The sequence below is a fragment of the Leucobacter weissii genome (genome assembly GCF_017565745.1).
Classification (GTDB): domain Bacteria; phylum Actinomycetota; class Actinomycetes; order Actinomycetales; family Microbacteriaceae; genus Leucobacter; species Leucobacter weissii.
This window is the reverse complement of record NZ_JAGDYM010000011.1, coordinates 55354-167183: the sequence shown is the minus strand read 5'-3', so window position 1 is coordinate 167183 and position 111830 is coordinate 55354. Positions and strand designations below refer to the sequence as shown.

Sequence of the window (111830 nt, the reverse complement as noted above, 5' to 3'; positions counted from 1 at the left end):
CGCGGCTGGCCGACGTCGCGGGGAGGATGCTGGCGTCGAGGCGGAACAGTGTCACGAGAACTCCGATCTGAAAGTATAAGTCACTAGTAAATTATTAGCGACTATCGAGAGTGTAGCACGATAGGATCGAGACATGGAAGCCGATGACCGCGAGAGGCACGAGTGCGATGCCGCCGTCGGTCTCGCCTTCACGATCCTCGGCAAGCGCTGGAACGGCATGATCATCGACGCCCTCGGAGGCGGCCCCCTCTCCTTCGCGGCGCTGCGTCGCTCCGTCTCCGGCATCAGCGATGCGGTCCTCTCGGATCGCCTCACCGAGCTCGCCGAGGCCGTGCTCGTCTCCCGCAGCGTGGATCCGGGGCCGCCGGTGGCCGTCTCCTACGCGCTCACGCCGGGCGGCGCGCAGCTGCTGCCGGTGCTCGAGCAGCTCGGAGCCTGGGCCTCGGAGCATCTCGAGGCCTCCCCGGCGCGCGAGCGCGGGACGGTCTCCCCATGAGCAGCGCGCCCCGCCCCGCGCGCCGCGCCCTCGTCGTCGTGGATGTCCAGCAGGAGTATTTCTCGGGGCGGCTCGGGATCCAGTACCCGCCCCGCGAGCAGAGCCTCGCCCGGATCATCGATCTCCTCGGGGCTGCGGACGCCGCCGGGATGCCGGTCGCGGTGATCCAGCACGAGAACCCGGTCGGCGCACCGGCGTTCGCCCTGGGATCCCCCGGCCACGAACTGCACCCGGAGCTCGCGCGACGACTCCGGCCGGAGTGGAAGCGGGTGTCGAAGCGCTTCGCGAGCGCCTTCGACGGCACCGAACTCCTCGATTGGAGCCGCGCGCTCGGCATCGACACCCTCACGCTGGTGGGCTACATGACCAACAACTGCCTCCTCGCGACGGCCGCCGCCGCGGCCCCGCTGGGGCTCGACATCGAGGTCGTGTCGGACGCGAGCGGCGCCGTCCACCTCTCCAACGAGGCGGGAAGCGTCTCGGCCGAGCATCTGCACCGGACGCTGATGGTGCTGCTGCAGTCGAACTTCGCCGCGGTCACCGAGGCGGACGCCTGGATCGCGGCCGTCAGAGACGGCGCCCGCCCGCCGCGGAGCAATCTGATCGCCTCGGCCACCGCGTTCGGTCCGCCGGGCTGACCCCGTCCGCCGTTCAGCGCCCGATGCCGACGAGCCCGGACTCGTAGGCCGCGATCACCATCTGAGTCCGGTCGCGCAGACCGAGCTTGCCGAGGATGCGCGAGACATGCGTCTTCACCGTCTGCTCGGAGAGAAAGAGCTGCTGCGCGATCTCGGCGTTCGAACTCCCGCCGGCCACCAGCCGCATGACGTCGAGCTCGCGCTCCGTGAGCGGCGCCAGCGTCGCGGATCGGGCGTGCGCGGGCGGGCGGGCGACGTAGTCCGCGATGAGCCGGCTCGTGATCGACGGGGCCAGCAGCGCGTCGCCCCCGGCGACGATGCGGACCGCCGCCACGAGATCCTCGGCGGTCGCGTCTTTGAGCAGGAACCCGCTCGCTCCGGCCTGCAGTGCGGAGAACACGTACTCATCCGCGTCGAACGTCGTGAGCATGATGACCCTGGGGTGTTCGAGCCCCGGCATGCCGAGGATCGCCCGCGTCGCGTCGAGTCCGTTCATCCGGGGCATGCGGATGTCCATGAGCACGACGTCGGGCCGCGTCCGGCGCACGAGCGCGACGGCCTCGTCGCCGTCCGCCGCGCTGCCCACGACCGAGAGATCGCCCTGAGCGTCCAGGAGCGCGCCGAAGCCCTGGCGCACCATCGCCTGATCGTCGATGATCGCGACCCTGATCACAGGCCCGGTCGCTGGTGGCCCGTCGGTCTCGGATGACGCCATAGAGCCGATGATAGCGAGCGAAGAACGATCCGGGATCCCTCTCCCGTATCACGCGCGATCACCCCGTGGAGTGACGCGTGAGGGGTGGACCCGGGCCTAGCGTGATCCGTGGCGCGGCCGGCGCCGGACAGCGGCCGGCCGCACCGCCGCCCGCACGCGGCCGCGACGGCGCCGGATGGCGTCGTCCGGCGGAATAGGAGAAGCTGACATGGTGACCACCCCCTCGACCCCCGGACGGAACGCCCCGCTCTGGTCGATCTCGCGCATCGGCCGGGACTACGCGTTCGTGCTCCCCGGGTTCTTCGTCTCGCTGCTGGCCTTCGTGCTGCTCGTGCCGCTCACCGCGCTGTCGCTCGGCACGCTCGTCGTCTGGGTCGGCGCCCTGCTGCTGCCCGTCGCGCTGCGCCTCGCCTCGGTGTTCGCCGAGCTCTCGCGCACCCGCGTGCGATCCTACGGCGTCGACGTGCCCACTCCGGCGTACGCTGCGACACGCCCCGGCCTCGCGGGGCACCTGCGCACCATGATCGACCCGCGGCGCTGGCTCGATCTCGCCTTCGAGACGCTGGTCGCGTTCCCGCTGCGCACCTTCACCTTCGTCACGGCGGTCACCTGGACGGGGGTCGCGGTGGGCGGCATCACGCACGTGATCTGGGGCGTCTTCCTGCCGCAGGACGATCTCACCCTCGCCGGCCTGATCCTCGAGGGGCTCACTGCGGGCGCGGCACCCGACGCGCTCGCCCATTCGCACCTGCTGGAAGCAGGGTTCAACTTCGTGGCGGGGTGCCTCTTCCTGGTGACCCTGCCCGCGGTGCTGCGCGGCCTCGCGCGGCTCGACGCGGCGACGACCGCGACCGCGCTCGGCGGGTCCGGGCTCTCCGCTCCGGCCGGAACGGAGCGCGGCGCCGAGGTCCCCGACGGGACCGGCCCGGCGGGTTCGCCTCCGGGCCGCGATCCCGTGCGCTCCGCCGCGAACGAGCCCGTCGCCCCGCAGGCGGTGGTCTCCGATCCCGCGGTCACCGGGGACGGCTGGGCCTGGATCGCGACGACCGCGGGGGCTGTCGTCTCGGTCGCGGTCGCCTGGCCGCTGCTGGCCGCCCTGTACGGGGTGCCCGTCGTCATCGCCATGATCCTCGCCCTCGCCCCCGCAGCCGCGCTCCTGCTCGCCGTCCGCTGGCCCGCAGCCGGGATCGCGGTGCTGACGACGGCCGCGACCGCCACGGCGCTGGCGACCGCCGGTGGCTCCGAATGGCCCTGGCCCTGGCCGGTCATGACGCTGATCGCGCAGGCGATGCTGATCCTGCTGCTCGGGCTGCGCCGCCGTTGGGGCTGGGCGCTCGCGAGCTGGCTGCTGCCGCAGGCGGCGGTCGCCGCCACCGCCCTGCCGTTCGGCCTCGACGGCGGCGGGTGGGGCAGCATCAGCACCTCCTCCGCCGTGACCGGCGGGGTGCTGGTCGTCGCCGTGGTGACGCGCCAGCTGCATGCGAGCCGGGGCGCGCTGCGCGAGGAGCGCCGCACGAGCGCCGAGCTGAGCGCCCGGCGGCACGAGCTCGAAGAGCGCAACCGGATCGCCCAGGAGCTCCACGACGTCGTCGCGCACAGCATGTCGGTGATCAGCGTGCAGGCGACGACCGCGCGCTACCGCCTCGACGGCCTGGATCCGGCCGCCGAGACGGAGTTCGCGTCGATCGCGGATTCCTCGCGGCAGGCCCTCGGCGAGATGCGGAGCCTGCTCGCCCTGCTGCGCTCCTCCGGCGACGACCGCGAGGCGCCGCTCGCGCCGCGCCCGACGCTCGACGATCTGCCCGCGCTCGTCGAGGCGACCCGGCGCTCGGGCGCCCGGATCTCCCTCGACGTGACGCGACGGCGCGATGCGGAGGGAGCGGAGGCGTCGGCGATCCCGGCGGCGACGGGACTCACCGCCTACCGGATCGTTCAGGAGGCCCTCAGCAACGCGATGCGGCACGCGCCCGGATCCGCGATCGGCGTCGTCGTGACGGAGGACGGTGAGCGGATCGTCCTCGATGTCGAGAACGGCCCGGCGGATCCTCCCGACGGGCAGCCGGTGGTCCCGGGTGCGGGGCTCGGCCTCGCCGGCGTGCGGGAGCGCGCGACCGCGCTCGGCGGCTCCGTCGAGTCGGGCGCCACCGCCTCCGGCGGGTTCCGCGTGAGCGCGACCCTGCCGCTCGGCTAGACCCGGCGCCCCCTCAGCCGCGGTTCCGGTCGGCGCGAGGGACCGCGAACTCGACGAGCCGACCCGACTGCGGGGCGAGGTCGGTCCAGTCGCCCGCGAACTCGATCGTCGCTATCCCGCTGGTGGGGAACTTCTCCTCGAATCGCTCCCGCGCCGGAGTCTCCTCCCGCACCGCGAGGAGGTCGACGAGCTGCGCGACGCCGGGAAGGTGGCCGAGCACCAGCGCGGTGGCGGTGCCGGCGGGGAGCCCCCGGAGCAGTGGGAGCAGGTCGGACGGGGACGCCTCGTAGATCTCGTCGTGATGGCTGACCTCTCGAGCGGCGGCGCCTCCGACGACCGCGCGCTCCCACGTCTGCCCGGTGCGCCGCGCCGACGAGCAGAGCACCCGATCGATCCGCCGGCAGCGCTCGGCCAGATACGCGCCGGCGACGACTCCGTCCCGTTCGCCCCTGAGGTTGAGCGGTCGGCGATGATCCGTCTCCCCGGTCTCCCAGGAGGACTTGGCGTGACGCATGACGAAGAGGGTGCGCGACATGGGGTCAGGATACCCGAGCGCCGCACCGGCTCAGGTCGGGGCGGGACCGCCGGGCCCGCTCAGTCGCGTCCGCCCATCCCGCGAGGCGCCGGGTCGGGGCGCTGCAACCGCGACAGGAACCCCTCGCTCGGCGGGCGCCGCCGGCGATCGAGCAGCGAGACGACCACGACCGCCAGGGCCGACAGCGGGATCGTCCAGGCGCCGGGCTGCGCCAGCAGCGACGACCACAGGCCGTGATCGGGCCCGACGATGCGGAAGGCGATGAGCGCACCGCCGCAGGAGGCGGCGCCCACCAGCATGCCCGCGATCGCCCCGCGCGCGGTCAATCGCGACCACCACACCCCCAGCAGGATCACGGGAGTCAGGCTCGACGCGGCGAACACGAACACGGTCCCCACGCTGGAGACCAGCCCCTCCCCGATGGTGATGAGCGACCACACCAGGGGCACCAGGGTGCAGAGCACCGCCGAGATCCGGAACCCTCGCACCGTGCCGCCGAACAGCTCCTGACTGACGACGCCGGCGAGTGAGACCACGAGCCCGGAGGCGGTTCCGAGGAACGCGGCGAAGGCGCCGGCGACGATGAGCGCCGTGAGCAGCTGACCGGCGAGGCCGGGCAGCACTTTCGTCGGCAGCGCCAGCACGACGGTGTCGGCGAGGCCCGCCTCGGCCATCTCCGGAGCGACGACCCGGGCGATGAGGCCCATCGTGCTGGAGGCGGCGTAGAACAGCCCGATCATCACGATCACGAGCACGGTGGTGTGCCGCGCCGACGCGCCGTTCGGGCTCGTGTAGAAGCGCACCAGCACGTGCGGCAGTCCGATCGTGCCGAGCAGCAGGGCGAACAGCAGCGAGAGCGTCGCATAGGCATCGGTGCCGGCCGGGCCCGCCTCGACGGGGAATGCCTCCGCGGGGTCGATCCGCGTGTCCGCGCCGAACAGCACGATCAGCATGACGATCGCCGGGAGCGCGAGCGCCGTCAGCTTGATCCAGTACTGCATCGCCTGCACCGCGGTGATCGCGCGCATGCCCCCGGCGGCGACGATCGCGGCGACCAGGACCGCGATCACCACCGCGCCCGCCCAGCGGGGCATCCCGGCGACCACGCCGAGACTCAGGGCGGCGCCGTGCATCTGCGGCACGATGTAGAGCCATCCGATCACCAGGACCACGATCGAGGTGATCCGCCTCGCCGCCAGGGATCGCAGCCGCGCCTGTACGAAGTCCGGGATCGTGTAGGCCCCGCTGCGCCGGAGCGGGGCGGCGACGAAGAGCAGCACGAGCAGGTAGCCCGCGGCGTAGCCGATGGGGAACCAGAAGCCCTCGCTGCCGGAGAGGAGGACGAGGCCCGCGAGCCCCAGGAAGGTTCCGGCCGAGAGGTACTCGCCGCTGATCGCGGAGGCGTTCCACACCGGGCGCACGCTGCGGGACGCCACGAAGAAGTCCCCCGTGGTCCGGCTCACGCGGACCCCGGCGAACCCCATGACCGCGGTGGCGACCACGAGCAGTCCGACCGCGATCAGATCGAACACGGGGTTCATCGCCGCTCCGTCCCGCTCGACGGGCCCGAGACGAGTTCGCGGTACCGCCGCTCATTGGCGTGCGCGCCGCGCACGTAGGCGATCGCGAAGACCGCGATGATCGGGTAGTACCCGTAGGCCTGCAGCAACCAGCTCAGCGGCACGCCGAGGATCACCGGGTCGCCCCACTCCGGCAGCAGCGAGAGCACCGCCGTGAAGGCCAGGATCACCACCAGGAAGGCGAGGAGGGTGCCGAGCGCCAGACGGAACTGCGAGCGGGCGAGACCGCGGAGATAGACGGCGCCGTCCTCGCGCATCGTGGCGGCGGGCTCCGCTCCCGCCCCGGCGGCGGGTGGCGCGCTCCGCCGCTCGCCGCCGGTCCGCACGCGCACCCGTGGCGGCGGATCGGCCGTCTCGTCGGCTAACGCAGCCATCGCAGCGCCTCACGTACGCTCGGCACCATCCGCCTGCTGACGGGGATGCGCGCCGCCCCGACCTCGATGACGGGCGCGGCCCCGCCGAGCCGGCACTCGGTCACCGCGTCGAGCCGCACCAGGTAGGAGCGGTGCACGCGAACGAAGCCCGCCTCGCCCCAGCGCTTCTCGAGCTCGGAGAGGGGCGCGCGGAGAAGGTGGCTGCCGCTGCTCGTCCACAGCCGCGAGTAATCCCCCTGCGCCTGGATCCACTGCACCTCGCTGCGCCGCACGAGGCGGACCGTCGACCCGACGGTCACCGGCACCGTCTCGTCGGCCGCACCGTCGGATGCCTCCTCGGCGGCGAGCGCGCTCGCCTCGATCACGCGGTCCAGCGCGCGGCGGACGCGGTCGGCCCGGATCGGCTTGAGCACGTAGTCGACGGCGCGCACCTCGAACGCGTCGAGCGCCCCGGCCTCGTCAGCGGTCACGAACACGATCGCCGGCCGCACCTGAAGCGCCTCGATCGCCCGGGCGACGGCGAAGCCGTCCGCACCGGGCATGTGGATGTCGAGGAATGCGCCGCCGAGCGGCCGCGTGGAGAGGACCTCGATCGCCTCGGCTCCGTTGCGGGCGGCGTGTATCTCGCCGACACGGGCATCGGCCGCGAGCATCGCGGTCAGCTCGGTCAGCGCCGGAGGCTCGTCGTCGGCAACCAGGAGTTCGATGCTCATCTCGCGCCTCCCCCGCCGTTCGTCCGATCGGCGTCCTCGCGCGTCTCCACGCGCTCGACCTCGTGCAGCGGCTGCGAGCGCGGGATGCGCATGCGCACCAGCGTGCCCGCGCCGACGTTGGTCTCGACGACGAGGCCGCTGCCGTCACCGTACAGCTGGCGGAGCCTCGTGTCCACGTTGCGCAGCCCGACGTGCTGCATCGGGGCGGTGTCGCCGAGGAGACGGGCGAGGGACTCCGGATCCGCGCCCGCGCCATCGTCCTCGACCGTGATCTCGGTGTGGGTACCGTCATCCGCCGAGGAGATGCGCACCGTCCCCCCGCGCTCCCCCTTCTCGAGCCCGTGCCGCACCGCGTTCTCGACGAGCGGTTGCACGCTCAGGAACGGGATGACCGCGGTCAGCGTCTCCGGCGCGATCTGCAGCCGGACGCGGAGACGATCGCCGAAGCGGGCCTGTTCGAGTTCGAGGTAGGAGCGGATGCTGCCGAGCTCGTCGGCGAGGGTGGTGAACTCCCCCTGCCTGCGGAACGAGTAGCGGGTGAAGTCGGCGAACTCGAGCACGAGTTCGCGCGCCCGCGGCGGATCCGTGCTGATGAACGAGGCGATCGCCGTCAGCGCGTTGTAGATGAAGTGCGGACTGATCTGGGCGCGCAGCGCGCGCAGCTCCGCCTCGGCGAGCGCCGAGCGGGATGCCTCCAGCGCGCTGATCGCGAGCTGTCCCGCGCACCACTCGGCCGCCTCCGTGGCCGCACGCACCAGCGGCGCCCGGACGCTCCGGTCGAAGGCGATCAGCGTGCCCCAGGGCTCGCCCTCGATCGCGATCGGAGCCCCGACCGCCTCGAGCCCCTCGACTCCCGTGCGCGCGGACACCTGCCGCCGGCCGCTCTGCTCGACGCGCCGCGCGAAGCGCAGCGCCTCGGCCTCCAGCGCCGCTCCGGCCTCGGTCTCCCGCTCGGCCGACGCGCTCGAGACGTGCGCCTCCTCCCCCACGACGATCGCGACCGCCTCGGCTCCGAGCAGCGTGCGCAGATGACGCGCCGCCCGCACGCTCCCGGTGGAGCGGCGTCCGCCGCGGAGGGCCTGTGCGGCCAGGCCCGCGATGTGCAGCGTCGTATAGGCGGCGCGATCCGCGTCGCTTCCGAGTTCCCGCGACGCCCGGGCGATCCGGCGCGCGATGACCAGCGCGAGCGTGATCGCCACGCCGGCGGCGAAGCCGGCGCCGGCTGAGATGAGGGCGGTGTCCGGCATGTCCACCATTCTGGCCGAGCGCGGGCTCCTCCGCATCGCGCTGCGCCCGCCCCCGCGCACGAGTGGTCCCTTCATGCCCCTTCACGCCCCGCAAAGGGCGATTCGGGTCTACACCCGGACGGCGGAAGGGAGAGGGAATACCGGGAGGAGGGGAAGGGGGAAGGAAAGGAAAGGAGGGGGAAGGGCGCAAGGACGCAGGAGGGGCGGGCGCGCAGGAGAGGGAGGGAAGACGGGAAGTGCCCGGGCTCAGCAGCAGCGCGAGCCCGGGTTGCGATCCTGATCCGCGTACCGCTGCCGCCAGAACTCCCGCTCGCTCATCACGGGTTCGCCGGGGTGAGCGGCCCGATGGTGATCGGCGTAGGTCCGGTAGGCGTGGTCGCCCATCAGCGTGGTCAGGTACCAGCGGACGCCGCGCCCGGCGCGCAGGATCATCCCGCCCAGCGCCCGCGTCGTCCCGCGCGGCGCGGGCGCGGCATCCGACTGGTCCGTCATCTTCTCAGTATCCCGTCTCGGAGGAGCGCTCCCGGCCTCACGGGGCACCGACGCGCTCGGCCCACTCCTTCTCGATCTCCTTCTCGCGCCTCGTGGCGAGGAACCCGCCCGGGGCGAAGCGACGGGACACCACCGCAGGATCCTCGGTGTCCTCGCCGCCGCCGGCCCGGATCGCCTTCACCGTGACGATGAGGGAGACCGCGATCACGATGATGGCCAGCAGCACGAACACGATCGACAGGGTGCCCTGCACGCCGGTGTTCCGGATGACCGCCTCGAGCACCTCCGGTTCGCCGAGCGTGGTATCGCCGGCAGCGAGCGCATCCCGGTAGCGGAAGTGGTTCGCCCAGTAGCCGATCGCGGGGACCGGAGAGAAGATCTTGTAGGCGGACGCGGTGATCGTCACGACGGCGGTGAAGGCCAGCGGCAGGCCGACGATCCACAGCCACTTGATGTAGCTGCGCCCGCGCTTGGCGACGATCGCCAGCACGACCGCGAGCGCGATGGCCGCGAGCAGCTGGTTCGCGATGCCGAACAGCGGGAAGAAGGTGTTGATGCCGCCGAGCGGATCGGTCACGCCGAGGATCAGGATGTAGCCCCAGCCCGCGACCATGATCGCGGTGCACAGCCAGACGCCGGGGCGCCAGGTGACGTCGCGGAACTTGGGCACGAAGGTGCCGATCGCGTCCTGCAGCATGAAGCGCGCGACCCGGGTGCCGGCGTCGACCGCGGTGAGGATGAAGAGCGCCTCGAACATGATCGCGAAGTGGTACCAGAACGCCATCAGCGCCCCGCCGTCGATCGAGCTCATGATGTGCGCGATGCCGAGCGCCAGGGTCGGCGCGCCGCCCGTGCGCGAGACGATGCTCTCCTCCCCCACGGAGGCCGCGGTGTGCGCGAGCAGTTCGGGCGTGACGTTGACCCCGCTCAGGCCGAGGGAGTTGACGAAGGCGACCGCGCCCTCGATGGTGCCGCCCGTCGCGGCGGCGGGCGAGTTCATGGCGTAGTAGATGCCCTGGTCGATGGAGATCGCGGCGACGAGCGCCATGATCGCGACGAACGACTCCATGAGCATGCCGCCGTAGCCGATGAAGCGGGTCTGGCGCTCCTTCTCGACGAGCTTCGGCGTGGTGCCCGACGAGATGAGCGCGTGGAAGCCCGATAGCGCGCCGCAGGCGATCGTCACGAAGAGGAACGGGAACAGCGGGCCGGCCCAGACCGGGCCGAGACCGGTCGACGCGAAGTCCGTGAACGCCGGCACGTGGATCTCCGGGCGCACCAGCACGATGGCGCCGGCGAGCATCACGATCACGCCGATCTTCATGAACGTCGAGAGGTAGTCGCGCGGGGCGAGCAGCAGCCAGACGGGCAGCACCGCGGCGACGACGCCGTAGATGATGATGCCCCAGGCGATGGTCGTGCGGTCGAGGTGGAAGACCTCGGCGCCCCACGGGGTGTCGGCGATCCAGCCGCCCGCGATGATCGCCGCCAGCAGCAGCACGAAGCCGATGATCGACACCTCGGTGATCCGGCCGGGACGCAGGTAGCGGAGGTACACGCCCATGAACAGCGCGATCGGGATCGTCATCGCGACGCTGAAGACGCCCCAGGGGCTCTCGCCCAGCGCGTTGACCACGACGAGAGCGAGGATCGCGACGATGATGATCATGATGAGCAGCGAGGCGATGATGGCCGCCGTGCCGCCGATGCGGCCGAGCTCGTCGCGCGCCATCTGGCCGATCGAGCGGCCGCCGCGACGCATCGAGAAGAACAGCACCAGGTAGTCCTGCACCGCGCCCGCGAGGACGACGCCCACGATGATCCAGATGGTGCCGGGGAGGAAGCCCATCTGCGCCGCGAGCACGGGGCCGACGAGCGGGCCGGCGCCGGCGATGGCGGCGAAGTGGTGCCCGTAGAGCACGCGGCGGTCGGTGGGCACGTGGTCCTTGCCGTCCTGCTTGCGCTCGGCCGGGGTGGCCCGGAGGTCGTTCGGCCGGGTGATGTAGCGCTCGATCACCTTCGAGTAGAAGCGGTAGCCGATCAGATAGGTCGCGACCGCGGCGAAGACGAACCAGATGGCGTTGACGGTCTCGCCCCGGACGATCGCGAGCATCGTCCAGGCGACGCCGCCGAGGAGGGCGATCACCACCCAGAGGATGATCTTGGGGATGCTCCACTTGGCGTCGCGACGGCGTTCCTTGTCGGAGAGCGCGACCGGCGGGAGATCGGGGTCCTGGACGAGTACGGTGCCCTCGGGCTCATCCCGCGAGGAGTCTGTAGGAGCAGACGACATCGGATCCTCCTTGTGTGCGTCGTTGCATGACCCCTGCGAATATGCCTCCTTCCCGAACGAAGCGCACCCCGGCGGCCGTTGCGACGCGACGGACGGCATGATCCGCGCGACGAACGGCACACACGGGGCGCCTCGCCTGTGGTTCGCGGTGCGGCTAGCGGATCCTCACCTTGCGGCTCTTGGCGTTCACCGGATCGACGTAGGCGTTCCCGAGGTAGCGCACTTTCACCGTGACCGGCTTCTTGGAGCGCATCTTCTTCGGCAGCGTCACGGTGACCCGTCCCGCGGCGTTCACCGTCTTCGTCACCGAACGCTTGCCGACCGTGATCCGCACCTTGGCGGCCGGAGAGATCTTGCTCGTCACCCGAACCAGCGCCTGCGTGCGCTTCGTCTTGCCGATCGTGCGCGTGCGCGTCGTGAACGTCGCCCTCGCGCTCGCCTTCCGCACCCGCACGGCCGACGACATCACCGCCGCATCGTGCAGGCCGGCGCGCTGCAGCTTCACCTCGACCGTCACGCGCTTGCCCACATCGGCCCGTTGCAGCACGTAACGCGACGAGGTCGCGCCCGCGATCGCCCGCCCCTCGCGCTTCCACTGATAGCTCACGCGCGTGGCCGCCGGCTGCTGGCCCGACACCCTCGCCGTCAGTGCCTCCCCCGCACGCGCGGTCCCGGCGATCGTCGCTTTGCCCAGCGCACTGAACTCGCCCAGCACGGTCGACGTGAACTCGTACGTGTCGAAGTTGCCGGCCTCGTCGCGCACGACGACCGTGATCGTGTGCTCCCCCGGGCCGAGATCGCCGAGCACCAGCGTCCCGCTGCCGGGATCCGCGCCCTCGGCGTCGCCGCAGGCCACATGCCGCACGGGCCCAGAGCCCGTCTTGACGTAGCAGTCGGCCCCGACGATGGGCCTGCCCGACGGCGTGTCGACCGACAGGCTGATCAGGCCGCTCGACTCGTGGAGCACCGGGTCCGAGATCTGCGGCGGCACGGTGCCGCCGGTCACGGTGAAGAGGTACTTGCTGCGCGCGGTCCCCTCCCCGGGCAGCCAGGCCTCCACACGGAAGCTGGTGCCCCGCACCCCGTCCGGGAGGAGACGGTGCAGCGGCATCGACGGCAGCGCCTCGTCCCCTCCGGCGGAGGCTGTCACCAGCGCGGCGTAGGAGTCGCAGAGCTGATCCTGCTGCCCGGTCGTGTTGTTCTGGATCCAGAAGCAGATCTGCCCGTCGTAGGGCTCCTCCTCCTCATCGGCCACCCCGCCGAGCACGTCGACCAGCAGCTCGGGCACGTAGGGGTTCGCGTGGAAGAGGTTCGTGTCGGGATACGCCTCGTTGTCGGCCGCGGCGTCGTAGAGCAGGGGGATGCGCTTCTCGTCGATCGCCGGCACCACCTCGACGACGAGGCGGAAGGCGTTGCGCACCACCTCGCCCGAGGCGTTCGACTGCACCGTGACGATTCGTTCGGTGACCCCGATCTCGTTCGCCGTCAGCCTGCCCCAATAGCCGATCTCCCACTGCCCGTCGCGCGACACGACCGACAGCTGCCCCTTGCCGCCGAGCAGTTGCAGCGTCTGATTGCTCTGACCGTTGCCCCACACGAAGCCCAGCCCGTCACCGGGCGATCCGGAGGTCGCGAGCGGTGCGTCGCCCGCGGCGAGGCGCGCGATCGCCGTGGTGCCTTCGGTCTCGATGGGGATCTGGAGGTGCGCCGTCTGATTGTCGGTCCAGGTCAGCTTGGCGGAGGCCGCGGCTCCCGCCTCGAGCGGCTCGATCGCGAAGCGCTTCGGGCTCTCGACCCGGAGCGAACGGGTGAGCGACACGCCCCAGCTGTTCGTCACCGTCACCGTCACCGGTTGGGAGAGGTCGGTGTCGGGGTGCAGCGCGTGCGTCAGCTGCGACCGTATGGAGGAGTGGTCGGAGGTGTTGACCGTGGCGCAGTCGAGGCCGCCGCCGCAGGGCAGCCGCAGCGCGGCGCTCGGCGCCGTCTCCTCGCTCTCGCGCTTCGGCCAGACGACCTCGACGTCGAACTCGTCCTCGGGCACCGATGCGCCGAGCTGCAGCTCCAGTTCGATCTCGTCGTTGCCGTTGTCGTGCAGCACGACCGTCGGCGCGTCGATGTCGGGGGTGGCCACGTTGAAGATGACCTCGCCGTAGACCGGATCCCCGGCCCCGTCGACCCGGGTCATCTTCACCTCGGCCCGGTATGCGCCGGGCCGGTCCGGCACGAAGCCCTTGCGGAAGCCGGTGAACTCGATGGGCGCGCTCACGCCCGGCGCGTACACCTTCCACTCGTAGCGGAACGTGTCGTCGTCCTCGAAGAGATCGGGACGGTAGCGACCCTGCCCATCGATCGGATTCGCCCCGAAGAACACCGAGCGGTCGGGCAGGAAGACCCCGCCGACAGAGGGCGTGATCTTCGCCTCCGTCGACTCGGGCGGCAGCACCCGCAGCAGGGCGCTGCTGCCGTCGGCGAGCCTGACGTTGAGGGCACCGACTCTCGCCCCGGTCTCGAACGTCCCGTCGGCTGCGCTGCCGGCCGTCACGAAACCGCCGCGCCGCACCTCCGGCGTCGCTTCGTCCGTCCACCAGAGCCGCGAGGCGATGCGCGCCGCCTGCGTTGCGCTGGTGAAGCGGGTGTCGACGTATTCGAAGGAGGTCATCGGAGTCCAGGCACCGCCGTTCGTGCGGGAGAGCAGCCAGCCGTCGCGGAACTTCAGTTCCTGCGTGCCGCGTCCGTGCGGCAGGCGCAGCTGCACCACGTCCGCCTCCTGGCCGTTGACGGTCCAGCGGTAGTCCGTGAACACGCCCGTGCTGCCGGAGACGTCCCACAGCGCGGGATCCGCGCGCACCGTTCCGCTCGTGTCGACGAACGCCTTCGTGTAGAGCAGCCCGCTGATGCGGTCGCGCGCCTCCGCCTGCGTGTGCACGGGAGGATTCTGCTGGAAGTGCTCGAACTCGGCGAGGTTCTCCTCGAAGTCGACGCTCGCCCTGGCGATGCGTTCGAGATCGAGATCGAGGCCGGTGTCTCCGTCCGAGGCGGCCATCTCGCTGAGGGTCGGCCCGACCGCCTGCTCAAGGGCGAACTGCTTCGACGCCAGGACGATCATTCCGATCGCCAGCACCGCGATGGCGACGGGGCCGGTGGCCAGGGAGATGCTGGCGAAGCTCGCCCCGGAGGCGCCCGTGACCGCGCTCGCGGTGAGTGCGTGCGGCGCGATCGCCCCCACCAGCGTCGTCGAGATCGCCGCGCTGGAGCCGACGATCGCGCCGGACACCGCCGCGCTCACCGCTGCCGCGCCGAAGGAGACCCCGGAGGCCGTGGCTATCCACTCCATGCGTGCTTTCTCCGCGAAAGCCGCATTCTTCGTGAGTTCATCGAGACCGGATTCCTCCTGCGCACGATACGCGCCCCAGGCGAGGAAGCTCTCGATGCTCGGCACCGGCGGCCCCCAGAACAGTTGGGCGAGTCGGGTCATGCACCATCTCGTCACCGACGACGAGAGACGCACCGCGTCGGAGGCCGGCACCGATGCCGGTGCCGAGGGAGGGTTGTAGGTGCACGGGCTCGCGGTGAAGGCCTTGTACTCCTGCAGGGCCCGCGCCGCGGCCCTGCCCGACGAGTCGGAGAGCTGATGGACGATGTACGTCAGCGCCTTCTCCTCCTGGCCGGTGAGCGGGACGCCGTAGACGTAGCGGGTCATGATGTTCTGCAGTTCCGAGACGACGTGCGAGACGATCTGCGGCTTCGCGTACTTCCGGATCCGATCGTCGGCCGGCAGGTCGTAGGTGATCCGCAGCGCCTCTTCAGCGCGCGGCACGAGCCAGCCGAGCGCCGCCTCGGCCTCGGGATCGGCGAACACGTCGCTCACCCCGGCGACCGGGTTCGGGTTCCAGATCGTCAGCGGCTCCTGGATCGTCTGACCGGTGCAGGCGCTCCCTCCGACGCTCAGACCGGAACTCCCCGTCCCGGCGATCCGGAGCCCCTGTCCACAGGCTGCCACGTCTACCGTGTGGTTGAGGCTCTGGCTCTCATTGATCACTCCCCCCTTGAGCACGATGGTGGAGAGGACGGCATTTCGGAAAGGGTTCTCGCCCGAGGAGAGGAGGTTCCCGTCGATGACGACCGGGAAGTCGATCTCGGTGGTCTCGGTGGTCGTGTTGTCGTCCTCGAAGACCTCGCCACCGGTCCCCTGCTCCTCGTCGTCCGCGAGCGCCGGAGCCGCGGGCAGCCCGGTGACGAGCAGCGCCGCCACCAGCACTCCCGCGAGCGCCCGCCCGGCGGTCCGCGCCGAACGAAGTACGGGGCGCGACCAGAACCGGCGCGCGCCATTCGAAACGGCCGCGAGATCTCTCGACGCCATGATTCCCCCAAGGTGTGAACGAACGATGCTCCCTCATTAAAACAGCATCCACACCGCTTCGTCACCTAAAAAGAGAAAATTATCTCATTTTTTTGACCACTCCTGCCGTGTCCGCCCGGGCCGAGGCGCTCGACGAATCCACCTCCCCTGCGCACCGGTGGACCCGCGACTGTAACACTACGCAAACGACTTCGCGCTCGCCTCAAATAATGTATACGGTCGTGTACATGAAAACCGTCACCCCCGCCTCGCGCCTCTCCGCCATCACCGCCGCGCTCACCGGCGCGGCGCTGCTCCTCACCGCCTGCGCCTCGCCCAGCCAGAGCGACGAGAACGCCGACACCGGCGCCCTCGTCGTCGACACCGCGACCGCGCCCTCGACCTTCGACCCCGCCATCGCCTGCAACCTCGTCGACATCAGCCTGCTCTCCGACCTCTACCAGACGCTCGTCACCTACGAGGTGGACGACTCCGATCCCTCGGCCGCGGTGCAGGATCAGAACGAGATCGTGCCGGCGCTCGCCGAGGAGTGGGAGGTGAGCGACGACGGGCTGACCTACACCTTCACCCTGCAGGAGGGCGTCGAATTCCCGAGCGGCGCGCCGGTCGACGCCGAGGCGGTGCTCTACTCGTGGAACCGCGCCTTCGACCTCGGCGGGTGCGGTGCCTACTTCCTCTCCTCAGGCAAGTCCGAGAGCCCCATCGACGAGATCACCGCTCCCGACGATCGCACGGTGGTGGTCACGCTGACCGAGCGCGCCAACAACTTCCTGCCCGCGCTCACGAACGTCAACACCGGGATCATCGACCGGACCGTGCTCGAGGCCGAGGGCGGGGACACCGCCGAGGATCAGAGCACCTGGCTCGCGACCCACTCCGCGGGCAGCGGCCCCTACACGCTCGAGAGCTACAGCGCGGGCGAACGAGCGGTCTACACGGCGAACCCCGCGTACTCCGGCTCCGCGCCGATCAGCGACCGGGTCGAGATCAACTTCATCTCCGACGACGCCTCCCTGCTGCTCCGGGCCCGCAACTCGACGGCCGACGTCACCCTGGGGTTGAGCAAGCAGGCCGTGAGCTCGCTGGAGGGCGACGAGAACGTCCGCATCGTGTCGACCCCCGCGCCGCAGTGGACCAAGTTCGACTTCCCGCTCGCGCACGCCCCCTTCGACGACGTGCGCGTGCGCGAGGCGCTCTCCTACGCCGTGCCCTACCAGGAGATCCTCGACAAGGTGGCCTTCGGGTACGGGGCGACCTACTTCGGGCCCTACCCCCCGGAGTTCAGCGCCTACGACGAGACGATCGGCGCCCCGCGCGAGGAGGACCTGGCCCGCGCCCGGGAGCTGCTCGACGAGGCGGGCATCGACACCCCGGTCGAGCTGCCCGTCTACATCCGGTCGGGCCAGACCGATCAGGAGAACGTCGCGACCATCCTGCAGAGCGCCTGGAAGGATCTGGGGATCGAACTCGACGTGCAGATCCTCACGGCCTCCGCCTACCAGGAGGCGATCAGCTCCGACGTGGTCGACTACGCGCTGATCGGCACCGACGGCCCGGCGGTCGTCGACCCCGAGTGGCTGCTCAGCTACGACTACACGAGCAACGAGGCGGCGAACGACCTGCTCGCCGAAGCCGCGGACACCGCGGACGAGGCCGCGCGGCAGGAGCTCTGGAACGAGATCGCGGAGCTCTGGATCGCGGACGTGCCGCGCATCCCCCTCTACGCGCAGGACGACGTCGTCGTGGTCGGAGCGGATCTGAGCAGCTTCGCCTCCGGCCAGAGCAACACCCTGTTCCACCTGTGGGGCAAGTGAGCGCCCTCGGTGACGGCGACCTCGACCACGTGGTCGTCGTCACCGGCTCCCTGCGGGCGGCCGCGGATCGCATCGCGGCCGCCGTCGGCGTGCGCCCGGCGTTCGGCGGGCGGCATCCGGGCAACGGATCCGCCAATCTGATCCTCGCGCTCACCGGTGCCGGCGGCGGGGCCTACCTCGAGGTGCTCGGTCCGGACCCCGAAGAGACGCGCGACCTCCCTCCCGAGCGGACCTTCTTCGGCATCGACCTCCGACGGGAACCGGTTCCGGGCCGCGTGCTCACGTGGGCCAGGCGCTCGGACGACATCGAGGCGGAGGCGGCACGCATCCGTGCGACGGGCATCGAGGTCGGCCGGGTCCAGTCGCTCGGCCGCCGCCGGGACGACGGGACGGAGTTGCGCTGGCGCCTCACCCGGGCTCCCGAACCGCAGTTCGGCGGCGCCTTCCCGTTCCTCATCGACTGGGGCGGCGCACCGCATCCGTCCGCCGACGCGCCGCCGGTGCGACTGATCGCCCTCCACGCCGACGTCGCCGAGACGGAGCGGCTCGCGGCTCGCTCGGCGGGCGTCGCCCTCCCCCCGGCGGGCGGCGCCGGCTCGCCGCTCTCCGTGACCATCGCGGGCCCCGGCGGCTCGCTGACCCTGTAAGACCCCGCTGGCCCAGCAAGACCGAGACCCGAACGAGGAGAGCGCCCACGATGACCCGCCCCCGCCTGCATTTCAACGCCTTCGTGCAGATCGTCCCGTCGCACCATCGCATGGGACTCTGGTCGCGCGAATCCGAGCACCCGATGGACTTCAACCGCTTCGACACCTGGCAGGACATCGCGCAGACGCTCGAGCGCGGCCGGTTCGACGGACTGTTCATCGCCGACCACCTCGGCATCCACCACGGCTACCAGGGGTCGATGGCCACCAACGTGCGCGAGGGGATCTGCTTCCCGGACAACGACGCCATCCTGATCGCCGCGGCGCTCTCGGGCGTCACCGAGCACCTCGGCCTCATCTTCACCAGCTCGATCTTCCAGAACCACCCGTTCGAGCTGGCGCGACTCTCCAGCACCCTCGACCACCTGAGCGGCGGGCGGGCGGGCTGGAACCTCGTCACCTCCTCCCTGCCGAACGCGTTCCGCAACCTCGGGCACGACGGGGTGGTGGAGCACGACGAGCGCTATCGGCGCTCCGAGGAGTTCCTCGAGGTGCTCTACAAGCTCTGGGAGGGATCGTGGGACGACGGCGCGGTCGTGAAGCGCGACGGGGTCTACGCCGACCCGACGAGGATCCACCGGATCAATCACGTCGGCGAGCAGTTCTCGGTGGAGGGCCCCCATCTCTCCGAGCCTTCGCCGCAGGTCTCGCCGTTCCTGTTCCTGGCCGGCGTCTCCACGGCCGCCCAGCGGGTCGCCGGGAGGCGCGCGGAGGCCGCCACGATCGTCAGCTCCGGGCCCGACGCTGCGGCTCGGATCGTCGAGTCGGTCCGCTCGCACGCGGTCTCCGCGGGCCGGGATCCCGGGGATGTGAAGATCTTCAACGGGCTGAAGTTCGTGATCGGGTCGACCGAGGCGGAGGCTGAGCGGAAGCATCGGGAGCTGCTCGACCGGGAGTCGACCGACGCCAGGCTCGCCTTCGCGAGCGGCGTGTTCGGCGTGGATCTCGGGGGCCTGGATCCCGACGCGCCCCTCACGGCCTATCCGAGCACCGCGCACTTCGCCGAGGCGCCGGTCTTCCGCGGCGTCGAGGGGCAGGCTCCGGCGACGATCCGCGATCTCGCCTTCCTCGGCGAGGCGCACCCGCTCGTGGGCACGCCGGAGCGGCTGGCGGATGAGCTCGAGCGCTGGCAGGACGCCGGCATCGACGGCATCAACGTCGAGGACTACCAGTTCCACGGCGGCTACCGCGATTTCGTCGATCATCTGATCCCCGTGCTGCAGGATCGCGGCCTCGCCCAGCGCGACTACGCGCCGGGCACGTTCCGTGAGAAGATCTTCGGCGCAGGGTCGCACCGGCTGAACCCCCGGCATTTCGGGGCGCAGTTCCGCGGCGCCTTCACCGACAACGATCTGACGGAGGGCTTCTGATGACCGCTTCCGACGCGTGGGAGCGCTGGCGCGCGGATCGGCTCGCCGATCTCAACGCGCTGCTCGGCGATGCGACGCTGGTCTCGACCACCTGGCTGGGCGAGGGCTGGGTCCCCCTCCCCGACGCGCCGGGGGAATGGCGAATCGACGCCGCGGGGCGCATCCGTCACCGCCCCGGCCTGGCCGCCGCGCGCTTCGACCCGAGCGCGGAGGCGCCTCCAGCCGACGAGCCCGAGGACGCCGGGCTGGTCCTGCCCGGGACCTTCACGGCGCGCTTCGACGGGCGGGCCGTGACTCCCGTGCGATGGCCGGGCATCGGCAGCGCGCTGCGGGTCTGGGACGCCGCGGCGGGAGACGTCGCCCGGGTCGACGCATTCTCCTACGACCCCGAGTGGCGGCTGTCCGGGGCGTTCTCCCCCGAGCGCGCGGGCCTCGACTACGAGTATCTCGGTCACGGCGGGCGCGTGGAGCGGCGGGAGACCGTCGGGCGGGCCCTGATCTCCATCGGCGGCGAGGAGTACCGCATCGTCGTGACCGAGGGCGCCCGCGGCTTCGAGACGGTGTTCGCCGACGCCACGAACGGTGCCGAGACCTATGCGCGGGGCCGGTTCGCACCGGTGGAGCTCGACGCCGAGGGTCGGGCGGTGATCGACTTCAACCGCGCGTTCCTGCCGCCCTGTGCCTTCTCGGACGCGTTCGACTGCCCGCTCGCGCCGCCGCAGAACCGCATCACGGTGCCCGTCCGCGCCGGAGAGACCGCCGTTGTCCGCGGTTAGCGCCTCGGCCGATCCCGCGACCGGAGGAGACGGGTCGCGGGGCGGTCGACGGCGCTCGGGCCCGGCCCGCGCGCTGCTGCGGGATCCGTCCGCGATCGTCTGCCTCTCGGTCCTCGGCCTGTTCGCCGTCGCGGCGGTCCTCGGCGTCACGCTGTGGAGCGACCGGGCCTTCGCCACCTCGATCGCCGACTCCTACCTCCCGCCGTCGCCGTCGCACCCGATGGGCACGGATGCGGAGGGCAGGGATCTGCTCGCCCGAGTGCTCTACGGCAGCGCGATCTCCCTCGGGGCATCGCTCTCGATCACCGTGATCGCCGGTGCCGTCGGAAGCGCGCTCGGCCTGATCGCCGGGCTGGCCCGGGGCGCGACCGACACGCTGATCCTCCGCGCGCTCGACTCGCTGCTCGCGTTTCCGACCATCGTGCTCGCGATCTGCGTCTCGATCGGCCTCGGCGCGGGGATCGGCAGCGCGATCGTCGGCATCGCGCTCTCCTGCGTGCCCTACTACGGCCGCCTGATCCGCAGCGATGTGGTCCGCATCACCGCGCAGCCGTTCGTGGAGTCGGCGCTCGCGCTGGGCTCCACCAGGCGTCACGTGGTGCTGCGCCACGTGCTGCCGCACACGGTGCCGACGCTGCTCGTGCAGTCCGCCTCCGTCCTGGGGGCCGGCGCGGTCATGCTCGCGGGCCTGAGCTTCCTCGGCCTCGGCGCCTCGCTGCCGACCCCGGAATGGGGCGCGATGATCACCGCCGGCATCGGCGTCTCGCTGACCGGGCAATGGTGGGTCGTCCTGTTCCCCGGCCTGGCTCTCGTGGTGTTCGCGGCGTCGGCCCACCTGCTCTCCGAGCGCATCCGCGCCCTCTCCTCGGTGGGAGGGCGCGCGTGACCGCCGCCGTTCTCCGAGTGGCGGGCCGGATCGGAGCCGCGCTCGTCGCCCTGCTCGGCGCCTCCCTCATCTCGTTCGTGTTCCTCCGGGCGCTTCCCTCCAATCCCGCGCGGCTGATCCTGGGCCGCTTCGCCTCGGACGAGGCGATCGCCGATCTGGAGCGGGAGCTGGGGCTCCATCTTCCGCCCTGGCAGCAGTACCTGCAGTACATCGGCGACTTCGTCACCGGCGACTGGGGGCACTCCTACGCCGCGGGGGTGCCGGTGCGGGAGCTGCTGCTGTCGCGCCTCCCCGCCTCGCTCGAACTCGGCCTCTTCGCCTTCACCGGCGCGCTCGTGGGCGCGGCCCTGACCGCCCTGCTGGTGAGCTATCGCCGCCGGAAGTGGCTCGACCGCACGGTGCAGGGCGGGACCGCGGTCGGGCTCGGCATGCCGGAGTTCTGGCTGGCGACCCTGCTGCTGGTCGTGTTCAGCGAACGGCTCGGCTGGTTCCCGCTGCCCGAGGGACGCCTCAGCCAGGGCGCGGCGCCGCCGCCCGAGGTGACGGGCTTCACCACCGTCGACGCGATCCTGAGCGGCGATGCGCCGCTCTTCCTCGACGCCCTGCACCACCTGATCCTGCCCGCGATCGCGCTCGGCCTGTTCTCCTACTGCTATCTCACCCGGCTCCTGCGCTCGAACCTGCTGGAGGTGGCCCATCAGCCCTACCTGCTGGTGCATCAGGCGTTCGGCCGTACCCGCTGGAGCGCCTTCTGGCGCTCGGGACTGCCGAACGCGATGGGATCCACGATCGCGGCGGCGGGCATCACCCTGGGGCAGCTGGTCGCCGGCGCCGTGCTCGTCGAGTCGGTCTTCCAGTGGCCCGGCATCGGCTCGCTGATCGTCACCGGCATCCAGACGCAGGACTACTCCGTCGTGCAGTCCTTCATCCTGCTCACCGCCGCGGGCTACATCGCCATCAACCTGATCGCCGACCTGATCGTGTCCCGCCTCGACCCGCGTTCCGCCCAGGCGGTCGTGCGAATGGGGATGTGATGAGGAGCGCGATGGATTCCGCAGGTGCCGCGCAGCGGGACGCGACGGGGGCGACCCTGACCGTCACGGGCCTGACGGTGCGCTACCCCGGGGCCGAGGCGCCGGTGCTGCACGATCTCTCGTTCTCGCTCGCCCGCGGCGCGCGGCTCGCCGTGGTGGGCGGCTCCGGGACCGGCAAGTCCACGCTCGCCCTGGCACTGCTGGGCCTGCTGCCGGATGGCGCCGAGGTCTCGGGCACCGTGGAGCTGGAGGGCACGGTCCTGTCCGATCTCTCCCGTTCCCAGCTCGCCCGGCGCCGGGGCGCCGAGCTCTCGCTCGTCTACCAGAATCCGCAGGCGGCGCTCGACCCGCGGCGGCGGCTCGGCAGGCAGCTCGTGAGCCTCCTCCGGGTGCACCGCCGGGAATCGGGACGGCAGTTGCGGGAGGAGTGCGCGCGACTGCTCGGCACGGTCGGATTCCAGGATCCCGGGACCGCGCTCGGAAAGTACCCGCACGAGCTGTCCGGCGGCATGCTGCAGCGCGCGATGATCGCGGTCGCGGTCGCCTCGCGGCCCAGGGTGCTGCTCGCCGACGAGCCGACCACCGCGCTCGACGTCACGAACCAGGAGGCCGTGCTCCGCGTCCTCGAGCACGAGACCGCGGTCAGCGGCTCCGCGCTGATGCTGATCACCCACAACCTCGCCCTCGTGCGGAACTTCTGCGACGAGGTCATCGTTCTGGATCGCGGGCGGATCGTCGATTCCGGGGCCACGCGCGCCGTGCTCGACGCGCCGAGCTCGCCGGTGACCGAGCGACTGATCGAGGCCATCCCCGTCCTGCCGGGGAGCCCTTCCGATTCCGAAGGCGAGGGGGCGCGGTGAGCGACGGCACGGTGGTATCGGCACGGGGGCTGCGCGTGCGCTACGGTCCGCAGCTCGTCCTCGACGGCGTGGATCTGCGCCTCGAGCGCGGCGAATCCCTCGCCGTCGTCGGCGAGTCCGGCAGCGGGAAGTCGACGCTCCTGCGCGCGCTCGCCCGGCTGCAGCGCGCCGACGAGGGGGAGATCCACTGGTTCGGCGAACCGGTCGCGGCGGCGCGCCCGTCGAGGCTCCGCCGGCTCCGCGCCCGCCTGCAGATGGTGTTCCAGGATTCGAGCTCGACGCTCGACCCGCGGTTCACGGTGCGGCAGGCCGTGCGGGAGGGGCTCGACGTCCACGGCGAAGGGCTCCCCTCGGAGCGCGCCCGACGCGTCGCCGACCTCCTGGCCCGTCTCGGCATCGCGGACGAGCTGCACGACCGTCTGCCGCACGAGCTGTCGGGGGGCCAGCGCCAGCGGGTCAACATCGCCCGGGCGCTCGTGCTGCGGCCCGAGGTCGTGTTCTTCGACGAGCCCGTCTCGTCGCTCGACGTGATCGTGCAGCGGGATCTGATCGAACTGCTCGACGAGACCAGGACCGAGCAGGGGCTCACCTCCATCGTGGTGCTGCACGATCTGGCCGTCGCGGCGCAGCTCGCGTCGCGCATCGTCGTGCTCCGCTCCGGGGTCGTCGTCGAGGAGGGGCCCGCGCACGAGCTGCTCACCGCCCCGCGGCATCCCTACACCCGTGAGCTGCTCCTCGCGGCGAGAGCGGCCGCCCGATGAGGTTCGTGACGCTCTGTGAAGCCCCTCGGAGCACGACGCGGATAGGATACCGATGACGTTCATGCGCGCGACGCCGCGGTCGCCGACGGCGCCTCGGCACAGCGATGTGCGGCTCCTCGTCCCCGACCGCGCAGCACGGCGGAGACCCGTGCTCCGGCACGGGGTCGAGGAGACGGCGAGAGTGGGAGGGTTCGATGAGAGACGGTAGCACCGAGACGGCCGCGCTGTCCCACTACCGCACGCTGCGCGAGGGCATCCTCAGCGGGGCGATCGACGCCGAGCAGCGCCTGTACGAGAGCGCCCTCACGACCGAGCTCGGCACTTCCCGGACGCCCATCCGGGAGGCGTTGACGATGCTGGAGAAGGACGGCCTGCTCCGCCGGGAGCGACGGGGCTACCGCGTCAGGGAGCGCACCCTGCAGGAGATCCTGGACTACTTCGACGTGCGGCGAGCGCTCGAGGCGGCGGCGGCGGAGGGCGCCGCCGAGCGCGCGACCGAGCTCGAGCGCACGCAGATGTCCCGGCTGCTGGAGAGCGCGGCGGCTCAGACGGATCACGCCCGCAAGGCGGAGATCCACCTCGACTGGCATCGCGCGCTGCACCGCGCCTCCCACAACGACGCCATCATCGGCTTCATCGAACGTGCGGAGACCCTGATCCGGCTGCACAGCCGCCCCTGGGACGTCACCATCGCCGGCGACGACGACTCGCAGGCGGAGCACGAATCCATCCTGCAGGCGGTCCTCGAACGGGACCCGGTCCTCGCAAGGGAGCGCATGATGACCCACATGGCGCGGGCCCGCGATTTCCAGCTGGAGGTCATGACGCGGCAACCGGAGTCGGTCTGAGCTCGGCCGCGGGGAGATCCCCCGCCCGCTGGAGCGGCCCGGGCGGGGCCGGATAGGCTGGGCGGCATGACACGAGCGGCGATCGGCATCGACGTCGGCGGGACCGGGATCAAGGGCTCCGCCATCGATCCGGCGAGCGGCGCGGCGATCACCCGGCGGCACAAGGTCCTCACGCCCACGGGGGGCCGGCCCGGCGACATCGCCCGTGAGGTCGGCGCGATGGTGGCGGCGATCCGGGAGGAGCTGGGCGGTCCCGTCATGCCGTCCGGGCCGGTCCCGGTCGGCGTGGCGCTGCCGGGGGTCCTGCGCGACGGCGTCATGCGCACGGCCGCGAACGTCGACGCGAGCTGGATCGGCGCCGACGCCCGCGCGCTCCTCTCCGAGACGACGGGCGCGCCCTGCGCGGTGGTGAACGACGCCGACGCCGCGGGTCTCGCCGAGACGGCCCTCGGCGCGGCGAAGGACCTTCCCGGCACCACGATGGTCCTCACCTTCGGCACCGGGATCGGCACCGCGTTCGTCATGGACGGTGCGCTCGTGCCGAACTTCGAACTCGGGCACCTCGAACTCGACGGCCACCCCGATATCGAACGGTACGCCTCGGCCAAGGCGATCGAACGGGAGGACATCGCTCTCCCGGAGTGGGCCGCTCGCGCGGCGCGCTATGTCGCGCACCTCGAGCTGCTGCTCAACCCGGATCGTTTCGTGCTCGGCGGCAGCATCAGCAAGGACGCGGACCGGTATCTTCCGTTCCCCGGCGTCTCGGCGCCCGTGGTCCCGGCTCATTTCCGGAACAACGCCGGCATCGTGGGCGCCGCCTGGCTCGCCGGCCGCGCTTCGGGCTGAGTTCACAGCTCGGGCTGATGCTCTCGGGCAGAGGATCCTCCCGAGCCGCGGACTCGGCCCGAAGCGCGCCCGAGTCCGACCATCACCCCCGGTCCGTCGGCGGCAGCGTGGGGACGGGCCCCGTGCTGACCGGCACGGGGCCGGTGAGCACGGGCACTTCGGTGACCGGCTCGAGCCCTCCGCTCGCCTCGCCGTCCCTCGGCAGGATCCCCGCCGAGAGCCCGCGGAACTCCCCGAGCTCCGGCCCCTGGTCCGCGAGCGGCACCGTGCTCGGCCGCCCCGGCCCGATCTCGATCTCCGTGCCGCGCACGCGTACCGTCACCGGCTCGTCGCCCTCGAGCAGTTCGAAGCGGATGGACTCCCGTTCGAGCCGCACGCCGATCCTGCTCCCCCGCCACTCGAGCGGGAACGCGAGGCTTCCCCAGTGCGCCGGAAGCCGGGGATCGAAGCTGAGCCGGCGTCCGGAGTCCCGCATGCCCGCGAAGCCCTGCACGAGGGTCATCCAGACGCCTCCCGCCGACGCGACGTGCACGCCGTCCGCGGAGTTCCGGTGCAGATCCGCGAGATCCACGTGCAGGGCGTGGTCGAAGTAGCGGTAGGAGAGCTCGCGATACCCCACCTCGGCCGCGATGATCGACTGCACGACGGCGGAGAGCGTCGAGTCCCCGGTCGTCAGCGCATCGTAGTACTCGAAATCGCGGCGCTTCTCATCGCGGCTGAACTCGTCGCTCGCGAGCAGCAGGGCGAGCACCACGTCCGCCTGCTTGAGCACCTGGAAGCGGTAGATCACGAGCGGGTGGAAGTGCATCAGCAGCGGCTTCTGCTCGGGCGGCGTCGCGGCGAGATCCCAGAGCTCGCGCTCCAGGAAGTGCGCATCCTGCGGGTGGATCCCCATCCGCTCCGAGTAGGGCACGTGCATACCCGCCGCAGCGCGCTCCCAGGCCTCGATCTCGGCCGGTTCGAGTGCCAGCCGTTCGCGCAGCGCCGCATACGCCTCGGGCTCCGCCGTCTCGATGGAGCGCACCATCTCCGCCGCGTAGCTCAGGTTGAACCTCGCCATCACGTTGGTGAAGAGGTTGTCGTTCACGACGGTCGTGTACTCGTCCGGCCCGGTCACGCCGTGGATGTGGAACCGCTGCTCGCCGTCGAGGCCCGAGCCCCAGAAGCCCAGGCTGCTCCAGAGCCGCGCGGTCTCGACCACGACGTCGCAGGCGCCCGTCAGCAGGTACTCGCGATCGCCCGAGGCCCAGACGTAGCGGGCGATCGCGAAGGTGATGTCGGCGTTGATGTGGTAGGCCGCGGTGCCCGCCGCGTAGTAGGCGCTCGCCTCCTCGCCGTTGATCGTGCGCCAGGGGAAGAGCGCGCCGTCCTCGTTCAGCATCACCGCCCGCGACCGCGCCTTCGGCAGCATGTGCTGCCGCGAGCGCAGCGCGTTCCTCGCCCAGAGCGGGGTCGTGTAGGTGAGGAACGGGAGCATGTAGATCTCCGAGTCCCAGAAGTAGTGCCCGCTGTACCCCGAGCCCGTGAGGCCCTTCGCGGCGATGCCGTGCCCGTCGGCGCGGGCCGCGGCCTGGGCGAGCTGGAAGAGATTCCAGCGGATCGCCTGCTGCACCCCGGGCTCCGCGTCGACCTCGACGTCGCTGCGCTCCCAGAAGCCGTCGAGAAAGCGGCGCTGCGCCTCCCAGCGCTCGCCTTCGGGCTCCGCGCCGACCTTCTCGAGCGTGTGCACGCAGCGGTCCAGCACCTCGGAGAGCGTGGCCGTGTCGGAGGCGTGGTATGCGACGGTCTTCACCAGTCGCACCGTGCGGCCCCGCGTGGCGACGCCCTGGAAGAGATGGCGCACGCGGTCCGCAGAGGTCTCGACGCGGCTGCGCCACGAGGTGCCGCCGCCGTCGAACTCGTGGTCGACGCCCACGCCCAGCGTCATCCCGGAGTTCTTCACCCGGAAGCTCAGGACGCTGCGGCCGCCCTCGTGCAGCACGGGGCCCGCCTCCAGGGTGCGCCCGCCCAGTTCCTCGCTCTTGCGGGGGTCCACCACGCGCTCCGCGGGGAGGGAGTTCCCGTTCTCCACCCGGCCGAGATCCTGACGGTTCATGATGAGGCTGCCGACGGTGAGATCGGCGTCGGCGTCGAGCAGCGTGATCCGCATCTCGATCGTCGCCATGTGCCGGGAGGCGAACGACACCATGCGCCGGGTCTCGACCCGCACGCGCTTGCCCGTGGGCGTGAGCCACAGGAGCGTGCGCGAGAGCGTCCCCGCCCGCAGATCGAGCGTGCGGCGCACCTCGAGGATGTCGGAGGACGAGAGGTTCAGGCGCTCGTCGTCGACGTAGATCCGGATGCTCTTGGCGTCCGGCGCGTTCACGATGGTCTGGCCGTGCTCGGCGAAGCCGTACGCGTGCTCCGCATGGCGGATCCGCCAGGTCTCGTGCAGGCCGTTCACGAAGGTGCCGTGGCTGCCGAGCGGCAGCCCCTCCTCGTGGTTGCCGCGCATCCCCAGATAGCCGTTGCCGAGCGCGAAGACGGTCTCGTCCTGGCCGGCGCGGGCCGGGTCGATGCCGTCCACCACGATGCGCCAGGGGTCGTCGCCGAAGTCGCGCGCCGACTCATGAGCGAAGTCGCGCGCCGACTCGTGGGCGAGGCCCTCGAACTCATCCGCGCTCATCGCGCCAGCTCCCGGAGATCAGCCACGACGACCTGGGCGCCCGCCTCCGCGAGCGCCTCCGCGCCCGCACCGCGGTCGACGCCGACCACCAGCCCGAAGCCGCCCGCGCGGCCCGCGGCCACACCGGATACGGCGTCCTCGAATACGACGGAGGCCCCCGGGGCCGCCCCCAGCAGTTCGGCGGCCCGCAGATAGGTGTCGGGAGCGGGCTTGCCCGGCAGCCCCTCCTCCTCGGCGACCACGCCGTCGACGACCGCTACGAAGCGGTCGCGGAGTCCGGCGGCGCGGAGGACCGCCTCGGCGTTCTTGGAGCTCGACACGACCGCGAGCGGTCGGCCGATCCGCTCGAGGCGATCGAGCAACTCGATCGAGCCGGGGTAGGGGTCGATGCCGTCGCGTTCGAGCACCTCGGTGAAGGCCCGGTTCTTGCGATCCCCGAGCGCTCGGATCGTGCGGGGATCGTCGAGCGAGTCGGAGTCCGACTCGCTCTCCGGTCCCTCCGGCAGCTCCAGGCCCCGCGAGGCGAGCAGAGCCGCCACGCCGGCGAAGCGCGGTCTGCCGTCGAGCCAGTCGAAGTAGTCGCTCTCGCGGTAGGGCTCCTGCCCGACGCGAGCGAAGAACCGGTCGAAGGTCTCCTGCCAGGCCCGTCGGTGCAACTCCACCGTGGGGGTCAGCACGCCGTCGAGGTCGAAGAGATAGGCATCGTAGCGGTCGATCACGGAGGCGCCTCCACTCGCTCGTTCTGCGGCCGCACCAGCGACCCGCGCCGACGGGTCCTGGAACAAGAAAACCCTATCAGGGCGGAGACGGGAAGACCCGGGACCGCGACCGAAGTCGCCGTCCCGGGTCGGTCCCGCTCAGATCCTCAGATCGAGCGGATGTTGGTCGCCTGCAGGCCCTTGTCGCCCTGCTCGGTGTCGAACTCCACGCGCTGGTTCTCCTCGAGATCGCGGCGTCCGGTGCCGACGATCGCGCGGTAGTGCGCGAACACGTCCGCCGAGCCGTCGTCGGGGGCGATGAACCCGTAACCCTTATCCGAATTGAACCATTTGACGATGCCAGTGGCCATGACGTCATTCCTTCTGTGTCTGGGACCACGGCTGTGATCCGTGAAACCGCGACGACGGCGTCGCCGCGGAGCGTTGCTGCGAGCGGGCCGCTCGGCCGTGGCCGAGGGCGGACCCGCGCAGAGGATCGTCTCCGTGCGCTGGATGACGCGCGCCGGAACGGCTGGAGCACCGGGGGCCGAATGGAGCGACCCGGAAGCTGATGCGAAGAAAGAGATGAGAAACCGGTTCTTTCAGGTGGAGCAGGGCATCGTCGGCCGGTGGAGCAGATGGTGGCTGGGCACGGCGATTGCGGCACAGCACGTTCAGACTATCGCATTCCGGCGCTCCACGCCATGACCGCGTGCACAGCTCGCCGCTCCGACACGCACTGTTCGCTCGCGGGGAGCGCGCTGGCCGGGGGCGGGCGCGGTTCCTGCGCCGCCGAGGCGGACGCCATGAACTCGCCTGGAGCACGCCGCATCGGATGGGCGGCCGCTGCTCCGATCCCGCCGCTCGGCGGGAGGCGCCGCTCAGTAGGGCTGGACTCCGTCCCTCGGCGGCTCCTCGCCGAGTTCGAACTGACGCCCCGAGACCGAGACGGCCTCGATGCGCACGAAATTGCGTTTCAGCGTGGGCACGAGCGGCCTGAGCGGAAGCGCCTCGGCCGCGGCGATCTCGGCCTCCGTCTCGATCCGGCGGGCCCTCCCGCGCACGACCACGCTCCACGCCTCGGTATCGGTGTAGGCGTCCACCTCGAAGAGCACCTCCTCGCCGATGATCATCTCGGCGTACTTGCTCCCCTCCGCGGTCCGCAGCACGATCGACTTCTCGTCGGTGACGTAGTTCACCGGGAAGATGTCGACGACCTCTCCGACGCGGGTGACCACGCGTCCGACGGTGAGCGAGCCGAGCAGCTTCCAGCAGGCGGCATCATCGAGCACGGTCACCGGGTCGCTGTAGTCGTTCATGTCTTCATTCTCCCACTCCGGCGCCGCGCGGCCAATGGGAATTCCCCGGGGAAAACCGGCCGCCAACGCACAACTGGCGCCCGGAGGCGGGGGCGGGGACGGGGTCTCCGGTTCTGTCACATGAGCGGCTGAGCGGTGTGGCACGCTGCCTGGCCACACCGCGAAGACGCGCCGAAGGGATGAAACCGGAGACCCCGACCCCGACCCCCGAGCCGCGAAAGTCAGGGAATGGGCACCGGAGTCACGCCGAGGGGCGCGAGGCCCGCCGCTCCCCCGTCGGGAGCGGTGAGCACCCAGATGCCGTCGGCGTGCACCGCCACGGAGTGCTCCCACTGGGCGCTCAGCGAGTCGTCCGCCATCCGCACGGTCCAGTCGTCCGACTCGACGACCGTGTCGATGCCGCCGGCGGAGATGATCGGTTCGATCGCGACAACGAGGCCGGGCCGCACCTCCGGACCGCGCTGCGCCACCGGCACGTTGAAGACCGGCGGGCTCTCGTGCATCCGCCGGCCGATGCCGTGCCCGATGTAGTCCTCGAGGATCCCGTAGTCGCTCTCCGCGCGGACATAGCCCGCCACCGCCTCGCCCACCTCGTTCAGGTGGGACGCGGTCGCGAGCCTGGCGATCCCCCGCCACATCGCCTGCTCGGTGACGTGGCTGAGCCGCTCGATCGCCTCGGTGCGCTCCGGACGCGCGGGATCGGGCAGCGTCACCGTGATGGCGGTGTCGCTGTGCCAGCCGCCGATCACGGCGCCCACGTCGAGCGAGACGATGTCCCCGGGTTCGAGGGGATGCCCGTCTGGGATCGCGTGCACCACCCGCTCGTTGACGTTCGCGCAGATGGTGTGACGGTAGCCGGGCTCGAGCATGAAGTTCGGCTCACCGCCGGCCTCGCGGATCGCCTGTTCGGCGATCGCATCCAGTTCGAGCGTGGTGATCCCGGGCCCGACGGCGGCGGCCATCGCGGAGAGGGCGTCCACCGCAGCGAGTCCGGGATCGCGCATCAGGCGCAATTGTGCCGGGGACTTGTAGATGGACCGGCGCAGCAGCCTACGACTCACACGAACTCGGTTCTCGCGGGCGGCCGGGCTATGCGGCGAGCTTCTCTTCGAGGGCGGAGAAGATCCGCTCCGTGACGTCGTCGACCGAGCCGAGCCCGTCGACCCGGATGAGGATGCCGCGGGTTTCGAACAGCTCGACCAGCGGCGCGGTCTGCTCGGCGTACACCTCTTGGCGGTGCCGGATGACCGCTTCCGTGTCGTCGACCCGTCCCTCGGTCTCGGCGCGCTTCAGCAGGCGCGACACGACGGAATCGGTGTCCACCTCGAGCAGCACCACGGCGTCGAGTGCGCGGGCGTCGGCCTGCAGCACCCCGTCGAGGGCGTGCGCCTGGTCGACGGTGCGGGGGTAGCCGTCGAGCAGGAATCCGTGCTCCACGTCGTCGCGGCGGAGACGATCGGCCACGATCTCGTTGGTCAGCTCGTCCGGGACGAGCTTCCCGGCCTCGATCAGCTGCGACACCCGCTGGCCGAGCTGCGTGCCGGCCTTGATGTTCGCGCGGAAGATGTCGCCGGTGGAGATCCAGGGCACCTCGTAGCGCTCGACGATACGCGCGGCCTGGGTGCCCTTGCCCGCCCCGGGAGGGCCGACGATGAGGAGCCGGGTCTGACGGGATTCGGTCACTTGAGGAGCCCTTCATAGTGGCGCTGCTGGAGCTGCGCGTCGATCTGCTTCACCGTCTCCAGGCCGACGCCCACGATGATGAGGATCGAAGCCCCGCCGAACGGGAAGTTCTGGTTGGCGTTGAAGAACGCGAGCGCGATGAAGGGGATGAGCGCGATCAGGCCCAGGTAGAGCGATCCGGCGCTCGTGACCCGGTTCAGCACGTAGTTGAGGTACTCGGCGGTCGGGCGACCCGCGCGGATGCCCGGGATGAAGCCGCCGTACTTCTTCATGTTGTCGGCGACCTCTTCGGGGTTGAAGGTGATCTGCACGTAGAAGAAGGTGAAGCCGACCGTCAGCAGGAAGAACACCAGCATGTACAGCGGCTGGTCGCCCTGCATGAGGTTGTTCTGGATCCAGACCAGCCACTCCTGCGGCTCCTCGCCGATCTGCGGCTGGTTGAACTGCACGAGCAGCATCGGCAGGTAGAGGATCGCCGAGGCGAAGATCACCGGGATCACGCCGGCCATGTTGACCTTGATCGGGATGTAGGTGCTGCTGCCGCCGTAGGTGCGGCGCCCGACGACTCGCTTGGCGTACTGCACCGGCACTCGACGCTGCGACTGCTCGACGAAGACCACCGCGGCGACGATGAGCAGACCCACGCCGATGACGAGCAGGAAGACCTCCCAGCCGTTCTGCACCTGGATGGTCCACAGCGCGGCGGGGAACTGCGCGGCGATCGAGACGAAGATCAGCAGCGACATGCCGTTGCCGATGCCGCGCTCGGTGATGAGCTCGCCGAACCACATGATGAGACCGGTGCCCGCGGTCAGGGTGAGGATCATGATGACGATCGCCCACCACTCCTGGGACACGAGATTCTGGCAGGCCTCGTTCGCGGTCGTGCCGAACAGCATGCCCGAACGCGCCACGGTGATGAGCGTGGTCGACTGCAGCACCGCCAGCGCGATCGTGAGATAGCGGGTGTACTGGGTGATCTTCGCCTGACCGGTCTGCCCCTCCTTGTGGAGGGCCTCGAAGTGCGGGATCACGACGCGCAGGAGCTGCGTGATGATCGACGCGGTGATGTAGGGCATGATGCCCAGGGCGAAGATCGACAGCTGCAGGAGCGCTCCGCCGCTGAACATGTTGATCATCTGGTAGAGGCCGGAGGCGTCCTCCTGCGCGACCAGACACGACTGCACGTTGTCGAAGTTCACGAACGGCGCGGGCACGAACGACCCGATCCGGAACAGTGCCACGATCGCGAGCGTGAAGAGAATCTTCCGCCGGAGATCGGGGGTCTTGAAGATCCGTCCGATGGCGCTGAACAAATCGTGCCTCCTGATAACCGTCTATGGGGCCGCTTGCGCGGCCAATGCACCAGCCTACACTCCCACGACGACGCTGAGATGAACGAGGCCGGGAAGATCCGCTGCGAATCCTCCCGGCCCCCTCGAACCCGCCGTCACGGATGCGCCTCGACCGGTGCGATTACTTGATCTCGCCGCCCGCGGCGACGATCTTCTGCTCGGCCGAGCCCGAGACCTTGTCGACGTTCACGACGAGCTTGACGCTCAGATCGCCGTCGCCGAGCACCTTGACGGGCCGGTTGGCCCGGACGGCGCCCTTGGCGACCAGATCGTCGACCGTGACCTCCCCGCCGGAGGGGTACAGCTCGGCCAGCTTGGCCACGTTGACCACCTGGTACTCGGTGCGGAACGGGTTCTTGAACCCGCGCAGCTTCGGGGTGCGCATGTGCAACGGCATCTGCCCGCCCTCGAAGCCGGCCCGCACCTGGTACCTGGCCTTGGTGCCCTTGGTACCGCGACCCGCGGTCTTGCCCTTGGAGGCCTCGCCGCGGCCCACCCGGGTCTTGGCCTTCTTCGCTCCCGGGGCGGGGCGCAGATGGTGGGCCTTCAGCACCTGCTCGCGCTCTTCCTGCTTCTTCTCGCTCATGCCTCGATCTCCTCAACCCTCACCAGGTGAGCCACCGCGCGCACGTACCCGCGATTCGCCGGGCTGTCCTCCCGCACGACCGTCTGACCGATCTTGCGGAGGCCCAGGCTGCGCAGGGTGTCGCGCTGGTTCTGCTTCTCGCTGATAACCGACTTCGTCTGCGTAATCTGCAGGCTCTTCTTCTTGGCCATTACGCTCCCGCCTTTGCCTTGGCCGCCGCGTCGGCCGCGGCCTTCGCCTCGGCGCGCACGATGCGGGCCGGAGCGACGCGGTCGAAGTCGAGTCCGCGCCGAGCAGCGACGGAGCGGGGCTCCTCGAGCTGCTGCAGCGCCTCGACGGTCGCGTGCACGATGTTCAGGGTGTTCGACGATCCGAGCGACTTGCTCAGCACGTCGTGGATGCCGGCGCACTCGAGCACGGCGCGAACCGGGCCTCCTGCGATCACGCCGGTTCCCGCTGCGGCGGGGCGCAGCAGGACCACACCGGCTGCGGCCTCGCCCTGCACCGGGTGCGGGATGGTGCTGCCCACGCGAGGCACGCGGAAGAAGTTCTTCTTCGCCTCCTCGACGCCCTTCGAGATCGCGAGGGGCACCTCCTTGGCCTTACCGTAGCCGACTCCGACGGTGCCGTTGCCGTCGCCCACCACGACCAGCGCGGTGAAGCTGAAGCGGCGGCCGCCCTTGACGACCTTCGACACGCGGTTGATGGTCACCACGCGCTCGAGGAACTGGCTCTCGTTGCGATCGCGTCCGCCGCGCTCACCACGGGTTCCGCGGTCGCGGCTCCCCCGCCGGGCCTCGCGCGGCTCGCCGCGGTGATCGGAGGCCTGGCCGGCCCCCTGGGCGGGCGCCTCGGCGGCCTGGGTCTCGGCCTGAGCAGCAGTCACGTCCTGCCCCTTCGTCTCGTCATTCACAGAATTCTCGGTGCTCACAGGGTCAGCCCCCCTTCGCGGGCGCCATCCGCGATGGCGGCGACACGGCCGGCGTACTTGCTGCCGCCGCGGTCGAAGACCACGGCCTCGATGCCCGCGTCCTTGGCGCGCGCCGCGACCAGCTCGCCGACTCGGCGGGCCTTCGCGGTCTTGTCGCCGTCGAACACGCGCAGGTCGGGCTCCATGGTCGAGGCCGATGCCAGGGTGTAGCCCTTCGCATCGTCGATGACCTGGACGAACACGTGACGGGCGGAGCGGGTCACGACGAGGCGCGGACGCACCTCGGTGCCGACGATCTTCTTGCGCAGGCGGGCGTGGCGACGGATGCGCGCAGCCGAGCGCCCCTTTGCACGGGAAACTTGTGCGGCCATGGTTACTTACCAGCCTTTCCAGCCTTGCGACGAACGACCTCGCCCGCGTAACGGATGCCCTTGCCCTTGTAGGGTTCGGGCTTCTTCAGCTTGCGGATGTTGGCGGCCGCCTCGCCGACGGCCTGCTTGGAGATGCCGCTGACGGTGATCTTGTTGGCGCCCTCGACCGCGAGCGTGATGCCTTCCGGCGCCTGGAACTGCACCGGATGCGAGAAGCCGAGCGCGAGCTCGAGGCCGTTGCCCTTCTGCTGCACGCGGTATCCGGTGCCGACGACCTCGAGGTCCTTGGAGTACCCCTGGGTCACGCCGATGATGTTGTTGTTGATGAGCGTGCGCGTGAGGCCGTGCAGCGCCCGGGAGTCGCGCTCGTCGTCGGGACGGGTGACCTGCACCTGTCCCTCCTCGAGAGCGACGCGGATGGGCTCGGCGACGACGAGCGTCAGCTCGCCCTTCGGGCCCTTGACCGAGACCTGCTGGCCGTCGATCTTGACGTCGACACCACCGGGAACGGTGATGGGGAGTTTACCGATACGTGACATGACTGGCTACCACACGTAGGCGAGCACTTCGCCGCCCACGCCCTTCTGCTCGGCCTCGCGGTCGGTGAGAAGACCCGAGGAGGTGGACAGGATGGCGATTCCGAGCCCGCCGAGCACGCTCGGGATCTCGGTGGAGCGCGCGTACACGCGAAGGCCGGGCTTCGAGACCCGCTTGATGCCTTCGATGGAGCGCTCGCGGTTCGGGCCGTACTTCAGCGACAGGGTCAGGGTGGTGCCCACGCGGGCGTCCTCGACCTTCCAATCGGTGATGTAGCCCTCGCGCTTGAGGATCTCGGCGATCCGTTCCTTCAGCTTGGAGCCGGGGATCGAAACGTCGTCGTGATGCGCGGAGTTCGCGTTCCGCAACCTGGTCAACAGGTCTGCGACCGGATCGGTCATCGTCATAGTGACTCTACTTTCTCGCCTGGTATCGCCTGGCCGGTGCACGACCGGCGACCTGGGTGATGCGCGGGCCGTGCGGCCCGCTGGGGTTGGTGATTACTCTGCCTTGAACGGGAAGCCGAGCTGCCGGAGCAGCGCGCGGCCCTCGTCGTCGGTCTTCGCGGTGGTGACGACGGTGATGTCGAAGCCGCGCACCCGGTCGATCTTATCCTGATCGATCTCGTGGAACACGCTCTGCTCCGTGAGGCCGAAGGTGTAGTTGCCGTTGCCGTCGAACTGCTTCGGGGAGAGGCCGCGGAAGTCGCGGATGCGGGGCAGCGCGAGCGAGATCAGGCGGTCCAGGAACTCCCAGGCGCGGTCGCCGCGCAGCGTGACGTGCGCCCCGATCGCCTGCCCCTCGCGCAGTTTGAACTGCGCGATGGACTTGCGGGCCTTCGTCACCATCGGCTTCTGGCCGGTGATGAGGGTGAGGTCGTTGATCGCGCCCTCGATCACCTTGCTGTCACGGGCGGCGTCGCCGACGCCCGTGTTCACGACCACCTTGACGAGGCCGGGAACCTGGTGGACGTTCTGGAAGCCGAACTCCTCGCGGAGCGCCGGCAGGATCTCCTCGCGGTACTTCTGCTTGAGACGCGGCAGCTGCTTCTGCGTCGCCGCCTCTTCCTTGACTGCTGCTTCAGCCATCAGAGATCCTTCCCGGACTTCTTCGCGTAGCGCACGCGAACGGTCTTCTTCTTGCCGTCCCGCTCGACCTCTTCGACGCGGAACCCGACTCTCGTCGGCTTGCCGGTCTCGGGGTCGACCACGGCCACGTTGGAGACGTGGATCGGCGCCTCGTGCGTCTCGATCCCGCCCTCCTTGGTGCCCCGCGAGGACTGGCCCTGTCGGACGTGCTTCGTGACGTAGTTCACGCCCTCGACCACGACGCGGTCGCTCTCGGCGAGCACGTCGATGACGTGGCCCTGCTTGCCCTTGTAGCCGCCCCGCTCCTGCGAGGGGCCGGAGATGACCTCGACGAGGTCACCCTTCTTGATCTTGGCGCCCATGGGACTAGATCACCTCCGGTGCGAGCGAGACGATCTTCATGAACCGCTTGTCGCGGAGCTCGCGGCCGACCGGGCCGAAGATACGGGTGCCGCGGGGCTCCCCGTCCGCCTTCAGGATGACGGCGGCGTTCTCATCGAAACTGATGTAGGAACCGTCTGCGCGACGGCTCGCCTTGCGGGTGCGGACGACGACCGCCTTGACGATGTCGCCCTTCTTGACGTTGCCGCCCGGGATCGCGTCCTTGACGGTCGCGACGATGGTGTCGCCGAGCCCCGCGTAGCGACGCCTCGAGCCCCCGAGCACGCGAATCGTGAGCAACTCCTTGGCGCCGCTGTTGTCGGCCACCTTGAGTCGCGATTCCTGCTGAATCACTTGCTACTCCTTCTTCCGTAGGCTGAGGCCTACTTCGCCTTCTCGAGGATCTCGACCAGGCGCCAGCGCTTGGTGGCGCTGAGGGGACGGGTCTCGTGGATGAGGACGAGATCGCCGGTGCCGGCCGTGTTCTGCTCGTCGTGGGCCTTCACCTTCGACGAGCGGCGGAGCACCTTGCCGTAGAGGGGGTGCTTCACGCGGTCCTCGACCTCGACGACGATGGTCTTGTCCATCTTGTCGCTGACGACGTAGCCGCGGCGCGCCTTGCGGTAACCGCGCTGCTCGGTCTCGACCTGGGTCTCAGCCATGGTCAGTCCTCCTTCGTCTCGCCTGCGGCGTCAGCCGACTCGGTCTTCTTCTTGCTCTTCTTGGCGGGGGCGGCCGGCGCGGCGGCCGGGGTCGCCCGGATGCCGAGCTCGCGCTCGCGCAGCACCGTGTAGATCCGCGCGATGTCGCGCTTCACCTGGCGCACGCGCCCGTGGCTCTCCAGCTGGCCGGTGGCCGCCTGGAACCGCAGGTTGAACAACTCGGCCTTGGCCTTCTTGAGCTCCTCGGCCAGTCGCTCGTTCTCGAACGCATCGAGTTCAGTGATGGCCAGATCCTTGCTTCCGATCACCATTACGCGTCGCCCTCCTCACGCTTGACAATACGGGCCTTCAGCGGCAGTTTGTGGATGGCGCGGGTGAGGGCCTCGCGCGCGAGCTCCTCGTCCACGCCGGCGACCTCGAACATCACGCGACCCGGCTTGACGTTCGCCACCCACCACTCGGGGGACCCCTTGCCCGAGCCCATGCGGGTCTCGGCGGGCTTCTTCGTGAGGGGACGGTCGGGGTAGATGTTGATCCACACCTTTCCTCCGCGCTTGATGTGACGGGTCATCGCGATACGAGCGGACTCGATCTGACGGTTCGTCACGTAGGCGGGGGTGAGGGCCTGGATGCCGAAGTCACCGAAGGTGACCTTGGTGCCGCCCTTCGCCTGGCCGCTGCGGCCGGGGTGGTGCTGCTTGCGGTGCTTGACTCGACGGGGAATCAGCATGACTTACTTCTCCGCTCCTGCTGCGGCGGGCGCAGCCTCGGCCTGGGCGCCACGGGGGCCCCGGCGGCGGTCGCCGCGATCGCGCGACGGCTTCTGGGCCGCCTGCTCGCGTGCGAGTTCCTTGTTGGTGAGATCGCCCTTGTAGATCCAGACCTTCACGCCGATCCGGCCGAAGGTGGTCTTGGCCTCGTAGAAGCCGTAGTCGATGTTCGCGCGCAGCGTGTGCAGCGGCACACGACCCTCGCGGTAGAACTCCGAGCGGCTCATCTCGGCGCCGCCGAGGCGGCCGGACACCTGGATCCGGACGCCCTTGGCGCCGGCGCGCTGGGCGCCCTGCAGGCCCTTGCGCATCGCGCGGCGGAAGGCCACGCGCGCGGCGAGCTGCTCGGCGATGCCCTGAGCCACGAGCTGCGCGTCGGCCTCGGGGTTCTTCACCTCGAGGATGTTGAGCTGGATCTGCTTGCCGGTGAGCTTCTCGAGATCGGCGCGGATGCGCTCGGCCTCGGCTCCGCGGCGACCGATCACGATGCCGGGTCGCGCCGAGTGGATGTCCACCCGCACGCGATCACGGGTGCGCTCGATCTCGATGCGGCTCACTCCGGCGCGGTCGAGGGACTCGGTGAGGTGCTCGCGGATCCGGATGTCCTCGGCGAGGTAGTCGGCGTAGCGCTGACCGGGCTTCGTCGAATCGGAGAACCAGCGCGAGACGTGGTCCGTGGTGATCCCGAGGCGGAAACCGTAGGGATGAATCTTCTGGCCCATACCTAGGCTCCCTTCTTCGCAGCCGCGAGCTCGTCCGCGGTCTGCAGGACGATCGTGATGTGGCTCGTGCGCTTGTTGATGCGGAACGCCCGGCCCTGCGCCCGGGGGCGGAACCGCTTGAGCGTGGCGCCCTCGTCGACGAACGCGCGAGCGATCACGAGCTCGTCCTCGTTGAGGCGCAGGTTCTCGTTGTCGGCCTTGACCCGGGCGTTCGCGATGGCGGACGCGACCAGCTTGTAGACCGGCTCCGACGCGGACTGCGGGGCGAACTTCAGGATGGCCAGCGCCTCCTGGGCGTTCTTGCCCCGGATCAGGTCGACGATACGACGGGCCTTCTGGGGGGTGACGCGGATGTGACGCACGCGTGCGATCGACTCCACCATTTCTCTTCCTCCTTCACGCCTCCGCGTCAGCGGCGGCGGCCCTTCTTGTCGTCCTTCACATGCCCGCGGAAGGTGCGGGTGGGGGCGAACTCGCCCAGCTTGTGACCGACCATCGTCTCGGTGACGAACACCGGGATGTGCTTGCGACCGTCGTGCACCGCGATCGTGTGCCCCAGCATCGCGGGGATGATCATCGAACGGCGCGACCAGGTCTTGATCACGTTCTTGGTTCCGGCCTCGTTCTGCGCGACCACCTTGCTCAGCAGGTGGTTGTCGACGAAGGGGCCCTTCTTGAGACTCCGTGGCATCTTCTTCTCCTTACCCGCCTGCTATCGCTTCTTGCCGGTCTGTCGACGACGGACGATGAGCTTGTCGCTTTCCTTGTTCGGCTTCCGCGTGCGGCCTTCCTTCTGGCCCCACGGGCTGACCGGGTGACGGCCGCCAGAGGTGCGGCCCTCGCCACCGCCGTGCGGGTGGTCGACCGGGTTCATCACCACGCCGCGGACGGTCGGGCGGACGCCCTTCCAGCGCATGCGGCCGGCCTTGCCCCAGTTGATGTTCGACTGCTCGGCGTTGCCCACCTCGCCGACCGTCGCGCGGCAGCGCAGGTCGACGTTGCGGATCTCGCCCGAGGGCAGGCGCAGCTGGGCGTAGGGGCCGTCCTTCGCGACGAGCCGCACCGAGGCGCCGGCGGAACGCGCGAGCTTCGCGCCGCCGCCGGGCTTCAGCTCGATGGCGTGGATCACGGTACCGGTGGGGATGTTGCGCAACGGCAGGTTGTTGCCGGGCTTGATGTCGGCGCCGGCGCCGGACTCCACGATGTCGCCCTGCTTGAGCTTGTTCGGGGCGATGATGTACCGCTTGGTGCCGTCCACGTAGTGGAGGAGGGCGATCCTCGCGGTGCGGTTGGGATCGTACTCGATGTGGGCGACCCGTGCGTTCACGCCGTCCTTGTCGTGACGACGGAAGTCGATCACGCGGTACTGGCGCTTGTGCCCGCCGCCGATGTGGCGCGTGGTGATCCGGCCCTGGTTGTTGCGACCGCCGGTCTTGGGCAGGGGCCGCAGCAGCGACTTCTCGGGGGTCGAGCGCGTGATCTCCGCGAAGTCCGCGACGCTCGAACCGCGACGACCCGGGGTCGTCGGCTTGTACTTACGAATAGCCATGATGGTTCCTCTTCGCTTCGAGCTACAGCGCAGCCGTGAAGATGTCGATGGTGCCCTCGCGCAGGGTGACGATGGCGCGCTTGGTGTCCTTGCGCTTGCCGATCCCGGCACGGGTGCGGCGCGTCTTGCCCTTGAGGTTGAGCGTGTTGACCTTGGCGACCTTCACGCCGAAGATCTGCTCGATGGCGAGCTTGATCTCGGTCTTGTTGGCCGTGGGCTGCACCTCGAAGGTGTACTGCCCGTTCGTATCGATACGGGTGTAGCTCTTCTCGGAGACGATGGGGCGGATGATGACGTCGTGCGCGTCCTTGTTCAGGCTCACTTGGCGCCCTCCTTCGCGGCGTCGGCGGCTGCGCGATCGGCGACGAAGGCGTCGAAGGCGTCCTTGGTGAACACGAGGTCGTCGCTGACGACCACGTCGTAGGCGTTCAGCTGGTCCTGGAACAGCACGTGCACCTTCTGCAGGTTGCGCAGGCTGAGGAGGCTGACCTCGTCCTCGCGGTCGAGCACGACGAGCACGCGGTTGCCCGGGGCGAGGCTCCTCAGGATCTCGCGGGCGGCCTTCGTGCTGGGCTTGTCGTCGATGCCGAAGGAGTCGATCACGTGCACGCGGTCGCCGCGCACACGGTCCGAGAGGAGTCCGCGCAGAGCCGCGGCGATCATCTTCTTCGGCGTGCGCTGCGAGTAGTCGCGCGGCACCGGGCCGTGGACGATCCCGCCGCCGCGGTGCTCGGGCTGACGGATCGATCCCTGACGGGCTCGGCCCGTGCCCTTCTGCTTGAAGGGCTTCACGCCGGAGCCGCTGACCTCGCCGCGGGTCTTGGTCTTGTGCGTGCCCTGGCGGGCGGCGGCGAGCTGCGCCGTGACCACCTGGTGGATGAGCGGCACATTGGTCTCGGCGGCGAAGAGCTCGGCGGGCAGCTCGACGCTGCCGACCTTCTTCCCCTTGGCGTCGGTGACGTCGAGCGCCCCGACCTCGGGCTTGGTTGCGGTTGCCATGGGCTACGCCCCCTTCACAGCGTTGCGGACGAATACGAGACGGCCGCGGCCGCCGGGGACGGCGCCCTTGACGAGCAGCAGACCCTTCTCGGCGTCGATGGCCTGGATGACCAGGTTCTGCACGGTCACGCGGTCGTTGCCCATGCGGCCGGCCATGCGCTGGCCCTTGAACACGCGACCGGGCGTGGCGGCGCCGCCGACCGAGCCGGGCTTGCGGTGGTTGCGGTGCGCGCCGTGCGAGGCGGAGACGCCCTTGAAGTTGTGGCGCTTCATCGTGCCGGCGAAGCCCTTGCCCTTCGAGGTGCCCACGACGTCGACCTTCTGACCGGCCTCGAAGGTGCTGTCGACGGTGAGCTCCTGGCCCAGCTCATAGCCCTGGGCGTCGGCGGTGCGGACCTCGGTGAGGTGGCGGCGCGGGGTGACGCCCGCCTTCGCGAAGTGACCGGCGGTGGGCTGGTTCACCTTGCGGGGGTCGATCGAGCCGGCCGCGATCTGGACGGCGCTGTAGCCGTCCGTCTCGGCGGTGCGGATCTGGGTGACGACGTTGGGGGCCACCTCGATCACGGTGACGGGGACGACCTTGCCGTTCTCGTCCCAGACCTGGGTCATGCCGAGCTTGGTGCCCAAGAGACCCTTGACGTTGCGTTCGTTCTTCGACATCGGAGACCCCCTACAGCTTGATCTCGATGTTGACGTCTGCCGGCAGGTCGAGGCGCATGAGCGAATCGACGGCCTTGGGCGTGGGATCGACGATGTCGATCAGACGCTTGTGCGTGCGCTTCTCGAAGTGCTCGCGGCTGTCCTTGTACTTGTGCGGAGAGCGGATCACGGGGATCACGTTCTTCTCCGTCGGGAGCGGCACGGGGCCGATCACGGAGGCGCCCGCGCGGGTCACCGTGTCAACGATCTTGCGTGCGGAGTTGTCGATGACCTCGTGATCGTACGACTTCAGTCGAATGCGGATCTTCTGCGCCGCCATAGGACTCTCTCTTTCTGGTTGCGTCGTACCTCGTCCCGTCCCCCGAGCGAGTCGAGGACCGGAATCCGGCATTGGACGTCTTGCGTATCAGCGCCCTGGCACGCGCACGCGGACGCACGTCGCACTGGGTCTCTGTTCACCTGTCAAAACCCGCGCAGCAGCATCCGACCGGCCGGAGCCTGTCGGATCATCGACCGGCCGGGGCCGGTGAAGTCGAGCGGGAGGGCGTTCGCTGCCCGCGGCCTAATCGAGATCCGGATCGCCCTCCGGAGAGCTCCGGGGTCGGTTCCGAGTGACTATGCACAGCCTGGCAGTGATTTCCGCACACGCGGAAAGTTCTGAACCTGAATAGTCTGACACATGTTCCGGTGTTTGTGCAAGCCGGGCGTGTCGTTCTTCGAACGCCCCGCTGTCCGAGCCCGAGACGGACTCGGACAGCGGGGCCGCAAGTGCTGAGCAGATCGGGGTACGAGACTCTTCACCCCTGCACGACTCAGCGCTTCCGGATGGCGAGTACAGAATCCGCGACCCCGAGGCATCGCGCCGAGTCGCTAGACCGAATGCCGCCGTCGGCTCAGGATCCGGGGCAGCGAGAGATAGAGGACCAGCACGCCGAGCCCGGCCGCGAGCAGCAGCAGCCACCAGACCGACGGCACGGCGAACGAGAGCAGGCCGAGAACCGACGCGGCGAGCGTGAAGAGCGCCACGACGCCCGAGGCCTGGACGTGGCCGAGCCCCAGCTGCTGCAGGCGCTGGTAGACGTGCTCCTTATGGGGCTCGTCCCACTTGCGCCCGGCCCGAAGCCGCTTCGCCAGGGTCACCGCGACGTCGCCGAAGTAGACGACCATCGGGCCGATGGTCGCGAGCACGGGCACGCCGTTCACGAACGCGGCGAAGCTCGTGACGGCGACCGAGCCGCCGAGCAGATAGCTCCCGACATCGCCGAGGAACGCACCGGGCCTCGAGAGGTTCCAGGGCAGGAACCCCGCGAACCCGGCGGCGATCGCGAGCCCGGCCGCCGACAGCCAGGCGTATCCCATGAACCAGCCCGAGACGGCGAACGTGAGCCCCGCGATGACCCCGTGGAAACCGCTGATCCCGTTCAGCCCGTCCATGAAGTTGGCCACGTTGATGTAGCCCGAGATGAAGAGCACCCCGTAGACGCCGAGCAGCACCAGCATCCAGACCGGCCAGTGCCCCGCGTGGATCCCCGGCACCCAGATCACGGTCGCCTGCCCCTGGGCATGGACGGTCCAGAGCAGCCCGCCCGCCGACGCCGCGGCGATCGCGAGCAGGATCGCGCTGCGCACGGGCACGCTGAGGCCGCGCAGATCCTCGGCGAGCCCCAGCAGCCCGCTCGCGAGGAATCCGCCGACGACGAGCGCGAGAGTGGCGGCGCCCCGAGCCGAGGCCCACGGGCCGCCGCCGTCCGCCGACCCGGCCGACAGGAGCGCGCACGCCGTCCCTCCGCCGAGCGTCATCGCGAGGAGCACCGCCAGGCCGAGCCCGCGCAGCACGGGCCGCTCGTGCGAGGAGCGCTCGTTGGGCACGTCCACGATCCCGAGCCGGATCAGCAGCGGTCTGACCGCGAGCGGCAGCAGCAGGCTCAGCGCCAGCGTCAGCAGGAGAGCAGCCCAGAGGGCCAGCGTCTCCGGGCTCGGCAGCAGCTCAACGCCGATGCTGTCGTTGCAGGGCCCGACGTGCTCGGCCGAGCACGCGGTGAGCACCGGCGCGTTCACAGCACCCGCTCCTCGGCTTCTTCGGTGAGGCTCATCCGGGCGATCCACCCCGCGTGGTCGAGCACGTCCGGGCTGAGCGTGTCGACGTGCGCGTGCGAGATCTTCGGGTGGAACGGCCGCTCATCGCCCTCCCCCTCGCCGACGAGCTCCTCGTGCAGCTTCTCGCCGTGCCGGAGTCCCGTGAACACGATCTCGATGGGTTTGCCCGACCGCGCGATCATGCGCTTCGCCACGTCCAGGATCTGCACGGGCTCGCCCATGTCGAGGATCAGCACCTCGCCGGGACGCCCGATGCCTCCGGCCTGGATCACCAGCTGGCAGGCCTCCGGGATCGTCATGAAGAAGCGCGTCGCCTCGGGGTGCGTGACGGTGACCGGGCCACCGGCCTCGATCAGCGCGCGGAACGTCGGGAGCATGGACCCCCGGCTCCCGATCACGTTCCCGAACCGCACGGAGAGGTAGTGCTGCCCAGTCTGCTCGGCCATCCACGCGGTCAGCTTCTCCGCGACCCGCTTCGAATGCCCGAGCACGCTGGTCGGGTTCGCCGCCTTGTCCGTCGAGATGTTGACGAAGGTCGTGACGCCGACGGAGCGCGCGGCGCGCAGCACGTTCAGCGTGCCGAGGACGTTCGTCTTCCAGGCCTCGTCGGGGTACTGCTCGAGCATCGGCAGGTGCTTGAGCGCCGCGGCGTGGAACACCACCTCCGGCCTCCGCTCGCTGAAGATCTGCTGCACGACCTGCTCGTCGCGGATGTCGGCGAGCACCACGTCCCGCGTGTCGAGCAGTCCGTGCCCGCTGATCGCCAGCTGCGCGCTCTGCAGCGCCGTCTCGTCGCGGTCGAGCAGGATCAGCTCCTTCGGCGCGAACCTGGCCAGCTGACGGCTCAGCTCCTCTCCGATCGACCCCCCGGCGCCCGTGACGAGGACCACGCGGTCCTGCAGGTACTTGGCGATCGACTCCGTCTCGAGCCGCACCGGGTGGCGGCCGATGATGTCCTCTATCGAGAGCTCGCGCACCTCCGCGATCGTCGAGGAGTTGTGCAGGATCTGATCGAGCGGGGGCAGCACCATGACCGAGATCCCGAGCTCGTCCGCCATCGCGTCGACCCGCTGCATCAGCGAGGCGTCGGCGTCCCCGATGCACACCATGAGGGTGGTGGCGCCGGTCTGCTTCACGACGTCCGAGAGATCGTCGAGGCCGCCCAGCACCCGGACGCCTCGCACTTCGAGGTTCTTCTTCCGGGGGTCGTCGTCGATGAAGCCGACGGGGAGGAGGTCGGAGGCCGTATCGGTCAGCAGTCGTTTCGCCGTCTGATTCCCCAGATAGCCCGCGCCGTAGAGCAGCGCGCGCTCCGCCGCTCCCCCGGGCTTCAGCCGTCGCTCCGAGCGCTGGCGCATGATGTAGCGGACGGCCGCCATGAGGGTGAAGGTGATCGGCGCGGCGATGATCATGGTGCTGCGCGGGATGCCGTTGCCGTACGCCACCAGATAGGCGAGGCCCCACGCCACCGCCATCACCGCCGTCACGTCGAACACGATCGCGCGCACCTCGTCGAAGCCGCCCACCTCGTAGCGATTGCGGTAGAGCCAGAAGCACCATCCCGCGACGAGCTGCAGCACCATCGTCGCGCCGATGAGCGCGAGCGACCATCCCCAGTGGATGAGCATCACGTTGAAGTCGAAGCGCAGCACGAGGGCGGCGAGGATGCCGACCGCCCAGGCCAGCGCGTCGCAGAGGAAGAGCAGCCCGTAGGTGCGGGCGAAGTGCGCGAGTCTCGCGCCAGCGGTCTGCACTGCGTGGCTCCTTCTTCTGATTCCGGGGCACATCGTCCGGTACTTCGAGAATACCGGCGCGAGTTGGGATTGACCGCTCAACCGGGCGGTGCGGTGACGAACGGGTGGGTCATAATGGGAGCGTGCGCCGCCCGGCGCACTGCCGGGGGCGCCGATCGCGGCGCATCAGAGACACAAGGAGACGACATGGGAATCGACGATCTGGCCAAGCAGGCCGGCGACTTCGCGAAGGACAACGCCGACAAGATCCAGGCCGCGCTGAAGAGCGAGCAGGCCGAGGACATCAGCGACAAGATCCTGGACGGCGCCGCGAACCTCGCCAACAAGGTCACCGGCGACAAGTTCGCCGATCAGGTCGGCGACGTCCGCGACAACCTCGACAAGCAGGTCGGGAATCAGTAGTCGGGCACGACCCGCACGCCGTCACCCCGCGCGAAGCGAGCGCAGGACGACAGGACAGACGAGAGAACCCCCGGGAGCGCGCTCCCGGGGGTTCTCTCGTCTGTCGCTGAGACCTACTCGACGATCTTGGTCACCGTGCCGGCGCCGACGGTGCGGCCGCCCTCACGGATCGCGAAGCCGAGGCCCTCCTCCATGGCGATCGGCTGGATCAGCTCGACCGTCATGTCGGTGGTGTCGCCGGGCATGACCATCGGCTTGTCCTCGGGGAGCGTGATCACACCGGTCACGTCAGTGGTACGGAAGTAGAACTGCGGACGGTAGTTCGTCTCGAACGGGTTGTGGCGGCCGCCCTCTTCCTTCTTCAGGATGTAGGCGGTGCCCTCGAACTTGGTGTGCGGGGTGATCGAGCCGGGCTGCACGACGACCTGTCCGCGCTCGACGTCCTCGCGCTTCGTGCCGCGGAGCAGCAGACCGCAGTTCTCGCCGGCCCAGGCCTCGTCGAGCTGCTTGTGGAACATCTCGATGCCGGTGACCGTGGTCTTCTGCGTCGGGCGCAGGCCCACGATCTCGACCTCGCTGTTGATGGCGAGGGTGCCGCGCTCGGCGCGACCGGTCACGACGGTGCCGCGACCGGTGATCGTGAAGACGTCCTCGACGGGCATGAGGAACGGCTTGTCCTTGTCGCGCACCGGGTCGGGGATGCTGTCGTCCACGGCCTGGATGAGCTCGAGGACCGAGTCGACCCACTTCTCCTCGCCCTGCAGCGCGCCGTAGCCCGAGACGCGGACCACCGGCACGTCGTCTCCGGGGTAGCCCTGCTTCGAGAGCTCCTCGCGGACCTCCAGCTCGACGAGCTCGAGGATCTCCTCGTCGTCGACCTGGTCGGTCTTGTTGAGCGCGACGAGGAGGTACGGCACGCCGACCTGCTTGGCGAGCAGGATGTGCTCCTTCGACTGGGCCATCAGACCATCGGTCGCGGCGACCACCAGGATCGCGCCGTCCATCTGGGCGGCACCGGTGATCATGTTCTTGATGTAGTCCGCGTGACCCGGGGCATCGACGTGCGCGTAGTGGCGCTTCTCGGTCTCGTACTCGACGTGCGAGATGTTGATCGTGATGCCGCGCTGACGCTCCTCGGGAGCCGAGTCGATCGTGTCGAAGTCGCGCTGGACGTTGACGTCCGACGGGTACTTGTCGGCCAGCACCTTCGAGATCGCCGCGGTAAGCGTGGTCTTACCGTGATCGACGTGGCCGATCGTTCCGATGTTTACGTGCGGCTTGGTCCGCTCGAACTTGGCCTTCGCCACTGTGGTCCTCCTCAGGACATCGAGTGCCGCTTCCCTCCGAGGGTCTCGGAGGGCACGGGCACGGGGTTGGTGTCTCTATGTTACTTGCTCGCGTCGCGGGGTGCGACCCGAGCCGGCAGACGATCCCTCGACAGGCTCAGGATCGCCGGCCAGCGGACGTTTCTTAGGCGCCCTGAGCCTTCTGAACGATCTCATCGGCCACGGCCTTCGGCACCTCAGCGTAGGAGTCGAAGGTCATCGAGAACACCGCGCGACCGCTGGTCTTCGACCGGAGATCGCCGATGTACCCGAACATCTCGGAGAGCGGGACGAGCGCGCGGACGACCTTGACGCCGCTCGCATCCTCCATGCTCTGAATCTGGCCGCGACGGCTGTTGAGGTCGCCGATCACGTCGCCCATGTACTCCTCGGGCGTGCGCACCTCGACGGCCATCATCGGCTCGAGCAGCACGGGGTTCGCCTTGCGCGCGGCCTCCTTGAAGGCCATCGAGCCGGCGATCTTGAACGCCATCTCGGAGGAGTCGACGTCGTGGTACTGGCCGTCGAGCAGCGTCGCCTTCACGCCGACCATGGGGAAGCCGGCCAGGATGCCGTACTGCATGGCGTCCTGGATGCCCGCGTCGACCGAGGGGATGTACTCGCGGGGCACGCGGCCGCCGGTGACCTTGTCCTCGAACTCGTAGAGCTCCTCGCTGTCGGAGTCGAGGGGGCCGAGCGCGATCTGCACCTTGGCGAACTGACCGGATCCACCGGTCTGCTTCTTGTGGGTGTAGTCGTGCTTCTCGACCAGGCGGCGGATGGTCTCGCGGTAGGCGACCTGGGGCTTGCCCACGTTCGCCTCGACCTTGAACTCGCGCTTCATGCGATCGACGAGGATGTCGAGGTGCAGCTCGCCCATGCCCGCGATCACGGTCTGCCCGGTCTCCGCGTTCAGGCTCACGCGGAAGGTGGGATCCTCCTCCGCGAGCTTCTGGATCGCGGTGGAGAGCTTCTCCTGATCGCCCTTCGTCTTGGGCTCGATCGCCACCTCGATCACGGGCTCCGGGAAGGTCATCGACTCGAGCACGACCTGATTGTTGGGGTCGGAGAGGGTATCGCCGGTCGTCGTGTCCTTCAGGCCGATGACCGCGTAGATGTTGCCCGCGGTCAACTCGTCGACCGGGTTCTCCTTGTTCGCGTGCATCTGGAAGATCTTGCCGATGCGCTCCTTCCTCCCCTTGGTCGAGTTGACGACCTGGGCGCCGGAGTCGGCACGGCCCGAGTAGACGCGCACATAGGTGAGGCGGCCGAAGAACGGGTGCACCGCGACCTTGAAGGCGAGCGCGGCGAAGGGGTCGTCGGCCGAGGGCTTGCGCTCGATGACGACCGACTCGTCCCGCGGATCGTGCGCCTCGATGGCGCCGACGTCGAGCGGGTTCGGCAGGAAGTCGACGACCGCGTCGAGCATCGGCTGGATGCCGCGGTTCTTGAACGCCGAACCGCAGAACACCGGGTAGATCTCGTTGCCCACCACGAGCTTGCGGATGCCGGCCTTGAGCTCGTCGATCGAGATCTCCTCGCCGCCGAAGAACTTCTCGAGCAGGGCGTCGTCGGTCTCGGCGACGGCCTCGACCAGCTGCGCCCGGTACTCCTCGGCCTTGGCCTGCAGATCGGCCGGGATCTCCTGGATCTCGTAGTTCGCGCCGAGGGTCACATCGCCCTTGGCGTCGCCCTCCCAGACGAAGGCCTGCATCGAGAGCAGGTCGACCACGCCGATGAAGTCGCTCTCGGAGCCGATCGGCAGCTGCATCACGAGCGGCTTCGCGCCGAGGCGGTTTACGATGGTGTCGACCGTGAAGTAGAAGTCGGCGCCCATCTTGTCCATCTTGTTGACGAAGCAGATGCGGGGCACGCCGTACTTGTCGGCCTGACGCCACACGGTCTCGGACTGGGGCTCCACGCCCTCCTTGCCGTCGAACACCGCGACGGCGCCGTCGAGCACGCGCAGGGAGCGCTCCACCTCGACGGTGAAGTCGACGTGACCCGGAGTGTCGATGATGTTGATCTGGTTCTTGTTCCAGAAGCAGGTCACCGCGGCGCTGGTGATGGTGATGCCGCGCTCCTTCTCCTGCTCCATCCAGTCGGTGGTCGACGCGCCGTCGTGGGTCTCGCCCAGCTTGTGGTTCACACCCGTGTAGAACAGGATGCGCTCGGTCGTGGTGGTCTTGCCGGCATCGATGTGAGCCATGATGCCGATGTTGCGGACCTTGCTCAGGTCGGTGAGCACGTCTTGTGCCACGGGGGTCTCCTCCGGGTGGGGGTGGGATGGAAGGTTGGGGAAGTGTGCGCGCCGCGGGCCGCTCCCGCGAGAGCGGGGGCGGATCACACCAGGCGATCCGCCCCCGCTCAGGCAGCCGCTACCACCGGTAGTGGGCGAATGCGCGGTTCGACTCGGCCATCTTGTGCGTGTCCTCGCGGCGCTTCACCGCGGCGCCGAGGCCGTTCGAGGCGTCCAGGATCTCGTTGGTGAGACGGTCGGTCATGGTGTTCTCGCGGCGGGCCTTCGCGTAGCTCGTCAGCCAGCGCAGCGCGAGCGTGTTGGCGCGGTGGGGCTTCACCTCGACGGGCACCTGGTAGGTGCTGCCGCCGACGCGGCGCGAACGCACCTCGAGCGTGGGACGCACGTTGTCGAGCGCCTTCTTGAGCACGACGACGGCGTCCTCTCCGGACTTCGCGGCCACGTTCTCGAGCGCGCCGTAGACGATGCGCTCGGCGAGGCCCTTCTTGCCGTCGAGCAGGATCTTGTTGACCAGCTGGCTGACCACGGGCGAGCCGTACACCGGATCGGCGACGACGGGGCGCTTCGGGGCGGGTCCCTTGCGAGGCATTACTTCTTCTCCCTCTTCGCGCCGTAGCGGCTGCGGGCCTGCTGGCGATCCTTGACCGCCTGCGTGTCGAGCGCGCCGCGCACGATCTTGTAGCGCACGCCGGGGAGATCCTTCACACGGCCGCCGCGCACGAGCACCATCGAGTGCTCCTGCAGGTTGTGGCCCTCGCCCGGGATGTAGGCGGTGACCTCGGTTCCGTTCGAGAGCTTCACACGGGCGACCTTGCGCATGGCCGAGTTCGGCTTCTTCGGCGTGGTCGTGTACACGCGCGTGCAGACGCCGCGCTGCTGGGGGTTCGCCTTCAGGGCGGGAGCCTTGGTCTTGGAGACCTTCGGCGTGCGCCCCTTGCGAACCAGTTGCTGAATAGTAGGCACTGATTCTCCTGGTTGAACTCCTGCACGGTGACAGGAATGCTTTCGTGAACAAGCATCGTGGCCGCTCGCGCGACCGCTGACCTGCTGCCGCCGTACCGAGCCGGCTGGGCCGATCGGAACCGCGACGGGTGCAGGTATGCCGTGGGGGTGTCGGACCCGTGTCCGCGCCGCGCGAACGCAACGCAGAAGCCGTGCCGAGTGACCCTTGCGGAGGCTCCCTCGCCGAGTGCCGTTTGCACGACGAACAACGGTGGAACACACCAGCAACCAACTATACGCGCTCACGGTCATATTCCGCAATGTGCGGGGAACCGCGCGACCGGCTGCCGGGATCGCGCCCCGGATCCCCGAGCGCGGGTGCGGTCCTGCAGATCGGTGCGACGCGAACCCGCCGGGTCGCCCGCGCTGGAAGACGGCCCGGCTATCGGGGCGGCTCGAGACCGCGGGTGAGCTCGTCGAGCAACGCCTGGATCTGCGGCTCCACGAAGCGCTGCACCGCGGCGCGGATCCTGGGCCGATGCTCCGCGAGCGCGAAGCAGATGCGGCGACCCGCATCGTCCGCGAAATGGTCCGACAGCTCGATCTCGCTCAGCAGCTGCCGCTTCTCCTCGGGACGCAGCGGAGGTCTCGGCAGCGGGGGCTCCGGCCGCGATTGCTCCGCCAGCTCCACCATGGTGAACAGGAACGGCTGCCCGTCCTCCGCCTCGGGGTCGAGATCGAGTCCGTCGTACTCGGGATCCAGTCCGGCCCCCGGCTCGAAGCCCCCGTGGTTCCAGAGCTGCTCGCCGGTGAGCTCCGCGTGCAGCACGGGCAGCTCCCGCTCGATGTAGTCCTCCACCGCGCGGTCGATGATCCGCTGCATCCGGCTCGTCAGCGCGTGCGCCACCTGGTGGGGGACGTCCGCCTCGATCCCCGCGGCCGCCAGCACGGGCGACCCGGTGCACCGCCGGCACATCCGGGCGCGGCCGCGGTGCGTGCCGGGCTGCCAGGTCGGCAGCCACCTGAGCCACGCGTCGACGGCCGCGTTCACGCGCCCGGCCACCGCGTCGCCCGCGCTCACCGCTCGCCGCCCGGATCCTCGGGCGTCTTCCAGTCCGGGCCCGCCTCGCCGCGCCGTTCCCACGGCCACTGGGGCGTCGGAAGATCGGTGTAGACGCGCCGCGCGAGCACCGCCCAGAAGAGCACCGAGCACAGCGCCCAGATCACGGCCAGTGCGACGGCGAAGGGGCTGAGCCAGGTCTCGTCGATGGCGAGCCCGGCCAGCACTCCCCCGAGGCACCACACGACGTAGCCGCCTCCGGCCAGCGCCACCGTGTGCCCCCAGGGCAGTCCCCGCTGCCCGCGCAGCAGCGTCAGCGCCTGGGCCCACAGCCCCCAGCCCAGGAGCAGCAGCGCCGCCAGCACGATGATCTCGCCGGACAGCATCCACACGCCGGGGGTCGAGATCGGATCCCGTCCCGTGAGGTAGGCGAACAGCCCCCACGCCGCGACGAGCAGGGCGACCGCGAGAACCGCAGTCGCCGCGATCAGTCCCCCGACGTATCCCCGGGTGACGCCGCGGCGGCGGTTCTCGGTCACCGCTACTTCGCCTGCACCTCGGCCAGCGCCGCCTCGTACTCGGCGATCGCCTCCGCGTTGAGACGCTTCAGCTTGCGCCCGCGGGAGCCGATCCATGCGCCGAACCAGACGGTCACCTCCCGGGCCGCGATCGCGGCCCCGATCACCGGCAGCTCCAACCCGAAGTGGCGGATCACGTCGATCGCGTCGATTCCCGCGGCGGGATCGCCCCCGATCAACTCGACGAGGCCGACGGCTCCGTTCGCCTGGTACGCGGTCAGTGCCGCCCCCGCCAGCGCGCCGATCCAGACCAGCGCACCGACGAGGAACCCGCCGAGCACATAGGCCCACCAGCCCGCGCGGCCGACGATGAGCACCAGCAGCGCGAGTCCGATGAAGAACGCCACGGATGCCGCCACCACGGGCCAGAGACCGGCCCGCAGCAGTTCCTCGAGGAACGCGGAGGGCGGCGTCGACGGCGCCAGCCAGAGCGCGATCACCCCGGCATGGACGAGGGCGAACGCGAGCGTGGCGAGCAGCGAGATGAGGACGCCGGCCCCGCGATTGCCGCGCAGCTCGGGCGGCATCGGCGTCTGCATGTAGAGCGCCGCGATCGGGTGGTCGGCGCTCACGAGCACCTTCCCCTCGGGGACCCGGGGCGCCTCGGTCTCCACGACGGGCTCGGGCGCCGGCCCCGCGCTGGGAAGCTCCTCCGACAGCGCGATCAACGGCCGCTCCGCCTCGGTGCGCTCCACCGGGGTGAACGGCTCCGTGGCCGGCGGCTCGGCCGGGACGGCGTCGGTTCCGATCGGCCCGGGATCCGCGACCTCGCTCCCGGTCTCGTTCGACTCCGCGGCAACCGCGCGATCGACGGCCGCGCGCACCTCGGTGGTCGTCGCCTCCGCCTCTTCGACGGGGGCTCCCGCCGCTTGCGTGTCGCGCTCGTCGCTCATCGTCCCACCCTCTCGTCCGGTCCGGTGCGCGGTCGACGCACTCCATGCGGCCAAGGGTAGCGCCGCAGCTCCGCCTCCGCGCGCACCGCGCCCGGTGTTGCGCCACCCGGCCCGGAACCGGCGGCGGGCGCCTCCCCCTGAGGGGAGGCGCCCGCCTGCAGCGCAGCGCGAGGATCAGTTGAACTTGCTCGGATCGAACTCGTCCGACGTGAAGCTGTCGAAGTCCACGAAGGAGAGATCGCTCTCGTCGAAGCTGCCCTCGCTGGCGAACAGGCGGTTCGGGTAGCGCTCCGCCTTCGCCTCCTCGGTGGCCTTCACATCCACGTCGCGGTAGGCGCTCAGCCCCGTGCCCGCCGGGATGAGCTTGCCGATGATCACGTTCTCCTTGAGGCCGATGAGCGGATCCCGGGATCCCTCCATCGCCGCCTGGGTGAGCACGCGCGTGGTCTCCTGGAAGGAGGCCGCGGACAGCCACGACTCGGTCGCGAGCGAAGCCTTGGTGATGCCCATGACCTCGGGGCGGGCGGTGGCGGCGCGCTTGCCCTCGAGCAGGGCCTCGCGATTGATCCGCTGGTAGCGCGAGCGATCCACGAGCTCACCGGGCAGCAGCTCGGTCTCGCCGTGATCGACCACCGTGACCTTGCGCAGCATCTGGCGCACGATCACCTCGATGTGCTTGTCGTGGATCGGCACGCCCTGCGAGCGGTACACGCCCTGCACGCCCTCCACGAGGTACTTCTGCACCGCGCGCTCGCCGGGGATGTGCTTGCCGTTCTCGGTCGAGCCGACCTGGAGCAGATCCTTCGGGTCGAGCGTGCCCTGCAGGAACGGCTCGCCGAGCTCGACGTGGTCGCCGTCCTCGACGAGGAGCGTCGCGCGCTTGAGCACCGGGTACACCTTCTCCTCGCTGCCGTCGTCGGGCACGAGCACGATGCGGCGGGACTTCTCGGTGTCCTCGATCGTCACGCGACCCGCGGCCTCCGCGATGGGCGAGGAGCCCTTCGGCGTGCGGGCCTCGAAGAGCTCCTGCACACGGGGCAGACCCTGCGTGATGTCGTCCGCCGAGGCCGAACCGCCCGTGTGGAAGGTGCGCATCGTGAGCTGCGTTCCCGGCTCGCCGATCGACTGGGCGGCGATGATGCCGACCGCCTCGCCGATGTCGACGCGCTGGCCGGTGGCCAGGGAGCGACCGTAGCAGGTGGCGCACACGCCGACCGCGGACTCGCAGGTGAGCACGGACCGCACCTTGATGTCGGTCACGCCCGCCGCGACGAGCGCGTCGATCAGCACGTCGCCGACATCCGCGCCGGACGTCGCCACGACGGCGCCCTTCGGATCGACCACGTCCTCCGAGAGCGTCCGCGCGTAGACGGAGTTCTCGACGTTGTCGTCGCGGACCAGGGTGCCGTCGGCGTCGGCGGTGGCGATGGGCAGCTCCAGTCCGCGCCGGGTGCCGCAGTCCTCCTCGCGGATGATGACGTCCTGCGACACGTCGACCAGGCGTCGCGTCAGGTAACCCGAGTCGGCCGTCCGGAGCGCCGTGTCGGCCAGGCCCTTGCGGGCGCCGTGCGTCGCGATGAAGTACTCCGCCACCGACAGGCCCTCGCGGTAGGAGTTGATGATCGGGCGGGGGATGATCTCGCCCTTCGGATCGCTCACCAGGCCGCGCATGCCCGCGATGTTGCGGATCTGCAGCCAGTTGCCTCGGGCGCCGGACGACACCATCCGGAAGATGGTGTTGTCGGCGGGGAACGCGTCGCGCATGGCGGCGGCCACCTCGTCGGTCGCCTCCGTCCAGATCTCGACGAGCTCGCTGTGGCGCTCGGCATCGGTGATGAGACCGCGGTCGAACTTCTTCTGCACGGCGGCGGCCGCCTTCTCGTGCTCGGCGAGGATCTCCGCCTTGTTCGACGGGGTCACGATGTCGCTGAGGGCGACGGTGACGCCCGAGCGCGTGGCCCAGTGGAAGCCGGCGTCCTTGATCCGATCGAGCGTCGCCGCGACCTCGACCTTCGGGTAGCGCTCCGCGAGGTCGTTCACCAGCCCGGAGAGGGTGCCCTTGTCCGCGACCCGCTCGAAGTAGGGGTAGTCGGCGGGAAGAGCCTCGTTGAAGAGCGCGCGTCCCAGCGTCGTCTCCACCAGCACGGGCTTCTGCGCGGCGGCGCCGTCGGGTCCGACGTACGACTCGAGCCGGATCCTCGCCCGAGCGCCGAGATCGAGGGTGCCCTCGTCCATCGCGAGGATGGCCTCCGCGACCGAACCGAACGAGCGGCCCTCGCCCGCGACGCCGTCCTTCACCGTCGTGAGGTGGTGCAGGCCGATGATCATGTCCTGCGAGGGCAGCGTCACCGGGCGGCCGTCCGACGGCTTCAGGATGTTGTTCGAGGCGAGCATCAGCACGCGGGCCTCGGCCTGCGCCTCGACCGACAGCGGCAGGTGCACCGCCATCTGATCGCCGTCGAAGTCGGCGTTGAACGCGGTGCAGACCAGCGGGTGCAGCTGGATCGCCTTGCCCTCGACGAGCTGCGGCTCGAAGGCCTGGATGCCCAGGCGGTGCAGCGTCGGCGCGCGGTTGAGCAGCACGGGACGCTCGCGGATGATCTCCTCGAGCACGTCCCAGACCTCGCTGCGCGAGCGCTCCACCATGCGCTTGGCGGCCTTGATGTTCTGCGCGTGCGAGAGGTCGATGAGCCGCTTGATGACGAAGGGCTTGAACAGCTCGAGCGCCATCTGCTTGGGCAGGCCGCACTGGTGCAGCTTCAGCTGCGGGCCGACGACGATGACCGAGCGGCCCGAGTAGTCGACGCGCTTGCCGAGCAGGTTCTGGCGGAAGCGGCCCTGCTTGCCCTTGAGCATGTCGCTGAGCGACTTGAGCGCCCGGTTGCCGGTGCCGGTGACGGGACGACCGCGGCGGCCGTTGTCGAACAGCGCGTCCACGGCCTCCTGCAGCATGCGCTTCTCGTTGTTGACGATGATCTCGGGCGCACCGAGATCGAGCAGACGGCGCAGGCGGTTGTTGCGGTTGATGACCCGTCGGTAGAGGTCGTTGAGATCGGAGGTCGCGAAGCGGCCGCCGTCGAGCTGCACCATCGGGCGCAGCTCCGGCGGGATCACCGGCACCACGTCGAGCACCATCGAGGCCGGGCTTCCGCCGGTCTGGAGGAAGGAGTTGACGACCTTCAGCCGCTTGATGGCGCGGATCTTCTTCTGGCCCTTGCCCTCGGCGATCTGCTGGTGCAGGGACTCGCTCTCGGCCTCGAGGTCGAAGCCCTCCAGACGCTTCTTGATCGCCTCGGCGCCCATGTGCGCGTCGAAGTACTCGCCGTAGCGGTCCTGCAGCTCGGCGAAGGTCGCGTCCTCGGGCTTGAGGTCGCCGACCTTCAGCGCGAGGAAGTCGTCCCAGACCCGCCGCAGCGTGGCGATCTCGTCGTCGAAGCCCTTGCGGATCTGCTCGAGATCCTTCTTCATGGCGGCCTCGGCGCGCCGACGCTGATCCGCCTTCGCGCCCTCGGCCTCGAGCGCGGCGAGATCGGTCTCGCCCTGCTGCTGGCGCTGCGCGATGCCGAGATCGCGCTGCTTCTCGAGCGAGGAGATCTCGAGCTGCAGCTCGCCCTCGAGCGAACTGCGATCCTCGTGGCGGCCCTCCTCGTCCACGTCGATGACCATGTAGGCGGCGAAGTAGATGACCTTCTCGAGATCCTTCGGCGCCATGTCGAGCAGATAGCCCAGCCGGCTCGGCACGCCCTTGAAGTACCAGATGTGGGTGACCGGCGCGGCCAGCTCGATGTGGCCCATGCGCTCTCGGCGCACGCTCGACTTCGTCACCTCGACGCCGCAGCGCTCGCAGACGATGCCCTTGTAGCGCACGCGCTTGTACTTGCCGCACGCGCACTCCCAATCGCGGCTCGGGCCGAAGATCTGCTCGCCGAAGAGCCCGTCCTTCTCGGGCTTCAGCGTGCGGTAGTTGATGGTCTCGGGCTTCTTGACCTCGCCGAACGACCAGCTGCGAATGTCGTCAGCGGTCGCCAGACGGATCTGAAGCTCGTTGAAACTCGTACCCTCGAGCAATTTCTCTCCTTGGGTTGAAAACTAATTCTGAAGTGTCGGGAACCGACGCGCGCATCGTCCCAGGACGATGCGGCCATCAATTCAGATCTCGGCTCAGATCTCGTCGACCGAGGAGGTCTCGAAGCGGGTCGAGGGGTTGATGCCGAGCTCCTCAGCGGTGCGGTGGGCCTCGTCATCGTTGTCGCGCAGGTTGACGGCCTGGCCGTCGGCGCCGAGCACCTCGACGTTCAGGCAGAGCGACTGCATCTCCTTCATCAGCACGCGGAACGACTCGGGCACGCCCGGCTCGGGGATGTTCTCGCCGCGCACGATCGCCTCGTACACCTTGACGCGTCCGAGGATGTCGTCCGACTTCACGGTGAGGAGCTCCTGCAGCGCATAGGCGGCGCCGTAGGCCTCGAGAGCCCACACCTCCATCTCGCCGAAGCGCTGACCGCCGAACTGCGCCTTGCCGCCCAGGGGCTGCTGCGTGATCATCGAGTAAGGGCCCGTCGAACGCGCGTGGATCTTGTCGTCCACGAGGTGGTGCAGCTTCAGGATGTACATGTAGCCGACCGACACCGGGTACGGGAACGGCTCGCCCGAGCGCCCGTCGAACAGCCGGGTCTTGCCGCTGGATCCCACCAGCCGCTCCCCGTCGCGCGTGGGCGTCGTGGAGTCGAGCAGACCCGCGATCTCCTCCTCGCTGGCGCCGTCGAACACCGGGGTCGCGACCTTCGTGTCGGGCGCGGCCTCGAGCGCGTGCTCGGGCAGCCTGGCGGCCCACTCGGGCGAGCCCTCGACCTTCCAGCCCTGCTTGGCGATCCAGCCCAGGTGCGTCTCGAGCACCTGACCGAAGTTCATCCGGCCCGGGATGCCGAGCGGGTTGAGGATCACGTCGACCGGGGTGCCGTCCGCCAGGAAGGGCATGTCCTCGACCGGCAGGATCTTGGAGATGACGCCCTTGTTGCCGTGCCGGCCGGCGAGCTTGTCGCCCTCGGTGATCTTGCGCTTCTGGGCGATGTAGACCACGACGCGCTGGTTGACGCCCGATCCGAGCTCGTCGTCGTTGTCGTTCTCCGCGTCGAAGACCTTCACCTCGATGATGGTGCCGGAGACGCCGTGCGGCACTTTCAGCGAGGTGTCGCGCACCTCGCGGCTCTTCTCGTTGAAGATGGCGCGCAGCAGGCGCTCCTCGGCGCTGAGCTCGGTCTCGCCCTTCGGCGTCACCTTGCCGACCAGGATGTCGCCCGGGTGGACCTCGGCGCCGATGCGGATGATGCCGCGCTCGTCGAGATCCTTCAGCGCCTCCATGCTGGCGTTGGGGAGATCGCGGGTGATCTCCTCCTTGCCGAGCTTGGTGTCGCGCGCATCGACGTCGTACTCCTCGATGTGGATCGACGAGAGCGTGTCGTCCTTCACCAGGTTCTGGCTCAGGATGATCGCGTCCTCGAAGTTGTGCCCCTCCCACGGCATGAACGCCACGAGCAGGTTCTTGCCGAGCGCGAGCTCGCCGTTCTCGGTGGCGGGGCCGTCGGCGATGACCTCGCCGGCCTCGATCCGCTCGCCCGCCTTCACGATCACGCGGTGGTTGTAGTTGGTGCCCTGGTTCGAGCGGTCGAACTTGCGCAGGAAGTAGCTCTGCGTCCCGCCCTCGTCGAGCTGCACGGTGACCACGTCCGCCGAGACCTCGGCGACCACACCGGGCTTCTCCGCCGTCACCACGTCGCCGGCGTCGACCGCCGCGTAGCCCTCCATGCCGGTGCCGACGAGCGGCGAATCGCTGCGCAGCAGCGGCACGGCCTGGCGCTGCATGTTCGCGCCCATGAGCGCGCGGTTCGCATCGTCGTGCTCGAGGAACGGGATCAGCGACGTCGCCACCGACACCATCTGGCGCGGGGAGACGTCCATGTACTGCACACGGCCGGCGTCGACCAGCTCGACCTCGGAGCCGCGGGGGCGGGCGAGCACCTGCTTCTCGGCGAAGGCGCCCTCCTGGGTCAGCGGCGCCCCGGCCTGCGCGATGAGGTACTCGTCCTCCTCGTGCGCGGTCAGGTAATCGACCTGCTCGGTCACCTTGCCGTCGACCACGCGACGGTACGGCGTCTCGATGAATCCGAAGGCGTTGATCCGGGCGAAGGTGGCGAGTGCGCCGATCAGGCCGATGTTCGGGCCTTCCGGCGTCTCGATCGGGCACATGCGGCCGTAGTGCGAGGGGTGCACGTCGCGCACCTCGACGCCGGCGCGATCCCGCGAGAGTCCGCCGGGGCCGAGCGCCGAGAGGCGTCGCTTGTTGGTCAGGCCCGCGAGCGGGTTGTTCTGGTCCATGAACTGCGACAGCTGCGAGGTGCCGAAGAACTCCTTGATCGCCGCCAGCACGGGGCGGGTGTTGATCAGGGTGTTCGGCGTGATCGCCTCAATGTCCTGCGTGGTCATGCGCTCGCGCACCACGCGCTCCATACGGCTGAGGCCGGTGCGCACCTGGTTCTGGATCAGCTCGCCCACCGCGCGGATGCGACGGTTGCCGAAGTGGTCGATGTCGTCGGTGTCGAGGCGCAGCTCGACGGGCTTGCCGTCCCGCACGCCGGGAAGCGTCTCGGTGCCGGCGTGCAGCCCCACCAGGTACTTGATCGTCGCGACGATGTCCTCGAGCGACAGCACCGAGTCGGTGATGGGCGCGTCGAGCCCGAGCTTGCGGTTGATCTTGTAGCGGCCGACCTTGGCGAGGTCGTAGCGCTTGGGGCTGAAGTAGCTGTTGTCGAGGAGCGCGCGGGCGGCCTCGATCGCCACCTGCTCGCCCGGGCGCTGCTTGCGGTAGATGTCCTTGAGCGCCTCCTCCTGCGACTCGATGCCGTCCTTCTCCAGGGTCAGGGCGATCGACTCGTAGCCGGCGAACTCCTCGAGGATCTCGGACGTCGTCATGCCGAGGGCCTTGAGGAAGATGGTGACCGACTGCTTGCGCTTGCGGTCGATGCGCACGCTCACCTGATCGCGCTTGTCGATCTCGAACTCGAGCCAGGCGCCGCGGCTCGGGATGACGCGTGCCGAGAAGACGTCCTTGTCGCTCGTCTTCTCCTGCGCCCGCTCGAAGTAGACGCCGGGGCTGCGCACCAGCTGGGAGACGATCACGCGCTCCGTGCCGTTGATGATGAACGTGCCCTTGTCCGTCATGATCGGGAAGTCGCCCATGTAGACGGTCTGGCTCTTCAGCACCTGCGTCTCGGTGTTGTAGAAGGCCGCCTCGACGTAGAGCGGGGCGGAGTAGGTCTTGCCGCGCTCCTTGCACTCGTCGATGCTGTACTTCTGCTCGTCGAGAATCGGATTCTCGAAGGAGAGCTGCATGGAGCCGGTGTTGTCCTCGATCGGCGAGATCTCGTCGAAGATCTCCTCGAGGCCGCTCTTGAGCGCGATGTCGTCGCGCCCCTCCTGCTGAGCCTCGACGACGCGCTCTTTCCACGCGTCGTTGCCGACGAGCCAGTCGAAGCTCTCGAGCTGCAGCGCCAGAAGGTTCGGCACCGACAGCGTGTCGGAAATCTTGGCGAACGAGAGCCGCTGGTGATCGCGGCCGTTCTTGGGTGAATTGGTGGATGCGTTGCGCGCAGCAGCCAAGGAAGTTACCTCCGTGGGCCCCGTCGGGCTGTGTGATCTGGTCGTTGCAGATACGCTTCAAACACGGATGGATCGCTCGGCACGGATGACCCGGTGACGAGGTTGACGGCCGACCGCAATATGAAGGCAGACAGGTGTTCGAGGCGCAAAGAACAACTGTAACCCATTTGTTACCGCATCGCAAGGGGTTCGTGCGTAGGATCAGCCCGAGGCGATTCCGCGCGATGCGATGCGTCGCCCTGAGCGACTCGGGGTCACTTCTTCTTCGTCTTGAACCAGGGGAAGAGCGAACCGACCACGAAGCCGATCGCCAGCAGCAGGATCAGCCAGACCCAGCCGGGCAGCGCGATCCGCGCCCCGAACAGGTTGAGCTCGGCGGTGGCCATGTTGGAGAACACGAACACCAGCGCGGCGACGGCGATGATGATCGCCAGGATGTTCTTCGCGGTGAAGAACGCGCCCTTCTCGGCTCCGGTCGTCGGATCGGACATGTGCTCCCCCTCGAGGTACGACCGCCCCATTCCCTGCGCGGTGCCTGCTCCGAGTGTAGCGAGCGGGGCGGCGTCGCGGGCGTAGGCTGGACCCATGAGCGAGACCATCGTCCCGGGCCGGGGTCCCGGCGCCGCGGCCCGGAACGCCGAGCCGTCGGCGTGAAGCTGCCGGAACCCGTGGTCCTGAGCACGGGCCTCGTCGCGGAGATCTCGGAGGATCGCTGGGTGCCGGGCGCGCTCGAGCTCACGGTCGACGGCACGCCGCAGTCGCATGTGAACCTGCGCGATCCGGGAGAGCTCTTCTTCGAGTACGTGCGACGGATCGGCCATGTGATCGACCTGTTCCGGACGCCCGGAGCCCCGATCTCGGCGCTGCACCTCGGCGGCGGCGCGTTCACCCTGCCCCGCTACGTCGAGGCCACGAGGCCGGGCAGCCGGCAGCAGGTGATCGAGCTGGAGCCCGCGCTCGTCGCACTCGTGCGCGAGGCGGCGCCCCTGCCGCGCCGGGCCAGCATCCGCGTCCGCCACGGCGACGCCCGCGAGGTGCTGGGCCGCCTGCCCGCGGGAATGCGCGGCGCGATGGATCTCGTGGTCGTCGACGTCTTCGCCGGATCCCGCACCCCCGCCCACGTGTCGAGCGTCGAGTTCTACGAGTCGATCCGGCCGCTACTCGCCGCCGACGGCGTGGTGGTCGTGAACGCGACCGACGGCGCGGGCCAGGCCTTCACCCGCGGCCAGGCGGCGACGCTCGCGTCGATCTTCCCGACGGTGGCGGCCATCGCGGAGCCGCAGGTGCTCAAGGGGCGCCGCTTCGGCAACGTGGTGCTCGTCGCCTCGGCTGAGGATCCCGACCTCCTCTGGCTGCCGAGGCTGCTTGCGGGCGGACCCCACCCGGCCAGGATGCTCGCGGGCCGGGAGCTCTCCGAATGGATGCGCGACGCGCGCCCGGTCGGCGACGCCGAGGCCGCGCCCAGTCCGGCGCCTCCGAGAGAGTTGTTCGACGGTGCCTGACGCGAGCGATCAGGCGTCACGGCGTGACGCGAGCCGCCAGAGGCCCGGTCGTGGCTGAGCTGTCGCGCGTGCGGATCTGGGCGGAGGCGCTCATCCGCCTCCACCTCGATCCGCGCTTCGGCGCCGGCGCCTGGTCATTCGATTTCGACCGCGCCCGGCGCCGGGCCGGACTCTGCAACTACACCGAGCGGCGGATCACCGTCTCCCGCCACCTCGCGGCCCGGTTCGACGACGACGAGATCCATCAGGTGCTGCTGCACGAGGTCGCGCACGCGCTCGCGGGCTCCGCCGCCGGGCACGGGCGCGACTGGAAGCGGATCGCCGCGGAGATCGGCTATGCGGGCGGGCGCACCCACGACGGCGAGATCGCCCACGAGCTCGCACCGTGGGTCGGCGTCTGTCCCGCCGGGCACGAGCACGTGCGCTTTCGGCGGCCCACCCGGCCGACCTCGTGCGGCACCTGCGCCCGCGGCTTCAGCCGCGCCCACCTCATCGCCTGGCAGAAGCGCTGAGCGCCGCCGCCCGCCGCCGCTCTCGCGAGGCGGGCCTCAGGGGCGCTGGGCCCCGCGCGCCTCGACGAACACTCCGTAGAGCGACGTCGTCGCGGTCAGATAGAGGCGATTGCGCTCCGGCCCTCCGAAGGCGAGGTTCGCGACGGCTTCGCCGACCCGGATCTTCCCCAGCAGCGTTCCGTCGGGATCGTAGCAGTGGACGCCGTCCCCCGCGCCCACCCAGAGTCGGCCCTCGGTGTCCAGGCGGACACCGTCGGGAATGCCCGGCGCCACCTCCGCCAGCACCGCGCCGCCGGACAGGTCCCCTCGAGCGCCCACCCCGAAGACCCTGAGGTGCCGGGGCCCCCGCGGATCGGGCAGGAAGCCCGAGTCCACGACGTAGAGCTGCGACTCGTCGGGAGAGAAGGCGAGGCCGTTGGGCTTCCAGAAGTCCGACGCCACGGCCCGGATCTCGCCGGCGCCCGGGTCGAGCCGGAACACGTTGCTGGCCGGCTGCTCCCGCTCGGCGCGACGTCCCACGAAGTCCGTGGAGATCCCGTAGTCCGGGTCGGTGAACCAGATCGAGCCGTCCGATCGGACCACGACATCGTTGGGAGAGTTCAGGCGCCGCCCCTCGAAGGCGTCGACGAGCACGGTGACCGATCCGTCTGGCTCGGTGCGCGTGACTCTCCGCGCGCCCTGCTCGCAGGTGATCAGCCGCCCCTGGCCGTCCCGCGTGTTGCCGTTGGCGTGGCCGCTGTCGGCGCGGAACAGCGATACCCCGCCGGACTCCTCGTCGTAGCGCAGCATCCGCCGGTTCGGGATGTCGCTGAAGATGAGGCTGCGCTGATCCGCGAAGTAGACGGGTCCTTCCGCCCAGCGGCATCCGACGTACAGGCGCTCGAGCCGGGCGACCGGGTCGATGCACTCGAGGAACCTCGGGTCCGCGGCCTCGAACACCGGCGTGCCGTCGTCGAGCGCCGACACCGAGTCCGCCCACGAGGCGGGGCCGGCCACCGTTCCGCTGCTGCCCACTGCTGCTCCTGACCTCTTCGTCCGGTTCATCCGCCGGAGTCCCTGCCGGCCGGCCCGTTCGGGCGCCGGCCGGACTCCGGGAGGATCACCCCTCCTGCTCGGCCGCCTCGGCGTCCATCTGCGCGAACACGGCGTTGGCGACCCGGAAGCTCTCGATCCCCGCGGGCACGCCGCAGTAGATCGCGGTCTGGAGGAAGACCTCCTTGATCTCGTCTCGCGTCACGCCGTTGCGCACGGCGCCGCGGACATGGGTCGCCAACTCGTGCGAACGGTTCAGCGCGCTCAGCATCGAGAGGTTGATGAGGCTGCGCGACGCGCGCTCCAGACCCGGACGGTTCCAGACGTCGCCCCAGCAGTACTGGGTGACGAGCTCCTGCATCTCCATGGAGAACTCGCTGGCCTGTGCCAGCGATGCGTCGACGTAGGCGTCTCCGAGCACCTCTCGGCGGGTCTTCATTCCGCGATCGAAGAGATCCTTGTTCATGAGTGTGTGTTCCTTCCGGTCAGCGCGCCAGGGAGACGCCGTTGAGTGTTTCTAGGTATTGGGCGATCTGCGATTGGTCGGCCGGAGATCCGCTCAGCGACGCGAGCGCATCGCGGGCCACCTGCACCGCGGCCTCGGAGACGGGTACGCGCACGCCCTGGCTCTCGGCGAGGCCGAGCGCGGTGAGGACGTCCTTGACCGTCAGCTCGAGCGAGAAGCCGACGTTCCAGCCGCGATCGAGCACCTGGGGGGCCAGCTTCACCTGCGTCGCGTGGTTCCGGCCCGTGGACTGGTTGATCACGTCGAGCATGACCCCCGGCTCGAGTCCGAACTTCCGGCCCACCTGAAGCACCTCGACGGCGCCCACGATGCCGATCACGGAGAGCAGGTTGTTGAGCGCCTTCAGCGCGTGGGCGGAACCGGCCGGGCCGGTCCGCGTGATGCTCGTCCCGAGCGCCTCGAGCACTGAGCGCACCCGCTCCCACGTCGCGTCGTCGCCGGCTCCGCCGACCATGATCGCGAGCTCGCCGCTCGCCGCCCTGACCGGGCCGCCGGACACGGGTGCGTCGACCAGCGCCACGCCGCGTCCGGCCAGCATCGCGGCGAGCGCGGTCGTGGAGTCGGGATGCGAGGAGCTCATGTCGAGCACGACGGTCGACGGGTCGATCGCGGAGGCGAGGGCGCCGGGCTCCTCCGCGGAGCCGAGCACGGCTTCGACGACACCGCTGTTCGGCAGCATCAGCAGCAGCACGTCGATCCCGTCGGGCGGCGCGGGCTCGCTCCAGGCGCGCGCCCCGGTGGCCGCGACGATCCTGGCGACCGCGTCGGGGTTGGCGTCGGTCACCCAGACGGCGTGCCCCGCCTCGGTCAGCCGCGTCACCATCGGAGACCCCATGGTGCCCAGCCCGATGAACTGGATCCTCGCCATCAGTAGACCACCGCCACCGACTTGAGATGACTGTAGTGGTTGATCGCCTCGATGCCTTTCTCGCGACCGTACCCGCTGTCCTTGTGGCCGCCGAACGACATCTGCACGGCACCGGTCGACCAGCTGTTCACGAAGACCTGACCGGCCTCGATCCGATCGGCCATGCGCAGCGCGCGCCCGATGTCCCGCGTGAAGACGCCGGAGATCAGCCCGAAATCCGAGTCGTTCGCCAGCCGGACGGCCTCCGCCTCGTCGTCGAACGGGATCGCGACCAGGACCGGGCCGAAGATCTCCTCCTGCGCGATGCGCATGTCGTTCGTGCCCGCGTAGACGGTCGGTTTCACGAAGAAGCCCCCGTCGAGGCTCGGATCGTCGGCGACGGCGCCGCCGACGTGCGCGACCGCGCCCTCCGCCTCGGCGACGGAGAAGTACTCCTGCACCTGCTCGTACTGGTTCCGCGTGATCATCGGGCCGACGTCGACGCCCGGCCGCAGCCGCGCGGTGGCCGCGGCCACGCGGGCCACGAACTCGTCGTAGATCTCGCGCTGCACGAGCAGGCGGGTGCCCGCCGAGCAGACCTGGCCCGCATTGTTCGTGAACGCGCGCACGGCCTCGCTCGCCGCGAACTCGAGGTCGGCGTCGGCGAACACGATGTTCGCCGACTTGCCGCCCAGCTCGAGCGTGAGCGGGATGATCCGCTCCGCCGCGATCCGACCGATCTGGCGCCCGACCCCCACCGATCCGGTGAAGGCGACCTTGCGCACGCTCGGGTGCTCGACGATCGCGGTGCCGACGACGGAGCCGGAGCCGAGCACGATGTTGAGCACGCCGTCGGGCAGGCCGGCCTCGCTGCAGAGACGGGCGAGCAGGACGGTCGACTGGGACGAGGTCTCGGCCGGCTTCACCACGATGGTGTTGCCCGCCACGAGGGCGGGCGCGATGGCTCGGGCTCCCTGGTTCAGCGGCAGGTTCCAGGGCGTGATGATGCCGACCACGCCGAAGGGCTCGCGCCGCGTGAAGACGTGCTGATCCGGCTGCACGTCGATGACGTCGCCCACCGGGAGGTTCACGAGGGTGGCGTAGAACTCGAAGTAGGCGGCCGAGTTCTCGATCTCGGCGAGCGCCGTGAAGCGGGGCTTCCCGGTGTCGACGATCTCGATGTCGGCGATCTCGTCGGCGCGATCGCGCAGCAGCTGGGCGACGCGCAGCAGGATGCGGCCGCGCTCGGCCGATCCGAAGCGGCGCCAGCCGGGGTAGGCGCGGGCGGCGGCCTCGGCGGCGGCCCGCACGTCGTCGGCGTCGCCCGTGGCGATGTCGACGGTCGGCGTGCCATCGGAGGGATTGGTGCCCGGACGGTAGCCGCCCGAGGACGGCGCGACCGACGCGCCGTCGATCCAGTGGTCGAGTTTCTGCAGATCCGTCATGTTCAGCCGGCCCCTCCGTTGACGATGAGCGCCTGGCCCGTCAGATACGACGAGTCCTCCGACGCGAGGAATGCGATCGCCGAGGCGATCTCGTCCGGTGAGCCCTGACGGCGCAGCGGGACGTTGGCGGCGACGTCGGCGGCGACCGCGGCCTGACCGCCCAGGAACTCGATCACCGGATCGTTGAACGCCGTGTCGACCCACCCCGGCGCGATCGCGTTCGCGCGGATGCCGGCCGGGCCGACCTCCTTCGCGAGCACCTTGGTGAACGCCACGATCGCCCCCTTCGACGCCGAGTAGCCCGACAGGCTCGGGGGTCCGCCGTGGGTGCCGGCGATCGAGGCGGTGTTCACGATCGCGCCGCCGCCCGCCGCCTTGAGATGCGGGACGCCGTACTTCGCGAAGAGGAAGCAGGAGCCGGCGTTGATCCGCATGGTCGCGTTCCAGTCTTCGATCGAGAACTCCTCGACGACGCCGCTGCGCTGGATGCCGGCGTTGTTCAGGATCACGTCGAGCCCGCCCAGCTCCGCGACGGCGTCCGCGACCGCGCGCTCGACCGACTGCGGATCGCCCACGTCCGCGACGGCGAAGCCGACGACCGGGGCGCCCAGGCTCCGCGCCCGCTCGGCGGTCCCGGCGACCCTGGGGTCGATGTCCACCAGGAAGAGCGCGGCGCCCTCGCGGGCGAACAGCTCGGCGGTCGCGAGGCCGATGTTGGCGACGCAGCCGGTCAGCAGCACCCGCTTGCCCGCGAAACGCCCGCCGCTCATCGGGCGGCCTCCTCGAAGCGGGCGGCCGCGGCCTCGGCGATGTCCAGATCCTCGTCGGCCGAACCGCCCGAGACGCCGACCGCGCCGATGACGCGGCCGTCGCGGAGCAGCGGGATGCCGCCCGGGATGGTCGAGACGACGCCGGATCCCAGCGCCTCGAGACCGTAGAAGGGCCCGCCGGAGTGCGTGAACTGCTGGGTCACATGGGTCGGCGCCGAGAGGGACGCCGCGGTGAAGGCCTTGGCGGTGGCCACCTTCGCGGTGAAGATCGGCGCACCGGGCTGGCGCGCGAAGGCCACCTGCTCGCGCGTGCGGTCGACGACCGCGACGCTGACCGGGATCTTCAGCTCCTCCGCTCGGGCCAGTGCGGCCTCGACGAGCGGCTGGGCCTCGGCGTATTCGATGTCTGCCATGGGAATCAGTCCTCCTTCTGCTGTTCTGGGACGAGTGCGGCCTCGGGGGCACTCTCCTGCTCCGCGCCGTCGCGCAGGCGCGTGCGGCGACGGCTCCCCGGTTCGCGCGCGATCGCGAGGACGAGCACGATCAGGGCGCCCTGGATCATGTACTGGTATCCGGGCGAGAGCCGCGTGATGTTGCCGAGCGTCGTCAGCAGCGTCAGCAGCACCGCGGCCGCCCAGAGGCCGGGCAGCACGCCGCGGCCCCCGGCGATCAGCGACCCGCCGAGCACCACGACCGCGATGGTCGCGAGCTGGTAGGGCGCGCCGAGACCGAGCGACGGGCCGCCGCTGTAGGCGGCGAGCAGCACCCCGGCGAGGCCGGCGGTCGCGCCGGAGATCACGAAGGCCGAGCCGCGGACGAGCGCGGGGCGCGCGCCGGAGAGCCCGGCTGCGACGGGCTTCTGTCCGACGGCCTCCACCTTCCGGCCGTAGGAGGTGCGCTTGAGGATGATGCTGAAGACGATGACGATGACGATGCCGACGATCCCGAGGACGGGCACGGGGCCGATCTGCGCGGTGGTGAAGTGCGCGAGACCGGGGCTCGCCACGCCGACCACCGCGCCCGAGTAGATCTGGGCGATCGTCTGGATGGCGAAGCCGACGGCGAGCGTGCCGACCAGCGGCGGCATCCCCACGACCTCGATGAGCACCGCGGAGACCGTTCCGGCGACCGCGCCGACGAGCACCCCGACGATGATCCCGGGCACGATGTTCTCGTCGCGGCCGGCCATGATCGTGCAGCCGAGATAGGCGCTCAGCGTCATGATGTACGACACGGAGAGGTCGATGCCCCCGTTGCCGACGGTGATGACGAAGAGCTGACCGATTCCGGCGATCACCAGGAAGGTGGCGATGATCACCCCGGCGTTGAGGGTGTCCCAGAGGCCCCGGCCGGCGATCACGCCGATCGCCAGCCAGATCAGCAGGAGGCCGACGAAGGCGGGCGTGGACGGTCGCTGGAAGACTCCCGCGATCCACTGCCCGGCGCCGGGCCGACGAATGCTCTCGCTCACAATGCACCTCGATCCCTGCGGATCCAACTAGACATGGCTCGCAGCACCAGCACGAGCACGAGGACGAGGCCCTGGGCCGCGGCCTGGAAGCTCGAGGGGACTCCGAGGAACTGCAGCAGCGAGCCGATCAGGCCGATGACCAGTGCGCCGGCGACCGCTCCGACGACGGAGACCTTGCCGCCGGCGAAGCTGCCTCCGCCGACGATGACGCCGGCGATGCTGAGCAGCACGTAGCTCTGCGCGATGTTCGCGTCGCCGCCGCCGGCCTGGCCGCTCAGGAAGAGGCCGGAGAGCACTCCGAACAGGCCCGCGAGCGCATACAGGCCGAGCTTGGCGCGGAGCACCGACCACCCGGCCCGCCGGATGCCCTCCGGGTTCGACCCGGCACCGCGCAGCACGGCGCCGTACTTGCTGCGCTCGAGGAACCAGGCGACGACAACAGTCGTGACCGCCATGACGACGATGGCCATCGGGATGACGCCGGGGTTGAAGCGGACCATCGAGACGATCCACGCCGGGACCTGCCCGCCCGGCGTGGGCAGCAGGACGATGCCGATGCCGAGCCAGACGAACGACATGCCCAGCGTGACCACGATCGACGGGAGCCGGCGCAGGTGGATCAGCGCCCCCATCCCCGCGTATGCGAGTACGAGGACGGGCAGCAGGACGATGCCGAGCACGGGATTGGCCGGCAGCACGACGGCGAACACCACGTTGACCAGGCCGATGTAGGACCCGATGCCGAGGTCGATGTCGCCGCCCGCGATGATGAACATCTGCGCGAGCACCGCGAAGACGAGGGGCAGCAGGGGGGTCAGCACGAGCGAGAGACCCGTGAACGACGCGACCGCGGGACGCAGCGCGACGAGGAGCGCGAACACGATGATCGCGGCGACGGCCGGGAGGAACCAGGCCGCACGCGTCTGCTGGAGCAGTGCGATCCCGCCGCTCCGGCGCGCGACGGTGTCGTCGGGGAACGAGGTCATATCTCCTCCTTCGAAGAGTCCTGGGTCTGGGCCGTGCGGGTGCGCTGGCCGAACGAGAGCGCGATGACGGCGTCCTCGGTGGCCTCTTCGCCGGTGAGCGTGCCGACCACCCGCCCGACCTGGAAGACGAGGACCCGGTCGCAGTTGCGGAGCTCCTCGTTCTCGGTCGAGTACCAGACGATGGTCTGCCCCTTGTCCGCCTGCTCGCGGAGGATCCCGTAGAAGTCGCCCTTGGTGGCCTGGTCGACGCCGCGGGTCGGATCCTCGAGCAGCAGCAGGCTGGAGTGGACCGCCATGGCGCGCGCCATCAGCGCCTTCTGCTGGGTGCCGCCGGAGAGGCTCGTGATGAGGTCGGAGGGCGCTCCTTTGATGCCCAGCCTGCGGTACCACTCGTCGATGAGCTCGCGCTCCCTGGCCTTGGAGATCAGGCCGCCTCGCGTGACGGGCCGCTTCAGGCTGGAGAAGCTGAGATTCTTGGCGACGTCCCAGATGGGGAAGATGCCGCGCACGCCCCGGTCGCCGCTGACGTAGGCGGCGTCGCCGACGACGGAGACTCCGAGGTGCTCGGTCCGCCGGTCGCGGCCCCGCTTGCCCGGCCGGCGCGCGGCCGCGCGGTGGACGGCCTCGAGCGCCTCCAGTTGACCGTGCCCCTCGAGGCCCGCGAAGCCGATGATCTCACCGGGTCTGATCTCGAAGCGCTCCTCGGCGCCGTCCTCGCCCTGCTGCACCAGCTCGACCACCGATCCGCTGTCGGAGGCCTCGGCGTTCGCGACGGCGACGGCGCGGGTGAGCGAGGGCCCCTCCCCCGCCTCCGGCGCCCGATGGGCCTCCTCGTGCTCGGCGAGCCCCATGGCCGCGACGAGCGACTCCTTGCTCGAAGTCGCCGCGACGTGCTCGCCCAGCACGCGGCCGTCGCGCATCACGTAGATGCGGTCGAGGTTCTCGATCATCTCGTTCAGGCGGTGCGTCGTCACGATCGCGGAGAGGCCCCCCGCGGCGCGGCGCTTGAGATAGGCGTAGAAGCTCTCGGTCGCCGTGCCGTCGAGCGACGAGGTCGGCTCGTCGAGGATCACGAGACTCGCGGGCCGCCCCGCGTCGACCATCGTCATCGCGCACTCGATCATCTGCCGTCTGGCGAAGGAGAGATCCGAGATCACGTGACCGGGTCGGATGCCGTGCGCGGGGAACATCTCGTCCAGCACGGCCTTCAGGCTCTTCCAGGCGTCGCTCCGCCACCGCCGGCCGCGCGCGGAGGGGTCGAAGACCGCAGCCGTCTCGTCGACGCGGAGACTCGGCGCGAGCGCGAGTTCCTGGTAGACGGTGCGCACCCCGAGATGCTCGGGGTGCGCCACCGCCTCGGTGGCCGAGCGCCGCACACCGCTGATCGTCACGCTGCCGACATCGCCGGGAACGGAGCCGTTGACCACCTTGAGCACGGTGCTCTTGCCCGCGCCGTTGTGGCCGGCGATGCCGATGAGTTCGCCGCGCGCGACGTGGAACGAGGCGCTCCGCACCGCTCGTGTCGAGCCGAAGCTCTTCGAGACGTCTTCGACCACGAGGGTCGGCGCGTCTCCGTGATGCTCAGTCATAGTGGCGTTCAGCCTTCCGTTGGGAGTCGCCTGGGTTACTGCGGAGGCAGCGGGGTGTCCACCTTGATCGGATCGCCGGCGATCGCGGCCGCGATGATCTCGCGCGTCGCCTCGAGCGTCGTCGGGTTCTCGGCGATCTCGGTGTACTCGAGGGCCTCGGTCCACGCGACACGGTTCTCCTCGGGGATGATGAGGAGCGGCGAGAAGATCGTCATGTCGGGAATCTCGCGCGCGTCGTCGAGATCGTTGATCAGCAGCGTGGCCAGCCAGGCAGCGGTCGACGAGATGCTCGGCTGCGAGGAGATCGACATCGAGAGGTAGTCCGGATTCTCGTCGACGACCTCGGTCCAGCCCTGCAGGCCCTGGCCGGAGTTGCCCTGGATGATCAGGGGCAGCGGATCGGTGCCCGCCTGGCGGAAGGCGTCGAGCGTCCCGCCGCCGTCGTTGCCGTTGGTGAGCACGCCGTCGATCTCGGGCAGCGAGGGGATGATCTTGGCGACCTCCTGCTGCGCGACGGACTCGGTCCACTCGCCGTAGACCTCGCCCACGAGCTCCATGTCGGGGTGCTCGGCGAGCACCTCGGTCACGCCGGCGTAGATGTCCTCGTCGATGGTGTTCCCCGGCAGGCCCCGGACCATGAGGATGTTCCCCTCGCCGCCGAGCTGCTCCGCCGCGAACTCGGCCTGGATGCGGCCGTACTCGACGTAGTCGAAGGCGACCTGGTACGCGCACTCGGCGGTGGTCGCACCGTCGAACACCACGACCGTCACCCCGGCCGCGCAGGCCTCCTCGATGGCGCCGTTGAGCCCGGTCGGGGAGCCCGGTTCGATGATGATGGCCTCGTAGCCCTCGAGCACGAGCGACTGGATCTGCTGCGCCTGCTGCGGGGCGGACCCGTCGGAGACGACGATCTTGGGGTCCGAGAAGTAGTCCGGGTTCTCCGCGGCGGTGGTCTCGAAGCTGGCTTCCATCTGCTTGCGCCAGATGTTGCCGTTGAAGTTGTTGCTCAGCGCGATCTTGACCGACTTCACCTCGGAGTCGCCGGCGTCATCGGCGGGGGCCCCGCTGTCGCCCGAGGCGCAGCCGGTGGTGGCGAGGATCGCGGCGCCCGCCAGGATCCCGAACGTGGTGAGGACGCGAGAGGCGCGTCCGCGAACATATGACATGAGTGGTTTTCCTCCTCGTTGAGTTGGAGCTGGAGCTCCCTGTATTGCGAGCGGTCCCGGGACTCTCCCCGAGGGGCCGGGTCGTCGCAAATCCGATGCGGCCGCGGCCGCGAGATGGATCAGTCGAAGACGACGACGCCCCGCACGATCTTGCCGTCGTGCATGTCCTCGTAGGCCTCGGCGATCTGGTCGAGCGTGTAGCGCTTGGTGATGATCTCGTCGAGCTTGATCTTGCCGTCGCGGTACATCTGGATCTGCCTGGGAATGTCGGCGTTCGGGCTGCAGTGGCCGAAATGGGTCCCCTGGATGCGCTTCTGATAGGTGACCAGCTCCGTGATCGGGAGGGGGATCCCCACAGCCGTCATGTTGCCGATGCCGGTGCAGACGAGCGTGCCGCCCTTGCGGATCGAGGCGAAGCCCTGGGCGATGTGCTCACCGGTCGTGATGCCGACGGTCACCACGGCCTTGTCGGCCCCCTGGCCGTTCGTGATGCTCCGCGCGTAGTCGATCGCCTCGTCCGCGGTGGCGTAGGCGCGCGTGGCTCCGAGCTCCAGCGCCTTCTCCCGTTTGAACTCCACCGGGTCGACCGCGATGACGTGATCCGCCCCCGCGTGACGAGCGCCCTGGACCGCGTTGATGCCGACGCCGCCGATGCCGATGACGACCACCACGTCGCCGGCCTCGACCTGCGCGGCGTTCACGGAGGACCCCCAGCCCGTGCCGACCGCGCAGCCGAGCAGGCAGACGACGTCGAGCGGCAGGTCCTTGTCCACCTTGATGGCCGAGTCCACGCTGATGACGATGCGCTCGGCGAAGGTGCCGATACCGCACATCTGGCCCACCGGGCTGCCGTCCTCGAGCGTCACCCGATAGCTGTCGGGATCGTTGAAGCGCGCGCCCTGGAGCAGGGTCGCGCCGAGGTCGCAGAGGTTCTGCATGCCCTCGGCGCACCACCGGCAGCGGCCGCAGGCGGGCAGGAAGGACGTGACGATGTGATCGCCCACCTCCCAGCCGGGCGTGTTCGGCCCCACGGCCTCCACGATCCCCCCGCCCTCGTGCCCGCCGAGCCACGGGTACACGCCGGGGACCATGTCCCCGGTGGCGAAGTGGTCGTCGGAGTGGCACATGCCGGTGGCGACCATCTTCACCCTGATCTCGCCCTGCCGGGGTTCATCGAGATTGAGTTCGACGGTCTCGTACCTGCCCGGCGCGCTCCGAATGATAGCTCCGCGAGTTTTCATGCCTTCCACCCCTGTACCTGTGTAATCCGACGGTAACGTCATTGTAATCTTGCCTGATCGTCCGACAATCTATGCCGTCTGGTCATTTTATGCAACCCGGGCCGCAGATCCACCGCGACCCGCATGACATTGGTACTATATTGTCTGACAGGCAGATGGTCCTGCAAGCAGGCGGTATTGCTGTCAGGTAACATCTTCGAAACAATCCGTTCCAGGACTCGATCCGCGCAGAAGTTGAGGAGTGCACGATGAGCACCGCCCCCGAGAGCTCGCCGACCGCGCACGAGGTGGTCATCGCGCGCCACGGCAGCCGGATGGCGAGCCGCAGCGAGGTGTTCCTGAACTACGCGCACTACGGTCGGCCGGACGCCCCGATCCGGATGGACTACTTCGTGTGGGTCCTCCGCAGCGCCGGACGGACGATCGTGGTCGACACCGGCTACTCCCGGGAGGGTGCCCGGAGTCGCGGCCGCGAGGTCCTCTCCGACGTTCCCGCGCTGCTGGCCCGGATCGGGGTGGACTGCGCGGCGGTGCCCCTCGTCATCATCACGCACGCCCACTACGACCACATCGGCAATCTCCGCGCCTTCCCGAATGCGCGGTTCCTCATCGCCCGCGCCGAAGTCGACTTCTGGAACAGTCGCAACGCCGGGAAGCCGCTGTTCGAGCACTCCGTCGAGAGCGAGGAGATCGCGTATCTGAACGGCCTCGTCGAGGCGGGGCGCGTCGACTTCTTCGCCGGGGAGTGCCGGCCGGCGGCCGGCGTCGAGGTGATCGAGGTCGGCGGGCACACCCCGGGGCAGGCGGTCGTCCTCGCGCAGACCTCGGAGGGCCCCGTGCTGCTCACCAGCGACGCCGTGCACTACTACGAGGAGCTCGAGGCCGACATGCCCTTCACCTCCGTCACCGATGTGGTCGGGATGTACGACGCCTTCCAGACCATTCGAGACCTCGTCGCCTCCGGCCGGGTCCGGCACCTGGTCTCCGGGCACGATCCCGAGACGCTCGAGCGCTTCTCGCCGATCCCCGGCCTCGAGGGCACCGCGGCGAGGATCGGCGCCCCATGACGGCCGACCAGCAGCGGCCCGCGCCGCCCCGACACGCCACCCAGCCACACATCATTGGAGAGCAGATCATGCCCGACAGACGCATTGGATTCATCGGCCTCGGCAACATGGGCGGACGGATCACGCGACGCCTCGTCGAGTCCGGTCTCGAGATCCTCGGCTTCGACACGCGCCCGGAGAACATCGCGGCCTCCGGCGCCGCGGCCGCGGAGTCGGTGAGCGCACTCGCCGCCGGGGCCGACGTCATCCTGCTGTCGCTGCCGGACAGCCGCGTCGTCGAGGCCGTGGTGGACGGCCCGGACGGCCTCATCGCCCACAGTCGCGCGGGGCAGATCGTCATCGATCTCTCCACGGCCGCCCCGGATTCCACCCGCCGCATCGCGGAGGAGTTCGACGCGCGCGGCGCGGCGTTCCTCGACGCCGGCATCTCCGGCGGCGCGGCCGCTGCGGAGCAGGGCCGTCTCACGCTCATGGTCGGCGGCGACGCCACGGCACTGGCATCGGTCTCCGACGTTCTGAAGCCGATCGCCTCGCAGGTGTTCCACGTCGGCGCTTCCGGCGCGGGCCACGTGACGAAGCTGCTCAACAACTTCCTCAACGCCGTCGCGCTCTCCGCGACGGCCGAGGTGATGATCGCCGCGAAGAAGAGCGGCCTCGACCTCGACACCGTCCTCGCGGTGTTCAACGAGAGCTCGGGCGTGAACTTCGCCACGCTCAACCGCTTCCCGAAGATCGTCCACGGCGACTACCTGAAGGGCGGGCTGACCAACAGCCTCATGCTCAAGGACATCACGCTCTACGTCGATCTCCTGGCTCGGCTCGGCGTCACGAGCTTCCACAGCGCCGGCCCGGTCGCATCGTTCGGGCTCGCCCGGGCGCTGGGTTACGCTGACGAGATCAGCAACACCGTGGTCGACGCGCTCGGAGACGTCTCCGGCGGAGTGCGACTGCACGAGGGGAACGAGGAGGACTCATGATCATCATCCGTCCCGACGATCAGGCCGGCGCCTCCGGCAAGGTCGGCTCGCAGTTCACCGGCGAGGTGCATCCCTATCTGGCGCTGCCCTCGACCGACGGAGTCGTCATCAACACCGTGTCCTTCAATCCCGGAGCGCGAACCCACTGGCACAGCCACGAGCGGGGGCAGATCCTGTTCGTCCTCTCGGGTCGGGGGCTCGTGCAGAGCGAGGGCGGACCGGTCGAGGTGCTCCGCCAGGGCGATACGGTCTGGGTGCCGGCCGGCGAACGGCACTGGCACGGAGCGGGGCCGGAGGCGACCATGACGCACACCGCGGTGTCACTCGGCGTCACGTCATGGGACGACCCGGTCACCGACGCCGAATACGGTGCTTCGAGGCATTAGGATCGACACTCCAGGCCGCATGCACGCAGACGCGATCCACATCGAATCGAGAAAGGCTGTTCATAGTGTCAACCAATCAAGTTGAACGCGGATGGACGGTCACCCCTGTCGGGCGCGTCGCCGCTCCCCTGCGGGAACAGGTGACCGCGGAGCTGCGCAGGGCGATCCTGGAGTTCGAGCTGAAGCCCGGGCAGCGCCTCATCGAGCGGGAGCTCCTCGAGAAGCTCGGCGTCTCTCGCGCGACCGTGCGAGAGGCGCTGCGCGAGTTGAGCACCGAGGGGCTCGTCACCGTGGAGCCCCAGCGGGGAGCGGTGGTGGCCGCCCCGTCGCTCGAGGAGGCGGCCGAGATGTACGAGATCCGGGCGGTCCTGGAATCGCTGCTCATCCGCTTCTTCATCGAGCGCGCGAGCGACGAGCAGGTGCGGCAGCTCCGCGCGACGGTCGAGGAGATCGCCGAGGAGACGGCGCGGCACGACGATGTCCACCACCTGCTCGCTTCGAAGGATCGCTTCTACGCCGTCCTCGAGGACGGCGCGCAGAGTCCGACGCTGACCCAGCAGCTCGACGGGCTGAAGGCTCGCGTGCGAGTGCTCCGAGCCACCTCGCTCTCCTTCCCCGGGCGCGGAGAGGAGGTCGCCTCCGAGCTGCGCGCGATTCTCGACGCGATCGAGGATCGCGACAGCGAACGCGCCGCAGAGCGCTGCGTCGCGCACATCCGCGCCGCCTCCCGCACCGCTCTGCGCCGACTGGAGCCGAAGGCGGCCGACTGAGGAGTCGACGGCTCAGCAGCCGACGCTCGAGAGCGCCTGCCGCAGCAGACGCCCGCGACCGCCGCCCAGCTCCGCGAGGACGTCCGGCGCCAGTGCCGCCTCCGGCGCCATCCAGCTCACCTCGAGCGCGTCCTGACGGGGGTTGCAGCTTCCGGTGACGGGCACCACGTATACGAGCGACACGGCGTGCTGGCGCTCGTCGATGTAGGGCGAGAGGCCGGGCATCGGGAAGTACTCCGCGACCTGCGCGGGCACGGGAGAGGCCGGGATGAGCGGGAAGGCCATCGGTCCGAGATCGTTCTCGAGGTGCCGGAACAGCGCGTCGCGCAGCGACTCCCCGTAGCGGACCCGGCCGGCCACGAGCGCTCGCGTCATCACCCCCTCCGGCGTGCTGCGCAGCAGCAGACCGACCTCGGTCACCCGGCCGTGGCCGTCGACGCGGACCGGCACCGCCTCGACGTACACGATCGGCAGGCGGCCCCGCACGAAGTCGAGTTCGTCGGCGCTCAGCCACCCGGGATTGGAGTCCGCCGGCGGCAGATCCTCGGGGTCGGCCGGCAGGTCCTCCGGGTCCGGCAGGTCAGCGGTTTCGACGGTCATGCTGCAATTCTCCCCTATTCCGCCCAGTCCGTCCGGTTCTTCCGGGTCGCGCCGCTCAGATGGGTCGCGGACTCTGCGTCCGCATGATCTCGTGCAGCAGCTCGAACTCGCCCCCGGCGATCGCGGCGTAGTAGTGGCGGGCCAGATGATCCCGCTGCTCCGGGACGATCCGCCCGTCGTCGTAGCCGTGATAGATGCCGCCGGCCCGCCTGACGATCAGGGCGCCGGCGGCCACGTCCCAGGGGTTCGTCTCGAACGAGATGGTGACGTCGATCCACCCGGCCGCGATCCAGCACAGCGCGATGCAGGTGCTTCCGAGCCCGCGGACCTGCGCGAAAGCGTGCGTCACCTCGGCGAACTGCTCGAGGGCGAGCTCGGGATAGTGCACCAGATCGCGCGCCAGCGGGAAGTTGAGCGCGACGGTCGCCCGCCCGGGGTCCGCGTGCCCCCGACTGCGCAGCGCCCGATCCGCGCCGCCGCTTCGTCCGTCGGTCAGGAAGGCTCCGCGATCGTCCGCCCAGAAGAGCTGCTCGTTCGCGGGATCGTAGACGACGCCCGAGATCATCTCGCCGTCGCGGGCGACGCCGATGCTCACCGCCCACATGGGGATGCCCCGCGCGAAGTTCGCGGTGCCGTCGATCGGGTCCACGTACCAGGTGAGCGGCCCGGACCCGGCGCTCGTCCCCGACTCCTCGCCCACGACGGTCGAATCGGGGAAGGCCGTCAGGATGGTCTCCCGGATGCGCTCCTCGCACGCACGGTCGTAGCGGGTCACGAGATCGTGGATGTCGGCCTTGAGGTCGACGCGCATCTCTCCGGAGCGGAATCCCGCGAGAGCGATCGCACCGGCCTCGCGCGCCGCGGCGACGGCGACGGCCGTGGCACGACGCGCTTCGTCCGCGCCGCGCGCTCCGTGCATCCGCTCCCCCTCCACGACAGCTCAGCATAGCGAAGGGCATAGGATGTTGCTTTGGTGCGCCCGCGCGCAGGAACGTCCCGGCGCGCTGCAATGTTGGTGAAGAGTGAAGGCTTGGTGCTATGTCGGTGAAGGTCGCCCTCGCGGGCGTGGGGAATTGCGTGAGCTCGCTCGTGCAGGGCGTCGAGTACTATCGCGAGGCCGCCGATGACGAGCAGGTCCCCGGTCTGATGCATGTGCGCCTCGGCGCCTACCACGTCTCCGATCTCGAGTTCGTCGCCGCGTTCGAGGTCGACGCCGACAAGGTCGGCAAGGATCTGAGCGAGGCCATCTGGGCGGGTCACAACAACACGATCAAGTTCTCCGAGGTGCCCCGTCTCGGGCTCGAGGTGCTGCGCGGGCCGACGCTCGATGGTCTCGGCGAGTACTACCGCGACGAGGTCGAGGAATCGACGGCCGCGCCGGTCGACGTCGCCCAGGCTCTGCGGGACTCGGGGGCCGACGTGCTCGCCTGCTACCTGCCGGTGGGGAGCGAGGAGGCCGTCAAGTCCTACGCGCAGGCGGCGCTCGACGCCGGCGTGGCGTTCGTGAACGCCGTGCCCGTGTTCGTCGCGAGCGACCCCGCATGGGCGGCGAAGTTCGCCTCGGCGGGCCTCCCGATCGTCGGCGACGACATCAAGAGCCAGGTCGGAGCCACGATCACCCACCGCGTGCTCGCGCACCTGATGGAGAGCCGCGGCGTCGCCCTCGACCACACGTACCAGTTGAACGTCGGCGGCAACATGGACTTCAAGAACATGCTCGAGCGCAGCCGCCTCAAGTCCAAGAAGATCTCCAAGACTCAGGCCGTCACCTCGAACATCGAGGTCGACCTGCCCGCCGACGACATCCACATCGGGCCGAGCGATCACGTGCCGTGGCTCCAGGATCGCAAGTTCGCCTTCGTGCGTCTCGAGGGCCGCGGCTTCGGCGACGTCCCCCTGAGCCTCGAATACAAGCTCGAGGTCTGGGACTCCCCCAACTCCGCCGGCACGATGATCGACGCGATCCGCAGCGCCAAGATCGCGAAGGACCGCGGCCACGCCGGGCCGGTGGAGGCCGCCTCGGCCTACTTCATGAAGTCGCCTCCCGTGCAGAAGCCCGACCATATCGCGCGCGAGGAGCTGGAGAGCTTCTTGGCGCAGTAGCGAGATGCTCCGCCCTGGGCGTCCCGGTGGAAGCCGAGCCCCGGCGCTCACCGCCCGAGTCGGCGCTGGCGGCGCGAGTAGTCGCGCAATGCCCGCAGCAGATCGACCTCCCGCAAGTCGGGGTACAGGGTCTCCACGACGTAGAACTCCGAGTAGGCCGACTGCCAGATCAGGAAGTCGCTGAGCCGCTGCTCGCCGGAGGTGCGGATGATGAGATCGGGATCCGCCTGGCCACGGGTCCACAGATGCTCCCCGATGGTCTCGGGCGTCAGCCGCTCCGCGAGGGTGTCGATCGTTCCGCCGGAGGCCTGATGCTCGTCGATGATGCTGCACATCGCCGCGGTGATCTCGCTGCGGCCCCCGTAGCCGATCGCGAGGTTGACGTGGAGGCCGGAGCGCTCCTGCGTGGCCCGCTCGACGCGATCGAGGGTCTCGGCGAGCTCGGGCTCCAGACCCTCCGCGCTGCCCACGTGCTTGACCCGCCAGCCGTCGGTCTCGGCGAGCTGCTCCGCGAGCCCCGCGATGATCCCGAAGAGTTCGCCCAGCTCCGCGCCGTCCCGCCCGCTCAGATTATCGTTCGAGAGGAGGTAGAGGGTCACGACCTCGACGCCGGCGGCCTCGCACCAGGAGAGGAACTCGGGGATCTTGCGCGCGCCCGCACGGTGCCCGATGCTGGCGCGCTCCTGCAGCCGCTGCTTGGCCCAGCGGCGGTTGCCGTCCACGATGACCGCGATGTGATGCGGCACGCGGGCCGGATCGATCTCGCGGCGGAGCCGCCGCTGATAGAGCCGGTACAGCAGCCCGACGCGCGGCGATGTTCGCTCAGGGTTCACCCTGCGAGTGTAGCGCCGCGCTCGCGGGCGGGACTGTGTTTCTCGAGTGGGACGGCGTTGGGCCGCGCAACATCGTCCCATCCGCGAAAACGGGTCCCACTCGCGGCCGGCGGCGTCAGCGCAGGTAGACGGGGTCGAGCGCGATGAGCAGCGCAGCCGCCCAGTGGCAGAGAAACGCCAGGACGGTCAGCGCGTGGAAGATCTCGTGGAAGCCGAACACCCCGGGCACCGGGTTCGGTCGCTTCAGCGCGTACACGAGCGAGCCGAGCGTGTAGAGCAGACCGCCGAGGACGACGAGGATCATCGTCGCGGGGTTCGCGTTCCAGATGTCGACGACGAACATGACCGCGGCCCAGCCGAGCAGCACGTAGAGCGGCACGTAGAGCCAGCGGGGAGCCCCGATCCAGAACACGCGGAAGCCGATCCCGAGCAGGGCTCCGCTCCACACCAGCACGAGCAGCAGCAGGCCCTTGCCGAGCGGCAGCGCGAGCAGGGCGATCGGCGTGTACGTGCCGGCGATCAGCAGGAAGATGTTGGCGTGGTCGAGACGCCGGAAGATCTGCTTCGTCCGCGGCTGCCAGTCGAAGCGGTGGTAGAGCGCCGAGACGCCGAACAGCAGCATGCTCGTGAGCATGTAGACGGCGGCGGCCCACTTCGCGAGCGCGCCGTGCGCGAGCGAGATCAGCACGATCCCGGCGGCGACGGCGACCGGGAAGGTCGCGGCGTGGATCCAGCCGCGCCAACGCGGTTTCACCTCGTCGGGACCCCGCGGCGCCTCCTCTCGCGCAGCCTCTTCCCGCGCGGCCTCGAGCAGCGGGAGGGAGAGCGCGTCGGGCTCGGGGAAGGGATGCTCGGAGCGCTGCGTCATACCCTCGAGTGTACGAAACCCACAGATTCCGGTGGGCATATATGTCCGAAACGTCAACCCCCTGCCGGAAGGCGAGAGCCGTCACTCACCGAGCAACGCGATGACCGCCTCGCCGTACTTCTCGAGCTTGGCCTGGCCGATGCCGCTGATCTCGAGCAGCGCCTCGGGGCTGCGCGGCAGGTGCACCGCGAGCGCCCGCAGCGTCGCGTCGCCGAACACCACGTAGGGCGGCACGCCCTGTTCGCGCGCCTCGGCGAGACGCCAGGCGCGCAGCCGGTCGAAGGTCTCGACCTGCTCGGGCGCGAGCTCCGCGACCGCGGCGCGTTTCGCGGGGGATCCCCCGCCCCCGGATCTCCGCGCGATGACCTCCTCGCGCATCATCACCTGCTCCTCTCCGCGGAGGATCGGCTTCGCCGCTTCGCCGGGGGCGAGCACGCCCCACTCCCCCCGGCTCTCCAGCGCTCCCGTGGCGAGCAGGTGGCGCACCACGCCGCGCCACTGCGCCACCGAGAGGTCGTCGCCGATGCCCCAGGTCGAGAGCTCGTCGAGCCGGAGCGCGCGCACCCGATCGCTCATCACGCCGCGGAGGATGTCGATGTGCTGGCCGGCGGCGAAGGTGCGCCCGCCGCGCTCGCGGCCGACCCGCAGGACCGTGGAGAGCATCTTCTGCGCCGGCACCGTCGCGTCCCAGAGCCGCGGCGGGTCGAGGCAGACGTCGCAGTTGCCGCAGGGCGCCGAGAGCTCCTGCCCGAAGTAGCGCAGCAGGAACTGCCTGCGGCAGTGAGTCGTCTCGCAGAGCGTCAGCATGTGCTGCAGATGCGCGAGCTGACTGCGCTTGGCCGATTCATCACCGGGGCTGCCCTCGATCAGCTGCCGCTGCTGCACCACGTCGGCGAGGCCGTAGGCGAGCCAGGCCTCCGCGGGCTCGCCGTCGCGACCGGCGCGACCGGTCTCCTGATAGTAGCCCTCGATCGACTTCGGCAGATCGATGTGGGCGACGAAGCGCACATCCGGCTTGTCGATCCCCATGCCGAACGCGATCGTCGCGACGACCACGACGCCCTCCTCGCGCAGAAACCGGTTCTGCGCCTCGAGGCGCTGCTCCGCGGGCAGGCCGGCGTGATAGGCGACCGCGTCGACCCCCGCGGCCCGCAGCTGCTCGGCCGTCTGCTCCACCCGCTTCCGGCTCAGCGCGTAGACGATCCCGGACTCGCCCGCGTGCTCTCGGACGATGAAGTCCCGCAGCTGATCGCGGACCTTGGCCTTGGGGACGATGCGATAGCGGATGTTCGGCCGGTCGAAGCTCGAGACGAAGTGGCGGGCCCGCTCGAGGTGCAGCCGCTCGGTGAGCTCGCGATGCGTGGCGGGGGTCGCCGTGGCCGTGAGCGCCACGCGCGGCACGTCCGGCCAGAGCCTGGCGATCTCCCCCAGGCGCAGGTAGTCCGGGCGGAAGTCGTGGCCCCACTGGGAGACGCAGTGCGCCTCGTCGAAGGCGAAGAGCGCGATCCGCCCCCGCCGCAGCAGCTGCAGCGTGCGGGATCCGCCCTCAGCATCGTCGGCGCCGGGCGCCGGGCCCTCCAGGAGCCCGAGCCGCTCCGGAGCGAGATAGAGCAGATCGAGCTCGCCCGCCAGGAAGGCCCGCTCGACGTCGGCGCGCTCCGCGGCGGTCATGGACGAGTTCAGGGCCGCCGCGCTCACGCCCGCCAGACGCAGCGCGGCGACCTGATCGTGCATCAGCGCCACGAGCGGCGAGAACACGACGCCGGTGCCCTCGCGGCAGAGCGACGGCACCTGGTAGCAGATCGACTTCCCGCCGCCGGTCGGCATGAGCACGACCGCATCGCCCCCGGCGATGAGCTGCCGGACGACGCTCTCCTGATCGCCGCGGAACCCCGGGTACCCGAACACCTCGGCGAGCACCCGAACCGGATCGGCCGGCGTCCCCGATTCCGGCTGCACGGTCAGGCCCGGGGACCAGATGGGGCGCCGGGATCCGGCTGCGGTCCCGCATCGCGGCCCGGCGCATCCGCCCGCGGGCCGCCGGCCGCGTCCGACGAGGCCGCGGCGTCGCGCTGCGCGACCTCCTCGGCGAGCGCCTCGCGGATCTCGGCCCGGTACTGGTTGCGGCGCACGCGCCGCACCAGGTCCCACCCGAGGGCGAAGACGGCGAGCGCGAACAGCGCGGTCACGGCGAAGGCGACGGGCGGGATCGAGCCCGCCGGCAGCTCGGACTCCTCGGCCAGCGGGATCAGAGCGGACACCTGGAACGCGATCGGGACTCCGAGGGTGATCATCCGTGTACCTCCTGCTGGTTGCGGCGCGCGAGCACGGGGTGCGCGCCGTCGTCTTCGACGCCCTGGAAGAGATCCGCCTCGAACTGGCTCGTGGCCACGCGGGAGGCGGCCAGCCGGTAGTCCTCGAAGGGCCAGGCCTCGCGCTGCAGATCGTTCGGCCAGAAGAAGAAGGAGCTGTCCGGGGCGACCTGGCTCGCATGGGCGCGCAGCGCCGCGTCCCGGCGCTCGAAGAAGCGGCCCACCTCGACGCGGGCGGTGGCGTCGCTGGGCCGGCTCGTGAAGCGCTCGACCATCTCCGCGAACTGGGCGACGAGCGGGGACCCCGGCTCCTTCTCCCGGAGCGTCTCGTAGACCTTGAGCATCCGATCGGTGTTGAAGATGGATTCGTAGTAGAGCTTCTTGATCGCCCACGGCTCGCCGGTCTCGGGGTAGGCGTCCGCGTCTCCGGAGAGCTCCCAGGCCAGCTTGGAGATCTCGTGGCAGCGGATGTGGTCCGGGTGCGGATAGCCGCCCTGCTCGTTGTAGGTGATCATGACGTGGGGGCGGAACTCCCGCACGATCCGCACGAGGGGCTCCGCGGAGATCTCGGCGGGGATGTCGGCGAAGCTGTCCGCCGGGACCGGGTCCCCCTGCGGGGGCAGCCCCGAGTCCCGGTAGCCGAGCCAGCGATGCTGGAACCCGATGACCTGCTGCGCTCCCGACATCTCGTCGCGCCGCAGACCGGCCAGGTCGCGACGGCTCTTCGGATCCCTGGCCACCAGCTCGTTCAGCACGTCTCCGCGCTCGCCGCCGGTGCAGCTGACGATCAGCACCTCCGCGCCGAGTTCGAGGTAGTGCGCATAGGTCGCCGCGCCCTTGCTCGACTCGTCATCGGGGTGGGCGTGCACGGCGATCAGCCTGAGTGCCATGGGGTCCCTTCACAATCGCGCACCGACGTCGCCGGGTACGCTGGTGACAGCGACCCAGTCTACCCACGCCAGTTCGGAGGATGCAGTGACGAGTGCCCCGACGGCAGACGTCCCCGCTGCTCAGCAGACCGCTCCAGGCCCCGCACGGGATGCCGACCGGAGCCGATCCGCCGCCGGAGCGGACCGTGCGGCCTCCCTCGACGAGCGCTACGGACGCTCGCGACGTCGCGGCGTCGACCGCCGGCTCGGCTGGGCGGTGGCGGGCGGCGCGCTCCTGCTCGGCCTCGTCGTGCTGCTCTTCGGCGGCTGGCAGCACCAGAGCAGCCTCGACTTCCGGGAGGTCCACTACCGGGTGCTCGACGAACGGACGGTGGCGGTCGATTTCGAGGTGACCGCCGCCCCCGGTGCGGCGGTGGCGTGCGCCCTGGAGGCGCTGAGCACCTCCTATTCGACGGTCGGCTGGAAGGTGGTCGAACTCCCGCTCGAGGATCGGCGCACACGGATGTTCACCGACACCCTGGTGACGACGTATCCGGCGACCACCGGCACGGTGCGAAGCTGCTGGCTGCTCGAAGACCGGGCCGCACCCTGATAGACTCGTCGCCAATGCCCCGGCGACGCCGGGGCATGAGCTTTAGTCGGGCGGAGGGCATCCGCTCCGCGAGAAGTGTCGAGCGCAGGGCGAAGCGCCCTCGCCGGCTACGGGGATCCGATCTCCCGCACGGACTACGGCGGAGCCGTAGGAAAGGAGCCGAGATGGCCGAGAATCAGACCTGGCTCACCCAGGAGGCCTACGACCGACTCAAGTCCGAGCTGGACCAGCTCGCCGGACCGGGCCGGCGCGACATCGCGGCACGCATCGAGGCCGCTCGCGAAGAGGGCGACCTCAAGGAGAACGGCGGCTACCACGCCGCGAAAGAGGAGCAGGGCAAGATGGAGGCGCGCATCCGCGACCTCGAAGAGCTGCTCAAGCACGCGGTGGTGGGAGAGGCTCCTGAGGCGAGCGGGGTCGTGGAGATCGGCACGGTCATCACCGCCGAGATCTGGGGCGACGAGGAGCGCTTCCTCCTGGGCAGCCGCGAACTCGCCGATGGGAGCGGTCTCGACGTCTACAGCGCCGAGAGCCCGCTCGGCGCCGCGATCCTCGGCCTGAAGGTCGGCGACACCGCATCCTACGCCGCGCCGAACGGCAAGGAGATCGAGGTCAGGATCCTCGCCGTCGACACCTACACCGGCTGAGGCGGGAGCGACTCCGGCCGCCGGAGCGGTCTCAGTAGCGCTCGCCGACTCTCACGACGTATCCGGCGTCGCGGAGCGCCTGCACGACGTCCTGACCGTGTTCGACGCCCCGGGTCTCGATGTGCAGCTCGAGCTCCACATCGCTGATCGGCAGTTCTGTCGCGTGCCTCGTGTGGATCACCTCGATCACGTTGGCGTTCTTGCTCGCGACGATGGCGGCGGTGCGCACCAGCTGACCCGGCACGTCCGGCAGCAGGATGCGCAGCTTGAGATAGCGCGAAGACGCCGCGAGACCGTGACCGATGACCCGCTGCAGCAGCAGGGGGTCGATGTTGCCGCCCGAGAGGATCACGGCCGTCGGCCCTGAGACGCGCGCCTTGCCCGAGATCAGCGCGGCGACCCCGGCCGCCCCGGCGGGCTCGACCACCAGCTTGGTGCGCTCGAGCAGCATGACGATGGCCCGGGCGATGTCGTCGTCGCTGACCGTGACGACCTCGTCGACGTAGCGCCGGACCATCTCGAAGGTGAGATCGCCCGGTCGCGCGACCGCGATGCCGTCGGCGATCGTGGGGCTGGTCGAGATGGTCACGGGGCGCCCGGCCTCGAGCGACGGGAGGAACGCGGAGGTGTTCTCGGCCTGCACGCCGATCACCCGGATCCGCCGGCCCTCGCGCTCGGCGCGCAGCTTCGCCGCCGCGGCGACGCCCGACGCCAGTCCCCCGCCGCCGATGGCCACCACGACCGTCTCGATATCGGATGCGGCGTCGAGCATCTCGATCGCGACCGTGCCCTGCCCCTCGATGATCGCCGGATGGTCGAACGGCGGGATCATCATCGCACCGGACTCCTCGACGAAGGCGCGCGACGCCTCGAGCGTCGCGTCGAAGGTGTCGCCCACCAGGCGGACCTCGGCCCCGTAGCGCCGCGTGGCCTGCAGCTTCGGCAGCGCCACCCCCAGCGGCATGAAGATCGTCGCCGAGATGCCGAGCTCCCGCGCGGCGAAGGCGACCCCCTGAGCGTGGTTCCCCGCGGAGGCGGCCACAACGCCCCGGGCGCGCTCCTCCGGGGTGAGCTGGACCAGGCGGTTGTAGGCGCCCCGCAGCTTGTAGGCGCCCGTGCGCTGCAGATTCTCGCACTTGAGGTAGACCTTCGGCACGCCGAGCGACTCCGCGAGGAATCGGGACGACTCCAGGGGCGTGTTCCGCGCCACCCGGTGCACCACCGCCGCGGCGCGCTCGAAGTCGTCCAGCGTCGGAATCGGGAACCCCCCGGAGACGGGATCCGCTCCGCCGCGTTCGCTCATGCGCTTCCCTTTCGTCGTTCCAAGCGTGCCACGTGCCGAGCACGGCGTCTGACCACCCGCTGCCGTTTGTCCCCCTTGAGGAACGCGGCCACCGGATCGTGGCCCCTCTCCCATCCGCGCTCGTTCAGCGCGTTCACCATCGCGTTCAGCGCCGCCGCGAGGGGCACCGCGAACAGGGCGCCGGGGATCCCGGCGAGCAGAGCGCCGGTCGAGACGGCCAGGACCACGCCCAGCGGATGCACCCGCACCGCGGTGCCCATCACGAGGGGCTGCAGCACGTGGCTCTCCAGCTGCTGGACGAGGATGACGACGCCCAGCATCACGAGGGCGTTGATGGGCCCGTTGTAGACGAGCGCGATGAACACCGCGAGCGCGCCCGTGGCGATCGCGCCGAGGAACGGGATGAACGAGCCGAGGAAGACGAGGATCGCGATCGGCACCGGCAGCGGCACGCCGAGGATGGCGGCCCCGACGCCGATGCCGACGGCGTCGACGAAGGCGACGAAGATCTGCACGCGGACGTACTGCCCGACCGACGACCAGCCGGCCCGGCCCGCGGTGTCGACCGGGGCGTGGGCGCGACTCGGCAGGAAGCCGAGCACCCAGAACCAGATCCGCTTGCCGTCGAGCAGGAAGAAGATCAGCGAGAAGAGGGTGAGCAGGGCTCCCGTCAGCACCTGTCCGGCGGTCGTGGTCGCGGCGAGCGCGCCGCTCCAGATCTCGTCCTGGTGGTCCTCGATCGTTCGGACGATCTGGTCGATGAAGCCGTCGACCTGGTCGCCGGAGACGCCGAACGACGTCTCGATCCAGGCCAGGAAGTCCCGCCACGCCCGCGTCGAGCGCGAGGTGACGTCCTCGAGTCCGCTGCGCAGCTGCGTCACGATGAGCACGACCAGCAGGGACACCGAGGCGAACAGGGCGAGCAGCGCGGCGACCACCCCCACCCATCGCGGCAGTCCGAGACGTCGCAGCGCATTGACGAGGGGCTGCAGCAGCGCGGTGAGCAGGATCGCGATGAGGATCGGGATCACGATGATCCGCACCTCCACGATCAGCCAGAGCAGAGCCGCGACGGCCACCCCGATCACGATGAGGCGCCACGACCAGGCCGCGGCCACGCGCACGCCGAGCGGCAGCTCGACGGCGGCGTCGTCGACCGGATCGGGCCCCGCTGCGGGCTCGCTGAGGCGCTCGGTCTTCTGCTCGGTCACGAGATCATCTTAGAACGTGCCGCCGAGCCGGCGGGGCATGCGTCCCGCGGTAGGATGGCGGTCAGGATTCCCACCCCCGGAGGCGCCGTGAAAGACGACTACATCCCCGACGACGGTTCGATCACCATGTTCTCGACCGAGTGGTGCGGGTACTGCAAGCGGCTGAAGAAGATGCTCGACCACGAGGGGATCGGCTACACCGAGATCGACATCGAGCGGACGCCGGGCACGGCCGAGCTGGTCGAGCAGCTCAACGGAGGCAATCAGACCGTGCCGACGGTGCTCTTCCCGGACGGCTCCGCGGCGACGAATCCGTCGCTCGGCGACGTGAAGACGCGCCTCTCCGCCTGACGCCGTCGGGAGCGCACCGGGTCCGGGATCCCGCTCTCGTCGCATGATCGGGTGAGCGGAGTGGCATGCTTGTCGGCCACGCCGCGAAGACGCTCCGGAGGGATGAGAGCGGGATCCCGGACCCCGTGCGCGTCGCCTCCCGAGACGACCCGCCGGCTCAGCCGAAGTTGAGACGGACCTCGGCGTAGCGATCCTCGGGAACGGTCTTCAGGCGTCCGACGGCCTCCGCCAGCGGCACCAGCTCGATGCGGTCGCCGCGCAGCCCCGCGAGCGTGCCCCACTCGCCGCGCAGCACCGCGTCGGCGGCGGCGATGCCGGTGCGCGTGGCGAGCACGCGGTCGAAGGCGGTCGGGGCGCCGCCGCGCTGCACGTGGCCGAGCACCGTCGCCCGGGTCTCGATGCCCGTGCCCGCTTCGATGAGCGGCGCGAGCTGCTCGGCCACGCCGCCGAGTCGCGGCCGCCCGAATCCGTCGAGGCCGTCCCGCGTCACCGCGTGGTCGGCGCCGGCGAGGCGGAAGCCCTCGGCGACGACGACCATCGCGGAGCGGCCGCGATCGCGCACACTGGTCACCCACTCGCACACCTGCTCGAGCGACTCGGGGAACTCGGGCACGAGGATCGCCTGGGCGCCGCCCGCCATGCCCGCGTGCAGCGCGATCCAGCCGGCGTCCCGCCCCATCACCTCGAGCACCATGCAGCGCCGGTGCGAATCGCCCGTGGTGCGCAGCCGATCGATCGCCTCGGAGGCGATCGAGACCGCCGTGTCGAAGCCGAAGGTGTAGTCGGTGCCTCCGAGGTCGTTGTCGATCGTCTTGGGGAGGCCGATGACCTGCACGCCGTGATCGTGGAGGATGCTCGCCACCGTCTGGGTGCCGTTCCCGCCGATGAGCATGAAGGCGTCGAGACCGTAGTCGGCGACCCGGGCGCGGAAGGCGTCGAAGTCGACCTCGTCGAGGACGCTCGAGAACGGCGCCACCCGGCTCGTCCCGAGGAACACGCCGCCGACGCCGGAGAGCCCGCGGACGGCGGGGCGGTCGAGCGGCACCGTCTCCCCGTCGCGGAACCCGCGCCAGCCGTCGACGAAGCCGACCATCTCGAATCCGTGGACGTCGACGCCGCGCAGAGTCGCGCCGCGGATCGCCGCGTTCATCCCCGGGCTGTCACCGCCCGAACAGAGCACCCCGACGCGCATGTGCAACTCCCTCTCCGCTCCGGACGACGATCGACCGCTACTGCAGTGCGGCCCTCAGCACGGCCATCAGTGCGAGCAACTGCACCGAGTCCTCATCCTCGCGCTTCGCCTCGGCCCCGTCCAGGGCGCGGGCGGCGAGTCCTGCTTTGGCGTCGATGAGCTCGGCGATCTTGGCGTCGATCGTCTGGGCGGCGACGATGCGCCAGGCGGTGACGGGCTCCTCCTGGCCGATGCGGTGGACCCGGTCGATCGCCTGGGTCTGCTCCGCGTCGGTCCAGCTGAGCTCCGCCAGCACGACGTCCGAGGCGGCCTGCAGGTTCACGCCCACGCCGGCCGCGGTGAGCGAGCAGACCGCCACCGAGACCTCCGGATCGTTGTTGAAGGCGTCGATCTGGCTCTGCCGGAGCGTCGCCGTCTGATCGCCGCGGATCGACACGGTGCCGAGGCCCCGCTCCGCGAACGCCGCCTCCGCATGGTCCATGACGTCGATGTGCTTGGCGAAGAACACCACCTTGCCTACGGATCGCGCGAGCTGGGCGGCATAGTCCGCGGCGAGCGCGGCCTTCGCCTGGCCGATCTGCCGCACCATCGTGAACACGTTGGCTCCGCTCGACGAGGCGTTCGACTCCTCCAGCTCCTGCGCGCACACCATGCGGATGATCGCGTCGTCGCCGAGCTCCCGGCCGAGACGGCCCCCCTTGATCGCGTTGAAGCGCAGCAGCAGGCGCTCGGCCAGTTGCCGCTCGGCCTCGCGGATGCCGCGTCCGAGCTCGTCGTCGAGCTCGACCGGGAGGTCGACCACGCGCTTGGCCGGGAGGTCGGAGGCCACGTCGACCTTGCGCCGCCGGACGATGCCCAGCTCGATGACGCTCTGCCGCGCCTTCGGGTAGAACGCCGAATCCGCGGGTGTGAGGCCGTTCGCCTCGAGCGCCGCCATGAGATCCGGACCGGGCTTCTCCGCGTCCGTCCAGCCGAGGAACCTCCAGATGGCGCGGAAATCATCGATGTCGTTGATCAGCGGCGTGCCCGTCAGAGCGAGCATGAGCGGGCGGAGGCCCGGGGTGCGCTCGCGGACCCGATCGGCGATGGTGAGCACATTGCGGGACCGCTGCGACTGGACGTTCTTGATCATGTGGGCCTCGTCCACGACCATCCCGCGGAAGCCGAAGCGCGAGATCCAGCTCAGGTGCCGGTCGAGGATGTCGTAGTTGACCACGAACACGTCGGCGAAGGCGTCGACGCCGTCGCCGTCGCCGTGGATGACCGTGACCCTGCGCTGCGGCGTCCAGCGCTGCACCTCGCGGGCCCAGTTCATCTTCACGACGTTGGGCACGACCACGAGCAGCGGATAGGCGCCGGCCACCGATGCCGCGATCACCGACTGCGCGGTCTTGCCCAGGCCCGGCTCGTCCGCCAGCAGGAAGCTCCGGTGCCCCTCGCCGACGGCTGCGAGGAATCGCGCCTGATGGGGCATGAGCTCGAGTCCCCGGGGGGCGAGGCGGTCCGGCACCGGCGGCTCGGGAAGGGGCATGCAGGCGGATCCGCCGCCCTGCTCGAAGGACTTGAGGAGCGGCCCGAGCAGCTCCCAGTTCGCGAGGCGGACGACGGGCGTCGGCTTCTTCGCGCGGGCGAGGTCGGGAGCGAGGAACGGGTTGGCCCGCATACGCGATTCGATGCCGGGAGGCTCGACCTGCCGCTCGGCGAGCTCGGCGGGGACGAGCGCCTGCGCCACGACCGGCGCGGGCTCGTCGGAGACCTCCACCCCCGCCTGGGTCAGCATCTTGCGCTTGAGCAGGCGCGTCGCCTCGGTGATCGCAGCGGCGGGTTCGAGCAGCGTGATGAGCGAGGTGTCCCGCGCGGCGGTCTTCGCCAGGATCGCGGCGACGCCGTCCAGTCGTTTCAGCGTCTCCGCGCGCTCCGCGTCCGAGATGCCCTCCTCGGTCTTCACCCGCGCCCGTTCCTCCCGCATCAGCAGTGCGATGACCTGGAACTTGGTGCGGTTGGCCGGACTCGCCTTGCCGCGCTGCGCGGAGGCCTCGACCTCGCGCACCGCTCGGGCGAGCAGCGGGATGATGCCCTCGTTGTGGGTGTGACGCCTTCGCGTCTGAGACTGCGTGCCGTTCGCGCGCGTCGCAGCAATGGTTGCCATGGATCTCCTGATCGGCGTGTACGCAGCCGTGCCGACTGCACGACCGATCCGGCGATGCGCTCCCCGGTCTGAAGCACGGTTTCGTGACGACCGAGTGCTCGGATGCGGCCCGAACCGATTCTACCCCATGCGCCCCCACCCCTCCGACGCCCCGCGTTCACGTCGGAGTCACCGGCGCCTCATGCACGGTTCACGAATCATTAACCCCGCGCTGTCACGGTGACAACGCTGTCCATACGTGGACGGCGCCCCACCTCACTGCGAAAGGTTCCCATGCCATCGAACACGCCATCGACACGACACCGATGGATATCACGATCCCTGACGACCTCGGTCGTCGGCGCGGTCTTCCTGACGGGGGTCCTCACCTCGCCCGCGGCGCTGGCCGCACCCGTCGTCGAGACGCCGGGCTTCTCCGACTCCGCTCTCGCGCTGACCGACGAGACCGAGCAGGTCGGCCCCGGGGTCGCGCTGCGGCACCTGGTCTCGCTGGATCCGACCGGCTGGTACGACCAGCAGATCCTCACCGTCGACCTGGCGAACCCGGCGGTGTCCTCCGACCTGCTGGCGGGCGACACCGTCACCGAACGGAATGCGATCTCGAAGAAGGCTGACAAGGCCGGAGCGGTCGCCGGCGTCAACGGCGACTTCTTCGACATCAGCAACTCGGGTGCGCCGCTGGGCGCCGAGGTCCGCGACGGCGAGCTGCTCAAGTCGACCGACTACGGCTCCTGGAACCATGTCGGGGTGGGCAACGACGGAATCGGCCGCGCGGTGGACATGGCGGTCACCGCGACCGCGACCATCGACGGCGCCCAGCATCCGGTGACCTCGATCAACGCGTCGAACACTCTCGCGGGAAGCCCCGCCAACGCCATCGTCGCCTTCACCCCGCTGTGGGGTTCGGCGGCGCGGTCGATCTCCGTGAACGGCGCCTCCGACGTCGCCTCGGTGCTGGTGCAGGACGGCCGGGTGGTCTCGGTCGACGCCACCGGCGCCGGCAGCGGCGACATCCCCAACGGCGCCTTCGTGCTGGTCGGACGGGAGTCCGGCGCGGACACGATCCGCGAGCTGACCGCCGGTGACGAGGTGTCTTTGGCCTACGACCTGAACGACGCCGTGGCGAAGGACATGAAGTTCGTCATCGGCTCGAACCGCGAGCTGGTCCGCGACGGGCAGGCCCGTCCCGACTCCGAGCTCGACAACGACGTGCATCCGCGCACCGTCATCGGGTTCAAGAACGGCGGGCGCACCATGATGCTGGTCACCAACGACGGACGGCAGTCGCCGTTCGTCGGCATGACCATGCGTCAACTCGCTGCGTTCATGGTGCGCCAGGGCGCCGAGACCGCGTGGAACCTCGACGGCGGCGGTTCGACCACGATGGTGGCCAGGCCGATGGGCGAGGAGAAGGTGACGGTTCGCAACCGTCCGTCGGACGGGGAGGAGCGGCTCGACCCCAACGGCGTCGGAGTGTTCGTCGCGGCCGGCAGCGGTCGGATCGACGACCTCGTCATCACTCCCGATGCCGAAGAGGCGCGGGTGTTCCCCGGCCTGCACCGCACCCTCACCGCCAAGGCCGTCGACGACCACCAGACGCCGGTCGAACTCGCCCGCGGCGACGTGCGGTGGAGCACCAGCACCGGTCAGATCGACAACGGTCTGCTGTCCGCACCGGACTCTGCCGACGGCGCGATCACCGTGCGCGCGACCGCCGACAGCGCCCTGGGCGAGCGCAAGGTCACCGTCCTCGGCGAGCTCGCCCAGCTGACCACCTCGACCGACCGGGTGTCCATCACCGACCCGGTGGCGGCCAACGCCGTCACGGTCGCGGTCACCGGCCACGACGAGCAGGGGTTCACCGCGCCGGTCGAGCTCAGCGACCTGGACCTGGAATACGACAGGGCCGTGGTCCGGATCACTCCGTCCGGCACCGGGCTGAAGATCACCCCGCTGGGCAACGGCGGCACCGTGCTGAGGATCGCCGCCGGAGAGACCAGCGTGAAGCTGCCCATCACCGTCGGCGTGCAGACCGTCTCGCCGTACCGCTTCGACGATGATCAGGTCGCCACGGGCCGTTGGACCTCCAACAGCACCGCCGGGGCGAACCCGGTGTTCACCGCCGACCCGGAAGGGTTGCGCATGGACTTCGCCGCGGCTCGGAACAAGGGGATCTCGGCGCAGGGCGTAGCCTCGCGCTGGGTGGAGATCCCCGGCCAGCCGCTGCGGGTCCGAGTCAAGATGAAGTCCAGCGTGTACGTGCCCAGCGGCCTCACCTACGCCGGCTTCTGGGATGCCGCGGGCAAGTCGCACGGCCTGTACGGCACCGGCCTGGAGGCCAGCGAGGACTGGCAGTACGTGACCTTCACCGTGCCCGCCAGCGGAGTCACCTTCCCGATCCGGTTCAACTCGTTCCAGGGCATCAACACCGCACTGGATCAGCAGGTCGCCGGGCACTTCGTCTTCGGCGATGTCGAGGCCGACGTGCCCTCCGAGATCGAGTTGCCGGACATCGACCCGTTGCGCGCGGATCCGCTGTTCTCGGCCGACGGCAAGACCGACGGCGAGGACGACTGGAGCTTCGCGACGCTCTCCGATGTGCAGTTCACCGCGTCGTCACCGGAACTGACCAAGGTCGCGGTCGCCGCACTGGCCCGGATCCGGGAGCAGAACCCCGACTTCGTCGTGCTGAACGGCGACATCATCGACCGGGCGCTGCCGGAGGACGTCACGCTGGCGAGGGAGACGCTCGAGGCCGGCGGCTGCGATCTGATCGCGGTCGGCGAGGAGCCGCCTGCGGAGAGCACTCCCGATCCGGCATCGGATACCGTGCCCTGCTACTACGTGCCCGGAAACCACGAGTCCTACGGTCTCAACAATGTGCAGTCCACCCTGGAGAACTGGGAGGCGGAGTTCGGAGAGCCGTACCGGGTCTTCGACCACAAGGGAAGCCGGTTCATCCTCCTCAACAGCGCCCTGGGCAATCTGCGCACCTCCGACTGGGACCAGCTGCCGATGCTCCAGCAGGCGCTGGAATCGGCCGAGGACGACGCCTCCGTGAAGAACGTCGTGGTCTTCGCCCACCATCCGGTGGACGATCCGGCCGAGACGAAGTCCAGTCAGCTGACGGATCGCGTCGAGGTGAAGCTGATCAAGAAGCTGCTCAGCGACTTCCGAAAGGCCAGCGACAAGGGCGTGACGATGATCGGCTCGCACGCGCAGATCGCGAACGTTCAGCGAGAGGAAGGCGTCTCCTACGTGGTCCTGCCCTCCTCGGGCAAGTCGCCCTACGGCACCCCGGATCGCGGCGGGCTGACCGGCTGGCTGAACTGGAGCGTCGACTCGGACGCCGATGCCGACGGCCAGTGGCTGACCGCCGATGTGCGGGCCTTCTCCCAGGAGACGGTGATCGATGCGCCGGAGACGCTGGAGGTGAGCCGTTCCGCGACACTGGGCGGACACATCGTGCAGCCCTCCGGCGTCACCGCCGGCTCACGGGTGGTTCCGCTCGCCTACCCGGTCTCGGTCCATTGGTCCGGGGACGAGGGGCTTGCGATCGGCTCGGGCGAGGCGGCGGTGACCGCGGCCAAGCGATCCAAGAAGGTCGCCATCCTGAATCCGGTCACCCGGGAGCTGACGGCGCTACGGGCCGGAACGGTGAAGGTCTCGGTAACCAGCGAGTCGATGCGGGAGCACACCGATCCTGCCTCGCTCGCGCCCGTGGTCGGCGAGAAGACCATCACGGTCGCCCCCTATTCCGGACCGGGCGCGAGGATCGACGCTCCGGCGCCGGTCTTCCCGAGCCAGCCGGCCGGCACCACCGGCGTCGGACAGACGGTGCGGATCGCCAACAGCGGGGACCGGCCGCTGAAGGTCGACGACCTGTCGATACAGGCGACCGGCACCAGCCCCGCGGGCGAGTTCGTGCTGGCCGGTCAGACCTGCGCCGACGTCACGGTCGCCCCGGGCGAGGCCTGCGAGGCCCTGGTTCGGTTCTCCCCATCGAAGGAGGATGTCGAGTCCAGCGCTGAGCTGGTGGTGTCGGCCAACGTGCCCGAGGGCCAGTTCGAGGTGGCGCTCAGCGGCCTGAGCACCGCCATCCCGCAGGGCGAGAAGGGCGAACAGGGCGACCCCGGCGAGAAGGGCGAGACCGGCGAGAAGGGCGACCCCGGCGAGAAGGGCGAGAAGGGCGACCCCGGTGAGAAGGGCGACCCCGGTTCGTCCACGATCAGCACCGCCATGGTCGCACCGTCGGTGCAGGTGGCCTACGGAAAGCCGGTCAAGGTGCCGGTGAAGCTCGCACCGGCCGTCCTCTCCGGAAAGGTGACCGGCACCGTCGGCAAGCACCGGGTGTCCGGCGTCGTCTCCGGCGGCAAGGGGAGCGTCACCATCGCGGCACGACTGCTGAAGCCGGGCAAGCACACGCTGCTGCTCGACTACCGGGGAAGCGGAACGATGCAGGGCGCTCAGACCACCGCGGCCACGACGGTCCAGGTGAACAAGGCTGCTGCCGCGGTGTCGGTCAGGCCGGCCAAGAAGTCGGTCAAGAGGGGCGGCACCGCCAAGCTCACCGTACGGGTGAAGGCCACCGGCTCCTCGGCGAGCGGCTGGGTCACGGTGAGGGTCGCCGGGCGCACCGCGAAGGCGAAGCTCGACAGGTCGGGTAAGGCGACCGTGAAGGTCACCAAGCTGAACCGGACCGGCAAGCAGACCGTGACGGCGAGCTATGCCGGATCCGGCTACCTCTCCAAGGCCAGCGCGAAGACCAGGATCACCGTGAGGCGGTGATCTGAGACGCGCAACCGGCCGGGGCAGCAGTGGAATGCGACCCCCCCCGGGTGGGCGGCGCACCCCCCTTTCCCCCGCACCGGGGGGGGCCTGCTTTGTATGCCCCCCCGGGCGGGGGCCGCGTCTCTCCCCCGCGCGGAGTCTTCCCGCGCCGGGATCGCCAGGGCCGCCCTCATCGAAGCGGCGATGCGAACTCCTGCGCTCCGACGGCCCGAATGCCGCCGGAGCGACGTCCGGGCCGTCGGAAGAGTCTCAGCGCCCCTCGGCGAGGATCCCGCGGGTTCGGCTCACATCCTCGTGCATGCGCTCGATCAGCGCTCCAGCGTCCGGGAACGCCTCCATTCCGCGCAGACGCTCGGCGAACTGCACCTCGATCCGCCGGCCGTACAGGTCGCCCGAGTAATCGAGCAGGAACGCCTCGACGCGCGCGTCTCCCCCCGGTTCGAACGTCAGATTCACTCCGACCGAGATGGCGGCGGGATGCCGCTCGCCGCCCACCAGGGCCCAGCCCGCGTACACGCCCTCACGAGGCACCAGGCCCTCGAGCTCGCCGCCCAGGTTCGCCGTGGGGAAGCCCAGCTCGCGGCCGCGCCGGTCGCCCTGCACGACCGTGCCGCGCACGGTCGCCGGCCGGCCGAGCATGCGCCGCGCCGTACCCACGTCGCCCTGCAGAATCGCCTCGCGGATGCGAGTGGACGAGATCCGCCCGAGTTCGCGATCCTCGACGTCCTCGATCACCTCGACGGTGAACCCGAACCGTTCGCCCAGACGCGCCAGCATCGCCGCATCGCCCGCTCCCCCGTTCCCGAAGCGGAAGTCCTCTCCCACGCAGATGTGCCCGACCCGGAGCGTCTCCACGAGCACCCGCTCGACGAACTCCTCGGCCGGGACCGCGGCGAGACGGGCGTCGAACGGCACCATCACGCAGGCCGTCTCACCGAGGCGCTCGAGCACCTCGAGCCTTTGACGACTGCTGAGGATCGGCTCCGGGCAGATCTCGGGACGGAGAAAGCTGAGCGGATTGTTCGTGAACGTGAAGACGAGGGTGTCGAGCGAGCGCTCCTCGGCGATCTCGGCCATCCGGGCGAGCAGCGCCCGATGACCCAGGTGCACGCCGTCGAACTTGCCGATCGCGATCGCGGTGCCGCGGGGGAAGGCGTCGTCGGGGATCGTGTGCAGCGACTCGTAGGTGCGCATCACCTCCGCTCCTCCGGCGCGATCGGATCGGACTCGTCTGCGGGCCCGGGTCGGCCGCGCAGCCAGATCATGCCGAGCACGGGGAGCACGAGCGGCACGAACAGGTACCCCGAGCCGAAGTGCGACCACACCGAGTCGTGCGCGAAGAGCTCGGGGGCGGCGAAGCTGAGCGTCCCGACGACGAGCACCCCCGTCAGCTCGAAGACGAGCGCGACCCACGCGACCGTCCGCCAGACCCCGCGCCGTCTCACGAGGGCGACGGTGGCGACGATGTAGACGACGCCCGAGAGGAGGGACAGGCTGTAGGCCAGCGGCGCTTCGTCGAACTTCGCCACGATCTGGTAGATCGCCCGCATCGTGGCCGCGAGCGCGAGGATCAGATACACCGTGATGAGCACCCGGCCGAGGGTTCCGGTGCGCGATCGCTCCTGGGAGGTCTCGGTTGCTGGCACGGCCTCTAGCTTACGCCCCAGATCACGAGCATGCGGTACACCATGACCGCCACCGAGAGGTTCACCACCACCAGCACGAGGTTCGCGCTGCGCCTGCGGTCGAGCAGCGCCCAGAAGCCCGCGGCGAAGGGCAGCACGAGGGCCGTGATGAGGTACATCCAATACTCCAGCGGGTCGCCCTGCGCCGAGTTGCCGGCGAACGGCGCCGCGATCGATATGACGACCTGCGCCACGAGGAGCAGTCCGACGAGGAGCGTCGCGCCGAGCGTGTAGTCGTTCGGGCCGGACCTCCGCGCGAACGCCCATCCGCACACGATTGCGGCGAGGAGGGCGATCGCGATGTGCACCGCGCTGAACCAGAGAATCACGGCGCGGTCTCCCGCGCGGCGGGCCCGGACCGGTGGGCGGGCGGTTCGGCGGGGAAGTTCGTCACGACGCGCACCCGTCCGCCCGCTATCGACGCGAGGCCGATCAGCCGACCATCCGGCCCGATCGCGGCGGCGAGCCCGGCATCCGGCACGAGCAGAGGGTCGACCTCCAGCCGCTTGCCATGCCCGAGATCCTCCGCCTGGGCGGCACCGAGGCGGAGCACGGGGAACAGGGCTCGCGCGGCGTCGGCGGGCGGCATCAGCTGAGGAGATCCGCCGGATGCGAGAGCATCCGTGCCGAGGGCGCCGTCCACCGCGAAGGGACCGACGCCGGTGCGGCGCAGAGCCGTCAGGTGGCCGCCGACGTCGAGCGCCCGTCCCAGATCCCGGGCGAGCGCGCGCACGTAGGTGCCGGACGAGCAGCTCACCTCGGCATCGACGTCGATGGCCGTCGCGCCCGGAGCACCCGACCCGCTCCGCACCGCGCGGGGCTCGCCGAGCGCGAAACGGTGGATCGTCACCCGCCGGCTCTTCAATTCCACCTGCTCGCCGGCGCGCACCCGATCGTACGCCCGCCGACCATCGACCTTGATCGCGCTCACCGCGCTCGGCACCTGCTCGATCGGCCCGGTCAGCAGGTCCGCGGCCCGTGTCAGTGCCGCGGGATCGGCGAGCAGGCGCTCGATCCGCTCCCCAGGGGCCCGCGCGACGGTCTCCCCCTCGCGATCGTCGGTCACGGTGGCCGCGCCGAGGCGGATCGTCGCGGTATAGCTCTTGTCGAGACCGACGAGGTGCGTGAGCAGACGGGTCGAGGGGCCCACGCCGAGCACCAGCAGCCCCGTCGCCATCGGGTCGAGCGTGCCGGCGTGCCCCACCTTGCGGGTGCCGACCGCGCGTCGCGCCTTGGCGACGACGTCGTGACTCGTCCATCCCTCGGCCTTGTCCACCAGCAGGATGCCGTTCGGCGTGCGCTCTCCCATCCCCACCATCCTACGCGGCTCGTCTGGTCCCTTCTCGCCCGTTCGCGACGCGGGAAAAGGCGAGAAGGGACCACGTCGCCGCGAGACGCCGGGCGCGGCGGCGCCGGGCGCGGTCGGCCCCGCGAGGCGGTGCTTCGCCGTCGGGCGACCGCGCGGGGCGCAGGATCCGTGAGCGGGATTCGCGGCTCCCGCTCCTAGACTGGACGGGATGAACAGGCACGGGGATCGGCGCGGGCTCGCACGGGCGCTGGGCTCCTGGTTCGCGCAGGAGGCGCGGGAGCTGCCCTGGCGGAGCGAGGCGCCCGGAGGCGTCGGCGCCTGGGCGGTGCTGGTCTCCGAGTTCATGCTGCAGCAGACGCAGGTCGAGCGGGTGCTCCCCCGGTTCCTGGAGTGGATGCGGCGGTGGCCGCTGCCCTCGCGACTCGCGGCCGAAGAGCCCGGAGAGGCCGTGCGGGCCTGGGGGCGCCTCGGGTACCCGCGCCGGGCGCTCTGGCTGCACGGCGCGGCCACCGAGATCGCGAACGAGCACGGCGACGTCGTTCCGCGCGACGTCGAGACGCTGCTCGGGTTGACGGGCGTGGGACCGTACACCGCGCGAGCCGTCGCCGCCTTCGCCTACGGCGAGCGCCACCCCGTCGTCGACACCAACACGCGGAGGGTGATCGCCAGACTCGTGCGCGGCCGCGCCGCCGCGGGGCCGCCACGGGCGGGCGACCTCGACGACATGGCGGCGCTGCTCCCCGACGACCCGGTCGAGGCACGGGTGTTCAACGCGGCGGCGATGGAGCTCGGAGCCGTCGTCTGCACCGCGCGTGCGCCGCGCTGCGAGGAGTGCCCCGTCTCGGAATGGTGCGAGTGGCGGGGGGCCGGCTACCCCGACAACGCACCCGCGAAGCGGCCGACGCAGGCGCGTTTCGAGGGGAGCGACCGGCAGGCGAGGGGCCGGATCATGGCGCTCCTCAGATCGGCCGCCGCCCCCGTACCCAGGTCCGAGGCGCTGCGCGCCGCTCAGGGACCCGCCGGGAGCCGCGCGAAGGCCGTAGACCCGGCGCAACCGCGCCGGGTCTACGACTCGCTGCTCGCGGACGGGCTCCTCGTCGAGTTCGAGGGGCGCGCCCGTCTGCCGTGAGGCGGGTCAGCCCTTGAAGGTCTCGAAGATCTTCGTGTAGTTCGTGAGCTCGTCGTTCGTGCACGGCGCCACGGGAAGGGCGAGGTCGTAGCCCTCGGGGATGACGATCGCCTCGCTGGACGCGAGCTCCTCGCTCATCAGCTCGTCGGTGCCGGCCACGCCGGAGGCGTAGGCCTGGTAGTTGACGGCGACCGCCATGTTCTCCGGATCGAGCATCCAGTTCAGGAACGTCTTGGCCTGGTCCACGTTCTCGGCGCCCGAGGGGATCGTGAAGTTGTCCTGCCAGAGCGCGATGCCCTCCTCTGGATAGACGAAGGTGATCGTGTCGCGCTCGAGCATCGCGCGATGCGCCGCGCCGTTCCAGATCATCGCCATCGCCTGCTCGCCGTTCGCCAACCGCTCGAAGATGCCGTCGCTGTTGATCGTGCCGACGCTGGGCTTGAAGTCGACCAGCAGATCCTGCGCGGCCTGCAGCTGCGCGCCGTCGGTCGTGCAGAAATCACCGCCGGTCGCCCGCAGCGCACTGTTGACGACCTCGACCTGATCGTTCATCGTACCGACGCCGCCGGCGGACGCGGGCGGGTTGAAGTAGTCGTTCCACGAGGTGAGATCCTCGTCGATCACCGCGGTGTCGTAGGCGAAGGAGGTCGTGCCGTAGAGGTAGGGCGTGCTGTACTTGCGGCCCTCGTCGAAGTAGACGTCGAGGAACTCCGGCTTGATGTTTCCGCCGTTCGGCAGACTCGTGGCGTCGAACTCGAGCAGCAGACCGTCGTTCTTGAGGATCTGCACCATGTAGTCCGAGGGCACGACGACGTCGTAGCCGGCGCCGTCCGAGGCGCGGAGCTTCGCCTCGAGGCTCTCGTTGCTGTCGAAGTAGTCGACGTTGAGGGTGATCCCGGTGTCCTCGGTGAACTTCTTCACCAGATCCTCCGGGAAGTAGTCGCTCCAGGTGTAGAGGTTGACCTGACCGCTCGTGGCCTCGACGTAGTCGGTCGACGCGCCGCCATCCGGTGCCGGCTCAGCGTCCGACACCCCGCCTCCGCAGGCGGTCAGCGCGAGCGCGCCTACGGCGATGGCGGCCATCGCTCCGGTGGTTCGTTTGGTGTTACGCATGCTGCTTACTCCTTCGTTGTGATTGCAGGAACGTGATGGTCGTCACGACGATGGCGAGGACGAGCAGCAGCGTCGCGACGACGTTGACCGCGGGGCTCGCCCCCCGTCGGATGAGGCTGAAGAGGAACACCGGCAGCGGGGTCGCGCCGGAGGCCGAGAGGAAGTTCGAGATGATGAAGTCGTCGAGGGAGATGACGAACGCGAGGATCGCGCCCGAGATGATGCCCGGGACGAGCAGGGGCAGGGTGATCCGCCGGAACACCTGCCAGCTGCTCGCGCCGAGATCGGTCGCGGCCTCGAAGTAGCTGGTGCCGAGTCCCTTGAGCCGTGCCCGGATCGGCATGAGCGCGAAGGGGATGCAGAACGAGGTGTGCGCGAGCATCAGCGCGAGCATGCCGGGCGCCAGTCCGATGATCCTGATGAACCCCAGGGTCGCCACCGCGAGCACGATCTCGGGGATCACGAGCGGCGCGGAGAGCACCGCCATCGCGATCGCGCTGCCCCTGGCCCGGAGCCGCTCGACCGAGAGCGCGAACAGGATCGAGAACAGGGTGGCGACGGCGGTCGCCACGACGGCGATCTGCAGCGAGACCCACACCGAGTTCATGAGGTTCGCGTTCTGCGCCACCTCGCCGAACCAGCGCAGGCTGAATCCCTTCCACACCAGGGCGGAGTCGCCGTCGTTGAAGGCGTAGAGCGTGGTGATGAGGATCGGGATGTAGAGGAACACCACCGCGATGACGGCGATGATCCCGACCCCGGGGAAGTCCCGCAGACGGAGCGCGCGCGGCGTCCGGCGGGCGCGGGTGCTGGGCTGCCCGTTCATAGCGAGATCTCCACCTTCCGGCCCGACCTGCGGGAGTAGAACGCGATCGCGATGAGCGCGATCATCAGCATGACCAGGATGATGACCGAGAGCGCGGCGCCGAACGGCCAGTTGCGGGCATCGCCGAACTGGGAGGCGATCAGGTTGCCGATGAGCAGCACCTTCCCGCCGCCGAGGAGGACGGGCTGCACGTAGGATCCGAAGGCCGGCATGAAGACGAGCAGTATCCCGGAGATGATGCCCGGCGTGGCGAGCGGAAGGATGATCCGGCGGATCACGGCGCGTTTGCGCGCCCCCAGATCGTAGGCGGCCTCCGCGAGCCGGAAGTCGAATCCCGCGAGGGAGGCGTAGATGGGCAGCACCATGAAGGGCAGAAAGGTGTAGATGAGTCCGAGCTGCGAGGCGAACGGCGTGTAGAGCAGCTCCAGCCTGCCGAAGCCGAGCGCCTGCGAGGCCTGGTTCACGATGCCGTTGTCGTTGAGGATCAGCATCCAGGCGTAGGTGCGCACGAGCAGATTGGTCCAGAACGGGATCGTGACCAGGAGCACGAGGAAGCTCTGCAGCTTCGGGGATCGCGTGGCCATCCACAGCGCCAGCGGGAAGGAGAGCAGGAGGCAGACCACGGTGGTGATGAGCGCCTGGAGGAGGGAATCCCCGAACACCTTGAGGTAGCGGGGGTCGAAGGTGGTGTTCCCGAGGAAGTCGGTCTGGAACAGGAAGCCGATGTAGGGCTCGAGCGTGAACTCGTAGACCACGCCGCCGCCCTGCGGCGGCCGTGACATGAAGGAGAACAGGATGATGATGACCAGCGGCCCGACGGTGAACAGGAGCCCGATCAGCAGTGCCGGCAGGCTCGCCGGCCAGCCGAACTGCCCGGGGCGCCGGCGTTCCCGCTTGGCCGCGGCGGACACCGCGCCGACGGGCCGAGTGGCGGTCGGGTCGACCGGGGCGGTCATCGTCCGGCCCCGCTGAGATCGACGGGCTCGGGCACCAGGGGACGCAGTGCGGCGGCCTCGGCATGGAGGCCGACCTCCGCGCCGGGCTGCAATCCTTCGTGGAACGGCGGCGGCACGCGCACGCCGAGCTCGGTGCCGTCGCTCAGCGTCACCGTGCAGCGCAGGTCGGTGCCCATGTAGACCAGACCGGTGACGGCGCCGGTGGCGAGGCGACCCGGCCCGTCGTCCACGCGGATGCGCTCGGGCCGGATCGTGAGCGTGACCGTGCCGTCGGGCGTCGGCACGACGGTCGGCAGCACCGTCGGCTCTCCTCCGGGCAGTCGTACCTCGAGAACGGTCTCTCCCCCGGCTCCCCGGCGACTGGTCGCCCCCGTCGTGAGGAAGTTGCTCTCCCCGATGAACCCGGCGACGAAACGGCTGATCGGTCGTTCGTAGATCTCCTCCGGGGTGCCGATCTGCTCGGGCCTGCCCTGATTGAACACGGCGATCCGGTCGCCCATGCTGAGCGCTTCCTCCTGGTCATGGGTGACGAAGACGAAGGTGATGCCGGTGGTGCGCTGCAGCCGCTTCAGCTCGTTCTGCATGCCGCGGCGGAGCTTGAGATCGAGTGCGGCGAGCGGTTCGTCGAGCAGCAGGACCTCGGGCTGCTTGGCGAGTGCTCGCGCCAGGGCGACGCGCTGCTGCTGGCCGCCGGAGAGCTGCGCCGGCTTGCGGCTCGCGAGCGGGGAGAGCTGCACGAGCTCCAGCATCTCGGTGACGCGCTCGGAGATCTTGCGCCTCGGCATCCGTTCCATCTCGAGACCGAAGGCGACGTTCTCCGCGACCGTGAGGTGCGGGAAGAGCGCATAGGACTGGAACACCGTGTTCACGGGGCGCTCGTGCGGCGCGAGCTGATCGATGCGACGGCTGCCGAGGAGGATCTGCCCGTCGTCGAGGCTCTCGAGGCCGGCGATGCTCCGCAGCAGCGTGGTCTTGCCGCAGCCGGAAGGCCCGAGCATGACGAAGAACTCGCCCTGCCGGATCGTGAAGGACACGTCGTCGATGGCGTTGACGGTCGCCTTCTCGGGCGTCAGAAAGGACTTGCGGGCATGGGCGATGGTGAGTTCCCGCGACGGGGAGGCCTCTCGCCGCTCCGCGTCCGGGTCGGTCGTCGGGGAATAGGGCTGGGTCGTCACTGGCTGCCTTCTTCTTTCTCGAGCCGTCGCCCCGCGTCGTCGCAGGCGTCGTGTTCGCCAAATCTAATGACGTTAGATTTATACTGCAAGTCATCGGGGGACGATGTTTACCAAGTTGCAACACGCAGGGGTGGAGACCAATGAGCCGGACCGAGGTCGGGACCGAAGATCAGCGCAAGCCCGGCCGGCCGACGAGGCCGCCCTTGACCGAGGGCGCCATCGCCGACGCCGCGCTGGCGATCATCGACGAGTCCGGCTGGCAGGCCTGCACCATGAAGGCCGTCGCGACACGACTGGGAGTCCGGGCGCCCTCGCTCTACCACCACGTGGAGGGCCGGCCCGCGATCCTCGACCTGGTGCGCTCGACGATCGCCGCCGAGATCCACGACCCGGGGATACTCGAGCTCCCGTGGGACGAGGCGATGCTCCGATTCGGCACGGCGTACTATCGCGCCTTCGCCCGCCATCCCAACACCATCGAGGTGCTCAGCACGACGCCGGTCAGAGACGCGATCACCCTGCAGCTGTACGAGTGCTTCCTGCAGTCGCTCCACCGCGACGGCTGGGACGGGGCACGCGCCTTCGAAGCCCTGCTGGGGCTCGAGCACCTCGCGCTCGGCTTCGCGTTCGAGTGGAACGCCGAGGGGCTCATGCTCGAGTCGGCGCGCTGCGCCGAACTCGGCGCTCCGCTGCTCGCGGAGATCGTCGCCGAGCGCCCCGAGGATCAGGCGGCGCTGGCCGAATCCTCGTTCATGAGCCTGCTGCGACGCTACATCGAGATGTTCCGGATCCCCGGCTGAGGATCGCGCGGGCCGGCCCCGCGGCGTCCGACTGGCCGCCGCGTCCGAGGCTCACACCGGCAGCGGCAGGACCTCGCAGCCGTCTCCGGTGCCGATGTACCAGGACGGGCTCGCGATGCCGCCGTCGGCGATGCCCGCCACGGGGATCTTGGAGGCGAAGAACGCCGTGCCGTCGAAACGCTTCGTCTTCCGATCTGCGAGGGCCTTCAGCGCCGGCCAGGGGCTCACGACCGTGATCGATCCGCCGTCGTGCTTCGGCTGCACCCAGCTCCGGTCGCGGTACTCCTCGGGGATCTGCGCCCGGATCTCCTCGATCTGCGAGACCAGCTCTGCCCGCGTCCAGTCGACCCGGTTCCACACGATCTTGTCCTCGAGGTAGGGGTTCTTCGAGGCGTTCGCCCGATCGATGAGCCGCTGCAGGGTTCCGGCGGGCTTCCCCTCGCCGGCGAGCACCAGCTTGCCGCCGATGCGCGCGTTCCATCCTTCGACGACGTCGGTCGTCCACACGGCGCCCAACGTGCTCAGGCACCACCGACTCGCCCACGCGTCCTGCTGCTCGGCCGTGCGGCGCAGTTCGGCTATCGACCTCACGGCGGCGCGCTGCTGGGCGTTCCGCACGACCTCCAGGCCCTGCTTCGCGGTCGCCTTCTCGGTGCGGCTCGACCCGAGATACGTCACCCGGACGCTCGTCTTCCCCGTCTCAGAGGCCGCGCGCTTCGGCACCCGCACGGTGAACGAGACGCTCCGACGCTTCTGCGCCTGCTTCGACGAGCTCCGCTTCCGCTCCACGGTCACCGTCTTCGCGTAGCCGCCCGCCGAGACCCGTGCCTTGCCGAAACGCACGGCCTGCTTCGCCGAGAGCCTGACCGTGACGGAGAAGGCATTGCGGAACCTCACCGTCTTCGGGGCGGCGATCGAGATCTTCACGGCGCGCTTCTTCGACGTCTCGGCCGGCGGCGTGCGCTTCTCGGCCTGCCGCTGAACCGCAGGCGCTCCGCTCGGCGCCGCCGCAACCGCAGCACCCGCGCCGGCGACGACTCCGGTCAGGGCGAGCCCGGCGACGACCGCTCCGGCGACTACGATCCTGAACCCTCGTCGGCGCAGCGCCGCGCCGATTGTCGAAGCCGCGCCTGCGGCGACGATGGTCGACGGATATCCCGAACGAGGCGGCATAGCTCTTCTCCGAATACGTGTCACCGGCAGCGGACACGATCATCATAGGCGTGAGAGCAGGCGCCGCACCCGGAGCCGGAGACGGATTCACCGGCTATTCATCTCGCCGCACCGATCGATCTGCGGTGTCGAGCCCGGTGCCGCTCGGCGTCCGAGGGCCGGCCGCTACGCGTCGTCGTCGTCCTCGCGGGGCTTGACATAGGGGTCGGCGTCGCCCGCGTGCACGGCTCCGGCGGCGAGCGCCTGGGTCTCCTCGTCCCGTCGCCTCGCCTCCTCCAGCAGCTCGCTCAGATGCTGCGCGTTCTCGGGCAGCTCGTCCCGGATGAACTCCAGCGCCGGAGTGAGGCGCGTGCCGAGCTGCTTCCCGACCTCGCTGCGCAGCATGCCGGTCGCCGCGCGCAGGGCCGCATCCGAATCGGTCTGCTCCTGCTCGTCGCCGTACACCGTGTAGAAGACGCTCGCGTGCTGCAGGTCACCGGTCACCCGCACATCGGTGATGGTCACGAAGCCCAGCCGCGGATCGCGCAGCCCCTTCTCGAGTCTGCGCGCGATGATCTGCTGGATGCGCTCGGCGACCTTCCCGGCCCGTGGACTGCTCATGCTCCTACCCTACCGCCGGCGCCCGACTCCTCCGTACGATGGAAGCAGCCGGGGAGCGCACCCGTGCTCCGGCGCCGATTGGAGGATCCCGTGACCCACCCGCCGCAGCCCGATGATCCGGCCGCCCCGCAGGAGGGGGCCGCTCCGGAGGAGAGCGCCGCTCCGCAGCAGCCCAGGTATGCGCCTCCGCCGGAGTATCGGTACGCGCCGCCGCCCCAGTACGCGCCGCCGCCGCAGTACGCCTATCAGGTCCCGCCCGGGACCCGGCCCGGTCCGGGCGAGCCCTTCGACGGCGCGGCGGACGCGAGTCAGCTGCACCGACCGCTCTACGGCGCGAACCCCGCCCAGGCCCTCACCCGGTTCTTCCGGAACTACGTCAACTTCAGCGGCCGCGCCTCGCGCAGCGAGTTCTGGTGGATGGTCCTGATCTTCTGGGTCGTGTTCCTGATCGTCGGCATCACCGGCGGAATCGCCAGCGGTCTGAGCGAGGCGGCTTCGCCCTATTCGAGATCCGCCGGAGGCGACGTCATCTCCGTCGTCTTCGGCTTCATCACGCTCGTGCTCCTCCTGGGCTCGATCATTCCCTGGATCTCCATCGGCTGGCGACGCCTGCACGACGCGAACCTCGCCGGTCCGCTCTACCTGCTCAACCTCGTCCCGTACCTCGGCGGGCTCGTCGTGCTCGTGTTCACGATCCTGCCGCCCCGCGTGGAGGGCCGCCGCTTCGATCGACCGATCCGCTGAGTTCACCGGGGCTCATCAGAGGTCACCGGCGCTCACCGGGCGCGGGCTGCGCGCGACATCCGCCACGCGCAGCCCGGCTCGATCATCCGCGCGGCTTCTCGACCAGCTCCGTGGTCTCGATCTCGTCGCCGATCTGGATGTCGTTGTACTTGCCGAGACCGATGCCGCACTCGAAATCGGTCTTGACCTCGGTGACGTCATCCTTGAACCGCCGCAGCGACTCGATCGCCAGGTTGTCGGCGATCACGACGCCCTCCCGGATGACGCGCGCCTTCGCGTTCCGCGTGATCGTCCCGCTGCGCACGAGCACACCGGCGATGTTGCCGATCTTCGAGGAGCGGAAGATCTCGCGGATCTCCGCGACCCCCGACTGCACCTCCTCGTACTCGGGCTTGAGCATGCCCGTGAGCGAGTTCTCGATGTCCTCGAGCGCGTTGTAGATGACGTTGTAGAAGCGGATGTCGATGCCCTCGCGCGCGGCGCGCTCGCGCGCCTTGACGTCCGGGCGCACGTTGAAGCCGATCACGATGGCGTTGTCGATCGTGGCGAGATCGACGTCGCTCGCGGTGATCGCGCCGACACCGCGATGCAGGATGCGCAGCTGCACCGAGTCGTCCACCTCGATCTTCATCAGCGACTCCTCCAGCGCCTCCACGGCACCCGAGACGTCGCCCTTGATGATGAGGTTGAGCGACTCGACCTTTCCGTCCTCCAGCGCCTTGGTGAAGTCCTCGAGGCTGATCCGCTTGCGCGCCTTCGCCAGCTGCGCGTTGCGCTCGGCGGCCTCGCGCTTCTCGGCGATCTGGCGAGCGGTGCGATCCTCGGCCGTGACGATGAAGTTGTCGCCGGCGCGCGGCACGGTCGACAGACCCTGCACCAGCACGGGGCGCGAGGGCAGCGCCTCGTCGACCGCGTCGCCGTTCTCATCGCTCATCGCGCGCACGCGCCCGTAAGCGGTTCCCGCGACGATCGCGTCGCCCACGCGGAGTGTGCCCGACTGGATCAGCACCGTCGCGACCGCGCCGCGACCCTTGTCGAGCTTCGCCTCGATCGCCACGCCGCGAGCGTGCTTCTCGGGGTTCGCCCGCAGGTCGAGGCCCGCGTCGGCGGTCAGCAGCACGGCGTCGAGCAGCTCGGTGATGCCGACGTTGTTCTTCGCCGACACGTCGACGAACAGCACGTCGCCGCCGTACTCCTCCGCGACGAGGCCGAACTCGGTGAGCTGCTGGCGCACCTTCTGCGGGTTCGCGCCCTCCTTGTCGATCTTGTTCACCGCGACCACGATCGGCACGTTCGCCGACTGCGCGTGGTTCAGCGCCTCGATCGTCTGGGGCATGATGCCGTCGTCTGCCGCGACCACCAGGATCGCGATGTCGGTCACCTGAGCGCCTCGGGCGCGCATGGCGGTGAACGCCTCGTGACCCGGGGTGTCGATGAAGGTCAGCGCACGGTCGATGCCCTCGTGCTCGGTGTGCACCTGGTACGCGCCGATGTGCTGCGTGATGCCGCCGGCCTCGCCGCCTCCGACGTTCGCCTTGCGGATCGCGTCGAGCAGCCGGGTCTTGCCGTGATCCACGTGGCCCATCACGGTCACGACCGGCGGCCGCGGCTCGAGCACGTCGTCGCCCTCGTCCTCCAGCTCGCCCTCGATGTCGATGTCGAAGCCCTCGAGCAGCTCGCGGTCCTCGTCCTCCGGCGAGACGATCTGGATCTTGTACCCCAGCTCGTCGCCGAGGATCTCGAAGGTCGCCTCGTCGAGCGACTCGGTCGCCGTCGCCATCTCGCCGAGATGGAACAGCACGGTCACCAGGTTCGACGCGCTGGTGTCGATCTTGTCGGCGAAGTCCGAGAGCGAGGCGCCGCGGCGCAGACGGATCTGAGTGGAGCCGTCGCCGCGCGGGATGCTGACGCCGCCGATCGACGGCGCCTCCCGCATCTCGAATTCCTGCCGCTTCGCCCGCTTCGACTTGCGCGCCTTGCTCTTGCCGCCGCCGCGACCGAAGGCGCCAGCCGTGCCGGCACCGCGGCCGCCGCGACCCCGACCGGCGAACCCACCGCTCGGACGCGGGCCGCCGGGTGCTCCTCCGGCTCCGGGCGCGCCCGGACGACCACCGCCGGCGCCGCCGGGGCGGCCTCCGCCGGGACGACCACCGCCGGGGCGGCCGGCACCGGCACCGGCGCCCTGCGGGCGCGGGGCGGGACGGGGGATGTTGCCGGGATTGGGACGACGCCCCATGCCCTGGCTCGGTGCGAACGGGTTGTTGCCCGGACGCGGCGGGCGAGGAATGCCCATGCCCTGACTGCTCGCGAACGGGTTGTTGCCCGGACGCGGTCCTCCCGGCTTGGGCGCGGGAGCCTTCGCCGGCGCGGGCTTCGGAGCCCCCGGCTTGGCCGCACCCGACGGGGGCTTCGGCGCTTCGGGCTCCGCCGGCTTGGCGCCGGGCGCCGCGGGCGCAGCCGGATCGGCGGACTTCGCCGGAGCAGCCGGCTGCCCCGGCGTGGGAGCGGGGCGTTCGGACGGCCCGGTGGTCGCTGCGCCGGGCGCCGCGGGCTTGGCCGCGGGCCTCGCGGGGCCCGGCTTGGGACCGGCGGGCTTCGCGCCCCCGGGGCTCGGCGTGCCGGACGCGGTCTCGCCGGCGGCGACGCCCTCGTCCTTCAGCGCGGCCTTGACCTTGCGCGCCACCGGGGGCGCGACCGCCGACGAGCTCGCCT

General features: G+C 70.0%; 111 protein-coding genes (2 of these 111 only partly in view). 29 read left to right on the top strand and 82 right to left on the bottom strand.

The annotated features are described in order from the left end of the window. Window positions 1–55: the start of an NAD(P)H-dependent oxidoreductase gene (locus tag J4H92_RS10630; RefSeq protein WP_208098164.1), read on the bottom strand. 605 nt of this gene lie to the left of the window's left edge; only the first 55 of its 660 coding nucleotides appear in the window; its start codon is at window positions 53–55; the stop codon falls past the left edge of the window. Between the two features lie 78 nt (window positions 56–133). Between J4H92_RS10630 and J4H92_RS10625 the strand changes: the two genes are divergently transcribed. Together J4H92_RS10625 and J4H92_RS10620 are read left to right on the top strand one after the other, a co-directional pair. Then, on the top strand, window positions 134–496 hold the full coding sequence (locus J4H92_RS10625; RefSeq protein ID WP_208098163.1) for a winged helix-turn-helix transcriptional regulator: 363 nt from the start codon (window positions 134–136) through the stop codon (window positions 494–496). Beyond that, window positions 493–1134 carry an isochorismatase family protein gene (locus J4H92_RS10620; RefSeq protein ID WP_208098162.1) on the top strand — a complete coding sequence of 214 codons (642 nt, stop codon included), beginning with the start codon at window positions 493–495 and terminating at the stop codon, window positions 1132–1134. The genes J4H92_RS10625 and J4H92_RS10620 overlap by 4 nt, the downstream gene beginning before the upstream one ends. A 13-nt stretch (window positions 1135–1147) precedes the next feature. Here J4H92_RS10620 and J4H92_RS10615 read toward each other — a convergent pair whose 3' ends face one another. Further along, a complete protein-coding gene (locus tag J4H92_RS10615) occupies window positions 1148–1849 on the bottom strand; it encodes a response regulator (protein ID WP_208098161.1) in 702 nt (233 codons plus the stop codon). A gap of 208 nt (window positions 1850–2057) precedes the next feature. On the opposite strand from J4H92_RS10615, the gene J4H92_RS10610 reads away from it, so the two are divergent. Beyond that, entirely contained in the window at window positions 2058–4040 is a 1983-nt protein-coding gene (locus J4H92_RS10610; protein WP_208098160.1) for a sensor histidine kinase, read from the top strand. A 13-nt stretch (window positions 4041–4053) separates the two neighbouring features. Here J4H92_RS10610 and J4H92_RS10605 read toward each other — a convergent pair whose 3' ends face one another. The 8 genes from J4H92_RS10605 to J4H92_RS10570 all read right to left on the bottom strand — a co-directional run bounded on the left by J4H92_RS10605 (window position 4054) and on the right by J4H92_RS10570 (window position 15634). Then, window positions 4054–4575 carry a SixA phosphatase family protein gene (locus tag J4H92_RS10605; RefSeq protein WP_208098159.1) on the bottom strand — a complete coding sequence of 174 codons (522 nt, stop codon included), beginning with the start codon at window positions 4573–4575 and terminating at the stop codon, window positions 4054–4056. A gap of 59 nt (window positions 4576–4634) precedes the next feature. After that, entirely contained in the window at window positions 4635–6116 is a 1482-nt protein-coding gene (locus J4H92_RS10600) for a sodium/solute symporter (protein WP_208098158.1), read from the bottom strand. Continuing rightward, entirely contained in the window at window positions 6113–6529 is a 417-nt protein-coding gene (locus J4H92_RS10595; protein WP_243752236.1) for a heavy metal transporter, read from the bottom strand. Before J4H92_RS10595 ends, J4H92_RS10600 begins: the two co-directional genes overlap by 4 nt. After that, window positions 6517–7242 carry a LytR/AlgR family response regulator transcription factor gene (locus J4H92_RS10590; RefSeq protein WP_208098157.1) on the bottom strand — a complete coding sequence of 242 codons (726 nt, stop codon included), beginning with the start codon at window positions 7240–7242 and terminating at the stop codon, window positions 6517–6519. The genes J4H92_RS10595 and J4H92_RS10590 overlap by 13 nt, the downstream gene beginning before the upstream one ends. Continuing rightward, window positions 7239–8489, bottom strand: a complete 1251-nt coding sequence (locus tag J4H92_RS10585) for a sensor histidine kinase (protein WP_208098156.1) — start codon at window positions 8487–8489, stop codon at window positions 7239–7241. The genes J4H92_RS10590 and J4H92_RS10585 overlap by 4 nt, the downstream gene beginning before the upstream one ends. Before the next feature lie 246 nt (window positions 8490–8735). Next, on the bottom strand, window positions 8736–8981 hold the full coding sequence (locus J4H92_RS10580) for a YbdD/YjiX family protein (RefSeq protein ID WP_208098155.1): 246 nt from the start codon (window positions 8979–8981) through the stop codon (window positions 8736–8738). A gap of 37 nt (window positions 8982–9018) precedes the next feature. Beyond that, a complete protein-coding gene (locus J4H92_RS10575; RefSeq protein ID WP_208098154.1) occupies window positions 9019–11274 on the bottom strand; it encodes a carbon starvation CstA family protein in 2256 nt (751 codons plus the stop codon). A 154-nt stretch (window positions 11275–11428) separates the two neighbouring features. After that, on the bottom strand, window positions 11429–15634 hold the full coding sequence (locus tag J4H92_RS10570; RefSeq protein ID WP_208098153.1) for a hypothetical protein: 4206 nt from the start codon (window positions 15632–15634) through the stop codon (window positions 11429–11431). Between the two features lie 227 nt (window positions 15635–15861). Here J4H92_RS10570 and J4H92_RS10565 point away from each other — a divergent pair, with 227 nt between their 5' ends. The 10 genes from J4H92_RS10565 (at window position 15862) to ppgK (ending at window position 25536) form a co-directional block, all read left to right on the top strand. Continuing rightward, window positions 15862–17448 (top strand): ABC transporter substrate-binding protein, encoded by a 1587-nt coding sequence (locus J4H92_RS10565; protein ID WP_208098152.1) that lies wholly within the window; start codon window positions 15862–15864, stop codon window positions 17446–17448. Continuing rightward, the gene (locus J4H92_RS10560; protein ID WP_208098151.1) at window positions 17445–18095 is read left to right on the top strand and encodes a VOC family protein; all 651 of its coding nucleotides are present in this window, start codon (window positions 17445–17447) and stop codon (window positions 18093–18095) included. Before J4H92_RS10565 ends, J4H92_RS10560 begins: the two co-directional genes overlap by 4 nt. Window positions 18096–18145: 50 nt before the next feature. Further along, window positions 18146–19525 carry an NtaA/DmoA family FMN-dependent monooxygenase gene (locus J4H92_RS10555; RefSeq protein ID WP_208098150.1) on the top strand — a complete coding sequence of 460 codons (1380 nt, stop codon included), beginning with the start codon at window positions 18146–18148 and terminating at the stop codon, window positions 19523–19525. After that, window positions 19525–20301 (top strand): DUF1684 domain-containing protein, encoded by a 777-nt coding sequence (locus J4H92_RS10550; RefSeq protein WP_208098149.1) that lies wholly within the window; start codon window positions 19525–19527, stop codon window positions 20299–20301. The genes J4H92_RS10555 and J4H92_RS10550 overlap by 1 nt, the downstream gene beginning before the upstream one ends. Then, window positions 20288–21187: an ABC transporter permease gene (locus J4H92_RS10545; protein ID WP_208098148.1), complete on the top strand. Its 900-nt coding sequence runs from the start codon at window positions 20288–20290 to the stop codon at window positions 21185–21187. Before J4H92_RS10550 ends, J4H92_RS10545 begins: the two co-directional genes overlap by 14 nt. After that, complete coding sequence (locus tag J4H92_RS10540) at window positions 21184–22221, top strand: ABC transporter permease subunit (RefSeq protein ID WP_208098147.1); 1038 nt, start codon at window positions 21184–21186, stop codon at window positions 22219–22221. The genes J4H92_RS10545 and J4H92_RS10540 overlap by 4 nt, the downstream gene beginning before the upstream one ends. A gap of 11 nt (window positions 22222–22232) precedes the next feature. Beyond that, complete coding sequence (locus J4H92_RS10535; RefSeq protein ID WP_208098146.1) at window positions 22233–23081, top strand: ATP-binding cassette domain-containing protein; 849 nt, start codon at window positions 22233–22235, stop codon at window positions 23079–23081. Beyond that, a complete protein-coding gene (locus tag J4H92_RS10530) occupies window positions 23078–23842 on the top strand; it encodes an ATP-binding cassette domain-containing protein (RefSeq protein ID WP_208098145.1) in 765 nt (254 codons plus the stop codon). Before J4H92_RS10535 ends, J4H92_RS10530 begins: the two co-directional genes overlap by 4 nt. A 194-nt stretch (window positions 23843–24036) precedes the next feature. After that, window positions 24037–24690 carry a GntR family transcriptional regulator gene (locus J4H92_RS10525; RefSeq protein WP_208098144.1) on the top strand — a complete coding sequence of 218 codons (654 nt, stop codon included), beginning with the start codon at window positions 24037–24039 and terminating at the stop codon, window positions 24688–24690. A 66-nt stretch (window positions 24691–24756) separates the two neighbouring features. Beyond that, entirely contained in the window at window positions 24757–25536 is a 780-nt protein-coding gene (gene ppgK, locus J4H92_RS10520) for a polyphosphate--glucose phosphotransferase (RefSeq protein ID WP_208098143.1), read from the top strand. Window positions 25537–25618: 82 nt separating this feature from the next. On the opposite strand, the gene J4H92_RS10515 is transcribed toward ppgK, so the two are convergent. The 3 genes from J4H92_RS10515 to J4H92_RS10505 all read right to left on the bottom strand — a co-directional run bounded on the left by J4H92_RS10515 (window position 25619) and on the right by J4H92_RS10505 (window position 29270). Next, window positions 25619–28201, bottom strand: coding sequence for a glycoside hydrolase family 65 protein (locus tag J4H92_RS10515; RefSeq protein ID WP_208098142.1), 2583 nt, complete (start codon window positions 28199–28201; stop codon window positions 25619–25621). After that, window positions 28198–28920 (bottom strand): HAD-IA family hydrolase, encoded by a 723-nt coding sequence (locus tag J4H92_RS10510; protein ID WP_208098141.1) that lies wholly within the window; start codon window positions 28918–28920, stop codon window positions 28198–28200. The genes J4H92_RS10515 and J4H92_RS10510 overlap by 4 nt, the downstream gene beginning before the upstream one ends. Window positions 28921–29066: 146 nt before the next feature. Then, entirely contained in the window at window positions 29067–29270 is a 204-nt protein-coding gene (locus tag J4H92_RS10505) for a cold-shock protein (protein ID WP_208098140.1), read from the bottom strand. Between the two features lie 133 nt (window positions 29271–29403). Between J4H92_RS10505 and J4H92_RS10500 the strand changes: the two genes are divergently transcribed. Then, complete coding sequence (locus J4H92_RS10500; RefSeq protein ID WP_208098139.1) at window positions 29404–29607, top strand: hypothetical protein; 204 nt, start codon at window positions 29404–29406, stop codon at window positions 29605–29607. 173 nt (window positions 29608–29780) lie between these two features. Here the strand turns inward: J4H92_RS10500 and J4H92_RS10495 are convergent, their stop codons facing one another. The 26 genes from J4H92_RS10495 to J4H92_RS10370 form a co-directional block, all read right to left on the bottom strand. Continuing rightward, window positions 29781–30218, bottom strand: a complete 438-nt coding sequence (locus J4H92_RS10495) for a pyridoxamine 5'-phosphate oxidase family protein (RefSeq protein WP_208098138.1) — start codon at window positions 30216–30218, stop codon at window positions 29781–29783. 221 nt (window positions 30219–30439) lie between these two features. Further along, on the bottom strand, window positions 30440–31279 hold the full coding sequence (map, locus tag J4H92_RS10490) for a type I methionyl aminopeptidase (RefSeq protein WP_341783069.1): 840 nt from the start codon (window positions 31277–31279) through the stop codon (window positions 30440–30442). A gap of 28 nt (window positions 31280–31307) precedes the next feature. Continuing rightward, the gene (locus J4H92_RS10485; RefSeq protein WP_208098137.1) at window positions 31308–31901 is read right to left on the bottom strand and encodes an adenylate kinase; all 594 of its coding nucleotides are present in this window, start codon (window positions 31899–31901) and stop codon (window positions 31308–31310) included. Beyond that, window positions 31898–33217, bottom strand: a complete 1320-nt coding sequence (gene secY, locus J4H92_RS10480; RefSeq protein ID WP_208098136.1) for a preprotein translocase subunit SecY — start codon at window positions 33215–33217, stop codon at window positions 31898–31900. Before secY ends, J4H92_RS10485 begins: the two co-directional genes overlap by 4 nt. Window positions 33218–33377: 160 nt before the next feature. Continuing rightward, window positions 33378–33842: a 50S ribosomal protein L15 gene (gene rplO / locus J4H92_RS10475; protein ID WP_208098135.1), complete on the bottom strand. Its 465-nt coding sequence runs from the start codon at window positions 33840–33842 to the stop codon at window positions 33378–33380. Beyond that, a complete protein-coding gene (gene rpmD / locus J4H92_RS10470; protein WP_208098134.1) occupies window positions 33839–34033 on the bottom strand; it encodes a 50S ribosomal protein L30 in 195 nt (64 codons plus the stop codon). The genes rplO and rpmD overlap by 4 nt, the downstream gene beginning before the upstream one ends. Continuing rightward, complete coding sequence (gene rpsE / locus J4H92_RS10465; RefSeq protein ID WP_208098220.1) at window positions 34033–34755, bottom strand: 30S ribosomal protein S5; 723 nt, start codon at window positions 34753–34755, stop codon at window positions 34033–34035. Before rpsE ends, rpmD begins: the two co-directional genes overlap by 1 nt. Window positions 34756–34769: 14 nt before the next feature. Further along, window positions 34770–35144: a 50S ribosomal protein L18 gene (gene rplR / locus J4H92_RS10460; protein ID WP_208098133.1), complete on the bottom strand. Its 375-nt coding sequence runs from the start codon at window positions 35142–35144 to the stop codon at window positions 34770–34772. A gap of 2 nt (window positions 35145–35146) precedes the next feature. Beyond that, window positions 35147–35683: a 50S ribosomal protein L6 gene (rplF, locus tag J4H92_RS10455; RefSeq protein WP_208098132.1), complete on the bottom strand. Its 537-nt coding sequence runs from the start codon at window positions 35681–35683 to the stop codon at window positions 35147–35149. Between the two features lie 6 nt (window positions 35684–35689). After that, window positions 35690–36088 carry a 30S ribosomal protein S8 gene (gene rpsH / locus J4H92_RS10450; protein WP_208098131.1) on the bottom strand — a complete coding sequence of 133 codons (399 nt, stop codon included), beginning with the start codon at window positions 36086–36088 and terminating at the stop codon, window positions 35690–35692. Window positions 36089–36181: 93 nt separating this feature from the next. Continuing rightward, window positions 36182–36769, bottom strand: a complete 588-nt coding sequence (gene rplE / locus J4H92_RS10445; RefSeq protein ID WP_279550462.1) for a 50S ribosomal protein L5 — start codon at window positions 36767–36769, stop codon at window positions 36182–36184. Continuing rightward, complete coding sequence (gene rplX, locus J4H92_RS10440) at window positions 36769–37131, bottom strand: 50S ribosomal protein L24 (RefSeq protein ID WP_208098130.1); 363 nt, start codon at window positions 37129–37131, stop codon at window positions 36769–36771. The genes rplE and rplX overlap by 1 nt, the downstream gene beginning before the upstream one ends. Before the next feature lie 4 nt (window positions 37132–37135). Then, window positions 37136–37504 (bottom strand): 50S ribosomal protein L14, encoded by a 369-nt coding sequence (gene rplN, locus J4H92_RS10435; protein WP_208098129.1) that lies wholly within the window; start codon window positions 37502–37504, stop codon window positions 37136–37138. A gap of 29 nt (window positions 37505–37533) precedes the next feature. Beyond that, a complete protein-coding gene (gene rpsQ / locus J4H92_RS10430; protein WP_208098128.1) occupies window positions 37534–37812 on the bottom strand; it encodes a 30S ribosomal protein S17 in 279 nt (92 codons plus the stop codon). A gap of 2 nt (window positions 37813–37814) precedes the next feature. Further along, on the bottom strand, window positions 37815–38123 hold the full coding sequence (rpmC, locus tag J4H92_RS10425; RefSeq protein ID WP_208098127.1) for a 50S ribosomal protein L29: 309 nt from the start codon (window positions 38121–38123) through the stop codon (window positions 37815–37817). Further along, on the bottom strand, window positions 38123–38542 hold the full coding sequence (rplP, locus tag J4H92_RS10420) for a 50S ribosomal protein L16 (protein ID WP_208098126.1): 420 nt from the start codon (window positions 38540–38542) through the stop codon (window positions 38123–38125). Before rplP ends, rpmC begins: the two co-directional genes overlap by 1 nt. 3 nt (window positions 38543–38545) lie before the next feature. Beyond that, window positions 38546–39304, bottom strand: coding sequence for a 30S ribosomal protein S3 (gene rpsC, locus J4H92_RS10415; protein ID WP_208098125.1), 759 nt, complete (start codon window positions 39302–39304; stop codon window positions 38546–38548). 2 nt (window positions 39305–39306) lie between these two features. Continuing rightward, a complete protein-coding gene (gene rplV / locus J4H92_RS10410) occupies window positions 39307–39687 on the bottom strand; it encodes a 50S ribosomal protein L22 (protein ID WP_208098124.1) in 381 nt (126 codons plus the stop codon). 26 nt (window positions 39688–39713) lie between these two features. Further along, window positions 39714–39995, bottom strand: coding sequence for a 30S ribosomal protein S19 (rpsS, locus tag J4H92_RS10405; RefSeq protein ID WP_208098123.1), 282 nt, complete (start codon window positions 39993–39995; stop codon window positions 39714–39716). Between the two features lie 21 nt (window positions 39996–40016). Further along, complete coding sequence (gene rplB / locus J4H92_RS10400) at window positions 40017–40853, bottom strand: 50S ribosomal protein L2 (RefSeq protein ID WP_208098122.1); 837 nt, start codon at window positions 40851–40853, stop codon at window positions 40017–40019. A gap of 22 nt (window positions 40854–40875) precedes the next feature. Beyond that, window positions 40876–41175, bottom strand: a complete 300-nt coding sequence (gene rplW, locus J4H92_RS10395; RefSeq protein ID WP_208098121.1) for a 50S ribosomal protein L23 — start codon at window positions 41173–41175, stop codon at window positions 40876–40878. Continuing rightward, window positions 41172–41852: a 50S ribosomal protein L4 gene (gene rplD, locus J4H92_RS10390; protein WP_208098120.1), complete on the bottom strand. Its 681-nt coding sequence runs from the start codon at window positions 41850–41852 to the stop codon at window positions 41172–41174. The genes rplW and rplD overlap by 4 nt, the downstream gene beginning before the upstream one ends. Window positions 41853–41855: 3 nt before the next feature. Then, window positions 41856–42512 (bottom strand): 50S ribosomal protein L3, encoded by a 657-nt coding sequence (gene rplC / locus J4H92_RS10385; protein WP_208098119.1) that lies wholly within the window; start codon window positions 42510–42512, stop codon window positions 41856–41858. A gap of 10 nt (window positions 42513–42522) precedes the next feature. Next, window positions 42523–42831, bottom strand: a complete 309-nt coding sequence (gene rpsJ, locus J4H92_RS10380; RefSeq protein ID WP_208098118.1) for a 30S ribosomal protein S10 — start codon at window positions 42829–42831, stop codon at window positions 42523–42525. Between the two features lie 551 nt (window positions 42832–43382). Further along, window positions 43383–44570: an MraY family glycosyltransferase gene (locus J4H92_RS10375; RefSeq protein ID WP_341783067.1), complete on the bottom strand. Its 1188-nt coding sequence runs from the start codon at window positions 44568–44570 to the stop codon at window positions 43383–43385. After that, on the bottom strand, window positions 44567–46363 hold the full coding sequence (locus J4H92_RS10370) for a polysaccharide biosynthesis protein (RefSeq protein ID WP_341783066.1): 1797 nt from the start codon (window positions 46361–46363) through the stop codon (window positions 44567–44569). Before J4H92_RS10370 ends, J4H92_RS10375 begins: the two co-directional genes overlap by 4 nt. Window positions 46364–46549: 186 nt before the next feature. Between J4H92_RS10370 and J4H92_RS10365 the strand changes: the two genes are divergently transcribed. After that, complete coding sequence (locus tag J4H92_RS10365; protein ID WP_208098116.1) at window positions 46550–46765, top strand: Rv0909 family putative TA system antitoxin; 216 nt, start codon at window positions 46550–46552, stop codon at window positions 46763–46765. 113 nt (window positions 46766–46878) lie between these two features. Here J4H92_RS10365 and tuf read toward each other — a convergent pair whose 3' ends face one another. From tuf to J4H92_RS10315, 10 genes are all read right to left on the bottom strand, one after another. Then, on the bottom strand, window positions 46879–48072 hold the full coding sequence (tuf, locus tag J4H92_RS10360; RefSeq protein ID WP_208098115.1) for an elongation factor Tu: 1194 nt from the start codon (window positions 48070–48072) through the stop codon (window positions 46879–46881). A gap of 163 nt (window positions 48073–48235) precedes the next feature. Beyond that, window positions 48236–50350 carry an elongation factor G gene (fusA, locus tag J4H92_RS10355; RefSeq protein ID WP_208098114.1) on the bottom strand — a complete coding sequence of 705 codons (2115 nt, stop codon included), beginning with the start codon at window positions 50348–50350 and terminating at the stop codon, window positions 48236–48238. 118 nt (window positions 50351–50468) lie between these two features. Further along, a complete protein-coding gene (gene rpsG, locus J4H92_RS10350) occupies window positions 50469–50939 on the bottom strand; it encodes a 30S ribosomal protein S7 (protein WP_208098113.1) in 471 nt (156 codons plus the stop codon). After that, complete coding sequence (gene rpsL, locus J4H92_RS10345; RefSeq protein ID WP_208098112.1) at window positions 50939–51313, bottom strand: 30S ribosomal protein S12; 375 nt, start codon at window positions 51311–51313, stop codon at window positions 50939–50941. Before rpsL ends, rpsG begins: the two co-directional genes overlap by 1 nt. Before the next feature lie 421 nt (window positions 51314–51734). Then, a complete protein-coding gene (locus J4H92_RS10340; protein ID WP_208098111.1) occupies window positions 51735–52373 on the bottom strand; it encodes a spermidine/putrescine ABC transporter substrate-binding protein in 639 nt (212 codons plus the stop codon). Further along, a complete protein-coding gene (locus J4H92_RS10335; protein ID WP_208098110.1) occupies window positions 52370–52891 on the bottom strand; it encodes a hypothetical protein in 522 nt (173 codons plus the stop codon). Before J4H92_RS10335 ends, J4H92_RS10340 begins: the two co-directional genes overlap by 4 nt. 2 nt (window positions 52892–52893) lie before the next feature. Next, window positions 52894–53823: a hypothetical protein gene (locus tag J4H92_RS10330; protein ID WP_208098109.1), complete on the bottom strand. Its 930-nt coding sequence runs from the start codon at window positions 53821–53823 to the stop codon at window positions 52894–52896. 174 nt (window positions 53824–53997) lie between these two features. Then, entirely contained in the window at window positions 53998–57891 is a 3894-nt protein-coding gene (locus tag J4H92_RS10325; RefSeq protein ID WP_208098108.1) for a DNA-directed RNA polymerase subunit beta', read from the bottom strand. 93 nt (window positions 57892–57984) lie between these two features. After that, window positions 57985–61479, bottom strand: a complete 3495-nt coding sequence (gene rpoB, locus J4H92_RS10320; protein ID WP_208098107.1) for a DNA-directed RNA polymerase subunit beta — start codon at window positions 61477–61479, stop codon at window positions 57985–57987. Window positions 61480–61733: 254 nt separating this feature from the next. Continuing rightward, entirely contained in the window at window positions 61734–62066 is a 333-nt protein-coding gene (locus J4H92_RS10315; protein ID WP_208098106.1) for a LapA family protein, read from the bottom strand. 63 nt (window positions 62067–62129) lie between these two features. On the opposite strand from J4H92_RS10315, the gene J4H92_RS10310 reads away from it, so the two are divergent. Both J4H92_RS10310 and J4H92_RS10305 read left to right on the top strand, forming a co-directional pair. Next, window positions 62130–62981, top strand: a complete 852-nt coding sequence (locus tag J4H92_RS10310; protein ID WP_208098105.1) for a fused MFS/spermidine synthase — start codon at window positions 62130–62132, stop codon at window positions 62979–62981. Window positions 62982–63031: 50 nt separating this feature from the next. Further along, a complete protein-coding gene (locus J4H92_RS10305) occupies window positions 63032–63493 on the top strand; it encodes a SprT-like domain-containing protein (RefSeq protein ID WP_208098104.1) in 462 nt (153 codons plus the stop codon). 36 nt (window positions 63494–63529) lie between these two features. On the opposite strand, the gene J4H92_RS10300 is transcribed toward J4H92_RS10305, so the two are convergent. The 11 genes from J4H92_RS10300 to J4H92_RS10250 all read right to left on the bottom strand — a co-directional run bounded on the left by J4H92_RS10300 (window position 63530) and on the right by J4H92_RS10250 (window position 74566). Beyond that, entirely contained in the window at window positions 63530–64507 is a 978-nt protein-coding gene (locus J4H92_RS10300) for an SMP-30/gluconolactonase/LRE family protein (RefSeq protein ID WP_208098103.1), read from the bottom strand. Between the two features lie 85 nt (window positions 64508–64592). Continuing rightward, the gene (pcaC, locus tag J4H92_RS10295) at window positions 64593–64991 is read right to left on the bottom strand and encodes a 4-carboxymuconolactone decarboxylase (protein ID WP_208098102.1); all 399 of its coding nucleotides are present in this window, start codon (window positions 64989–64991) and stop codon (window positions 64593–64595) included. Between the two features lie 19 nt (window positions 64992–65010). After that, the gene (locus J4H92_RS10290; RefSeq protein WP_208098101.1) at window positions 65011–65919 is read right to left on the bottom strand and encodes an NAD(P)-dependent oxidoreductase; all 909 of its coding nucleotides are present in this window, start codon (window positions 65917–65919) and stop codon (window positions 65011–65013) included. Then, the gene (locus tag J4H92_RS10285) at window positions 65919–67343 is read right to left on the bottom strand and encodes an aldehyde dehydrogenase family protein (RefSeq protein ID WP_208098100.1); all 1425 of its coding nucleotides are present in this window, start codon (window positions 67341–67343) and stop codon (window positions 65919–65921) included. Before J4H92_RS10285 ends, J4H92_RS10290 begins: the two co-directional genes overlap by 1 nt. Window positions 67344–67345: 2 nt before the next feature. After that, window positions 67346–68113, bottom strand: a complete 768-nt coding sequence (locus J4H92_RS10280; RefSeq protein WP_208098099.1) for an SDR family NAD(P)-dependent oxidoreductase — start codon at window positions 68111–68113, stop codon at window positions 67346–67348. Further along, entirely contained in the window at window positions 68110–68526 is a 417-nt protein-coding gene (locus tag J4H92_RS10275) for a GlcG/HbpS family heme-binding protein (protein ID WP_208098098.1), read from the bottom strand. The genes J4H92_RS10280 and J4H92_RS10275 overlap by 4 nt, the downstream gene beginning before the upstream one ends. 5 nt (window positions 68527–68531) lie before the next feature. After that, a complete protein-coding gene (locus J4H92_RS10270) occupies window positions 68532–69584 on the bottom strand; it encodes an ABC transporter permease subunit (RefSeq protein WP_208098097.1) in 1053 nt (350 codons plus the stop codon). Next, window positions 69581–70570 (bottom strand): ABC transporter permease, encoded by a 990-nt coding sequence (locus J4H92_RS10265; RefSeq protein WP_208098096.1) that lies wholly within the window; start codon window positions 70568–70570, stop codon window positions 69581–69583. The genes J4H92_RS10270 and J4H92_RS10265 overlap by 4 nt, the downstream gene beginning before the upstream one ends. Further along, window positions 70567–72159, bottom strand: coding sequence for an ATP-binding cassette domain-containing protein (locus tag J4H92_RS10260; RefSeq protein ID WP_208098095.1), 1593 nt, complete (start codon window positions 72157–72159; stop codon window positions 70567–70569). The genes J4H92_RS10265 and J4H92_RS10260 overlap by 4 nt, the downstream gene beginning before the upstream one ends. A 35-nt stretch (window positions 72160–72194) precedes the next feature. Beyond that, entirely contained in the window at window positions 72195–73325 is a 1131-nt protein-coding gene (locus tag J4H92_RS10255) for a substrate-binding domain-containing protein (RefSeq protein ID WP_208098094.1), read from the bottom strand. A gap of 119 nt (window positions 73326–73444) precedes the next feature. Continuing rightward, window positions 73445–74566, bottom strand: a complete 1122-nt coding sequence (locus J4H92_RS10250; protein ID WP_208098093.1) for an NDMA-dependent alcohol dehydrogenase — start codon at window positions 74564–74566, stop codon at window positions 73445–73447. A gap of 248 nt (window positions 74567–74814) precedes the next feature. On the opposite strand from J4H92_RS10250, the gene J4H92_RS10245 reads away from it, so the two are divergent. From J4H92_RS10245 to J4H92_RS10230, 4 genes are all read left to right on the top strand, one after another. Then, window positions 74815–75633: an N-acyl homoserine lactonase family protein gene (locus J4H92_RS10245; protein WP_208098092.1), complete on the top strand. Its 819-nt coding sequence runs from the start codon at window positions 74815–74817 to the stop codon at window positions 75631–75633. A 68-nt stretch (window positions 75634–75701) separates the two neighbouring features. Next, complete coding sequence (locus J4H92_RS10240) at window positions 75702–76610, top strand: NAD(P)-dependent oxidoreductase (RefSeq protein ID WP_208098091.1); 909 nt, start codon at window positions 75702–75704, stop codon at window positions 76608–76610. Beyond that, window positions 76607–76996 carry a cupin domain-containing protein gene (locus tag J4H92_RS10235; protein WP_208098090.1) on the top strand — a complete coding sequence of 130 codons (390 nt, stop codon included), beginning with the start codon at window positions 76607–76609 and terminating at the stop codon, window positions 76994–76996. The genes J4H92_RS10240 and J4H92_RS10235 overlap by 4 nt, the downstream gene beginning before the upstream one ends. 65 nt (window positions 76997–77061) lie before the next feature. Next, window positions 77062–77766, top strand: coding sequence for an FCD domain-containing protein (locus tag J4H92_RS10230; RefSeq protein WP_208098089.1), 705 nt, complete (start codon window positions 77062–77064; stop codon window positions 77764–77766). A gap of 12 nt (window positions 77767–77778) precedes the next feature. Here the strand turns inward: J4H92_RS10230 and J4H92_RS10225 are convergent, their stop codons facing one another. Continuing rightward, window positions 77779–78366, bottom strand: coding sequence for a DUF4916 domain-containing protein (locus tag J4H92_RS10225; protein ID WP_208098088.1), 588 nt, complete (start codon window positions 78364–78366; stop codon window positions 77779–77781). Window positions 78367–78421: 55 nt separating this feature from the next. Beyond that, entirely contained in the window at window positions 78422–79285 is an 864-nt protein-coding gene (locus tag J4H92_RS10220) for an inositol monophosphatase family protein (protein ID WP_208098087.1), read from the bottom strand. Window positions 79286–79404: 119 nt separating this feature from the next. Between J4H92_RS10220 and J4H92_RS10215 the strand changes: the two genes are divergently transcribed. Further along, window positions 79405–80469, top strand: a complete 1065-nt coding sequence (locus J4H92_RS10215; RefSeq protein ID WP_208098086.1) for an inositol-3-phosphate synthase — start codon at window positions 79405–79407, stop codon at window positions 80467–80469. Between the two features lie 47 nt (window positions 80470–80516). Here the strand turns inward: J4H92_RS10215 and uppS are convergent, their stop codons facing one another. From uppS to mca, 5 genes are all read right to left on the bottom strand, one after another. Further along, entirely contained in the window at window positions 80517–81302 is a 786-nt protein-coding gene (gene uppS, locus J4H92_RS10210; protein ID WP_341783065.1) for a polyprenyl diphosphate synthase, read from the bottom strand. Window positions 81303–81417: 115 nt separating this feature from the next. Then, on the bottom strand, window positions 81418–82170 hold the full coding sequence (gene trhA / locus J4H92_RS10205) for a PAQR family membrane homeostasis protein TrhA (RefSeq protein WP_208098084.1): 753 nt from the start codon (window positions 82168–82170) through the stop codon (window positions 81418–81420). Window positions 82171–82251: 81 nt separating this feature from the next. After that, window positions 82252–84129 (bottom strand): DNA helicase RecQ, encoded by a 1878-nt coding sequence (recQ, locus tag J4H92_RS10200; protein WP_341783064.1) that lies wholly within the window; start codon window positions 84127–84129, stop codon window positions 82252–82254. Window positions 84130–84131: 2 nt separating this feature from the next. Further along, on the bottom strand, window positions 84132–84464 hold the full coding sequence (locus J4H92_RS15425; RefSeq protein ID WP_243752231.1) for a hypothetical protein: 333 nt from the start codon (window positions 84462–84464) through the stop codon (window positions 84132–84134). Further along, the gene (gene mca / locus J4H92_RS10195) at window positions 84461–85372 is read right to left on the bottom strand and encodes a mycothiol conjugate amidase Mca (RefSeq protein ID WP_208098082.1); all 912 of its coding nucleotides are present in this window, start codon (window positions 85370–85372) and stop codon (window positions 84461–84463) included. The genes J4H92_RS15425 and mca overlap by 4 nt, the downstream gene beginning before the upstream one ends. Before the next feature lie 85 nt (window positions 85373–85457). On the opposite strand from mca, the gene J4H92_RS10190 reads away from it, so the two are divergent. Next, complete coding sequence (locus J4H92_RS10190; RefSeq protein ID WP_208098081.1) at window positions 85458–85964, top strand: DUF4307 domain-containing protein; 507 nt, start codon at window positions 85458–85460, stop codon at window positions 85962–85964. Window positions 85965–86128: 164 nt separating this feature from the next. Continuing rightward, window positions 86129–86611, top strand: a complete 483-nt coding sequence (gene greA / locus J4H92_RS10185) for a transcription elongation factor GreA (protein ID WP_208098080.1) — start codon at window positions 86129–86131, stop codon at window positions 86609–86611. 31 nt (window positions 86612–86642) lie between these two features. On the opposite strand, the gene ilvA is transcribed toward greA, so the two are convergent. Together ilvA and J4H92_RS10175 are read right to left on the bottom strand one after the other, a co-directional pair. Continuing rightward, on the bottom strand, window positions 86643–87914 hold the full coding sequence (ilvA, locus tag J4H92_RS10180) for a threonine ammonia-lyase (RefSeq protein ID WP_208098079.1): 1272 nt from the start codon (window positions 87912–87914) through the stop codon (window positions 86643–86645). After that, window positions 87911–89125 (bottom strand): AI-2E family transporter, encoded by a 1215-nt coding sequence (locus tag J4H92_RS10175; RefSeq protein ID WP_208098078.1) that lies wholly within the window; start codon window positions 89123–89125, stop codon window positions 87911–87913. Before J4H92_RS10175 ends, ilvA begins: the two co-directional genes overlap by 4 nt. A 54-nt stretch (window positions 89126–89179) precedes the next feature. On the opposite strand from J4H92_RS10175, the gene J4H92_RS10170 reads away from it, so the two are divergent. Next, window positions 89180–89476, top strand: a complete 297-nt coding sequence (locus J4H92_RS10170; RefSeq protein ID WP_208098077.1) for a mycoredoxin — start codon at window positions 89180–89182, stop codon at window positions 89474–89476. A 157-nt stretch (window positions 89477–89633) separates the two neighbouring features. On the opposite strand, the gene J4H92_RS10165 is transcribed toward J4H92_RS10170, so the two are convergent. Both J4H92_RS10165 and J4H92_RS10160 read right to left on the bottom strand, forming a co-directional pair. After that, a complete protein-coding gene (locus J4H92_RS10165) occupies window positions 89634–90668 on the bottom strand; it encodes a 6-phosphofructokinase (protein WP_208098076.1) in 1035 nt (344 codons plus the stop codon). A 37-nt stretch (window positions 90669–90705) separates the two neighbouring features. Beyond that, complete coding sequence (locus tag J4H92_RS10160; RefSeq protein WP_208098075.1) at window positions 90706–92817, bottom strand: DEAD/DEAH box helicase; 2112 nt, start codon at window positions 92815–92817, stop codon at window positions 90706–90708. Between the two features lie 273 nt (window positions 92818–93090). Here J4H92_RS10160 and J4H92_RS10155 point away from each other — a divergent pair, with 273 nt between their 5' ends. Beyond that, complete coding sequence (locus tag J4H92_RS10155; protein ID WP_208098074.1) at window positions 93091–97605, top strand: phosphodiester glycosidase family protein; 4515 nt, start codon at window positions 93091–93093, stop codon at window positions 97603–97605. 252 nt (window positions 97606–97857) lie between these two features. Here J4H92_RS10155 and J4H92_RS10150 read toward each other — a convergent pair whose 3' ends face one another. The 4 genes from J4H92_RS10150 to truB are packed head-to-tail and all read right to left on the bottom strand — an operon-like array spanning window position 97858 to window position 100602. Then, window positions 97858–98802 carry a bifunctional riboflavin kinase/FAD synthetase gene (locus J4H92_RS10150; protein WP_208098073.1) on the bottom strand — a complete coding sequence of 315 codons (945 nt, stop codon included), beginning with the start codon at window positions 98800–98802 and terminating at the stop codon, window positions 97858–97860. Further along, on the bottom strand, window positions 98802–99254 hold the full coding sequence (locus tag J4H92_RS10145; RefSeq protein WP_341783062.1) for a hypothetical protein: 453 nt from the start codon (window positions 99252–99254) through the stop codon (window positions 98802–98804). Before J4H92_RS10145 ends, J4H92_RS10150 begins: the two co-directional genes overlap by 1 nt. A gap of 5 nt (window positions 99255–99259) precedes the next feature. After that, window positions 99260–99622: a hypothetical protein gene (locus tag J4H92_RS10140; RefSeq protein WP_208098072.1), complete on the bottom strand. Its 363-nt coding sequence runs from the start codon at window positions 99620–99622 to the stop codon at window positions 99260–99262. Then, window positions 99619–100602 (bottom strand): tRNA pseudouridine(55) synthase TruB, encoded by a 984-nt coding sequence (gene truB, locus J4H92_RS10135; RefSeq protein WP_208098071.1) that lies wholly within the window; start codon window positions 100600–100602, stop codon window positions 99619–99621. Before truB ends, J4H92_RS10140 begins: the two co-directional genes overlap by 4 nt. Window positions 100603–100810: 208 nt before the next feature. On the opposite strand from truB, the gene J4H92_RS10130 reads away from it, so the two are divergent. Next, entirely contained in the window at window positions 100811–101731 is a 921-nt protein-coding gene (locus tag J4H92_RS10130) for an HhH-GPD family protein (protein WP_208098070.1), read from the top strand. A 6-nt stretch (window positions 101732–101737) separates the two neighbouring features. On the opposite strand, the gene J4H92_RS10125 is transcribed toward J4H92_RS10130, so the two are convergent. The 4 genes from J4H92_RS10125 to J4H92_RS10110 are packed head-to-tail and all read right to left on the bottom strand — an operon-like array spanning window position 101738 to window position 105801. Beyond that, window positions 101738–102844, bottom strand: a complete 1107-nt coding sequence (locus tag J4H92_RS10125; RefSeq protein ID WP_208098069.1) for an extracellular solute-binding protein — start codon at window positions 102842–102844, stop codon at window positions 101738–101740. Beyond that, on the bottom strand, window positions 102837–103670 hold the full coding sequence (locus tag J4H92_RS10120; RefSeq protein ID WP_208098068.1) for an ABC transporter permease: 834 nt from the start codon (window positions 103668–103670) through the stop codon (window positions 102837–102839). Before J4H92_RS10120 ends, J4H92_RS10125 begins: the two co-directional genes overlap by 8 nt. After that, on the bottom strand, window positions 103667–104626 hold the full coding sequence (locus J4H92_RS10115) for an ABC transporter permease (protein ID WP_208098067.1): 960 nt from the start codon (window positions 104624–104626) through the stop codon (window positions 103667–103669). The genes J4H92_RS10120 and J4H92_RS10115 overlap by 4 nt, the downstream gene beginning before the upstream one ends. Then, window positions 104623–105801, bottom strand: a complete 1179-nt coding sequence (locus J4H92_RS10110; RefSeq protein ID WP_424960870.1) for an ABC transporter ATP-binding protein — start codon at window positions 105799–105801, stop codon at window positions 104623–104625. The genes J4H92_RS10115 and J4H92_RS10110 overlap by 4 nt, the downstream gene beginning before the upstream one ends. Window positions 105802–105941: 140 nt before the next feature. Here J4H92_RS10110 and J4H92_RS10105 point away from each other — a divergent pair, with 140 nt between their 5' ends. Beyond that, window positions 105942–106601 (top strand): TetR family transcriptional regulator, encoded by a 660-nt coding sequence (locus J4H92_RS10105; RefSeq protein WP_208098066.1) that lies wholly within the window; start codon window positions 105942–105944, stop codon window positions 106599–106601. Between the two features lie 51 nt (window positions 106602–106652). Here the strand turns inward: J4H92_RS10105 and J4H92_RS10100 are convergent, their stop codons facing one another. Then, complete coding sequence (locus J4H92_RS10100) at window positions 106653–107774, bottom strand: hypothetical protein (protein WP_208098065.1); 1122 nt, start codon at window positions 107772–107774, stop codon at window positions 106653–106655. Window positions 107775–107939: 165 nt separating this feature from the next. Next, window positions 107940–108374: a 30S ribosome-binding factor RbfA gene (gene rbfA, locus J4H92_RS10095; RefSeq protein ID WP_208098064.1), complete on the bottom strand. Its 435-nt coding sequence runs from the start codon at window positions 108372–108374 to the stop codon at window positions 107940–107942. 90 nt (window positions 108375–108464) lie between these two features. Here rbfA and J4H92_RS15640 point away from each other — a divergent pair, with 90 nt between their 5' ends. After that, the gene (locus J4H92_RS15640; RefSeq protein WP_208098063.1) at window positions 108465–109118 is read left to right on the top strand and encodes a DUF805 domain-containing protein; all 654 of its coding nucleotides are present in this window, start codon (window positions 108465–108467) and stop codon (window positions 109116–109118) included. A gap of 82 nt (window positions 109119–109200) precedes the next feature. Here the strand turns inward: J4H92_RS15640 and infB are convergent, their stop codons facing one another. Then, window positions 109201–111830, bottom strand: the 3' portion of a protein-coding gene (gene infB, locus J4H92_RS10085) for a translation initiation factor IF-2 (protein ID WP_208098062.1). Its footprint extends 94 nt past the window's final position; only the last 2630 of its 2724 coding nucleotides appear in the window; the start codon falls outside the window, past its right edge — the gene reads right to left on this strand; the stop codon is at window positions 109201–109203.

Excerpts from the sequence above, each read along its gene's own strand:
- J4H92_RS10625 (WP_208098163.1), top strand. The coding sequence starts at position 134 with ATGGAAGCCGATGACCGCGAGAGGCACGAGTGCGATGCCGCCGTCGGT.
- J4H92_RS10620 (WP_208098162.1), top strand. The coding sequence starts at position 493 with ATGAGCAGCGCGCCCCGCCCCGCGCGCCGCGCCCTCGTCGTCGTGGAT.
- J4H92_RS10615 (WP_208098161.1), bottom strand. The coding sequence starts at position 1,849 with ATGGCGTCATCCGAGACCGACGGGCCACCAGCGACCGGGCCTGTGATC.
- J4H92_RS10610 (WP_208098160.1), top strand. The coding sequence starts at position 2,058 with ATGGTGACCACCCCCTCGACCCCCGGACGGAACGCCCCGCTCTGGTCG.
- J4H92_RS10605 (WP_208098159.1), bottom strand. The coding sequence starts at position 4,575 with ATGTCGCGCACCCTCTTCGTCATGCGTCACGCCAAGTCCTCCTGGGAG.
- J4H92_RS10600 (WP_208098158.1), bottom strand. The coding sequence starts at position 6,116 with ATGAACCCCGTGTTCGATCTGATCGCGGTCGGACTGCTCGTGGTCGCC.
- J4H92_RS10595 (WP_243752236.1), bottom strand. The coding sequence starts at position 6,529 with ATGGCTGCGTTAGCCGACGAGACGGCCGATCCGCCGCCACGGGTGCGC.
- J4H92_RS10590 (WP_208098157.1), bottom strand. The coding sequence starts at position 7,242 with ATGAGCATCGAACTCCTGGTTGCCGACGACGAGCCTCCGGCGCTGACC.
- J4H92_RS10585 (WP_208098156.1), bottom strand. The coding sequence starts at position 8,489 with ATGCCGGACACCGCCCTCATCTCAGCCGGCGCCGGCTTCGCCGCCGGC.
- J4H92_RS10580 (WP_208098155.1), bottom strand. The coding sequence starts at position 8,981 with ATGACGGACCAGTCGGATGCCGCGCCCGCGCCGCGCGGGACGACGCGG.
- J4H92_RS10575 (WP_208098154.1), bottom strand. The coding sequence starts at position 11,274 with ATGTCGTCTGCTCCTACAGACTCCTCGCGGGATGAGCCCGAGGGCACC.
- J4H92_RS10570 (WP_208098153.1), bottom strand. The coding sequence starts at position 15,634 with ATGGCGTCGAGAGATCTCGCGGCCGTTTCGAATGGCGCGCGCCGGTTC.
- J4H92_RS10565 (WP_208098152.1), top strand. The coding sequence starts at position 15,862 with ATGAAAACCGTCACCCCCGCCTCGCGCCTCTCCGCCATCACCGCCGCG.
- J4H92_RS10555 (WP_208098150.1), top strand. The coding sequence starts at position 18,146 with ATGACCCGCCCCCGCCTGCATTTCAACGCCTTCGTGCAGATCGTCCCG.
- J4H92_RS10550 (WP_208098149.1), top strand. The coding sequence starts at position 19,525 with ATGACCGCTTCCGACGCGTGGGAGCGCTGGCGCGCGGATCGGCTCGCC.
- J4H92_RS10535 (WP_208098146.1), top strand. The coding sequence starts at position 22,233 with ATGGATTCCGCAGGTGCCGCGCAGCGGGACGCGACGGGGGCGACCCTG.
- J4H92_RS10525 (WP_208098144.1), top strand. The coding sequence starts at position 24,037 with ATGAGAGACGGTAGCACCGAGACGGCCGCGCTGTCCCACTACCGCACG.
- ppgK (WP_208098143.1), top strand. The coding sequence starts at position 24,757 with ATGACACGAGCGGCGATCGGCATCGACGTCGGCGGGACCGGGATCAAG.
- J4H92_RS10515 (WP_208098142.1), bottom strand. The coding sequence starts at position 28,201 with ATGAGCGCGGATGAGTTCGAGGGCCTCGCCCACGAGTCGGCGCGCGAC.
- J4H92_RS10505 (WP_208098140.1), bottom strand. The coding sequence starts at position 29,270 with ATGGCCACTGGCATCGTCAAATGGTTCAATTCGGATAAGGGTTACGGG.
- J4H92_RS10495 (WP_208098138.1), bottom strand. The coding sequence starts at position 30,218 with ATGAACGACTACAGCGACCCGGTGACCGTGCTCGATGATGCCGCCTGC.
- rplO (WP_208098135.1), bottom strand. The coding sequence starts at position 33,842 with ATGAGCGAGAAGAAGCAGGAAGAGCGCGAGCAGGTGCTGAAGGCCCAC.
- rpmD (WP_208098134.1), bottom strand. The coding sequence starts at position 34,033 with ATGGCCAAGAAGAAGAGCCTGCAGATTACGCAGACGAAGTCGGTTATC.
- rplR (WP_208098133.1), bottom strand. The coding sequence starts at position 35,144 with ATGGCCGCACAAGTTTCCCGTGCAAAGGGGCGCTCGGCTGCGCGCATC.
- rplF (WP_208098132.1), bottom strand. The coding sequence starts at position 35,683 with ATGTCACGTATCGGTAAACTCCCCATCACCGTTCCCGGTGGTGTCGAC.
- rpsH (WP_208098131.1), bottom strand. The coding sequence starts at position 36,088 with ATGACGATGACCGATCCGGTCGCAGACCTGTTGACCAGGTTGCGGAAC.
- rplE (WP_279550462.1), bottom strand. The coding sequence starts at position 36,769 with ATGGCTGAAGCAGCAGTCAAGGAAGAGGCGGCGACGCAGAAGCAGCTG.
- rplX (WP_208098130.1), bottom strand. The coding sequence starts at position 37,131 with ATGGGCGCCAAGATCAAGAAGGGTGACCTCGTCGAGGTCATCTCCGGC.
- rpsQ (WP_208098128.1), bottom strand. The coding sequence starts at position 37,812 with ATGGCTGAGACCCAGGTCGAGACCGAGCAGCGCGGTTACCGCAAGGCG.
- rpmC (WP_208098127.1), bottom strand. The coding sequence starts at position 38,123 with ATGGTGATCGGAAGCAAGGATCTGGCCATCACTGAACTCGATGCGTTC.
- rplP (WP_208098126.1), bottom strand. The coding sequence starts at position 38,542 with ATGCTGATTCCCCGTCGAGTCAAGCACCGCAAGCAGCACCACCCCGGC.
- rpsC (WP_208098125.1), bottom strand. The coding sequence starts at position 39,304 with ATGGGCCAGAAGATTCATCCCTACGGTTTCCGCCTCGGGATCACCACG.
- rplV (WP_208098124.1), bottom strand. The coding sequence starts at position 39,687 with ATGGTGGAGTCGATCGCACGCGTGCGTCACATCCGCGTCACCCCCCAG.
- rpsS (WP_208098123.1), bottom strand. The coding sequence starts at position 39,995 with ATGCCACGGAGTCTCAAGAAGGGCCCCTTCGTCGACAACCACCTGCTG.
- rplB (WP_208098122.1), bottom strand. The coding sequence starts at position 40,853 with ATGGCTATTCGTAAGTACAAGCCGACGACCCCGGGTCGTCGCGGTTCG.
- rplD (WP_208098120.1), bottom strand. The coding sequence starts at position 41,852 with ATGGCAACCGCAACCAAGCCCGAGGTCGGGGCGCTCGACGTCACCGAC.
- rplC (WP_208098119.1), bottom strand. The coding sequence starts at position 42,512 with ATGTCGAAGAACGAACGCAACGTCAAGGGTCTCTTGGGCACCAAGCTC.
- rpsJ (WP_208098118.1), bottom strand. The coding sequence starts at position 42,831 with ATGGCGGCGCAGAAGATCCGCATTCGACTGAAGTCGTACGATCACGAG.
- J4H92_RS10365 (WP_208098116.1), top strand. The coding sequence starts at position 46,550 with ATGGGAATCGACGATCTGGCCAAGCAGGCCGGCGACTTCGCGAAGGAC.
- rpsG (WP_208098113.1), bottom strand. The coding sequence starts at position 50,939 with ATGCCTCGCAAGGGACCCGCCCCGAAGCGCCCCGTCGTCGCCGATCCG.
- J4H92_RS10330 (WP_208098109.1), bottom strand. The coding sequence starts at position 53,823 with ATGAGCGACGAGCGCGACACGCAAGCGGCGGGAGCCCCCGTCGAAGAG.
- J4H92_RS10315 (WP_208098106.1), bottom strand. The coding sequence starts at position 62,066 with ATGGGTCCAGCCTACGCCCGCGACGCCGCCCCGCTCGCTACACTCGGA.
- pcaC (WP_208098102.1), bottom strand. The coding sequence starts at position 64,991 with ATGAACAAGGATCTCTTCGATCGCGGAATGAAGACCCGCCGAGAGGTG.
- J4H92_RS10290 (WP_208098101.1), bottom strand. The coding sequence starts at position 65,919 with ATGGCGAGGATCCAGTTCATCGGGCTGGGCACCATGGGGTCTCCGATG.
- J4H92_RS10285 (WP_208098100.1), bottom strand. The coding sequence starts at position 67,343 with ATGACGGATCTGCAGAAACTCGACCACTGGATCGACGGCGCGTCGGTC.
- J4H92_RS10280 (WP_208098099.1), bottom strand. The coding sequence starts at position 68,113 with ATGAGCGGCGGGCGTTTCGCGGGCAAGCGGGTGCTGCTGACCGGCTGC.
- J4H92_RS10275 (WP_208098098.1), bottom strand. The coding sequence starts at position 68,526 with ATGGCAGACATCGAATACGCCGAGGCCCAGCCGCTCGTCGAGGCCGCA.
- J4H92_RS10265 (WP_208098096.1), bottom strand. The coding sequence starts at position 70,570 with ATGACCTCGTTCCCCGACGACACCGTCGCGCGCCGGAGCGGCGGGATC.
- J4H92_RS10260 (WP_208098095.1), bottom strand. The coding sequence starts at position 72,159 with ATGACTGAGCATCACGGAGACGCGCCGACCCTCGTGGTCGAAGACGTC.
- J4H92_RS10255 (WP_208098094.1), bottom strand. The coding sequence starts at position 73,325 with ATGTCATATGTTCGCGGACGCGCCTCTCGCGTCCTCACCACGTTCGGG.
- J4H92_RS10250 (WP_208098093.1), bottom strand. The coding sequence starts at position 74,566 with ATGAAAACTCGCGGAGCTATCATTCGGAGCGCGCCGGGCAGGTACGAG.
- J4H92_RS10245 (WP_208098092.1), top strand. The coding sequence starts at position 74,815 with ATGAGCACCGCCCCCGAGAGCTCGCCGACCGCGCACGAGGTGGTCATC.
- J4H92_RS10240 (WP_208098091.1), top strand. The coding sequence starts at position 75,702 with ATGCCCGACAGACGCATTGGATTCATCGGCCTCGGCAACATGGGCGGA.
- J4H92_RS10235 (WP_208098090.1), top strand. The coding sequence starts at position 76,607 with ATGATCATCATCCGTCCCGACGATCAGGCCGGCGCCTCCGGCAAGGTC.
- J4H92_RS10225 (WP_208098088.1), bottom strand. The coding sequence starts at position 78,366 with ATGACCGTCGAAACCGCTGACCTGCCGGACCCGGAGGACCTGCCGGCC.
- J4H92_RS10220 (WP_208098087.1), bottom strand. The coding sequence starts at position 79,285 with ATGCACGGAGCGCGCGGCGCGGACGAAGCGCGTCGTGCCACGGCCGTC.
- J4H92_RS10215 (WP_208098086.1), top strand. The coding sequence starts at position 79,405 with ATGTCGGTGAAGGTCGCCCTCGCGGGCGTGGGGAATTGCGTGAGCTCG.
- trhA (WP_208098084.1), bottom strand. The coding sequence starts at position 82,170 with ATGACGCAGCGCTCCGAGCATCCCTTCCCCGAGCCCGACGCGCTCTCC.
- J4H92_RS15425 (WP_243752231.1), bottom strand. The coding sequence starts at position 84,464 with ATGATCACCCTCGGAGTCCCGATCGCGTTCCAGGTGTCCGCTCTGATC.
- mca (WP_208098082.1), bottom strand. The coding sequence starts at position 85,372 with ATGGCACTCAGGCTGATCGCCGTGCACGCCCACCCCGATGACGAGTCG.
- greA (WP_208098080.1), top strand. The coding sequence starts at position 86,129 with ATGGCCGAGAATCAGACCTGGCTCACCCAGGAGGCCTACGACCGACTC.
- ilvA (WP_208098079.1), bottom strand. The coding sequence starts at position 87,914 with ATGAGCGAACGCGGCGGAGCGGATCCCGTCTCCGGGGGGTTCCCGATT.
- J4H92_RS10170 (WP_208098077.1), top strand. The coding sequence starts at position 89,180 with ATGGCGGTCAGGATTCCCACCCCCGGAGGCGCCGTGAAAGACGACTAC.
- J4H92_RS10165 (WP_208098076.1), bottom strand. The coding sequence starts at position 90,668 with ATGCGCGTCGGGGTGCTCTGTTCGGGCGGTGACAGCCCGGGGATGAAC.
- J4H92_RS10160 (WP_208098075.1), bottom strand. The coding sequence starts at position 92,817 with ATGGCAACCATTGCTGCGACGCGCGCGAACGGCACGCAGTCTCAGACG.
- J4H92_RS10155 (WP_208098074.1), top strand. The coding sequence starts at position 93,091 with ATGCCATCGAACACGCCATCGACACGACACCGATGGATATCACGATCC.
- J4H92_RS10150 (WP_208098073.1), bottom strand. The coding sequence starts at position 98,802 with ATGCGCACCTACGAGTCGCTGCACACGATCCCCGACGACGCCTTCCCC.
- truB (WP_208098071.1), bottom strand. The coding sequence starts at position 100,602 with ATGGGAGAGCGCACGCCGAACGGCATCCTGCTGGTGGACAAGGCCGAG.
- J4H92_RS10130 (WP_208098070.1), top strand. The coding sequence starts at position 100,811 with ATGAACAGGCACGGGGATCGGCGCGGGCTCGCACGGGCGCTGGGCTCC.
- J4H92_RS10125 (WP_208098069.1), bottom strand. The coding sequence starts at position 102,844 with ATGCGTAACACCAAACGAACCACCGGAGCGATGGCCGCCATCGCCGTA.
- J4H92_RS10120 (WP_208098068.1), bottom strand. The coding sequence starts at position 103,670 with ATGAACGGGCAGCCCAGCACCCGCGCCCGCCGGACGCCGCGCGCGCTC.
- J4H92_RS10115 (WP_208098067.1), bottom strand. The coding sequence starts at position 104,626 with ATGACCGCCCCGGTCGACCCGACCGCCACTCGGCCCGTCGGCGCGGTG.
- J4H92_RS10105 (WP_208098066.1), top strand. The coding sequence starts at position 105,942 with ATGAGCCGGACCGAGGTCGGGACCGAAGATCAGCGCAAGCCCGGCCGG.
- J4H92_RS10100 (WP_208098065.1), bottom strand. The coding sequence starts at position 107,774 with ATGCCGCCTCGTTCGGGATATCCGTCGACCATCGTCGCCGCAGGCGCG.
- rbfA (WP_208098064.1), bottom strand. The coding sequence starts at position 108,374 with ATGAGCAGTCCACGGGCCGGGAAGGTCGCCGAGCGCATCCAGCAGATC.